Raw genomic sequence first — 112627 nt, 5'->3', positions numbered from 1 at the left:
CCCCTTCACCGAAGACCACGGCCTCCTCACCCCCTCCCTGAAACTGAAGCGCAAGGCGATCGAGCGCGCGTACGCGGCGGAGGTCGAGGCACTGTACGGGTGAGGGGGCTGGGGCGGCGGGGCGTGGTCGCTGGGCGGATCGGCAGGTCGTGGCCCCGTCCGGGGGACCCGGGGGTTGGTCGGGGGGCGGAATGATGTGGGGCGGGTGATCGTTGGGGTGGGGGGTGGGTGTTGGTGTGCCTGCCCTGTACGACCTCGACGACGTAAGGATCCATCCCCCGTGAGCACGGACAGCAAGGTCCCCTCGGTCATCCTGAACAACGGCGTGGCGATGCCGCAGCTCGGCTTCGGTGTCTGGCAGGTGCCGGACGAGGAGGCGCGGAAGGCGGTGGCCACCGCTCTGGAGGCCGGCTACCGGTCCATCGACACGGCGGCGATCTACGAGAACGAGCGGGGCACCGGCCAGGCCGTGGCCGCTTCCGGGATCGCCCGCGAGGAGCTCTTCGTCACGACCAAGCTGTGGAACAGCGAGCAGGGCCACGACTCGACCCTCCGCGCCTTCGACGCCTCCCTGGAGCGCCTCGGCCTCGACTACGTCGACCTGTACCTGATCCACTGGCCGGTGCCGGCGAAGGACGCGTACGTCGACACGTACCGCGCCTTCGAGAAGATCCTCGCCGAGGGCCGCGCCAAGGCGATCGGCGTCTCCAACTTCCTGCCCGAGCACCTGGAGCGGCTGACGGCCGAGACCGGCGTCGTCCCGGCGGTGAACCAGATCGAGCTGCACCCGCAGCTCGCGCAGGCCGAGTCCCGCGCCGTCCACGCCCGCCTCGGCATCGCGACGGAGGCGTGGTCGCCGCTCGGCCAGGGCCGCGGGCTGCTCGACGTCCCCGCGCTGATCGCCATCGCCCGCAAGCACGAGCGCACCCCCGCCCAGGTGGTGCTCCGCTGGCACCTCCAGCTGGGCAACGTGGTCATCCCGAAGTCGGTGACCCCGTCCCGTATCCGCGAGAACATCGAGGTCTTCGACTTCGAGCTGGACGCGGAGGACATGGCCGCGATCGCCGCGCTCGACGAGGGCGGGCGCCTCGGCCCCAACCCCGCGGAATTCAACGTCGGCGCCTGAGGCTCGCGGTGCGGGGGACGGCGGACGGGGGCACGGCCCCCGTCCCGGACGGGCTGTACCGGGTGCGGAACGTGGGCAGCGGGCTGCTCCTGGAGGTGTACGCCGGTTCGCGGCGCGGCGGCGCCAAGGTGCAGCAGGGCGCCGCGACGGACGCGCCGGGGCAGCACTGGCACGTGTCCGCGGTGCCGAACGGCGGCGGGCTCTACCACCTGGTCAACGCGGCCAGCGGAAAGCGGCTCGACGTCGTGAACGCCTCCACGGAGCCGGGCGCGCTCGTCCAGCAGTGGCGGGCGAACAACTTCGGCGCCCAGGAGTGGATCATCGAGCGGGACGTGGAGGAGCCCGGGACGGTCACGCTGGTGAGCTTCGTCAGCGGGCTGCTCCTGGAGGTGGCGGACGGTTCGGCGGCCGAGGGCGCCGACATCCGCCAGGGGGAGGACACCGACTCCCCGTTCCAGTGGTGGCGGCTGGAGCCGGTGTCCTCCTGAGGCGCGGCCCGGCGGCCCGCGCGGTTCAGCCCTTGCGGGCGGTGTGGACCGTGTGGGCCGTCAGGTGGAAGAGGTCCGTGCGGTGGTGCAGGGACTGCTCGTCGGCCGGGTCCAGGAGCCGGTCGAGCGTCGCGCGGTCCTCGGCGTCCAGATGCTCGCCGAAGCCCTCGCGGAGCCGCCCGAAGTGGCTGACGGCGAGCTCGCGTACGACCTGTGGGACGGGCGCGGGCACGTCCACGAGGAAGGTGCGGGTGCCGGCCGGGGTGAGGCCCGCGGAGACGAACAGGGCGCGCCAGTCGTCGGGTTCGCGCGTGGAGCCGGGCAGCTCGGACCGCATCCGGGCGAACCAGTCGGCGTGCTCGGCGTCGAAGCGGGCCTCCAGGCCGGGGCGTCCGATGCCGATGTCCCGGGGCAGGTGACGGGGGGTCAGGCCGCCCTCGACGAGGGCGATCAGGCCGCCGGGGCGCAGCAGCTTCGCGAAGTCCGCGACAGCGGCGCGCTGGTCGCCGATGTGGTGCAGCGAGTTGCCGGCCCACAGCAGGTCCGCCTCGCCCAAGCTGCCGCTCTCCTCGGGGAGTTCGGCGCGCAGGGTGCTGACGCGGGCGCCGAGCCCCTGCGCCTCGGCGCGGGCGCGGGTCCGCTCCAGGAGCTCCGGGGTGCCGTCGACGGCGACGGCCTCGGCGTACGGGAACGCCTCCGCGAGCAGGGCGGTGATGACGCCGGGGCCGCTGCCGACGTCGAGCAGGCGGCGCACGCCGGCGGCCGGCACGAGGGTGCCGAGCCAGGCGGCGGCCTCGCGGTAGGCGGTGCCGGCGACCTCGGCCTGACTCTCCAGGAGCGGGGCGAGCCGCCCCCAGTCGAGCTCGCCGCCGTCGCCGTGGGAGTGGCTGTGGGTGTGGCTGTGGCCGTCATTCGGGCTCTGCTGGTCGTGGCCCGGTCCGTGCTCGTGCGGCGCGTGGGACGCGCGGTGCTGGGTCATGGCACCAGCGTGCGCCGGATGTCGCCGGAAACGCGAGAAAAGTTGCCGGTACGGCAAACGTGTCGGCGTCCGGCGGGAGGGGTCAGCCGCCGGTCCGGTACTCCTGCGGGCTGACGCCCCGGACGCGTTTGAAGGCGGCGCTCAGCGCGAAGGCGCTGCTGTAGCCGACGCGGCGGGCGACGGACTCCAGGGTGGCGTCGCCGTCCCGCAGCAGATCGGCGGCGACCGCGAGCCGCCAGTCCGTCAGGTACGTCATCGGGGGCTCCCCGACCAGTTCGGCGAAGCGGCGGGCCAGCGACGCCCGGGACGCGCCCGCCTTGGCGGCGAGGGAGGCGACGGTCCACGGGTGCCCCGGGTCGTCGTGAAGGAGGCGCAGGGCGCGGCCGACGACGGGGTCCCCCATCGCCCGGTACCAGGCGGGCGCCTCGGCCCCCGGCCGGGCGAACCAGGCGCGGACGGCGGCGATGAGGAGCAGGTCGAGGACGCGGTCGAGAACGGCGTTCTGGCCCGGCTCGTCGCGCGTGATCTCCTCGTCGAGGAAGGGCATCAGCGAGCAGCCCCATAACTCGGCGGGGAGGTGCACGAGGGGCGGCAGGGCATCGAGGAGCCGCCGCCCGACCTCGCCGTCCATCTGGTACGTGCCGACCAGCACGGTCGTGCCGCCGTCGGGTGCGTTGCCCCAGGTCCGTACCCCCAGACTCATCCTCTCGGCGAGGGGCTCGCCGGCGAGGGTCGTGCAGTGCCCGCCACGGCCGACGCGGGCGAGCGGCGGGCGGTCGGGCACGTCGGCGACGGTGTACGGCTCCGGTCCACGCATCACGGCGACACCGCCGGGCCGCAGCAACACGGGCTCACCGGTGGCAGGCACGATCCACGCCTCGCCGTCGGTGACGCACATCAAGCAGAGCGGCGCACCGTCCTCGATCCCCACGGACCACGGAGCCTCCATCACCATCCGCAACAGAAAGGCCCCCCTGGCCCGGGGCCCGTCAAGAAGTCCGGCGAGTGCGTCCATGCAGGCAGCGTAGACGCACGAGTGAGTCGCAGGCCCCGCCCGCGTGTGCCCCGGCCCCAGGGGACGAAAGGCCCGGGGCTTCGGTTGGGTGGGCTGTTAGCCTGGGGGTATGGGTACGTTCCACTACTTCGTCTGAGTTCGGGTGCCGGCCCGGTCGCTGTGCGGCCGTGGGCCGGTTTCGTGTGCCCTTTTTCCACGAACCCCTCAGAGGAATTTACTCATGCGCGAGCGCGCTCAGCTTTCCCTTCGTCAGGTCGGCGTCGTTTTCGGGGACCGGTGTGTCCTTGAACAGGTCTCGTTCACCGTCCGTCCCGGCGAGAAGGCCGTCGTCGTCGGGGAGAACGGCTCCGGCAAGTCCACTCTGCTCCGGCTGCTCGACGGCGCACTGGCGCCCGACGAGGGCGAGGTTCTCGTGCGGTTTCCGGGGTCCGTCGCCCGGCTCGCGCAGACGTTGCCGGAGACGTATGCGGTCGGGGTGGACGACACCGTTCAGGACGCGATCGACCTTGCCCTCGCCGAACTTCGGCTGATGGAGAGAGAGTTGCGGGTCGCCGAGGCCGGGCTCGGGTCGGCGGGGGCGGAGGAGCTCGCCGCGTACGGGGCGCTTCTCGACCGGTTCGAGGAGCGCGGCGGGTACCAGGCCGACGCGGAGGTCGCCGCCTCCCTGCACGCCCTCGGGCTCGGGCACGTCACCGGCGACCGGCCGCTCGGCACGCTGTCCGGTGGCGAGCAGGCGCGGCTCGCGCTGGCCTGTGTGCTCTCCTCCGGTGCTGAACTGCTGCTGCTCGACGAGCCGACGAACCACCTCGACCGCGACGCCGTCGACTGGCTGCGCGGGCGGCTCGCCGCGCACCGGGGCACCGTGCTCGTCGTCACCCACGACCGGGCCTTCCTGGAGGGCTTCGCGACCACCGTGCTTGAGGTCGACCGGGACCGGCGGACCGTGCTGCGGTACGGGGACGGCTGGGCCGGCTACCGGACCGCGAAGGCCGCCGAGCGCCGCCGCCTGGTGCAGGAGCACCTGGAGTGGCGGGAGGAGCTGGCCCGTACCGAGGAGCTCGTCGCGGCGGCGGGGCAGCGGCTCGCCGTGACCGGGAAGGATCCGCGCCAGGGGTTCGGCAAGCACCGCCGTTCCAGTGAGAACAAGCTCTCCGGTCAGGTACGGACCGCCCGCCGCCGCCTTGAGGAACTGCTGCGCGAGCCGGTGGCCGCGCCGCCCGAACCGCTGCGCTTCGGCGGGCAGTTCAGCGGTGCTGGGACCGAGCCGTCCACCGGCCCGCTGGTGGAGCTGAACGGGGTCCGCGTCGGCGACCGGCTCGCCGTGGACGGGCTGCGGATCGGGGCCGGTGAGCGGCTGCTCATCTCCGGGCCCAACGGGGCTGGGAAGACCACCCTGTTGCGGGTCCTCGCCGGTGAACTCGCCCCGGACGCGGGGGTGGTGCGCCGCACCGGCCGGGTCGGCCATCTCGCGCAGGAGCTGCCGCACTCCCCCACCCGGCGGACGGCCCTCGCGGTCTGGGCAGAGGGCCGCCCCGGCCCGGCCGAGGAGCACGCCGGGGAACTGCTCGCGCTGGGCCTGCTGCGGGAGGAGGACCTGGACGTGCCCGTCGCCGCCCTCTCCGCCGGTCAGCGCCGACGGCTCGAACTGGCCCTGCTGGTCTCCCGCCCCGCCGACCTCCTGGTCCTGGACGAGCCGACGAACCACCTCGCACCCGCACTCGTGGAGGAACTGGAGGAGGCCGTCGCCGCCTTCCCCGGCGCCGTCGTCGCCGTCTCCCACGACCACACCTTCCGCACCCGCTTCGGCGGCCGTCACCTGGAACTCACCGGGGGCCGGGTGGCTTCCTAGCACCCGTCGGGGCGGCCCCGCCCGCCCGTCCCGGCTCTTCCGCCGCGCGCGATCGGCGCTGCGGCCGTACGGCGAACCCACCTGCCGGGCGGGCAGACCCGGCGCGGGCCGTCCCATGGCGGGAAGGCTCACCAGGGCCACCGGCCCTAAGACACCGCCCCGCCCGGCTTCATGTGAGACACGAGGCGGTACTCCGGGGCCCGGCGGGGGCGGTGCTGGTCGGGGAGGGCCGCCAAGGCGGCGGTGAGGGTGGTGGTTGTCGTTTGGTCGGCTCGGAACCAGGAGGCGTAGTAGCCGGCTCGGAGTTTGTGGGCCGTGGTGGCTGGGGTCGCGCCTTGGCCGTGGCCGGTGAAGGTCGTGCGGGCTGCCGGGGTGAGGCCGTGCGCGGCGGCCGCGGCCGCTACGCGGTCCGCGCGGTCGTGGGCGGTGTCGGGGGTGCGGTGGGGGCGTAGGAGGGTGTCGATGTCGCTGCCTACGTCGTGTGCGGCGTCCTTGTCGACGGTGACGGCGAGGACGCCGCCGGGGCGCAGCACGCGGGCGGCCTCGGCGACGATCTCCTCGGTGAACGGCACCAGATGGAGCAGCCACACCGCGCAGACCGCGTCGAGGCTCGCGTCGGGGAACGGGAGGCGGCGGGCGTCGGCGCGGACGGCCCGGCCGGGGAGGCGGCCGGCGGCCGTACGGAGCATGGCGTGGGCGGCGTCGGCGCCGAGGACCCTCAGTCCGGGGCGGGCGAGCCGCTCGGTGACGAGGCCGGTGCCGCAGGCGAGGTCGAGGAGGGTACGGGCCCCGGGCGGCACGAGCCGCAGGACGGCCGCGGCGGCCGCCTCGGCCCGGGGCACGCCGCCGCGGGTCTCGTCGTAGTGGGCCGCCTCGGTCTCGTAGTCGAGCAGGGTGTCCGCCATGCCGGGAATCGTACGCGGGCGGCGGCCCGGGGTGACGGGGGGTCAGTGCGCGCCGTGGCCGGGGGCGATCGATTCGACGCGCTCGGCGAGGGCGAAGTCCTTCTCCGTCAGGGCGCCGCCCGCCGAGTGCGTCTGCACGGAGACGGCGACCGAGTTGTAGCCGAGCGTCAGATCCGAGTGGTGGTCGAGCTCCTGCTGGATCTGAGCGACGTGGACGACGAGGGCGGTGGCGGCGAAGTGGTCGGCGAGCCGGTAGGAGCGGACGAGGTGGGCTTCCTCGACGGACCAGCCGGGGAGCTCCCGCAGTCGGTCCTCGATCTCCTTCTGCGACAGCGGCTGTGTGGGCACGGGGTGCTCCCTCCGGTCGGTGGTGCGCGGGGTGGGGTACGTGGTGCGGACGTCGCGCCCCGGGGGAAACTACCCGGGTCACCCCTCTGGGATACCGTCTGCGCATGACAACAGTCGTGAGCGACACGGGTGTCGGGCCGCTGCTGCGCGGCTGGCGCGAGCGGCGGCGGCTGAGCCAGCTGGAGCTGGCGCTGCGCGCGGACTCGTCGGCGCGGCACATCTCCTTCGTCGAGACGGGCCGGTCGCGGCCGAGCGAGGAGATGATCCTCCGGCTCGCCGAGCACCTGGACGTGCCGGTACGGGACCGCAACGCGCTGCTCCTGGCGGGTGGTTACGCGCCCCGCTACAAGGAGTCGACGCTCGACGCGCCGGAGCTGGAGACGCTGCGGGAGGGTATCGCGCGGCTGCTCCAGGGGTACGAGCCGTATCCGGCGCTCGTGGTCGACGGCTCGTACACGGTGGTCGCGGCCAACCAGGCGATCGCGATGATGCTGGAGGGGCTGCCGGAGCACCTGCTGACGCCGCCGATGAACGTCATGCGGATCACCCTGCACCCGGAGGGCCTGGCGCCTCGGATCCGCAATCTGCGGGAGTGGCGGGGGCATCTGCTGGCCCAGATGGAGCGTCAGATCGCCTTCGCCCGCTCGGACGCGCTGCGCGCGGTGTACGAGGAGGTGGCGGCGTACCCGCTGCCGGAGCCGTCGGGCAGCGGGGCCGCCGGGGACGCGGAGGACGCGGAGGACCCGGAGCCGTATCCCTACTTCGCGCTGCCGCTGCGGATCGAGCACGACGGGCGGGTGCTGTCCTTCGTGTCGTCGATCTCGACCTTCAACACGCCGATGGACGTGACCGTCGCCGAGCTGGCCATCGAGACGCTGCTCCCGGCCGACCCGGCGACGGTGGAGTACCTGCGGGCCCTCGCCCCATAGCGGTAGCCCGTAGCGGACTCCCGGCCCGTAGCGAGCTCTCAGTTCGTCGCGGCGGCTCGCAGGGCGGCCCACTGGAGGAGGGCGAAGGCGGCGACCGTGCCGGCCTGCATCGGGGTCCAGACGAGGCCGGCGGTGGTGGGGTCCAGCCAGGCGGCGAGGGCGACGAGGCTGAGGACGGCCCACAGCAGGTTGGCGTCCACGACGAGCTTCACGGCCAGCGCCGGGGGCTGCGGGCGGCTCGCCAGCCAGCCCACCCCGGCGCCGAAGGCGGTGAGGAAGAGGCCGAGTCCGAGGAGCAGGGCGGGGTCCACGCCGAGGAGCTCGCCGAGCGGGCCGGAGGCGAGGGCGTAGGCGAGTCCGTTGGCCCCGGTGACGACGGCGTCGAGGGCGAGGAACCGGCGGACCATGGACTGCGGCTGGGTGGTGCGGGCGAGACCGGCGAGCAGGGCCTGGGACATGGCGGATCACCCTCCTGAGGGGGTCGTTCGTACGGCGGGGACCCGGCGCCCGGGCGGAGTGCGCCGCCCGGGATCCGGTGCTTCAGAGCTTGCCGCCGCGACCCCGTGCCGGTCGATTACCTGCGAGGTCATGCCGGGGTCCGGGGGCTGGGGGCCTGGATCCTGGATCCTGGATCCTGGATCCTGGATCCTGGATCCTGGATCCGCCCACCCCTCCGTCAGTACGCGCCTCAGTACGCGGCCTTGCGGTGGCCGATGTACGCGCGCAGCCGCGTCGTGTCGGCGTCGGTCCAGCCCCGGGGCGGGACGACGGCGGCCCAGCCGTCGACGGCTCCGGCGCCGTACCGGTGCCCGTGCGGGGCGTCGACGCCGTACGAGACGGCCATGTCCACCGAGGTCTGCCAGAAGGTGACGAAGGGGAACCAGCGGATCTCCGGCGTGATGTCCGGTCCGAGCGGTCGGGAGAGCCAGGCCGGCCGGTCGAGGAGGAGGTCGGGCGACCACCAGACGACGGGGTCGGAGGCGTTCTGGAGGTAGACCACGCGCGGGTGTTCCCAGGCGGCGGCCGGGCGGGCGAGGTCGGCGGCCGGGAACTGGCCGAAGCGGATGCGGCTGCCGCCCTCGTATTCGGGGCGCCAGACGGGGCTGCCCGGGTCGCGGTCGCGGCGGAGTTCGCGGGAGATCGGCGAGAAGTCGGGCGGGCCCATGATGAGGGCGCCGTCGGTGCCGGCGAGGAGGGCGTCGGCGGTGCCGAAGGAGGCTTCGACGGCGTAGGCGCCGAGGCTCTCGCCGGTGACGACGAGCTTCGGGCGGCGGTCGGCGGGCAGGGTGTCGAGGCGGGCGCGGACGGCGTCGATGAGGGCGCGGGTGGCCTGTCCGGCCTTCTCCTTGTCGACGAGGAAGGAGACCCAGCTGGGCAGGTACGAGTACTGGACGGCGACGATCGCGGTGTCGCCCCGGTACATGTACTCCAGGGCCTCGGCGACGTTCGGGTCGACCCAGCCGGTGCCGGTGGTGCCGGCGACGGCGAGCACGGCCCGGTCGAAGGCGCCGGTGCGGTCGAGTTCGCGGACGGCGAGGGCGGCCTGGGCGGCGAAGGGGCGGTCGTCGGCGAAGGGGACGGGCGGGGTCGAGGGGACGTACACGCGGACGGGGTCGCGGGAGGGGCGGCCGCTCCAGGCGGTGAGCGCGGCTCGGGTGGGGGTGGAGCCGGTGAAGTTGCGGCCCTCGTAGCCGAGGGAGTCCCAGCCGAGGAGGGAGCCGGGGCCGCCGGAGACGAAGCGGGAGGCGGGGCGTTGGATGCCGGCCTTGGTGCCGCCGTTGGTGGCGGCGGCGATGCGGTCGGCGACGTCGACGATGCCCCGGTCGTAGACGATGTCGCGGACGCCGACGAGGACGGCGAGGGCGGTGAGGAGCGCGCCGGTGGCGTACGCGACGGGCCGGGGCAGGAGCCGGCCGAGCAGCCGGATCAGGGTGACGGCGCCGAGGCGGACGAGCCGGGCGAGGAGGAGGGCGAGGGCGAGGAGCGCGAGGGCTATCAGGGCGATCATCGGGGTGTGCCAGGTGAGCGAGGGCGGCAGGTCCTGGAGGACCCGCAGCCGGCGCTGCATCCGCGCGGACTCGGAGATGAGCCAGAGGCCGGCGAGGGGGGCGAGCAGCCAGTACGCCTGCCAGCAGCGGGTGCGGACGCGGTCGCCCGGGAGGCGGGGGACGACGGCCCGGAAGAGCCAGGCGAGGGTGGAGCCGAGGGCATAGCCGATGGCGGCGGTGATGCCGCCGACGATGCCCTGGAGGTACCAGGGGCGGGGCACGAGGGAGGGGCTGAGGCTCGACCAGAAGAAGACGGTCGCGAGGCAGAGCGCGGTGAGGTCGGGCCATCTCCGGACGCGGTACGCGGTGCTGGGCCGGTCCCAGTAGGGCCGGAGCGCGAACGCGCGGCACCGGTCGGCGGCCCGGCGGGCGAGGGCGGGGGTGCGTGGCGCCGGGCCCGGTTCCGTAGGGGGTCCGGTGGACCGATCGGGGCGGGCGTTCCGGTCGGTCGAGGTCATCCGCTCAGCCTCGTACGAACCCACAGGCGGCCGCAAACGGGATTGCCCGGCGACGCAGGGATCCGGCCGCCCGATCGCACGCCGGACGCCCGGATCCCGATGGTCAGCGGATGGTCAGCGAACCGGAGGCTCCCGACGCGGCCGCGGACCGGCCGTTTCGGTCCCGGTCTCGACGACCGGCTCCCGGGCCGGTTCGGATGACCGCTCGGCGGCGCGCCGGCCACGCGCGGCCTCGGCGCGCAGCAGAGCCTGAAGAACGGCGTACGGGTCGGTGGGCATGACGGTGCTCCTCGCGGGTGGGGGGTGGGGGGAAGGCGCTGCTGTCGGGGTCGGTCCCCCTCAGCAGCGCATCACCACCCGCCGAGGCGAAGACGAACGCGGAACGGGTACGAGGCCGAGCCCGCGCCCTCGCCGGGTGCGGCGAGCCCGGTGGGGCCGCGGGGGCACGGACACAGGCCGAACCCGGGTCCGCCGCTGCCGAGTCCGCCCAGGAAGCCCCGCCTCCGCAGCCCCCGGCTCGGAGGTCTCCCCAGCCGGGTCCGGGGCAGCGGGCGCCCCAGCCGGCCGGGGTTCGCCACCGGCCCCGGCGAGGGAGCCGACGGGGCCGCTCGCACCGAGGACGACGAGCGAGGTGACGACGGCGAGGGCGGTGAGGACGAGCAGCAGGGCACGGACCGGGGCGAGGAGCCGCCGGGGGCGTGCAGGGCGGGCCGCCGGGTGGGCTGGCGCGTGGTGCGGCCGGGGCTCGGTGACGGGGCCGACGCGGGAACCTGCCGGGGAGAGGACCGGCCGGACGCGCGTCGGACGGCCCGCCGGGCCGGCGGGCGCGTGGCGCGGCCGGGGTCCGGTGACGGAACCGGCGCGGGAGCCCGCCGGGGCGAGGGCCCGCCGGCCCGGCGGGCCACCCGCCGGGGCCGCGGGCGCACCAGTCGGCCGGGGTTCGGGGCCGGGGCCGGGGAGGGAGGTGGCGACGGTGAGGGCGAGCAGCAGGGCGCGTACCGGAGCGAACAGCCGCCTGGCACGTGCCAGGCGGCCCGCCGGGTGGGCGGGCGCGTGGTGCCGCCGGGCTTCGACGCCGGGGCCGACTAGGGCGGTGGTGGTCGTGAGGGCGAGCAGTAGGGCGCGTACCGGGGCGGGGAGCCGCTGGGCGCGTGTCGGGCGGGGTTCGCGGGCGGGGCCGACGGCGGAGCCCGCCGGGGGGAGGTCCCGCCGGACGCGCGTGGGGCGGTCCCCAGGGCGGAGTTCGGTGTGGGGCTCGGCGAGGGCGGTGGTGGTGGTCGTGAGGGCGAGCAGTAGGGCGCGTACTGGCGCGAGCAGACCCCGGGCAGGTGCCGGGTGGGCCGCCGGGTGGGCGGGGTCGGGGAGGGGGTCTGACCGGGCGGGGAGCCCCCGGGCGCGCACCCGACGGGCCGCCTGGGTGGCGGGGTCGGGGTGCTGTTGGGGTCGGGGGCTCACGGTGATGCGTATTGCCCTGTGGGGAGGGGTGGGGGGCGGGGGGAGGGGGAGAACCGCTCTCCTGGGCTACGGGTTTGGGGGTGGATTCACCGCCTCGGGTGCTTCTTGGGGGGTGCGGCGGCGGGCGGACATGCAGGCGTAGACGAGGACGCCGGCGAAGAGGAAGAGGACGCCCTGGTAGACGGCGGCGTAGCCGGAGCCGGCGACGAGCCAGAGGGAGAAGGCGAAGGCGGCGAGGGCGAGGGCGGTGTCGCGGATCAGGCGGGAGCGGTGGACCCGGTCGGCCTGCCCGGAGAGCAGGAAGTAGATCTGGGCGGCGGCGGAGAGCAGGTACGGGACGGTGGCCGTGAAGGTGGTGACGAGGACCAGCGTCTCGAAGACGCCGCTCGGGCCGGCCGTGTAGTTGTAGACGGTCAGCAGCGAGGCGAGGACGACGGTCACCACGACGCCGACGGTGGGCACTCCGCGCCGCTTCACGGTGAACACCCGCGGGAAGAGGCCGTCGCGGGCGGCGGCGTACGGCGTCTGGGCGCTGAGCAGGGTCCAGCCGTTGAGGGCGCCGACCATGGAGACCAGGGCCATGCAGGCGACCGCGGCGCCGCCCCAGGTGCCGCCGAACATCAGGTTCACGGAGTCGGCGAAGGGCGCGCTGGAGGCGACGAGCTCGTCGTGCGGGACGGTGCCGAAGACGGAGACCATGGTGAGCAGGTAGAGCCCGGCGGCGGCGAGCGTGCCGAGGATGGTGGCGCGGCCGACGTTGCGGCGCGGGTCGCGGACCTCGCCGGCGCTGACGGCTGCGGACTCGACGCCGAGGTAGCTGAAGAGCAGGATCGCGGCGGAGGCGGAGACCGCGCCGAGGGCGCTCTCGTCGCCGGCCCGGAAGGGGCCGAGGTTGGCGCTGTCGAAGAAGAAGAACCCGCCGACGGCGACGAGCAGCAGCGGCACGAACTTGAGCACGGTGGCGACGAGCTGGACGGCACCGACGTACCGGGTGCCCGCGAGGTTGGCGAGCGCGGGCAGCCACTGGAGGACCAGGGCCGCGAGGATGGTGGCGGTGGTCGACCCGTGGACGGGCAGGAGCACGTCGAGGTAGCCGACGGCGGCGACGGCGAGGGCCGCGTTGGAGACCCACGTGGTGATCCAGTACGACCAGGCGGCGAGGAAGCCGGCGAAGTCGCCGAACGCCTCGCGGGCGTAGACGTACGGGCCGCCGGTCAGCGGGTGGCGGCGGGCGAGCCGCCCGAAGACCAGGGCGAGGGCGAGCGCGCCGAGGGTGAGGACGCCGAAGGCGACGAGGCTGATGGTGCCGAAGGGGGCGACGGAGGCGGGCAGGAGGAAGATGCCGCCGCCGATGATGTTGCCCATGACCAGGGCCGTCGCGATCGGAAGACCGAAGCGGCGGGCGTGCTGCCGGCCGGTGTCGTCCCGGGGGCCGGTGGGGGCCGTGGAGGCCGTGGGCGCCGTGGGGGCCGTGCTCATGGGGTGGTGCGCCTTCCGTCATGCGGTACCGGACAATCCTCCGGAACCGGACCATGGTCGGGTACGGCGAACAACCGTCCAGTCAGTGGTTTTTGTCCGGCATGACCGAGCCCTCCACCGGAAGATTTGATTCCGTTTCCTCCTCGGGCGGGGAATCCTCCCGAGTCCGCGACGGAGTCCGCGACAGAGTCCGCGACGGAGTCCCCGACGGAGTCGCCCGTCGCTCCAGCGGCACCTGCGGACCGTCCGTCTCGCGCAGCCAGCGCCGCAGCACCCGGTGCACCCGCTCGGCGCCCACCAGCTCCTCCCCCTCCTCGACCGGCGGGGACAGCTCCGGCGGGGAGAGCAGGAAGGGGCGGGACTGCTCGCCGCCCAGACCGCCGTGCGAGCCGATCTGCTCCTCGAAGGCGTGCACGGTCCCGGTCGCCGGGTCGTACATCGAGTTCACCATCACGTCGGCGACGTGCGGGAAGCCGTCGGTGCGCCGGACCGCGTCGGCCGCGCCCCGGCCGAAGACCGCCAGCGGCCCGTCGTCGGCCAGCTCCGCCACCGGCACCTCCACGCCGTCCCGGCCCAGCACCACCGAACCGTGCGCGGCGCTCGCCACCAGCAGGAACCCGATCCCCGGATGCTGCGCGAGGGTCCGCAGCAGCGCCGGATGGCGCCGGTCGATCTCCTCCTTCGTCATCCGGTGCGGCACGTCGGGGAAGGAGACCAGGCCCAGGTTCCCCGAGGCGAGGACGACCGGCTCGGACCGCCGGACGGGCAGCTCCCGCTCGGTCTCCTCGCCCGTCTCCACCGGCCGGTGCAGGGCGCTGCGCAGCGCGTCCCTGGCCGCGTCCCTGGCCTCCGCGCCGCTGCGGGTCCGGCCCACCCGGCGCGACACCGGCAGCCCGCAGCCCGCCCGTACCAGGTCCTTCAACGTCAGCCCGTACGCGCCCTCGAAGGTCTCCCCCGGGCTCTGCCCGTGGTCCGACAGGAGCACGATCCGGTACGGCCGCGGGGCGTGCTCGGCGACCCGGGCGACCAGCGCCAGCGAGCGGTCGAGCCGGCGCAGCACCTGGTCGGTGTCCCGGCCCTGCGGGCCCGAGTGGTGCGCCACCTCGTCGTAGGCCACCAGGTCCGCGTAGACGGCGGTACGGCCCGCGAGCATGTCGCCCATCACCGCCGCGACCACCACGTCCCGCTCGACGACCGTCGCGAAGGCGCGCACGAACGGGTAGGTGCCGCCGCGCCCGATCCGGGGCGTCTCGCGGCGCAGCCGCGCCCGGGTCGACTGCGCCATCTCGCGCACCACCTCGTTGACGAGGGAGCCGGCGGTGCGGACCGCGTTGGCCGGGTCGGCGAAGTACGCGAAGTAGCCGGCGCGCGAGCGGTTGCGGCGGCCCCGGCGCGCCGCCACCGTCAGCACCAGCGCCACCTGGTCGGCGCCGCCGCTGAACAGGTTGCCCCGGGAGGCGCCGTCCAGGCTGAGCAGTCCGCCGTCGCCGGTGCGGCGCACCGCCCGGCGCTGGAGCTCCACCGCGCTCGCCGACCGGTTCGACACCATGAGCCGCCCGGTGTCCTTCTCGTACCAGCGGAAGGCGGGCACGTCCTCGTTGGTGCCGTGCAGGATGCCGAGCTGGCTCGCGCCGGTCTGGCTCGACCAGTCGGTCCGCCACGGGGTGAGCCGGTGGCCCGCGTCGAGCCAGCCCGCCACGGTCGGCATCAGCCCGTCGGTGACGGCCCGCGCGAGCACCTCGTGGCCGACGCCGTCGAGCTGGAGGAAGAGGGTGCCGGGCGCGGGCGCCGGGACCGAGCGGGGGTCGCGGGCGCGGGTGCGGCCCGTCTGCCGGTACAGGCGGCGGCGGTACGCGTCGTCGTCCCGGACGGCCAGCGCGGTGGAGGTCGCGGACGCCACGGCGGACATCACGGCCGCGACGACGACGGCGGTCTCGGGGTCGGCGACGCCCCGCCCGTCCGGGATCAGCCACAGCGCGACGAGCAGCAGCGAGCCGTTGAGGAAGAACACGAGCAGCCCGAGCACGAGCGCGGGGACGAGCAGCAGGGCGCGGACGACGAGCGGCCAGACGAGCGCGGTGAGCAGGCCGAACGCGCCCGCGGCCCAGGCGGCGGTCAGGGCCGTCCGGGTGAAGCTGTCGCCGTCGGGCGACTGGAGCTGGAAGTCCGGCAGCAGCCCGGCGAGGACGAGGAGGGTGACCGTCGACACGCCCCACACGCTGAGCACCCGCACAGCCGTCCGCCCCGCGCCCCGCCACCGCCGGTCGCTCCCTCGCCCGTCGCCCACGCCACCCGCACCTTCCGCCCAAACGTTCCCCCACCCTGACATACCTCCCCCGTGGAGGGCGTGCGCACCCGGCGAGGGGACAAGCGGTGAGGGATCGATCTACGGGACAGCGGGCCGTCAGCTGCCGTCGTAGCCGGCCGTCGGCATCGAGAGGCGGCGGTGGACGGCGGCCCTGGCGGCGGAGTCGTAGCGCGGGGGCGCCGCGTCGGCGGTCTCCACGCGCACGCCCCGGCGGGCGCACTCCGCGCGGAAGGCAGGCACCGACGTGACCGCCCGGGCCAGGACGCCCTCGTTCGCCGCGACGAACACGTCGACCTCGCCGGACTCGACGTCGGCCCACAGCTCGTCGTGGTCGGGGCGGACGCCGTAGAAGAGGAGCTGGCGGGTGAGGACGTAACCGCGTTCGACCGCCCAGCGGGCGCACATCGCGTGCTGGCCCCTCGTGTCGACGAGGAAGGGGTCGGAATCGAGTTCTTCGAGCGGGGTGAGGCTGGCGATCGCCGCCACCCGGACGTCGTTCATGCGCCGACCCTACTGCCCGGCGCAGCCGCACGGGAGGGCCTCCGGGCCTCTACTCTCGGGTAGAGAAGGCGCGGGGCGACGGAAGGGCGGCATGCCGGTGGAGGTCACCTGGTGGGGACACGCGACCTGCACGGTCGAGGACTCCGGGGTCCGGTTCCTGACCGATCCGCTGTTCGCCCGCCGCCTGGCGCATCTGCGCCGCCGGCGCGGCGCCCCGCCGCCGCCCGAGGCGGCGGTCGCGGAGGCGGTCCTCGTCTCGCACCTGCACTCCGACCACCTGCACCTGCCGTCGCTGGCCCGGCTCGCGCCGGGGACCCGGCTGCTGGTGCCGCGCGGCGCGCCCGGCGCCGTACCGGGTCTGCGCCGGCTGGCCGCGGCGGGGCTGCGGCTGACGGAGATGGCGGCGGGGGACGAGGTGGAGGTGGAGGGCGTGACGGTACGGGCGGTGCCGGCGGCGCACGACGGGCGGCGACTGCCGTTCGGCCCGCACCGCTCCCCCGCGCTCGGGTACGTCGTCGAGGGCGAGGCGCGGACGTACTTCGCCGGGGACACCGGGCTCTTCGACGACATGGCGGAGGCGGTCGGGCCGGTGGACGTGGCGCTGCTGCCGGTGGGCGGCTGGGGCCCGTACCTGGGGCAGGGGCATCTGGACGCGGGGCGGGCGGCGCAGGCGCTGGCGGCGCTGTCCCCGGCCGCGGCGGTGCCGGTGCACTACGGCACGTACTGGCCGATCGGGCTGGACGGGGTCCGGCCGCACGAGTTCCACGCGCCGGGCGACGAGTTCGTGCGGCAGGCGGCGCGGCTGGCGCCGAAGGTGGCGGTGCACCTGCTGGGGCACGGCGAGCGGGTGCGGCCGGAGGTCGCCAGGTGACGACGGGCCTGCCGGCCGCCGTGGCCGCTCTCGCCGCCGTCGCCGCCGTGCAGGATCTGCCGCCGGAGTCGACGCAGCAGGCGGTGGGGTATCCCTCGCTGTTCCTGCTGGTGGCGCTGGGCGCGCTGGTGCCGGTGGTGCCGACGGGGGCGATCGTCAGCTCGGCGGCGGTGGTGGCCTTCCACCAGTCGTCGCCGTTCTCGCTGCTGGTCGTCTTCCTGCTGGCCTCCGCCGCCGCGTTCCTCGGGGACCTGGCGCTGTACTGGCTGGGGCAGCGGGGCGTGCGGTCGAGGAACGGCTCGCGCTGGCTGGAGGCGCTGCGCTCGCGGGCGGCCCCGGACCGGCTGGCCCACGCGCAGGCGCGACTGGAGAGCCACCAGGTGTCGGTCCTGGTGCTGTCCCGGCTGGTGCCGGCCGGCCGCATCCCGGTGATGCTGGCCTGTCTGCTGGCCCGGATGCCGCTGCGGCGCTTCGCCCGGGGCGACGCGGCGGCCTGTCTGGCGTGGGCGGCGACGTACCAGCTGATCGGGATCCTGGGCGGTTCGCTCTTCCCGGAGCCGTGGCAGGGCGTGGTGGCGGCGGTGGGTCTGACGCTGCTGATCAGCGCGGTTCCGGCGGTGTGGCGGCGGCTGCGGGGCGGCCGGCGCGGCGGGCTACGGCACGAGGACGCGTGAGCCGCCGACGGGGAGGTCCCACAGGTCCTCGCGGGGCAGTCCGGCGTGGGCCCAGGCGGCGCGGACGCGGGTGAGGGGTTCGAGGACGGGTTCGGAGGAGAGGACGAAGGTGGCCCAGTGCATGGGGGCCATCCGGCGGGCGCCCAGGTCCTGGTGGGCGCGGACGGCCTCCTCGGGGTCGGTGTGGACGTCGCTGAGCCACCAGCGCGGGTCGTAGGCGCCGATGGGGAGGAGCGCCAGGTCGATGCCGGGGTGGCGGCGGCCGATCTCGGCGAACCAGTGGCCGTATCCGGTGTCCCCGGCGAAGTAGACGCGGTGCCCGGCGGGGTCGGTGAGCACCCAGCCGCCCCACAGCGAGCGGCAGGTGTCCAGGAGGGTCCGCTTGGACCAGTGGTGGGCGGGGACGAAGTCGAAGCGGACGCCGCCGAGTTCGGCCGCCTCCCACCAGTCGAGCTCGGTGACGCGGGTGAAGCCGCGGCGGAGGAACCAGCGGCCGAGCCCCGCGGGGACGAGGACCGGGGTGGTGCGCGGGAGGCGCCGGAGGGTGGGGGCGTCGAGGTGGTCGAAGTGGTTGTGGCTGATGACGACGGCGTCGACCGGCGGCAGGTCCTCCCAGCGGACGCCGACCGGGGTGAGCCGGGCGGGGGTGCCGAAGATGCGGCGGGACCAGACCGGGTCGGTGAGGACGGTGAGGCCGCCGACGCGGAGGATCCAGCTGGCGTGCCCGGCCCAGGTGGCGGCGACGGTCGTGGTGCCCGCGGGCGGCAGCGGGCCGGGCTCGAACGGCAGTTGGGGGACGTCCCGCAGGCCCTCGGGCCGGGGGCGTACGGCTCCTTCGCGGGCGAGCCGGGCGAGGGCGCGGACGCCGGGCAGCGGCGCGGTGAGCCGGTCGGCGAAGGTGCGGGGCCAGTCCTCGCGCAGCCGGCCGAGCGGCTGGAGCACGGAGGTGGGGAGCGCGGCGGGGGCGGGCCGGCGCGGGGCCTCGGTGGCCGGGGCGGGGCGGGCCGTCCGTTCGGTCATCAGCGGGCTCCGTTCTGCGCGGCGGCGTCGGCGTCGGACTCGGGGCCGGGGTCGGCGGGGCGGGCCAGTTCGGCGAGGGCGGTGGCCAGTTCGGCCAGGGCCCGTACCGCCTGGGGCAGTTCCTCGGGGACGCGGGCGGCGAGGGTCTCGGCGCGCTCGGGCGGGGTGGCGCCGAGCAGCGGGCCGGTGTCGAGGCGGACGCGGAGGGCGCCGAGCTCGTCGCCGAAGCGGTGGCCGCCGGGGACGGGCCGGCCGAGGCGGGTGGTGAGGTGCTGTTCGAGCTCCAGGGAGTCGGTGACGCCGTGCGCGGCGAGTCCGGCGCGCAGCGGCGCGAGGTCGGCGTAGAGGTGGCGGCCGGCCCGGGGCGGCCGGGCGAGGGCGCCGGCGGCGAGGACGGCGCGGTGCGCGGCGGCGGCGAGCCGGCCGTGGACGGCGGCGGCGCGCAGCGCGGGTACGGAGACGTCCTCGGGTTCGTCGAGGGCGTGGGCGGCCGCGGGGGCGACGGGGGCGGGGAGCACAGCGCCGAGGGCGGTGAGGACGTCGAGGGCGCGGGCGCGGGGGTCGCCGTAGCGGTCGGCGCGGGCGGCGCCGGTGGGCGGGAAGCGGGCGATGGCGCAGGGCCAGGAGGCGGGGACGAGTCCGCCGCCCGCGAGGTCGGCGAGGACGGTGACGTCGTCGGGGCACATCTCGGCGGGGCTGAGGAGGACGGTCTCCCGGGGGTGGTGGAGGGTGTCGCGCCAGGTCTCGTCGCTGATGACGTGGAGGCCCTCGGCGACGGCCGCCTCGCAGCTCTCGCGGACGAGTTCGGGCGGGGCGACGGTGGCGGTGGGGTCGTCGGCGACGGAGAGCAGCAGGACGCGCGGGTCGCCGCCCTCGGCGCGGATCCGGCGGACGGTCTCCAGGAGGGCGTACGGGTCGGGGACGCCGCCCGCCTCGGGCGTGGTGGGCACGTGGTACGCGGGCCGGCCGAGGAGCCGGATCTGCGGGGTCCACCAGGCGGGGCAGGGCCGGGGCAGCAGCACGTCGCCGCCGTGGGCGGCGAGGAGGGCGAGGAGCAGGGCGGGGGCGCCGGGGGCGACGAGGGCGTCCTCGGCGTGGCCGCGCAGACCGCGGCGCCACCAGTAGCCGGCGGCCGCCTCGCGCAGGACGGGCCCGCCGCCGGGCGGTTCGGGGTCGGTCCGGCCGGCGGCGGCCGAGAGGAGGGCGGCGAGTCCCGGCGGGACGGGCCGGCCGCTCTCCGGCGCGAGGGGTCCGTAGCGGACCGGGCCGCGGCCTTCCGGAGCCGTCTCCCGCATGTCCCGTACCTCCTGAGCGCACGGGGCGCCGGGCACGGCGTCCCCGTTGCCCTTTATAAGTACAAACGCTCCGCCCCGCCCCCTCAGACGACGGTGATCGGGTGACGGACGACGGCGTCGAAGAGGTAGCCCTGGGGGTTGTGCGCGGACCGGTCGGGCTGGGTGTTCCCGGCGGCGTCGGTGGTGCGGGTCAGGAGGGTTTCGGGCCCGGTGCGGGCGGGCCGCCAGGGCAGCGACCAGCGGACCCAGGCGCCGCGCCGGGGGCCGTCGTGGAGCCGGGCGGGGCGCCAGGTCGCGCCGCCGTCGGTGGAGACGTCGACGGAGCGGACGGGGGCGTGCGCGGACCAGGCGCGGCCGGTGAGCCGGTGGACGCGGCCGGCCTCCAGGGTGGCGCCGAAGGGCAGCTGGAGGCCGGACTTGAGGGTCTGCCGGGTGATCGGGGCGCTGCCGCCGGGCGGGTGCGCCTCGCCGAGGAGCCGGTACCAGTCGGTGGACCAGGGGCTGGTGAGCGGCCGGGTGGAGACCTCGATCTCGCCGAGCCACTTGACCGAGGCGATGCCGACCCAGTTCGGCACGACGAGCCGGACGGGGTGCCCGTGGTCGTACGGGAGGGGCTCGCCGTTCATCTCGTACGCGAGGATCACGTCGTCCAGCGCCTTGGCGACCGGCAGCGGGCGGCGGACCCGGCCGTGGTCGGTGCCGCCGGAGACGTACGGGTCGTCCAGGCCGGACGGCAGCAGGTCGACGGCGTCGTGGGCGAGTCCGGCGCGGCGCAGCACCTCGGCGAGGCGGACGCCGCGCCAGCGGGCGGCTCCGACGGCGCCGAGGGTCCAGGCGGTGCCGGAGACGGCCTGGCCCTGCTGGGTGGTGTAGAGGCTGCGGCCGTTGCCGGCGCATTCGACGAGGGCCGTCCGGGTGACGGAGGGCAGGTCGCGGAGCTGTCCGTAGGTGAAGTGGACGGGGCCGCGGCCGTGGAGTCCGTCGCCGCGCAGGGTGAGCCGCCAGCCGCTCGCGTCGAGGACGGGGGTGGAGGTGTGGTTGCGGACGAAGAAGCGGTCGGCGGGGGTGAGGAAGCCGGTGTCGGCGAAGGCGTCGAAGCGGGCCTCGGCGTTGGTGCCGCGCACGGTGAAGCGGTCGGCGGGCAGCGGCTTGACGATGCCGGGGGCGGCGAGGGGCGCGGCCTCCGCCCGTGGGGCGGCGGCGGCGTGGGCGGCGGGGACGCCGAGCGCGGCGGCGGCCGGGGTGGCGGCGAGGCCCTTCAGGAGGGTTCGGCGGGCGGGCGCGGACGGATGCGGCACGGGACTCCTCGGCACGGTCACGGGTCGGTCCGCCGGACGGCGGCGGGCCGATCGTAGGGGTGCGCGGTGCGTCAGGTCCGGATGCGGGGGCGCCTGTTCACGAGGCTGTCACAGGAGGCGGTCACAGGAGGCTGTCACAGGAGGCGGCCCGGTTCCCCCCACGGTCCGGGCCGCCCCCCGCGGAACGCGCCCCCCGTTGCGCGCCCCTGGGCGGAAACATATAGAAGTCCTTTCTAGAAACCAACTTCAATCCACAACGATTCCGCGACAGCCCGCAGACGCCCTCTCCGAACTCCGTTCTGGCGAGCCCCTGTTCGCTTCCCCGGGCGCATCCGTTCCGTCCATATTGCGAGACGCCAGTCTCACCATGCGGCAGATGGGCCTACGGTGGAGGCACGTACCCACACCGAGGGAGTCGGTTCCATGTCGCACGCCTCCGAGCAGCCCAAGGCCCACGAGTCCGCCGTCTACACCCACGGCCACCACGAGTCGGTCCTCCGCTCGCACAGCTGGCGCACCGCCGCCAACTCGGCGGCCTACCTGCTGGACGAGCTGCGCCCGGGCCTCGACGTGCTGGACGTCGGCTGCGGACCCGGCACCATCACCGCCGACCTGGCCGCGCTGGTCGCCCCCGGCCGGGTCACCGCCGTCGACGCCGCCGAGGACGTCCTGGAGAAGGCCCGCGCCACCGCCGCCAAACGGGGCCTGGACGGCGTGGAGTTCAAGGTGGCGGACGTGCACGCGCTGGACTTCCCCGACGACTCCTTCGACGTCGTCCACGCCCACCAGGTGCTCCAGCACGTGGGCGACCCGGTGCGGGCGCTGCGCGAGATGCGGCGCGTCTGCCGGCCGGGCGGGATCGTCGCGGCCCGCGACAGCGACTACGGCGCCTTCGCCTGGTACCCCGTACGGCCCGCGCTGGACGGCTGGCTGGACCTCTACCACCGGGTGGCGCGGGCCAACGGCGGCGAACCGGACGCCGGGCGGCGGCTGTTCGCCTGGGCCCGGCAGGCCGGCTTCACCGACGTCACCACCACGGCCGCCGCCTGGTGCTTCTCCACCCCCGGGGAGCGGGCCTGGTGGAGCGGCCTGTGGGCGGACCGCACGACGGACTCCTCCTACGCGGAGCTGGCCGTCGCGGGCGGCCACGCCACCCGCGAGGACCTGGAGGAGATCGGCGCGGCCTGGCGCGAGTGGGGCACCCGGGAGGACGCCTGGTTCATGGTCCCGCACGGCGAGATCCTGTGCCGCGTGCCGTGACCCCGGCCGCGTCTCAGGGCCGCATGCGGAACTCGTAGGCGGCCGGGAGGGGTTCGGCGGTGAGCCGGGACCAGAGCTCGCCGAGGATCTCGGCGCCCTCGCTCAGGTCCGGGACCTCGAAGCCCGCGTCGAAGACGGCGCGGGCCTCGGCCGGGCGCTCCTCGGCGAGGAGGAGCCGGGCCTCCAGGAGGCGGAAGGCGCCCCGGGCGCGCACCTCATCGGGCAGCGCCTGCCAGAGGGCGCGGGCCCGGTCGGTCCGCCCGGCCGCGAGCTGGGCGTCGACGGCCTCGCGGGTCAGCGCGGCCGCCGTCGTCACGGCGGCCGGCCCGTCGAGCGTCCCGTCCAGCTCCGCGCACGCCTCGGCGAAGCGGTGGGCGGCCCGCTCCGGGTGCCCGTCCTCGCGGTCGGCGACGGCGAGGCAGTACAGCAGGGGCCACCGCACCGCCGCCCCGGCCAGGCCCCGCTCCCAACTGCGTACCGCCTGGGCCCGGTCGCCGGCGTGCCACTGGGCGATGCCGAGGTGGTACTCGGTCGACGGATCGGCGGGGGCGGTCTCCAGCATGTCCCGCCAGGCCGGGGAGGTCTGCGGCGGGAACGGCGCGTCGCCCTTGGCGGGCGGCGGCAGGACGCCGGTGCGGAGCAGGTCCCGCCAGGGTTCCTGCCCTTCCCCGAGGGTCGCCTCGGCGAAGGGGGTGCCGGGCAGGTCGTGGCCGGCCCGCAGGACCTCCAGGGCGCCCCAGCCGGAGCCCGCCGCCAGGACCGCGTCCGGCTCGGGGTCGGTGTCGGCGGCCCGCTCGCGCCAGGCCGCGTGCGCGGCGTCGACGGCGGTACGGGGCAGGGCCAGGTCGAGGGCCCGCTCGGCCTCGGCGCCTGCGGCCGCCCAGTCGGCGCCGAGCGCGGTGTCCGGGTCGGCGGCCAGCGGCCCGTACGCCTCCAGCCAGCTCAGCTCCGACTCCGGGGCGAGTTCGAGGTGTTCGAGCTGGGTGCGGGCGAGTCCGGCCTGGATCTCGGCATAGCCGTCGGTGCCGGGCTCGGTGAGCCATTCCTGCCAGCGGCGGCCGCCGGGTCCTGTGCCCCAGACGAAGAGCTTGCGGCCGCGCAGCGGGTCGGTGGAGGTCTGGACGAGGCCGGTGCCGTCCTCGTCGAGGGCGGCGATCCAGCGGCGGCGGCCGTCGGGGACGTCGTAGAACCAGTCGGCGGCATGGGTGCTGCGTCCGGGCCGGGAGCGGTCCGTGCCGTCCTCCCCCGCCGGTACGGGGACCTTGCGCAGGCCGCGCTCGTAACCGTGGTGCCAGGCGGTGTCGGCGGGGGCAAGGACGCGACGGCGCTCGGGGACGGCGGTGTTGGACCACCAGTAGGCGGGCGCGGGCCGCTCATGCGGGTTGCGGATCCGGACGCCGACGAGGAGGAAGTCGGAGTCCTCGGGCAGCCACAGGTCGACCTGGAAGGGCAGGTCGCGCAGCCGCTCCCACTCCCAGAGGCGGAGCATGGGGGTGCCGTCGGGCGCGGGGACGGTCGCGGCGTGCAGCGGGGCGCAGGAGAGGGTGGTGTGGCCGGTGGCGCCGGTGTTCCACTCGATGCCGCCGGAGAACCAGGCGCCGTTGAGGGCGAAGGCGGCGGGCTGGAACACCGGGTTGCGGTAGACGAGTTCACGGCCGGTGGGCTTGTGGTGGAGCGAGTGGATCCGGCCGCCGAGGCCGGGCAGGACGGTGACCCGCAGGCGGTCGTTCTCCAGGACGAGGGCGTCGAGGGCGGTCTCCCGGCGGTCCCGGCCGTAGCCGTCGCGGACCGGGGCGGGCAGCAGGCTGCGCAGCGGCGCCCGGCCGATGCCGCGCGCCATGTCGCGCGGCAGCGCGGCGAGCTCCTCGGGGCCCAGCGCGTGCGCGGGTCCGGGGGTGCGGAGGGCGGGCAGGGGGTTGTCCGGGCCGAGCGGGGCCGCGGGGAGGGTGAGCACGGCACGTCGTACGGTCGTCATCCGCCCATGGAACACGCCGGGGCCCGCCCTGAACAGACCGCGTGACCAGGGCTTTCCGCCGCGGTTAATGGGCGTGCGCCGGGCCCGGTCCCCGGCCTAGGGTGGAGGGTCGTCCGCCGCCGGGGCGGGCACCGGGAGCACCACGGGAGTACGAGAGATGGGCACGCCACACACCTACCGGGTCATCGTGCGGGGCACCTTCGACGGGCTGTCGGCCGAGAGCCGGGAGCGGCTGCTCGCCGAGGTGGAGGAGCACGGCATGGCGGCGATGCGGTTCACCGAGGAGGGCTCGCTGGCGTACGACCGGACGCTGAAGCACTTCTCGTACCGGCTGGTCGTGGAGTCGGACGCGGAGGACGGCGACGAGATGGCCGGCGCGCTCGCCGAGGAGCGGGTGGAGACGGCGCTGGGCGCGCTGGGGCACGGCTACAAGGGGCTGAAGTCCACGGTGACCGACCTCGACACGATGAAGATCAACCGCAAGGGTCGGTGATCGCCCAGCGCTCGTGGTCCCGCCAGGCCCCGTCGATGAACAGCATCGCGGGCGAGAAGCCCTCCAGGCGGAAGCCGGCCCGGCGGACCAGGGCGCGCGAAGGGCCGTTGCCGGGCTGGATGTTGGCCTCCAGCCGGTGCAGCCCCATCTCCCCGAAGGCGTGCGCGAGGAGCAGGCCGAGCGCCTCCCCCATCAGGCCGCGCCCGGCGGCGTGCGCGAAGGCGCCGTAGCCGAGGGCGCCGCTGCGGAAGGCGCCGTGGACGATGTTGTTGACCGTGAGGAACCCGGCGATGCGGCCGTCCGCCTCCCGCTCGCAGACGAGGAACCCGGCCCGCGCCGGCTCCTCGGTCAGCGCCCCCGCGTACGCGGCGTAGTGCGCGGCCGTCCGCGGCGGGAACAGCCACGGCCGATGCAGCCCGACGCTCTCCTCGGCCCGCGCGACGAACTCCTCACCGTCCTCCGGCGTGAACGGCCGCAGCCCCACACGGGGCCCGGCCACGAGGAAACGGTCGAGATCGTCGCGCATGCGGCCAGGCTAGCCCTGGCGGCCGGCGTCAGCGGCGGGCCGTGGTGACGCGGACCGGGCAGGGTTCGCCCTTGCGGAGGACGCCGATCACGACGGTGGTGCGGTGGTCGAGGCCCGTGCCGGCGGAGGGGTACTGGGTGCAGACGCGCCAGCGCGGGGGCCACAGGACGCGGCGGTCGCGGCCGCTCGCGTCGTGGACGTCGAGCCGGGTGCGGTGGTCCAGGCGGGTGAAGACCCGCCACAGGCCGCCGCCCAGGAAGTCCGGCATCGGCGGCCACGGGCCGGAGGCCGCCCGGCGGGCCCGCCGGGTGTCCGCGTCGCCGGCCGCCCCGGCGGCCACCGCGGCGAGGGCCAGCGCCGCGCCCGCCCCGATCAGCGTGCCGCGCTTCACCTGGTCCCCCTGGGGCCCCTCCGGGCCGCGTACCAGCCGCAGGCCGCGCCCAGCAGGGCGGTGGCGAGGAGCGCGAGGTAGAGCGGCATCGTCACCTCCGGGATCAGCAGCCGGATCCTGACCTCGCGGGTGTTCTCGAAGATGAAGACGAGCAGGAGCACCGCGACGACCGCCATCACGATCCGTCCGGGGGTGATGGCGCCGAACCGGTCGCCCTTCCGCGTGCCCGCCGTGTCCTTGGGACTCATGCCCGCCCTCTCCTCCGTCGTCCGTCTCGGGCGTACCCGTGGGACCAGAATGGGGGGACGGGCACGTCGGCGGGACGGTGGACAGCGCCGTCCGGGTGACTTGTCAGACAACAGCGGCCGCTACGGTGGTGGCCGGACGACGGGACGAGACGGTACGAGGAGGGGCCTTGGCGGTCAGCGGGCACCGGCGGCGACCCGTGGTGGCGCTCTACGAGCGGATCGCGGACGCCGTCCACGACGGCACCTACCCGCCCGGATCCACCCTCCCCTCCGAGCCGAAGCTCGCCGCCGAACTGGGCGTGAGCCGGCCCGCCCTGCGCGAGGCGCTGCTGCTGCTCCAGGAGGACGGGCTGCTGACGGTACGCCGGGGGGTCGGCCGGACGGTGAACGCGCGGCCCCCGCGCCGCGGCTTCGAGCAGGTCCAGCCGCTGGAGGAGCTGATCGGCGGCGGCACCGGCCCGCGCGTCCGGGCCCTGCTGCGCACCCTGGAGGAGCCCACCGACTTCACCACCCAGCACCTGCTGGCCCCGGCCCGCGCCGAACTGCGCTTCTGGGAGTCGGTCCTGGGCGGCGAGTCCGGGCCCGCCGCGCTCAGCCACGAGTGGGCCGCCGCGGACGAGGTCCTGGACCGCGCCCACCCCGCCTTCGCCGCCGCGCTGCGGGAGTGCGAGGAAGCCACCGAGGCGGACCGCGCGGTCTCGATGCTCTCGGTCCTGCTCGGCGCCTCCCGCGAGACCGCCCTGCACGCCCACAGCGGGATCACCGCCACCCTCCTCGGGAAGCGCCGCGGCGAGCAGCTGGGCCGCCCCGCCGACACCCCCGCGGTCCTGATCACCCAGGTGGTCCGCGTCGGGGACACCCCCGTTCTCGCCGCCAAGCACATGCTGCCGACGGGCGCGCCCGCGCTGCCGGTCCTCCAGTCCCGCTGAGCCCGCGCCCGGAGCGCCCCGCGCCCCGGGCCCGCGACCGGCGCCCCGTCCCGGGACCCCGGCCCTCGGAGCCGTACCGCAAATCCCTCCCCCGGCGGCCGTGCGTGCGCCGGGCGCGTCATGACGTACACTTCCCGGCCATGCACTTGTCTGACAACCCTGCCACGCCTGCCCGGGCCGCCGTCGCCGACTGGATCCGCCGCGCCCCGAAGGCCGTCCTCCACGACCACCTCGACGGCGGGCTGCGCCCGGCCACCATCGTCGAGCTGGCCCGGGAGTGCGGCTACACCGCGCTGCCGACCGAGGACCCGGCCGAGCTCGCGGTCTGGTTCCGGGACGCCGCCGACTCCGGCTCGCTGGAACGCTACCTGGAGACCTTCGCCCACACCTGCGCCGTCATGCAGACCCGCGAGGCGCTGGTCCGGATCGCGGCCGAGTGCGCCGAGGACCTGGCGGCGGACGGGGTCGTCTACGCCGAGGTGCGGTACGCCCCCGAGCAGCACCTGGAGGCCGGGCTGAGCCTCGACGAGGTCGTCGAGGCCGTCAACGACGGCTTCCGCGAGGGCGAGCGCCGCACCGGCGGCCGGATCACCGTCCGCGCCCTGCTCACCGGCATGCGGCACACCGACCGCTCCCTGGAGATCGCCCGGCTCACCGTCGCCCACCGCGACAACGGCGTGGCCGGCTTCGACATCGCCGGCGGCGAGATCGGCAACCCGCCCGCCCGCCACCTCCCCGCCTTCCAGCACCTGAAGCGCGAGAACTGCCACTACACCATCCACGCGGGCGAGGCCGTCGGCGCCGAGTCGATCCACGAGGCGGTGCAGGTCTGCGGCACCGAGCGGATCGGCCACGGCGTGCGCATCACGGACGACATCGCCGAGGACGGCACGCTCGGCCGGCTCGCCTCCTACGTCCGCGACAACCGCATCGCCCTGGAGGTCTGCCCCACCTCCAACCTCCAGACCGGCGCGGCCAAGGACTACGCCTCGCACCCGATCGACGAGCTGCGGCGGCTCGGCTTCCGCATCACCCTCAACACCGACAACCGCCTGGTCTCCGGCACCACCATGAGCGAGGAGTTCCAGCACATGGCGGACGCCTTCGGGTACGGCCCCGAGGTCTTCGAGGAGTTCACGGTCGCCGCCCTGGAGGCCGCCTTCCTGCCGCTGCCCGAGCGCCTGCGGCTGATCGGCGAGGTCGTGCGCCCCGGGTACGCCGCGCTCTGACGACCCGGCGGGGGAGGGCGGCGGCCGGCGCCCTCCCCGGTGGAAGAATGGCGCCATGACAGCTGCTGAGGAGTTCAAGCCCGAGTCGGAGCGGATCACGCGCACCCTGCGCGACCAGATCATCGACGGGACCCGGGCCCCCGGCAGCCGGCTGGTGGAGCGGGAGATCGCGGCCGAGCTGGACGTGAGCCGCCTGCCGGTCCGCGACGCGCTGCGGGACCTGGTCAACGAGGGGCTCGTGACGCCCCGGCCGCGCACCTGGGCGGTGGTCAGGGAGTTCACCACCTCGGACATCACCGACCTCATCGAGGTCCGGTCCGCCCTGGAGATCCTGGCCTTCCGCCTCGCGGCCCAGCGCCGCACCCGCGCGGGCCTCGCCAAGCTGCGCGCCGACCTCGACGCCGAGCAGGCGGCGGCGGCGCGCGGCGACGGGGCGGAGGCCCGCCGGGCGGCGGCCGACTTCCACGAGACGGTCACCGAACTGGCCGACAACGCCCTGCTGACCGAGCTGGAGGGCACGCTGCGGAGCCGGATGCGCTGGCTGCTCGGCCAGCACGACGACTTCACGGTCGTGGCCGAGGAGCACGAGGAGCTGTTCCGGCGGATCGAGGCGCGGGACGTGGAGGGCGTCGAGGAGCTGGCCCTTCACCACCTGGAGACCAGCCAGAGCAAGGCGACCGAGCACCGGCGGAGGCTGGCGGCGGAGTAGCGGCCGCCGTCCTCCGGCAGGGGCGCGCCCGCCGTCAGAGCAGGGCGGGGAGGTCGAGGGTGAGGGTTCCGGCGTCGGCGTCGAGGACGGCCGGTATGCCGAGGGGCACGGTGAGGGCGGTGGGGCTGTGGCCGAAGCCCAGCTCCTCGACGACCGGGACGCCGAGCCCGCCGAGCCGGTCGGCGAGGACCGCCCGCACCTCCTCGTACGGCCCGCACTCCTCCCAGGAGCCGAGGGCGATCCCGGCGACGCCGTCGAGCCAGCCGGAGCGCAGCAGTTGGGTGAGGATCCGGTCCAGCCGGTACGGCTCCTCCCCCACGTCCTCCAGGCAGAGCAGCCCGCCGCGGGCGGAGGGGCGGGCGTGCGGGGTGCCGAGGTCGGCGGCGAGGAGGCTGACGCAGCCGCCGAGGGTGACGCCGGAGGCGCGGCCCGGCACGAGGGGGCGGGCGGTGCGGGCGCCGAGGACGCGGACGGTCTCGGGCTCGAAGAGGGTGGCCCGCAGCGACTCCTGGGTGGCGGGGTCGCCCGCGAAGGGCGCGACGGCGGTCATGGTGCCGTGGAGGGTGGCGAAGCCCGCGCGGACGGCGAGGGCCTCGTGGAGGACGGTGACGTCGCTGTAGCCGACGAATGCCTTCGGGCCCGCGGCGCGGATCGCGGGCCAGTCGAGGAGGTCGACCATGCGCTGGGCGCCGTAGCCGCCGCGCGCGCAGATCACCCCGGCGACGGTGGGGTCGCACCACGCCTCGGTGAGGTCGCGGGCGCGGTCCCGGTCGGCGCCGGCGAGGTGGCCGAGCTCGGGGTGGGTGTCGAGGACGTGCGGGGCGACGACCGGTTCCAGGCCCCAGCCGCGCAGCACGTCGAGTCCGGCGCCGAGCCCGGACTCGGGGACGGGGCCGCTGGGGGCGACGACGGCGACCCGGTCGCCGGGGCGCAGCCGGGCGGGGCGGGTGAGCACCCCGGCGGCGGGCGTCACGAGCGCAGCTCCAGGTCCGGGACGTCGGGCCGGTCGAAGCCGAAGACCCGGGCGTAGAGGGCGAGTTCGGCCTCCAGGGCGCGGATCATGGTGTCGGCGCGCCGGAAGCCGTGGCCTTCGCCGGGGAAGGCGAGGTAGGCGTGCGGGACGCCCCGGCCGGCGACGCGGGCGAGGAGCCGTTCGGCCTGGGCGGGCGGGCAGATGACGTCGTCGAGGCCCTGGAGGAGGAGGAAGGGCGCGGTGATCCGGTCGACGTGCTCGATCGGGGAGCGCTCGGCGTACAGCTCGGGCGCCTCGTCGAGGGGGCCGACGAGTCCTTCGACGTAGCGGGACTCGAAGTCGTGGGTCTCGTCGACGAAGCCCGTGAGGTCGAGGACGGGGTAGATGATCGTGCCGCAGGCGTAGACGTCGGTGCGGACGAGGGAGGCGGCGCTGGTCCAGCCGCCGGCGCTGCCGCCGCTGATGGCGAGGCGGGCCGGGTCGGCGGTGCCCTCGGCGGCGAGGGCGGCGGCGACGGCGGCGCAGTCCTCGACGTCGACGACGCCCCACTGGCCGCGGAGGCGTTCGCGGTAGGCGCGGCCGTAGCCGGTGGAGCCGCCGTAGTTGACCTCGGCGACGCCGATGCCGCGCGAGGTGAAGTAGGCGATCTCCAGGTCGAGGACGAGCGCGGAGTGGCCGGTGGGGCCGCCGTGGACGCGGATGACGTAGGGCGGGAGTTCGCCCGCGGGCCCGGTGACGGCGGGGTTGCGGGGCGGGTAGACGTGGGCGTGGATGTCGCGTCCGCCGGGTCCGGTGAAGGTGCGGACGACGGGGTCGGGGTGGAAGGCGGGGTCGACGGCGTCGGTGTGCGGGGAGCCGACGACCCGGGTGCGTCCGGTGCGGGTGTCGAGTTCGACGATCTCGTGGCGGCGGTGGGGTCCCGCGGCGACGCCGAGGACACGGGTGCCGTGGACGGCGAGGGTGGAGCCCCAGACGGTCCAGGGGCCGGGGGCGTCGACGAGGGTGCCGGTGTCGGGGTCGAGGATGCCGAGGACGGCGTCGCCGAGGCCGTGGAGGACGGCGATCGGGCCGGTCTCCAGGGCCCGGAACCAGGTGAGTCCGGTCTGCCAGAGGGGTCCGGCGAACTCCTCCTCGCGGGGGCAGAGGGCCTGGAGCTCCCCGAGGGTGCCGTCGTCGGCGACGTCGGCCCGGTAGAGGTTCCACCAGCCGGTGCGGTCACTGGCGAGGAGGAGCCGGCCGGCCGCGTCCCAGTCGGCCTGCGGCACCGACTCCTCCGGTCCGCCGGCGACGGTCCTGGCGTCCTTGAGGGTGCCGTCGGCGCCGATCGCGGCGAGGACGGCCTCGGTGCCGTCCCAGGGCATCCGGGGGTGGTCCCAGCCGAGCCAGACGGCCCGCCGCCCGTCGGGCGAGATCCGGGGTCCGGTGACGAACCGGTGGCGTCCGTCGGAGAGTTCGCGCACGGCGGCCCGGTCCTCGGCGGCGGAGCCGTCGAGGGGGACGGCGGCGAGGACCCGGCGGACGTCGGTGGGCGCGGGGCCGGTGAACTCCTCCAGGACGCACCAGACCTCGCCGCGCTCGGGCAGGAGCACGGGGTCGGCCCAGCGCAGTCCGCCGCCCACGGCGGAGACGGGCGTGAGGGGGCGGGGCTCGGCGCCGGGCCCGGCGTCGGGCTCGTAGGCGTAGAGCCGCTGGTCGGGGAAGTGGCAGAAGACCAGCAGGGGGCCGTCGCCGGGCCGTTCGACGGCGGCCCAGGGGCGCCCGCCGTACTCCATGACCCGGCTCCGTACGTTCCACGGCGGCGGCAGGAGGGTCTCCTCGGTGCCGTCGGCGCGCCGCCGGACGAGGGTCCGGCGGCCGCCTTCGGTGGGCCGGGGCGCGGTCCACCACACCTCGTCGCCGACCGTGCCCAGCGCGTCGGGCCGTCCGTCGCCGGCCGCCGCGAGCGCGGCTCCGACGGGTGACTGCCAGCTGCCGTAGGCGGCCGTGTTCTGCATCCTCGATCCCCCCTGGGTCCGGGTCGGTCCTACGCGGTCTTCAGATAGTGGTCGAGCACTCGTACGCCGAAGTGCAGGGCGTCGACGGGGACGCGTTCGTCGACGCCGTGGAAGAGGGCGCCGTAGTCCAGGCCCGGGGGCAGCCGCAGCGGCGAGAAGCCGTAGCCGGTGATGCCGAGCCGGGAGAACTGCTTGGCGTCGGTGCCGCCGGACATGGTGAAGGGCAGGGCGTGCCCGTCCGGGTCGAAGCGCTCGACGGCGGCCCTCAGCTTGGCGAAGGTCGGGGAGTCGACGGGCGCTTCGAGCGGCACCTCGCGGTGGTGGAACTCCCACTCCACGTCGGGGCCGGTGAGCCGGTCCATGGTGGCGGCGAACTCGTCCTCGGTGCCGGGCAGCATCCGTCCGTCGACGTAGGCGACGGCCTGGCCGGGGATGACGTTGCACTTGTACCCGGCCTGGAGCATCGTCGGGTTGGCGCTGTTGCGGACGGTGGCCTCGACGAGGGCGGCGGCCGGTCCGAGCTTGTCGAGGAGGAGCGGCACGTCGAGGTCGGGGGCGCCGGTGTCGATCTCGATGCCGTGCAGTACGGCCAGTTCGGTGAGGGCGGCGCGGACGGTGGCGGTGAGCCGGACGGGCCAGGTGTGGGCGCCGACGCGGGCGACGGCGGCGGCGAGGCGGGTGACGGCGTTGGCCTCGTTGACCTTGGAGCCGTGCCCGGCCCGCCCGTGGGCGGTGAGCTTGAGCCAGGCGGTACCCCGCTCGCCCGCGCCGATGGGGTAGAGCGTCATGCCGGGGTGCGGGTGGAAGCTGAAGGCGCCGGACTCGCTGATGCCCTCGGTGCAGCCCTCGAAGAGGGCGGCGTGCCGGTCGGCGAGGAAGCCGGACCCGTCGTCGGCGCTGTCCTCCTCGTCGGCGGTGTAGGCGAGGACGAGGTCGCGGCGGGGCCTGATGCCCTGCCGGGCCCAGGAGCGGGCGACGGCGAGGACCATCGCGTCCATGTTCTTCATGTCGACGGCGCCGCGCCCCCAGACGACGTCGTCGCGGACCTCGCCGGAGAAGGGGTGGACGGTCCACTCGGCCGGGTCGGCGGGGACGACGTCGAGATGGCCGTGGACCAGGAGCGCCGGAGCGGTGGGGTCGGTGCCGGGGATGCGGGCGACCACGTTGGTCCGGCCGGGGGCGCGCTCCAGGAGGACCGGTTCGAGCCCGGCGCCGGCGAGCCGCTCGGCGACGTACTCGGCGGCGGGGCGCTCGCGGCAGTCGCCGCCGCCGCGGTTGGTGGTGTCGATGCGGATGAGGTCGGAGGTGAAGGCGACGACCTCGTCGAGCGCCTGCGCGTCCGGCCCTGCGGGGGGCGTGTCTGCGGGGGGTGTGTTGCTAGCCATACTGCTCCTCCACGGCGGCCGAGACGATCGTCGTGACCGCCTTGAACGTGCGGATCGCCTCGTACATCGTCGCGCTGGTGTACGCGACGCGCCGCTCGCCGCTCCGCGCCACGCCGGGAACCACCGTGGCGGCGGCGGCCAGGTGCTCGGCGTCGAACTCGACCTGGACGGTGTGCGGCCCGGCGTGGACCGGCTCGTGCCGGACGGCGAGCGCCGCGGCCTCGCGGGCGGCGGCCCGGATGTCGGCGGCGGTGCGGGCGGGGGTCCGGCACACGGCCGCGTACCGCGAGACGTGGTCCTTGACGGCGACCTTGAGGGCCTCGGGGGCGTAGTCGAGGGCGTCCTCGCAGGTCAGGTCGTCTCCGGTGACGAGGACGACGGGGACGCCGTACTCGGCGACCACCTGCGCGTTGAGCACGCCCTCGCTCGCCCGGAGGCCGTTCAGCCAGACCCCCGTGATCGAGTTGGCGAGGTAGGTGTGGGCGAGGACGCCCTCCGCGCCGGCGCCGGTGTGGTAGCCGACGAAGGCGATCCCGTCGACGTCCCCGTGCTGGACGCCCTCGACCATGGAGAGCGACTTGTGCCGCCCGGTGAGCATCTGGACGCGGTCGTCCAACTGCTCCAGGAGCAGGTTCCGCATCGTCCAGTGCGCCTCGTTCACCAGCACCTCGTCGGCGCCGCCGTCGAGGAAGCCGAGCGCCGCCGCGTTCACGTCCGAGGTGAACATCGGGCGGCAGCGCTCCCACTGCGGCGTGCCGGGGAGCACGTCGGCGGGCCAGGTGACGCCGGTGGCGCCCTCCATGTCGGCGCTGATGAGGATCTTCATGTCTGGCACCGTACGCGCCGCCCGGCAGCCGTACCACCCCTGTGGATAACTGTCGTTGGAGTGGACCAGTGGCACCGCGCGGAGGACACCACGGGTGGCCTACGGCCGTTCCGCGAAGGTCCGCGGATCCGTCTCGGACATGCGGCGCAGCACCTCGGCGGCGCGTTCCGGGGGCGGCCTCCCGTCGTCGGGCAGATGCCACTGGTAGAACGGGCGCCGCTCGCCCGGGCCGTCCGGGGGCGGTCCCGTGAAGGTGACGAGGGTGGTGTCGGGATCGCGGAAGAAGGTGCTGATCCAGCCCTGCCGGAGTCCCCAGCGGGTGAGCAGGTCCGGCCGGTCGCGGAGTCCGGCGGTGATCAGGCGGGCGGTGTGCCGCGCCGGCCAGGTCCAGCCGTGGTCGTGCTCCGCGCGGGCGATCTCGGTGTCGTAGGCGTCGGCGTCGAAGCGGTACGCGGGGAGGGCCCGGAGGCGTCCGGGCCGTCGCCAGTCGCTCCATACGACGTACGGGCCCTCACGGCGGACGGTGACGTACAGGCCGCCGCAGCAGCTCTCGGCGCAGGAGGTCACGCCGAGCCGGACTCCGTGGGGTTCGGGGCCGGCCCGCAGGGAGCCGGTGTCGAGGAGCTGTTCGGGCGTGTCGCCCCGCCCTTGTGGAAAAGCCTCGGGCAGGATCGGGCGCCCGTCGACCAGGAGCCGGGTCTCGACGGGGTCCGGCGAGGCCGGGTCGGGGACGGCGACCTCGATCCGCAGCCGGGGGGTGGCGGAGGGCGCGTCGGGGCGCGCCGCGCGGAGGTGCCGGGCGGTGCGCCGGATCCAGTCGGCGCGGCGCCCCGTCCCCTCGGGCTCGCGCACAGCGTCCAGGAGCCGGCCGAGGACGCTCTCGCGCCGGCCGGGCGGCCAGTCGAGCAGGTGGGAGGCGCCGCTGTGGAGTTCCTGGGCGAGGGTGAGCAGCCGGGCCTGGTGGGCGGGGTCCGGTGGCAGCAGCTGGGCCCGCCGGGCCACCGCCTCGTGGAGGGCGAGGGCGTCGGCGTACTGGAGGATCTCGATGCCGTGGTCGCCCTGGGTGACCGCGCCGGCCAGGAGCCGTACGGCCTGGGCAAGAAGCGCCGTGTCCTCGGGCGCCCGGTCGACGAGGTGCGCGAGGGAGGTCGCCTCGGCGATCCGTCGGGCGTACTCCGGATCCATGCGCCGGTCGTCGGCCGCGAGCCCGAGCAGCCGTGCGCGTACGGCCGCGTGGTCCCGCGCGGCGACGGCCTCGACCATCCGGCGCGCCCCGTCGCCCACGGGGAAATGGGTCAGCCACAGCAGGGCCGCGGCGGGCCGGTCCAGGCCGTCCAGGGCCCAGATCGCGTACGGGAAGACGTCGGCGAGCCGCCCGAGGGCGCGCAGGTACGGAACGTCCTCGGGCTCGCCCAGCCGGGTGAGGAGCCCGAGCCCCGCGGCCACGCCGGGGACGGTCGTCCCCTCGCGGACGAGCCGCCGGGCCAGAGCGCGGGCGGTGGCCGGGTCGCCGGGGGCGAGGGCCGCGGCGCACTGGTAGACGTGACGGTCGCGGACGCCGGTGGCGACGAGCGCGCGTTCGGTCCCGGCCTCGGCGTGGTCGGTGTGGGGCTCGGTCAGCCGGGCGAGGAGGAGTCGGCTGACGGTCTCGCGGGCCTCCCGGTAGGGCGGGCGGGGCCGCCGCTCGCCGTGGGGTGGCCGCGCCGTGGCCGGGAGGGGGTGACCGCCCCTGGGTGGGTCGGCGGCGCCGAGGGTCACGGCGTACGCGTACAGGGAGGGCGCGGGCGCGGGCCGCGCCTGCGGGGCGCTCAACGGGCGGGGCGGGGCTCGATTCCGTGGATCATGGAGGCATGATGCCCGTGGGGTCTTCCGGGCGCCATGTGTTTCTCGGACGATCCGACTCCGGAATCGGGCCAAACATCGCCAAGCGGTACGTATAGGCTGTCGGCCGCAGTTGTCCCGCCCGACCGATCCGGAGTGTTCTCGGTGACCATCGCCCTCGATCCGTCCGACACCATCCCCGCCTCCTCCCCCGCTTCCTCCCCCGCACCGGAGGAGGGCTTCTGGGTCCCCGGGGCCGGCGAGCCCGAGGCCGCCGCCCCGGAGGAGACCGGTGAGCCCCACGTGGCCGCCGAGGAGACCGGTGAGCCCGAGGACGCGGAAGAGGTGACCGCCGACCCCGCCGACCACGATCCCGTCGTCGTCCGGGACGCCCAGGACTTCGGCGTCTACGCCCGGACCGGGGGCTGGACCTTCGCCCTGAAGGTGGCGCGCAGCGTGCGGCCCGGCGGGCAGCCGGCCGAGGGCGCGGCGGCGCGGAAGGTGTCGGCGCGGGCGTTCGCGGCGCTGGCGGGCTGCTCGGCGGAGCGCGTGATGCGCTACTACAAGGCGTGGGACATGGCGGCCGACGACGGTCTGGTGCCGCAGTTCGAGGTTCTTGAGCCCGGCGCGGAGATCGACCTGCCGGACGCGGACGTCTGGCTGTCGTACTACACCTCCCGCAACAGCGCCTCCTCCGTGCGCGGCCAGGCGATCAGCGCCGCCGCCGAGGCGGAGGGCATCCGGCCGACGAAGGCGCTGGAGGTGGCGGAGAACCCGACGGCGCTGCGGGCCGCGATCCTGGCGGACCCGGGGACGGCCGAGGCGGCGCGCGGGGCGCTGCTCGACCGGATGAAGGAGGACCCGGCGCTCCAGACGGAGATGGCGCGGGCCTTCGCCCGCACCGACGACCTGAAGAAGGCGGTGGCGAGCGAGGCGAAGGTCGCCGACCGGATCGGCTACGTCCGCCAGATCGTGGAGAACGGGCAGATCAAGACGCCCGCCGGGCAGACCGTCGAGGCGCCGGCCGAGGTGCGCGCCGAGGCCGAGCGGCATCTGTCGCTGATCGACGAGCTGGACGACTCGGAGGAGGCCGGCGAGTGGGCCGGCGAGGCGTACGAGTCGGTGAAGGGCCTGGTCGCCAAGGCCGTCGAGGAGGACCCGGCGCTGCGGGTCCAGGAGCGCAGGACCCGCTTCTACAGCAGCCTCCAGAAGGCCACGAAGGTCTTCGAGGAGCTGACCCTCGACGAGGTCATGGAGGAGGAGATCTACGAGGAGGACATGCTCCAGCGCCTCGAAGCCCTCCAGGAGGCGATCGGCAGTTGCATCACCGCTCTGCGCAAGGCCGCGCCGACCGCCTCCTGAGGTTCCCCCGGGTCAGTCCTGGTGGCCGAGTTGGAGGTCTCGCTCGGTGCGGCCGCCGCCGGCCACCTGGAGGACGGTGGCGACGGGCGGGTACCCGGCGGCGATGACCGTGTACTCGCCGGAGGACAGGTCGACGAAGCGGAAGGTGCCGTCGGGGCCCGTGGTGAGGGTGTCGACGACGTTCCCGGCCGCGTCGAGCAGGGTGACGCGGGCGTCCTCGACGGGCCGCCCGCCGCCCGCCCTGACCGTGCCGCGCAGGACGGCGCCGCCGGCGAGCTCGATGTCCTGGCGGGTCTCGCGGGAGGACTGGACGCTGACCGGGACGGCGGCGGGCCGGAAGGCGGGGGCGCTGGCGGCGAGCGTGTACTCGCCCGCGACCAGTTCGGTGATCACGTACCCGCCCTCGCGTCCGCTGCGCGTGGAGGCGACGACCTCGCCGCGCACGTCGGTGAGGGTGACGGCGGCGTCCCGGACGGGGCTGCCGTCGGCGGTGAGGACGCTGCCGGCGAGGCGGCCCGCACCGCCGAGCACGACGTCGAGCTCGACGGGCCGATCCCCGACGGTGACGGAGACGGCCTGCGGCTGGTGCCCGCCCGCGGCGGCGATGAGCACGTACGCGCCGCTGCCGGGCACGCTGAGCGCGTACCGCCCGTCCTCGCCGCTGGCGCCGCGGCCGATCTGGCGCCCGCCGACGTCGATGAGGGTGAGCGCGGCGCGCGGGACCCGGCTGCCGTCGTGGTGCTGGACGGTGCCGCAGACCGGCACGCCGCTGTGCTGGTAGGCGGCCGCGGGGGCCGGGGCGGCGTGGCGGGCGTGCGGCACGGCCTGGACGCCGGCGGCCTGGTCGTAGGGGATGTCGGTGGCCTCGGGGGCGGGGGTGTGGTGGGACACCAGCGGTTGCTCCTTGAGGAAGAAGGCGAGGACGAGGCCGAGCACGAGGACCGGCACGAGGTAGAGGAAGATGCGCGGCATGGCGTCCGCGTACGCCTGGATGTAGAGGTCGCGCAGGGCGGGCGGCAGGGCGTGCACCGTCTGCGGGGTGATCGCCTCGGCGGGCGGCAGGGCGGCGGCTCCCTGGCCGCCGGAGCCCTGGATCCGCGGGAGCCGGTCGGCGAGCGCGTCGTCGAGGCGGGAGGCGAAGAGGGTGCCGAAGATCGCGGCGCCGACGCTGCCGCCGATCTGGCGGAAGTAGTTGTGGGCGCTGGTGGCGGTGCCGAGGTCGCCGGGGCGGACCGAGTTCTGCACGGCGAGGATGAGCACCGGCATGATCAGGCCGATGCCGGTGCCGAGCACGGCCTGCCAGAGGCTGTGGGTGAGGCGGGGCGTGCCGATGTCCATGCGGGAGAGCAGGGCCATGCCGAGGACGGAGAGGGCGGCGCCGAGCACCGGGTAGATCTTGTAGCGGCCGGTGCGGCTGATGAGCTGGCCGGAGACGACGGAGGCGATGACGATGCCGCCCATGAGCGGGAGCATCAGCAGCCCGGACTCGGTGGCGGTGGCGCCCTCGACCATCTGGAGGAAGCTCGGCAGGTAGCTGGCGGCGCCGAAGAGGGCGATGCCGACGACGGCGCCGACGAGCGCGGTGACGGTGAAGACGGAGTCGCGGAACAGCCGCAGGGGGATGAGGGGTTCGGGCGCGAAGTGCTCGACGACCAGGAAGAGCAGGGTGGTTCCGGCGGCGCCGCAGCCGAGGGCGATGATGACCCGGTCGTCCCACGCGTACTCCGTCCCGCCCCAACTGGTCAGCAGGACCAGGCAGGTGGAGGCGGCGGCGAGGAGCAGGGTGCCGAGGACGTCGAAGCGGGCGCGGACCTTCGGCTTGGGCAGTTTGAGGACGGTGGCGACGACGGCGAGGGTGACGAGCCCGAAGGGCACGTTGAAGTAGAAGCACCAGCGCCAGGAGACGTGGTCGGTGAAGAAGCCGCCGAGGAGCGGTCCCGCGACGGAGGCGAGGCCGAAGGCGGCGCCGATCAGGCCCATGTAGCGGCCGCGTTCGCGGGCCGGGACGATGTCGGCGATGATCGCCTGGACGCCGATCATGAGGCCGCCCGCGCCGACGCCCTGGAGGGCGCGGAAGGCGATGAGTTCGTCCATGCTGCGGGACCAGCCGGCGAGTCCCGAGCCGATGACGAAGACGACGATGGCGAAGAGGAAGACGCTCTTGCGGCCGAGGAGGTCGCCGAGCTTGCCGTAGACGGGCAGGCCGATGGTGGAGGTCAGCAGGTAGGCGGTGATCGCCCAGGACATCCGGTCCAGGCCCTGGAGTTCGCCGACGATCTTCGGCAGGGCGGTGGCGACGATCATCTGCTCCAGCGCGGCGAGGAGCAGCGCGAGCATCAGGCCGAGGAAGACGAGCCGGACGCGGCGGGGGTCGAGCGGGGTCTCGGCCGGGGGCGGCGGCGGGGGTCCGGCGGGCGGTCCTTCCCCGGGGAGGGCCCCGGCTCCCCCGGCGTCCTTCACCAGCGTGATCGCACCCACGTACGACTCCCCTCGTCACGGCTCCGCCCTGGCTCGGAAGTCGCCTCGGCGCCGGGTCATTCTTCGCATCGGGCGCGAAGCGGGAGCAAGTCGGGCGAGGGGGGCGGGAGGTGGACCGGCGGGAGGCCGACGGGGGCGAACGGCGGGGCACGAGGGGGCACTTGCGGCGCTCATCAGCGCATTCATGGAACTCCCCGCGCCCCCTCGGCGCGCGGGCGCCGGTACGGGGGCGACGGGGAATCCACTCGAATCGGTGAACGCCCCGGGCGTTACTTCTCGGTCTCGGCCGCCAGGTTGGCGAGGACGACGTCGTAGATCCGGGCGAGGCCCTTGGGGGCGAAGGTCCGCTCGAAGAAGCCGCCGACACCGCCGGCGCCGTTCCAGACGGAGGTGACGACGGCGCGGGACTTGCCGTCGCCGGCCGGGGTCACGGTCCAGGTGGTGACCATGGAGGAGTTGCGGTCCTTCTCGACGAGCTGTCCGTCGGTGGGCTCGGTGACCTCCAGGAGACAGTCGCGGACGCGCTTGCTGGTGGCCTGGAGCTTCCAGTGGACGAGGGTGCCCTCGCCGTCGCCGCCCTCACGCACCTCGTACTCGCTGAAGTGCTCGGGCAGCAGCTTCGCGCGCGTGCCGCTGTAGTCGGCCAGCGTGTCGAACACGGTCTCCGCGTCCGCCGCGATGATCCGTTCCGTCGTGGACTCGACCTGCGCCATCGCATTCCTCCAGCTCATGGTTCTTCGGGGGTGTGGGGCCAAGCGAACCACGAGCCCCCCGGGGCGCGAAATCCGGGTTGCGACGATCAAGAGAACAGGTGTTCTATTCTGAACACTCAGGCAATCGAACGTACGAACGAAGTCGACCGAGGAGGCGCCCCGTGCGCTGGGACCATCTGGGCGAGACCCCGTCCGCCCCCGCCGACGCCGCCCTCTTCGGCACGGACGCGGTCACCACCCGCACCTTCGACACCCCCGAGTTCCGCGGCATCACCTTCCACGAGGTGCGGGCCCGCTCGATCCTCAACCGGGTCCCCGGCGCCTCCCGGATGCCCTTCGAGTGGACCGTGAACCCCTACCGTGGCTGCACGCACGCGTGCGTCTACTGTTTCGCCCGCAAGAGCCACGGCTATCTCGACCTCGACACCGGCCTCGGCTTCGACTCCCAGATCGTCGTCAAGGTCAACGCCGCCGAGCTGCTCACCCGCCAGCTCGCCTCCCGCCGCTGGCAGGGCGCCCACATCGCCATGGGCACCAACGTCGACTGCTACCAGCGGGCCGAGGGCAGGTACCGGCTCATGCCCGGCATCCTCACCGCGCTGCGCGACCGGGCCAACCCCTTCTCCATCCTCACCAAGGGCACCCTGATCCTGCGCGACCTGGAACTGCTCACCCAGGCCGCCGAGGTCACCGAGGTCGGCGTCTCCGTCTCGGTCGGCTTCACCGACGAGGAGCTGTGGCGCACCATCGAACCCGGCACGCCCTCCCCGCACCGCCGCCTCGACGTGGTCCGCACCCTGGGCGAGCACGGCATCGACTGCGGGGTCCTGATGGCCCCCGTCGTGCCCTTCCTCGGCGACTCCCCCGAGCAGCTGCGCGCCACCGTCCGCGCCGTCGCCGAGGCCGGCGCCGCCTCCGTCACCCCGCTCGTCCTCCACCTGCGGCCCGGCGCCCGCGAGTGGTTCATGGCCTGGCTCGCCCACCACCACCCCCACCTGGTCGGCCGCTACGAGCGGATGTACGCCGGCGGGGCCTACGCGCCCACCTGGTACCAGCGCCGGATCACCCGCCAGGTCCACGAACTGGCCGCCGAGTTCGGCATCGGCCCGGCCGACCGGGGCAGCCCGCGCCGCGCCCCCCGCACCGCCCCGGACCCGACCCCGGGCCCGACCCCGGCCCCACCGGCGGGCGACCCCGAGCAGCTCACCCTCCTCTGAGCCCGCCGACACGCCGACAAGTCACCTGACGCGCCGTCATCACCCCCCGCCGATCGGGTCGATTACCCGCGGAACAGGTCGTGTCCCGTGTCCCGCGGGGCACTCCACGCTCCATGACCACCCGCGCAGGAATGCTGATCGCCGCTGGGGCGCTGGTCGCCGGGACGGTCACCGTCCTGCCCGCGTCCGCCGCGGGCACCGGTGAACCGGTCCCCCGCCCCCTCCCCCCGCTCGCCTGGACCGACTGCGGCACCCAGGCGTACCCGAGACTCCAGTGCGCCACCCTCGGGGTGCCGCTCGACCACGACGACCCGGCCGGCCGGAGCATCACGCTCGCGCTGACCCGGATCCCGCACACCGCGAAGACCTCTCAGGGCCCCCTCCTGGTCAACCCCGGCGGCCCCGGCGGCAGCGGACGCGGCATGGCCGGCTACGTCGCCGCCTCACTGCCCGCCGAGGTCGCCGCCCAGTACGACGTCATCGGCTTCGACCCGCGCGGCGTCGGCAAGAGCGAGCCCGCGCTCGACTGCCGGCCCGGCCACTTCGACCCCGTCCGCCCCGACTCGGTGCCGCGCGGCGCCGAGGCCGAGCGCACCGCCCTGGAGCGCGCCCAGGCGTTCGCCGCCGCCTGCGGCAAGAAGCACGCGGACGTGCTCCCGCACATCGACACCGTCTCCACCGCCCGCGACCTCGACCTGATCCGCAAGGCGCTCGGCGCCGAGCGGATCAACTACCTCGGCTACTCGTACGGCACCTACCTGGGCGCCGTCTACGCCCGCCTGTACCCGGAGCGGGTGCGGCGGATGGCGCTGGACTCCGTGGTCAACCCCAACGGCGTCTGGTACGAGGACAACATCGCGCAGGACTACGCCTTCGACACCCGCCACAAGGACTTCATGGCCTGGGTGGCGAAGCACAGCGCGGTCTACCGGCTCGGCACCGACCCGGCGGCCGTCGAGGCCGCCTGGTACCGGATGCGCGAGGAGCTGCGCGACGCGCCCGCGGGCGGCAAGGTCGGCCCCGGCGAGCTGGAGGACACCTTCCTGCCCGGCGGCTACTACGACGGCTACTGGCCGAAGCTGGCGAGCGCCTTCTCCGCGTACGTCAACGACCAGGACCCGGCCCCGCTCACCGCCGCCTACGAGCGGTACGGCGAGGCCGACGCCGCCGCCGACAACGGCTACTCCGTCTACACCGCCGTCCAGTGCCGCGACGCCGCCTGGCCCAAGGACTGGAACGTGTGGCGCAAGGACAACTGGGACGTCCACGCCAAGGCGCCCTTCTCCACCTGGAACAACGCCTGGTACAACGCGCCGTGCGCGTTCTGGCCGGTGGAGCCGCTCAGCCCGCCGGACGTCAGCAACGACCAGCTCCCGCCGGTCCTCGTCCTCCAGGCCACCGACGACGCGGCCACGCCGTACGAGGGCGGGCTCGCCCTGCACCGGATGCTGCGCGGCTCCAGCCTGGTCGTCGAGCAGGGCGGCGGGAACCACGGCGTGACCCTCGCCGGCAACGCCTGCCTCGACGAGCACCTGAGCACCTATCTCGCCACCGGCACCGTGCCGCGCGCCCAGGGCACCTCGGAGGTCGACGCGGTCTGCGCCGCCCTCCCGGCCCCCGAGCCGGAGCCGGCGGCCGCGAAGAAGACGGCCAGCACGAAGCGGGCGGCCAAGGTCCAGCCCGCCGGGACGACCCTCCACGGCCTCCTGGGGCACGTGCGCTGACCTGCGGATCTCCGCCGCCCGACGACGCCCTACGACCCCCCCGACGACGCCCGTGCCCCCGAGGGGCGCGGGCGTTGTCAGTGGGGTGCGCGAGGATGTGGGGCATGACCAGCCACCTGACCCACGTCCCCGCCCCCGAGGGCCTCGCGCCCAGCCCCCAGTACAGCCACGTCGTCTGGGGGACGGGCCGGTTCGTCGCGATATCCGGGCAGGTCGCGCTCGACGCCTCGGGCGCCGTGGTGGGCGTCGCGGACCCGGGCGCCCAGGCCCGGCAGGTCTTCGCCAACCTGGAGCGCTGCCTGGCCGCCGCCGGCGCGGGCTTCGGGGACGTCGTGAAGCTGACCTACTTCCTCACGGACGTGGCGCACCTCCCGGCCGTGCGGGACGCGCGGGACGCGGCCTTCGCGGGGCTGCCGCTGCCCGCGAGCTCGGCGGTGCAGGTGGACGCGCTGGTGCGGCCCGAGCTGCTGATGGAGGTGGAGGCGTTCGCGCTGGTCCCGGAGGAGCGCCCCGAGGACGGACGGGCGGAGCTCCGGCTGATCCGTTGACGCGCCCCGGGTCCGGCCCCGGCGCGGCCGGTCAGGCTCCCGGGTCGCCGAGGAGGGTCAGGGAGCGTTCGGCGGCGCGGCCGAGGCGGAGGTGCGGGAGGGCGGCTTCGAGGACGTCCCGGGCCAGCGGGTCGCCGAGGGCGCCGAGCCCTTCGACGCAGGCGAGGCCGACCCGCCAGTGGGGGTCGCCGTCCGCGAGCCGTCGCTCCAGGACGGTGACGAGGGCCGGGGCGGACTCGGGGGCGCGCAGGTCGGCGAGGAGCCGGACCGGCAGGAGCGCGTAGGCGACGCGGAGTTCGTTGGTGGCGAGGGCGGCCGCGGCCCGGGCGGTGCGCGGGTCGCCGAGCCGGACGAGGGCGTGGGCGGCGGTGACGCACCGCTCGGGGTCCCGGTGGTTGAGGAGGAGGACGAGGGCCTCGAAGGCGCGCGGGTCGCCGGTCACGCCGAGCCGGTAGGCGGCGATCTCGCGGGCCCAGAGCGGCTGCGCGGGGGCGGTGAGCAGCCGGTGGAGTTCCTCGGGGTCGGTGGTGCGGGCGAGTTCTCCGAATGCGGCGGGAAGGGTTCCCTCTGCTTTCTCGATCTCGTCCCTCAATCGATCGATCATCGAGCAGAATTCGGGATCCTCGGAGATTCCCTCGGCGTTTTCCATGAATCCGAGGCTATCCGCGATCCAGATCACACTTTCCCGAGTTCCCAGGACTGGCGCGCTCGTTACCCGCCGGTTAATCTCAAGTGAGCGGGGAACCCCCGCACTTCTCGCCGCGGCCTGGTGACGCAGCCGTGGTGAGCGCTTGTCGGTTCGGCAGTTCTCGACGTGGCTCAGGGACAGAGCCTTCGTCCCCCCTTTTCTCTCTTCCAGGCCCTCGCCGCTGTGCACCGGGCCCGCGTCTCCGTACTCCGGGGCCGTATCCCCTTACACCGCGGCGCCGCCTCCACGCGGCCGGCCGCGCCCTCGGCATTTCCGCGCCCCTCACTTTTCCGCGCGCGCACCGCCTTCAGTCGTCACTCTTCCTCCCAGGAGTCCCCTGATGGACACCCCTCTCTCCACCATCGCCGTCGTCGGTCTCGGCACCATGGGCACCGGTATCGCCGATGTCCTCGTCCGGGCCGGCCGTGAGGTCGTCGGCATCGACATCAGCGAGTCCGCGGCCGCCCGGGCCGTCGCCGCCCTGGAGGCGTCCACCGCCCGCGCGGTGGCCCGTGAGCGCATCACCGAGGACGAGCGGCAGGACGCGCTGGCGCGCTTCCGCGTCTACTCGGACCTCCAGGCCGCCGCCGCGGCCGACCTCGTGATCGAGGTGGTCCCGGAGTCGTACGAGACCAAGCAGGAGGTCCTGCGGGCGCTGGACGGCATCGTCCGCCCGGACGCCATCCTCGCCACCGGCACCAACGCGCTCTCCGTGACCCGGCTGGCGGCCGATTCGGCGCACCCGGAGCGCGTCCTCGGCCTGCACTTCTTCGCGCCGGTCCAGGCGATGAAGCTGGTCGAGGTGGTCTCCTCGGTGCTGACCGACCCGCGGGCGGTGGACGCGGTCACCCGGCTCGCCCAGGACCTCGGCAAGGAGCCGGTGGCGGTCGGCGACCGGGCCGGTTTCATCGCGGACGGGCTGCTCTTCGGCTACCTGAACCAGGCCGCGGCGATGTACGAGGCCCGCTACGCCTCCCGCGAGGACATCGACGCCGCCATGAAGCTGGGCTGCGGCCTGCCGATGGGCCCGCTGGAGCTGCTCGACCTGGTGGGCGTCGACACCGCCCGTACCGTCCTGGACGCGATGTACCAGGCGTCCCACGACCGGCTGCACGCCCCCGCGCCGATCCTGAAGCAGCTCGCCGAGGCCGGTCTGACCGGCCGCAAGGCGGGTCGCGGCTTCTACACGTACGCGGCGCCCGGCTCGGCCGAGAAGGTCGCCGACGCGCAGACCCCGGCCGCCTCGGGCGCGGCCGGCGCGGCCCGCGAGGTCCGCTCGGTGGGCGTGGCCGGCTCGGGCACGATGGCCTCCGGCATCGCCGAGGTCTTCGCCAAGGCCGGGTACGACGTCGTGCTGGCGGCCCGCTCGCAGGAGAAGGCGGACGCGGCCAAGGCGTACATCGCGAAGTCGCTGGCCCGCTCGGTGGACAAGGGCCGGATGACCGGCGAGGCGCGCGACGAGACGCTGGCCCGGATCGTCCCGGCCGGTTCGCTGGACGCCTTCGCCGAGGTCGACCTGGCGGTCGAGGCGGTCGCCGAGGACCTGGGGATCAAGCAGGAGCTGTTCGCCCGGCTGGACAAGATCTGCAAGCCGGGCGCGGTGCTCGCCACCACGACCTCCTCGCTGCCCGTCGTGGCCTGCGCCAAGGCCACCTCGCGTCCGCAGGACGTCATCGGCATGCACTTCTTCAACCCGGCGCCGGCGATGAAGCTGGTCGAGATCGTCCGTACGGTCCTGACCGCCGACGACGTGCACGCCACCGTCCGCGAGGTCACGGCGAAGATCCGCAAGCACGGGGTGGACTGCGGCGACCGGGCCGGCTTCATCGTGAACGCGCTGCTGTTCCCGTACCTGAACAACGCGGTCAAGATGGTCCAGGAGCACTACGCGACGCTGGACGACATCGACACGGCGATGAAGCTGGGCGGCGGCTACCCGATGGGCCCGTTCGAGCTGCTGGACGTGGTGGGCCTGGACGTCTCGCTGGCGATCGAGAAGGTGCTGCACCGCGAGTTCCGCGACCCGGGTCTGGCCCCGGCGCCCCTCCTGGAGCACCTGGTGGCGGCCGGCTGCCTCGGCCGCAAGACGGGGCGCGGCTTCCGCGAATATGCCCGCCGCTGAGCCGACCGAGGCCCGGCAGGGGTGGGGCGGGCTGCTGGAGCCCTCCGGCGGCCCGCCCCCGCAGGCGCGTCTTCCTGCACCGATGCAGTACGTTCGGGTCATGCCCAAGGCCGTGAAGACACCCCGTGCCACCTCCCCGTCCGACGCTCAGGAGAGCGCGGCGGGGACCCGTGCCGCCGCGCAGCGGCTGAAGATGCGGCGGGAGCTGGCGGCCGCCGCGATGGAGCTCTTCGCGACGAAGGGGTACGAGGCCACCACGGTCGACGAGATCGCGGCGGCGGCCGGGGTGGCCCGGCGGACCTTCTTCCGCCACTTCCGGTCCAAGGAGGAGGCGATCTTCCCGGACCACGACGACACGCTGGTGCGCGCGGAGGCGGTGCTGAACGCGGCGCCGCCGCACGAGCACCCGCTCGACACCGTCTGCCGGGGGATCAAGGAGGTCATGAAGATGTACGCGGGCTCCCCCGCGATCTCCGTGGCCCGCTACCGGCTGACCCGCGAGGTCCCGACGCTGCGCGAGCGCGAGATCGCCTCGGTGGCCCGCTACGAGCGGCTGTTCACCCGCTATCTCCTGGGCCACTTCGACGAGCGCGACCACCACGACGGCAACGACGACCCGCTGCTCGCCGAGGTGGCGGCCTCCGCGGTGGTGACGGCCCACAACCACGTGCTGCGGCGCTGGCTGCGGGCCGGCGGCCAGGGCGACGTGGAGAGCCAGCTCGACCACGCCTTCGCGATCGTCCGGGAGACCTTCGGCACCGGGATAGGCGCGGGCCGTCCGGCCCCCTCCTCCCCGCAGTCGGCGCAGCCCGTCCAGGAGGCCGTCCAGGAGCCGCCGGCCCGGGTCTCCGCCTCGGGTGACGTGGTGGTCGCCGTGGCCCGTACGGACGCTCCGCTGGACGAGGTCATGCGGACCATCCAGCAGGCGCTCACGAAGGGCTGAGGCGCCCTTCTCCCCCACCTTCGAAGGTCCGACAAGAGGGCCGCCCCCGGTTTCCCGGGGGCGGCCCTCTTCGCGTTCCCCCAGCTCAGAGGCCCATTCGATCGATCATCGCTCATCCGTGAGCACCTTTTCGCATCTGAGAGAAATTGTTGGCACGCAGTGCCTTGTCACGTGACACGGCGTGCCATACGTTGATCTCGTCCGGGCGGTCGGAGCGCGGAGAAGACCCGCACTCCGGCTGTCCCCACGGCCCCACGGCCGTGCGCCCGGACGCCTGCGTCACAGGCACCCTCGCGCCCCACACCGGCGCCGCCACCGCACCATCCGCCGAACCGACGGCACACCTCCACAGCAGCAGCACACCCCGACGTACCCCTCAGGCGTCCGCTCCCGGACGCTCTCCGCCGGAGGCACACCGTGAAGGAAATCCTGGACGCGATCCAGTCGCAGGACGCCACGTCCGCCGACTTCGCGAACATCAAGCTCCCCGAGTCCTACCGGGCCGTCACCGTCCACAAGGACGAGGCCGAGATGTTCGCCGGCGTCGCCAGCCGCGACAAGGACCCCCGCAAGTCGCTCCACCTCGACCAGGTCCCGCTCCCCGAGCTCGGCCCGGGCGAGGCCCTCGTCGCCGTCATGGCCAGCTCCGTGAACTACAACTCGGTCTGGACGTCGATCTTCGAGCCCGTCTCGACCTTCGGCTTCCTGGAGCGCTACGGGCGCCTCTCCGAGCTGACCAAGCGCCACGACCTGCCGTACCACGTCATCGGCTCCGACCTCGCCGGCGTCGTGCTCCGCACCGGCCCCGGCGTCAACGCCTGGCGGCCCGGCGACGAGGTCGTCGCCCACTGCCTCTCCGTCGAGCTGGAGTCCTCGGACGGCCACAACGACACCATGCTCGACCCCGAGCAGCGCATCTGGGGCTTCGAGACCAACTTCGGCGGCCTGGCCGAGGTCGCGCTCGTCAAGTCCAACCAGCTGATGCCGAAGCCCGACCACCTCAGCTGGGAGGAGGCGGCGGCGCCCGGCCTGGTGAACTCCACCGCCTACCGCCAGCTCGTCTCCCGCAACGGCGCCGGCATGAAGCAGGGCGACAACGTCCTCATCTGGGGCGCCAGCGGCGGCCTCGGCTCCTACGCCACCCAGTTCGCCCTGGCCGGCGGCGCCAACCCGATCTGCGTCGTCTCCTCCCCCGAGAAGGCCGACATCTGCCGGGCCATGGGCGCCGAGGCCGTCATCGACCGCAACGCCGAGGGCTACAAGTTCTGGAAGGACGAGCGGACCCAGGACCCGCGCGAGTGGAAGCGCTTCGGATCGAAGATCCGCGAGTTCACCGGCGGCGAGGACATCGACATCGTCTTCGAGCACCCCGGCCGCGAGACCTTCGGCGCGAGCGTCTACGTCACCCGCAAGGGCGGCACCATCACCACCTGCGCCTCCACCTCGGGCTACATGCACGAGTACGACAACCGCTACCTGTGGATGTCGCTGAAGCGGATCATCGGCTCGCACTTCGCCAACTACCGCGAGGCGTGGGAGGCCAACCGCCTGATCGCCAAGGGCAAGATCCACCCCACGCTCTCCAAGACGTACTCCCTGGAGGAGACCGGCCAGGCGGCGTACGACGTCCACCGCAACCTGCACCAGGGCAAGGTCGGCGTCCTCGCGCTCGCCCCCCAGGAGGGCCTCGGCGTGCGCGACGAGGAGCTGCGGGCCAAGCACATCGACGCCATCAACCGCTTCCGCAACATCTGACCCAGGGACCGCACATGACTGAGCGTCAGAAGGACCGGCCGTGGCTCATGCGGACCTACGCCGGCCACTCCACCGCCGAGGCGTCCAACGAGCTGTACCGGCGCAACCTCGCCAAGGGGCAGACCGGTCTGTCGGTCGCCTTCGACCTGCCGACCCAGACGGGCTACGACCCCGACCACGTCCTCGCCCGCGGCGAGGTCGGCCGGGTCGGAGTCCCCGTCACGCACCTCGGTGACATGCGACGGCTGTTCCAGGACATCCCCCTGGAGCAGATGAACACCTCGATGACCATCAACGCCACGGCGATGTGGCTCCTGGCGCTCTACCAGGTGGCGGCCGAGGAGCAGGGTGCGGACGTCACCAAGCTCCAGGGCACCACCCAGAACGACATCGTGAAGGAGTACCTGTCGCGCGGGACGCACGTCTTCCCGCCCGGCCCCTCGCTCCGCCTCACGACGGACATGATCGCGTACACGGTCAACAACATCCCGAAGTGGAACCCGATCAACATCTGTAGCTACCACCTACAGGAGGCGGGGGCCACTCCGGTCCAGGAGATCTCGTACGCGATGTCCACCGCCATCGCGGTCCTCGACTCCGTCCGCGCCTCGGGCCAGGTGCCCGAGGAGCGGTTCGGCGAGGTCGTCGCCCGCATCTCCTTCTTCGTGAACGCGGGCGTCCGCTTCATCGAGGAGATGTGCAAGATGCGCGCCTTCGGACGCATCTGGGACACGGTCACCCGCGAGCGGTACGGGATCGAGGACGCCAAGCAGCGGCGCTTCCGCTACGGCGTCCAGGTCAACTCGCTCGGCCTCACCGAGGCCCAGCCGGAGAACAACGTCCAGCGGATCGTCCTGGAGATGCTGGCCGTCACCCTCTCCAAAGACGCCCGCGCCCGCGCCGTCCAGCTCCCGGCCTGGAACGAGGCCCTGGGCCTCCCCCGGCCCTGGGACCAGCAGTGGTCCCTCCGCATCCAGCAGGTGCTCGCCCACGAGTCCGACCTGCTGGAGTACGAGGACATCTTCGCCGGCTCCCACGTCGTCGAGGCCAAGGTCGACGCCCTCGTCACCGAGTGCCTCGCCGAGATCGACCGGATCCAGGAGATGGGCGGCGCGATGGCCGCCGTCGAGTCCGGCTACCTCAAGGCCCAGCTGGTCTCCTCGCACGCCGAGCGGCGCGCCCGGATCGAGTCCGGCGAGGACAAGATCATCGGCGTCAACGTCTTCCAGTCGACCGAGCCGAACCCGCTCACCGCGGACCTCGACACGGCGATCCAGACCGTCGACCCCGCCGTCGAGGCCCGCGTGGTCGGCGCCGTCACCCGCTGGCGCGCCGAGCGCCAGGAGTCCACGGACCGCCAGGGCAACGGCGACCCGTTCGTCTACCCGACCACCCAGCAGGCCCTGGAGGTCCTCAAGGAGGCCGCGCGCGGCACCGAGAACCTGATGGAGGCCACCCTGGAGTGCGCCAGGGCCGGCGTCACCACCGGCGAGTGGGCCGGGGCGCTGCGCGAGGTCTTCGGCGAGTACCGCGCCCCCACCGGCGTCTCCTCCGCCCCGGTCGCCGTGCCGGCCGAGTCCGGCTCCCCGCTGGCCGAGGTCCGCCGCAAGGTCGACCGCACCGCCCAGGACCTCGGCATCGGCAAGCTCCGCTTCCTCGTCGGCAAGCCGGGACTCGACGGGCACTCCAACGGCGCCGAGCAGATCGCCGTCCGGGCCCGCGACGCCGGGTTCGAGGTGGTCTACCAGGGCATCCGGCTCACCCCGGAGCAGATCGTGGACGCCGCCCTGGAGGAGGACGTGCACGCCGTCGGCCTGTCGATCCTCTCCGGCTCGCACGCCCAGCTGGTCCCGGACGTCCTCGACCGCCTCAAGGACGCCGGCGCCACCGACATCCCGGTCGTGGTGGGCGGGATCATCCCGAACGCCGACGGCGAGGAACTGCGCCGCGCGGGTGTGGCCGCCGTCTTCACCCCGAAGGACTTCGGTATCACCGAGATCATCGGCCGTATCGTCGACGAGATCCGGAAAGCTCACAAGCTCAGCCCCCTTGAATGTACGGAGGTCCCCGCATGACCAGCCCCGTGAACCGGTTGCGTCCCCGCCGCTCCTGCCTCGCGGTGCCCGGCTCCAACCCGCGGTTCCTGGAGAAGGCCCAGGGTCTCGCCGCCGACCAGGTCTTCCTGGACCTGGAGGACGCCTGCGCCCCGCTGGCCAAGCCCGAGGCCCGCCACACCATCGTGAAGTTCCTGAACGAAGGCGACTGGACCGGCAAGACCCGCGTGGTCCGCGTCAACGACTGGACGACCCACTGGACGTACCGCGACGTCGTCACCGTCGTCGAGGGCGCCGGCCAGAACCTCGACTGCATCATGCTGCCGAAGGTCCAGGACGCCCAGCAGATCGTCGCCCTCGACCTGCTGCTCACCCAGATCGAGAAGACCATGGGCTTCGAGGTCGGCAAGATCGGCATCGAGGCGCAGATCGAGAACGCCCAGGGCCTCAACAACGTCAACGCGATCGCGCAGGCGTCGCAGCGCGTGGAGACGATCATCTTCGGCCCGGCCGACTTCATGGCCTCCATCAACATGAAGTCCCTGGTCGTCGGCGAGCAGCCGCCCGGCTACCCGGCGGACGCGTACCACCACATCCTGATGAGCATCCTGATGGCCGCCCGCGCCAACAACCTCCAGGCGATCGACGGCCCCTACCTCCAGATCCGCAACCAGGAGGGCTACAAGGCCGTCGCCCAGCGCGCCGCGGCCCTCGGCTTCGACGGCAAGTGGGTGCTCCACCCGGACCAGGTCGCCGCCGCGAACGAGATCTTCTCGCCCTCGCAGGAGGACTACGACCACGCCGAGCTGATCCTCGACGCGTACGACTACTACACGTCCGAGGCCGGCGGGAAGAAGGGCTCCGCGATGCTCGGCGACGAGATGATCGACGAGGCGTCCCGCAAGATGGCCCTGGTCATCTCCGGCAAGGGCCGCGCCGCCGGCATGCAGCGCACGAGCAAGTTCGAGATCCCGGAGGCATAAGGCCATGCAGTTCGGACGCACCTACGAGGAGTTCGAGGTCGGGGCGGTCTACAAGCACTGGCCCGGGAAGACGGTCACCGAGTACGACGACCACCTCTTCTGTCTGCTCACCATGAACCACCACCCGCTGCACATGGACGTGAACTACGCGGAGAACACGACCGACTTCAAGCGGAACGTGGTGGTCGGCAACTACATCTACTCGCTGCTGCTCGGCATGTCCGTGCCGGACGTCTCCGGCAAGGCCATCGCCAACCTGGAGATCGAGTCGCTGCGGCACGTGGCGCCGACCTTCCACGGCGACACGATCTACGGCGAGACCACGGTCCTGGACAAGACCCCGTCGAGGTCCAAGACGGACCGCGGGATCGTCTACGTCGAGACCAAGGGCTACAAGCAGGACGGCACCCTCGTCTGCGTCTTCCGCCGCAAGGTGATGGTCCCGACCGCCGAGTACATCGACGCCCGCGGCGGCGAGCAGCCCGGCCGCCCCGAGCTCATCGAGCCTTCCAAGAAGTCGGAGAAGTAGTCATGGCGCGACTCGCCCAGACCCACGGTCTGACCGATGTCCAGCAGGAGATCCTCGCCACCGTGCGGGAGTTCGTCGACAAGGAGATCATCCCGGTCGCGACCGAGCTGGAGCACCGCGACGAGTACCCCCAGCAGATCGTCGACGGGCTCAAGGAGCTCGGCGTCTTCGGTCTGATGATCCCCGAGGAGTACGGGGGCCTGGGCGAGTCGCTGCTCACCTACGCGCTCTGCGTGGAGGAGATCGCCCGCGGCTGGATGTCGGTCTCCGGCATCATCAACACCCACTTCATCGTCGCGTACATGCTGAAGCAGCACGGCACGCAGGAGCAGAAGGACTATTTCCTCCCGCGGATGGCGGCCGGCGAGACGCGCGGCGCCTTCTCGATGTCGGAGCCGGGCCTCGGCTCGGACGTGTCGGCCATCACGTCGAAGGCGGTCAAGGACGGCGACGCGTACGTCCTCAACGGTCAGAAGATGTGGCTGACCAACGGCGGTACGTCAACGCTGGTCGCCGTTCTCGTCCGAAGTGACGAAGGCCACCCGGAGGGCACCGCGCCCCACAAGTCGATGACGACCTTCCTCGTCGAGAAGGAGCCGGGCTTCGGAGAGGTCCGCCCCGGCCTCACCATCCCGGGCAAGATCGACAAGATGGGTTACAAGGGGGTCGACACCACCGAGCTCATCATGGACGGCCTGCGCATTCCGGCCGATCGGGTCCTCGGCGGGGCCACCGGGCGAGGGTTTTACCAAATGATGGACGGCGTCGAGGTCGGGCGTGTGAACGTGGCGGCGCGTGGCTGCGGCGTCGCGCAGCGTGCTTTCGAACTCGGCGTCCAGTATGCCCAACAGCGTCACACTTTCGGAAAGCCGATCGCCCAGCACCAGGCCATCCAGTTCAAGCTGGCCGAAATGGCTACCAAGGTCGAGGCCGCCCATGCGATGATGGTGAACGCAGCACGCAAAAAGGACTCCGGGGAACGAAACGACCTCGAAGCGGGGATGGCGAAGTACCTCGCCTCCGAATACTGCAAGGAGGTCGTGGAGGATGCCTTCCGCATCCACGGCGGCTACGGGTTCTCCAAGGAGTACGAGATCGAGCGGCTCTACCGCGAGGCGCCGATGCTGCTCATCGGTGAAGGTACCGCCGAGATCCAGAAAATGATCATTGGCCGCCGACTCCTGGAGGAGTACCGCCTCCAGGGTTGATTGTCGGTTTTGGGTCGATTAGGCCGCGAAGAAGATCACACCCTGTGTTCGTCTTCCGGCCGTCGACTCGGTTCCTGGCTTGCCCAGTTGCGCCCCGCAACCGATAGCATCGACGGAAAGCCGCCGTCCCCCTGTTGCCAGCGCGGCATCATCCGCTACGAAGGTCATCCATGCCCCACAGCCCAAACTCTGCACACCGCGACAGCCTCAAGGGCGCACGCATCGCACGCGGAGCATCGCCGTGGCTTCTGCCGACCGTCGCCACGGCGGCGCTCAGCCTCGCGCGCTCCGGCCGCTCGAAGCGCGCCCGGGCACTCGCCGTGCCGACCACCGCGCTCGCGGCCGGCATGCTGTGGTTCTTCCGCGACCCCGAGCGCGAGATCGCTCAGGGCCGGGTCATCTCCCCCGCCGACGGCGTGGTGCAGAGCATCATGCCGTGGAAGGACGGGCGCACCCGGGTCGCCATCTTCATGAGCCCGCTGAACGTGCACGTCAACCGTGCGCCGCTGGCCGGCACGGTGACCTCGGTCGAGCACGTCCCGGGTGGCTTCGTCCCGGCCTTCAACAAGGAGTCCGAGAACAACGAGCGCGTCGTCTGGCACTTCGACACCGAGCTCGGTGACATCGAGATGATCCAGATCGCGGGTGCCGTGGCGCGGCGCATCGTGCCGTACATCCCGCAGGGGACGAAGGTCGAGCAGGGTGACCGCATCGGCCTGATCCGCTTCGGCTCGCGGGTCGACATCTACCTTCCGGAGGGTGTCGAGGTCGCCGTCGAGGTCGGACAGACCACGACCGCGGGGGTGACTCGCATTGACCGTGATTGATCCCGACACACGAGCCGCCGACTGGGCAGCCGACGCCGAGGCGGAGGCGGCCGAAGAGGCGGAGGAGATGCCGCTGTCGCTGAGGCTGTCCATAGCGGACGCCCTCACGCTCGGCAACGCCACGTGTGGCTTCATGGCGGTGTACTTCACCACCACGGGCATCCTGATCCCGCACCTCACCGGCAGCACGGAGTCCGGGATGGCGCGCAACAGCGCCGCCACGGCCGTGATACTGATGCTGTGCGCGGCGATCTTCGACCTCTTCGACGGCATCGTGGCGCGCAAGCTCCGCAGCTCGCCGATGGGCGCCGAGCTCGACAACCTGTCGGACCTGATCAGCTTCGGTCTGGCCCCGGCGTACTTCGTGCTCGTCTACGGCATGGTCGCGGACGACGCGCAGCAGAAGGTCTCGGCGGTCGCCGCGATCGTGGTGCTGCTGGCGGTGGTGCTGCGGCTCGCGCGGTTCTCCTGCGTGACGATGAAGGACGGCATGTTCCAGGGCATGCCGAGCCCCTTCGGCGCGCTCACGGTGGTCTCGATCATCCTGCTTGAGCTGCCGTTCATCCCGACGCTGCTGGCGATCATCGGCACGGCGTGGCTGATGGTGAGCCGGGTCGAGTACCCGAAGCCGCGGGGCGTCCTCGCGGCCGCGATGCTCAGCTGGATCGTCGGGGCGATGGCCATGCTGGCCGCCTGGGCCTTCGACGCCCCGGGCGGACAGTTCCTGCTCCAGGCCGGCTGCGCCCTCCAGGTCGTGCTGGGCGCCGTGATCCCCCTCTTCGCGACGGCCCGCCGAGTGAACACCTTCCGCGGCAACCGGCGGGAGAGCCGGGAGGCGCGGCAGGCGGAGGCGGCGCAGCTGCGCTGACCCCGCCGCCACGGACAGGCCGAAGGGCCCGGAAGCATCCGCTTCCGGGCCCTTTGTCATGCCAGGAGCTTGTAGTAGAGCGTGGTGGCCCGCAGGATGCCCCCGGGGTCGGCCGCGTACCGGGGAATCGTTCCGGCCGGGGTCCAGCCGGCGCCCCGGTAGAGCCGCTCGGCGGGGCTGTCGGTCTGGGTGTCCAGGACGAGGAGGGTGAGGCCGCACGCGGCCGCGTGGGCCTCCGCCGCGGCCAGCAGGCGGCGCCCCAGGCCCCGGCCACGGGCCGAGCGGTGGACGAGGAGCCGGGCGATCTCGCCGCGGTGGCGTCCGTTGGCGGTGGCGGTACGCAGGAGGGTGACGGCTCCGGTGACGGCGCCGTCCGTCCCGAACGCCGCCCACACGTCCCTGCTCCCGGCGACCCCGGCCCACCAGCCGGCCGCCTCGTCCCGTTCGAGCGGCGCCAGGTAGCCGACGGAGGCGCCGCCGTCGACGGCGTCCACGAGCAGCGCGGCGAGCCCGCCGGACGCGTGCGCGCGGACGGCGTCGGGGGTGAGGAGCTCGATGCGGTCGCGGGACTCGGGGCGGTCGGCGGGCTCGATCGGCTTCTCCAGGCAGAGGAGGCCGGGGCGGGTGTCCCAGGGTGCCGCGGGGGCGAAGCCGAGGGCGCGGTAGAGGGCCAGGGGGGCCTCGCGCCACTCCCAGACCGTGAGCCGTACGGCCGGGGCGCCCGACGCGGCGGCCCGGCGCAGCGCCTCGTTCATGAGCGCACGCGCCAGGCCCCGCCCGCGGGCCTCCGGCGCGACCCACATGCGCTTCACCTCGGGCACGGCACCGGCCTTCAGGACGAGGCATCCGGCGGGCTCGCCCGTGTCCGGGGCGGTGGCGAGCAGGACGGTGTCGGCGGCGAAGGCGGTGGCCGGGTCCTCGCTCTCGGCGCGGTAGGCGGCCGGAAGGCCGGCGGGGCCGGTGGCCGCGGCGCCCTTCTCCGCCTCGGTGGCGAGGTGGTAGGCGGTGAGCAGGGCGGGCAGGCGGGGGTGGGCGGGGTTCTCCTCGACGATCACGTGCATGGCACGAGGATCACACCGGGAGGTTTCCGGCAGGTGACACGGGCCGCCGGAGGTTCAGGGCGCCTCCACCCGGACGCCGTCGCTCGCGCCGTCGGTCAGGAACGAGGCCAGCGCGCCGCCCTCCTCGGTCACGGCGGCCCGCTCCGTCCGGGAGAGGGGGCGGAGCGGGGCGACGGCGAGGACGCCCTCCTTCAGGGTCCAGGTGGCGGAGACCCGGCCGTCCACCAGGAGGACGCGCTCGCCGGCGACGGAGAGCAGGCGGTGGGCGTCGTCGATGATCCGGCCGCGGTCCTGGTAGCCGAGGATCGCGTTGTCGAAGGCGGGCAGGAACCGGACGGGGGCGGGGGTGTCCGGGTCCGGGCGGGGCGCGTCCGGGAGGTCGAGGAGTTCCCGGCCCCGCTCGTCGCGGAAGGAGACGAGCTCGTCCCGTACGGCCTTGACGGCGGCGGGCAGCCCGGTGAGGCCGCACCAGGCGCGCAGGTCGCCGGAGGTGGCGGGGCCGTAGGCGGCGAGGTAGCGGCGGAGCAGGGTCTGGCCGACGGGGTCGGTGGCGTCCTCGGGGAGCGGCGGGACCTCGCGGCCGAGCCAGTGCGCGAGGGTCTGGTTGCGGACGCCGTCCCGGGTGCCCCACAGGCCGCGCGGCGGCAGCTGGACCATCGGGATCACGCCGGAGACGAGCAGTTCGCCGAGGGCGCGGCGGGGCGGGTCGGGCCAGCGGTCGGAGACCGCCTGGACGAGCTCGGCCATGGTGCGGGGCGCGCCGTCGGCCATCACGGCGCGGCCGGCGGCGGCGAGCTCGTCGGGGTCGACGGCGGCGAGCTCGGCCTTGTAGGTGGTGAGGACGCGGCTCTGGAGCATGGTGCCGTGGCGGGCCCGCCAGGCGAGGGCGTCGTCGGCGGTCATGAGGTGGATGGTGCGGCGCATCAGGGGGAGGCGGACGACCTCGCGGCCGTTCAGGAGGGCGTCCAGGGTGCCGGTGCGGAACTCCCTGACCCGCGACCAGAGGCCGGTGAACGGCTCCTGCGGTTCCTGCGCCTGCATGCCGCACAGGTGGCCGATGACGTCGAGGGCGGGGGCGTCGGTGCGGTCGAGGAGGTGCTGGCGGGCGAGGGCGGCGCGGTTGAGGGCGCGGGTGTCGAGGACCGTCATGGCGTCACGCTCCCATGGAAAGAGGACGGATTCCGTCCTCTTTCCATGGGGAGAGCGGCCCGGTCAGGGGGTGAACGTCTTCGCCGCCTCGGAGACGAAGGGCGGGCGGACCGTGCGCATGCCGCCGGGGACCTTCTTGTCGGGCTGGAGGATGACGGACTGGCGGGACGACGGGGACTTCGGGTCGGTGAAGTCGTGGGTCATGCCGAAGCCGGGGTCGTGGGCGTTCAGGATGAGGAGCGCCTTGCTGACGCCCTCACGGGTGAGGTCGCCCTTCTCGCACGCCTTCTCCAGGATCTCGCCGAAGGCCGCCGCCGCGGTCCAGCCGGCGACGACGCCGTTGTCGAGGCCGTCGTCCGGGTGGGCGGCCGCGTAGTCGGTGGCGAGCTTCTTCGCGACGGGGGTGTCGGCGCCGATGGGGAGGCTCGGGGAGGCGAACCAGTACATCTTCTCCAGGGCCGGGCCCGCCTGCGTACCGAGGAGCTGGGGGGCGAACGCGGAGTTGTTGCCGACGACGGGGACGCGCAGGCCGGTCGCGGCGGCCACGCCGACGAGGGAGGCGGCCTGGCGCGGTCCGGCGCTGATGAGGATCGCCTTCACGCCGGCCTGCTTGAGCGCGGCGACCTGCGCCGACATGTCGTTGTCGGTGGGCTTGATCTTCTGCTCGACGATGGTCAGGCCGGCCTTCTCGGCGGCGTACTTCGAGCCCTTGAGCGCGTTCTCGCCGTAGTCGCCCTCGAAGTAGACGTGGCCGAGCTTGTCGCCCTCCTTGAGGCCCTTCTCCGTGACGAGGAAGTCGACCGCGTTGATCGTCTCGACGTCGTAGGTGGCGCCGAGGACGCGGATGTACGGGGAGCCGAGCAGGGACGCGGACCACGCCTGGGGCATGACCAGGCCCTTGTCCTGGCCGTCGACGCGCTGCTTGACGGCGGCGACGAACGGGGAGCCGATGAACTGGGCGTAGCCGACGACCTTCGGCTCCAGCTCCGTGTAGGCGGAGAGCGCCTTCTGCGGGTCGTAGCCGTGGTCGCGGACGGTCAGCTCCAGCTTCCGGTCGCAGATGCCGCCCGCGGCGTTGGTCTGCTTCACCCACAGCTGCTGGGCCTGGGTGACGCTCTTGCCGAGGGTGGCGTAGACGCCGGTCATGTCGGTGAGCGCGCCGAGGGCGATGGTGGTGTCGGTGACGCCCTCGCCCATCTTCACGCCGCCGGCGCCGGTCTCCTCGCCGCCGCCGGTCTTCGCCTTGGAGCTGCATCCGGCGGCGGTCAGCGCGACCAGCGTGGCGAGCGCCGCGGCGAGGCCCCGCACGGCCGCCTGTCGTCTGTGCTTCATCGAGTCTCCCCTGAGGGTCGGTGGATCGGGGTTCGCGCGACGAGCCTCGCGAGGCCGCCGGGCAGGAAGAGGACGACGCCGACGACGGCGGCGCCGTAGAGGTAGCGGGCGGCCTCGCCGGGGGCGATGCCGCCGGTGCCGGGGGCGGAGACCAGCGGCAGGGCCTCGGCGTACCGGTTGAGGACCTGCGGGAGGAGGGCGACGAAGACGCCGCCCGCGACGGCTCCGGCGACGGAGCCCAGCCCGCCGATGACGATCATCGCCAGGTACTCCAGGGAGAGCGCCATGCCGAAGTACTCGGGCACGGTCCGCTGGAAGACCAGGGCGAGCAGGACGCCGGCGAGGCCCGCGTACATGGAGGAGAGGACGAAGACGGCGGCGCGGTGCCGGGCGACCGGGATGCCCATGACGCCGGCGGCGATCCGGTGGTCGCGGATGGCGTTCATGGCCCGCCCGGGGCGGCCCCTGAGGACCCCGCGGGCGAACAGCACCCCGGCGAGGAGCAGGGCGAGGCCCAGGTACCAGAGCTTCTCGACGGACCCGAAGGGCACCTGCGCGACGAGGAGTTCGGTGTCGTCGAAGGTGAGGCCGAAGAGGTTCAGCGGCGGGACCGCGCGGCCGTTGTAGCCGCCGGTGAGGCCGTGGGCGTTGAAGAGGACGTGCTGGCCGATGAAGATCAGCGCGAGGGTGGCGATGCCGAGGTACGCGCCGTGCAGCCGGCCCGCGATGGGGCTGAACACGCCGCCCGCGAGGCCCGCGAGGCCGACGGCGAGGACGGCGGCGAGCCAGCCCGGCAGTCCGAGCCCGCTGAGGCCGTCGGTGCCGTCGCCCGCGAGGGCGCAGTAGCCGTAGGCGCCGACGGCGAGGAAGAAGGCGTGGCCCATGGAGAGCTGGCCGGTGGCGCCGGTGAGCAGGTTGATGCCGATGGCGCCGATGGCGGCGGCCATGGCGAAGAGCCCGGCCTGGAGCCAGAACCGCTCCAGATAGAACGGGAGGGCGAGGAGGACGAGGCCGGCGGCGGCGTAGGCGTACGCCTTCGCGGGGATCCCGGTGCGCTCAGACACGGGCGAGCTCCTTGGTGCCGAAGAGACCGGCCGGGCGGATCAGCAGCACCACGACCATCACCAGGTACGGGGCGAGGTCGCCGATGCCGCGGCCGAGGAAGGCCAGGTCGGACTGGTAGCCGGTGGCGAGGGACTCGACGACGCCGACGATCAGTCCGCCGGCGAGCGCGCCGGTGGTGGAGTCGAGCCCGCCGAGGATCGCGGCGGGGAACGCCTTGAGGGCGGCGAGCGAGGTGCCGCGTTCCAGGCCGGGGGTGGGGAAGACGGTGAGGAAGAGCGCGGCGACCGCGGCGAGCGCCCCGGCGACCGCCCAGGCGCCGAGCGAGACCCGGCCGAGCCGGACGCCCATCAGGGCGGCGGTCTCCTGGCTCTCGGCGGCGGCGCGCATGGCCACGCCCCAGGAGGTGTGCCGGAAGGCGAGCAGGAAGGCGGTGATGAGGAGGGCCGCGGCGAGCAGGGCGGCGATCCGGGTCTCCGCGATGGTCACCGGGCCGACGGTGACGACGGCGTCGCCCCACGGGTCGCCGAGGGCGAGGATGTCGGTGCCGATCCGGCGGGTCAGTTCGGTGGCGAGGAGGATGTCGACGCCGATGGTGACGATGGCGAGGACGCTGTGGTCGGCCCCCCGGTGGCGGCGCATGACGAGGAACTCGACGGCGGCGCCGACGACGGCCGCGCCCGCGATGCCGGCCGCCAGCGCGGGCCAGAATCCGAGCGGTTCGTGCAGGACGGCGATCAGGTAGCCGCCGGCGAGGAGCAGCGAGGCGTGGGCGAAGTTGACGACCTCCGTGGCGCGGAAGATGACGACGAAGCCGAGGGCGATGAGGGCGTAGATGGAGCCCAGGGAGAGCCCGTTGATGAGGAACTCGGCGAAGGTGCTCACGCGGCGGTCTCCTCTCCGAGGTAGGCGCGGACGACCGCCGGGTCGTTCTGTACGTCGGCGGGGCTGCCGTCGGCGATCCGGCGGCCGAATTCGAGGACGGTGACGGAGTCGGCGAGCCGCATGACGAGGCCCATGTCGTGCTCGACGAGCAGCACGGAGATGCCGAGGCCGTCGCGGACGCCGGCGATGACGGCGGCGGTGCGGCGCCGTTCGTCGGCGGTCATGCCGGCGACCGGTTCGTCGAGGAGGAGCAGGGCGGGCTCCATGCAGAGGGCGCGGGCCAGTTCGGCGAGCTTCTGCTGTCCGTACGGGAGGGAGCCCGCGGGTTTCGCGAGCTGGTCGCCGAGTCCGACGAAGTCGGCGATCTCCCGGACGCGGGCCCGGTGCCGGGCCTCCTCGCGGGCGGCGGACGGCAGCCGGAGCCCGGCGGCGAGGAAGCCGGTGCGGGTGAGCCGGTGGCGGCCGAGCATCAGGCTGTCCTCGACGGTGGCGCGCGGCGGCAGGGCCAGGTTCTGGAAGATCCGGCCCACGCCGAGGTCGGCGATCCGGTGCGGCGGCAGCGCGGTCAGCTCGTGCTCGCCGAGCCGTACGGAGCCAGAGGTGGCCCGGTACACGCCGGAGAGCACGTTGAAGCAGGTCGACTTCCCGGCGCCGTTGGGCCCGATGAGGGCGTGCACGGTGCCGGGCCGGACGGTGAAGTCGACGCCGTCGAGCGCGGTGAGCCCGGCGAAGCGGACGGTGAGACCGCTGACGGTGAGGACGGGCACGTCGGGTCGCGCCGGGACCTCGGCGGGGGCTTCGGCGGGGGTGCGCGGGGCGGGGACGCCGGGGTCGTCGGCGCCGGTCGTGCCGTCCGGCGGTGGGGTGGTGCTCATCGGGGCTCCTTGCGGCGCGGGCCGCGGGCGGGGACCCGGGGCTCTGCGTCCCAGCGGGACAGGACGGGGTGGGCGGCCTCGGCCCGGGCGGCGTCCTCCGCCACCTCGGCGTCGACGACGCCGAGGTAGCGGCGGCGGACCTCGTCGGAGGCGGCGAGTTCGTCCGCCGGGCCGGAGAGGGTCACCTCGCCGACCTCCAGGACGTACGCGTGGGAGGCGAGCTTCAGCGCGAGCGCCGCGTTCTGCTCGACCAGCAGCACCGCCGTGCCCTGGGCGTTGATCTCCCGGACGGCGTCCGCGATGCGGGCGGCCATCAGCGGGGCGAGCCCGAGCGAGGGCTCGTCGAGGAGCAGCAGCTCGGGTGCGGCCATCAGGGCGCGGCCGACCGCGAGCATCTGCTGTTCGCCGCCGGAGAGCAGTCCGGCGGGCTGCCGGGCGCGCTCCGCGAGGACGGGGAACAGCTCGTGGACGCGGCGCAGCGCGCCGGCCTTCGCGGCGCGGTCGCCGCGCCGGGCGAGCCCGCCGGCCCGCAGGTTGTCCTCGACCGACATGCGGGCGAAGACCTGCCGTCCCTCGGGGACCTGGCAGACGCCGGCGGCCACGACCCGGTCGGGCGGCAGCCCGTCGAGCGGCCGGCCGGCCGCGGTGACCGTGCCGGAGACCACGGCTCCGCCGTGGAACCGCAGGGTGCGCGAGACCGCCCGCAGCAGTGTGGACTTGCCGGCGCCGTTGCCGCCCAGGACGGTGACGACGGCGCCCGCGGGCACGGTCAGCGACACGCGCCGCAGCGCGTGCACCGGTCCGTATCCCGCCGTCAGATCCGTCACCGTCAGGGCGGGTGCGGTACCTCCCATGACTCCCCTTCCGGGCCGCCTTGTTACTCGGCCGTGTTACTCGGCCGTTCGGTGGCGCTCACCCCAGCACCGCGCCGGTCCGCCCGTCCACGCCCGGCTCCACAAACGCTGCCGGTGACCAGCGGGGCCGCCGGAGGGCTGTGCATGCGCACAACGCTGCGCGTCAGGGCGTTGCCGTGGGGCGCGAGGCGGTGGATGCTCCCGGCATGGGACGGCGCAGACGGCGGACCGGTGACGACTGGAAGGTGCTCGCCCGTGCGTGCACGGCGCTTCTGGAGCGGGTGCCGGAGCTGGTGGACGAGCATCTGACGGAGCTGCACGCGTACGAACCGGCCTACGGGCGGATCGTGCCGTACGACCAGCACTGGCAGGAGGCGCAGGAGGCGATGCGGATCGGGATCGAGATGATCTCGGCGCCCCGGAACTCGCCCCGGCGGGACCTGGAGCACGCGGAGCTGCTGGGCCGGCGGCGGGCGGAGCAGGGCCTGCCGCTGGAGCTGGTGGTGCACGCGTACCGGCACGCGGGGCATCTGGTGTGGGAGGCGCTGATCGAGGGCGCGGGCCCGGACGCGGCGCAGCTCGCGGCGCTGATGCAGTCGGCGACGACGGTCTGGTCGGCGGTGGACGCGCAGGCGGACCGCGCCTCGGAGGCGTACCGGGCGACCGAGGCGGAGCTGCGGCGGCGGACGGACGAGCAGCTCCAGGCCCTGCTGGACGCGCTGCTCGGGGGCCAGCGGGCGCCGGAGATGGTGGCGCGGGCGGCGGCGGGCCTGGACCTGCCGGAGCAGGGGCGGTACGCGGTGGTGGTGCTGCGGCCGGACCGCCGGGAGGAGCGGGAGCCCTTCCACCGCCAGGTGCGGGGCGAGGGGCTGCGGTTCCTGTGGCGGATGCGGGCCGACTGCGAGATCGGGGTGGTGGCGCTGGCCGACGGGACGGACCTGGACGCGCTGGCGCGGCTGCTCGACGGGCGGTGCCCGGGCCCCGGCGGCATCAGCCCCGTCGTCACGGGCCTCACCGAGCTCGGGCGGGCCCGCCGCCTGGCCGAACTCGCCCTCCGCACCTGCCCGCCCGGCACCCGCCAGGTGGTCCGCCTGGACCGCCGGATGGCCGGCGCGCTGATCGTGGGCCAGCCCGACCTGGCGGAACTCCTCGTCACCGACGTCCTCGGCGCCCTCCTCGAACTGGACCCGGCGGACCGCGCGGTCCTCCTGGAGACCCTGGACGCCTGGCTGGAGTGCGAGGGCTCGGCGGGCCGCGCGGCGGGCCGCCTCTACTGCCACCGCAACACCGTCTTCAACCGCCTGCGCCGCCTGGAGCAGCTCACCTCCCGCTCTCTCTCCCGCCCGAGGGATCTGACGGAGATGACCCTGGCCCTGGACGCCTTCCGGCTGACGGCTCCGAATTGACCGGGGGGCCGCTCCGGCCTGGCAGGATGCCCCCGTGACAGCGATGACGAACGTGCGTACGACACAGCGGCGACCGGTGCTCGGGAAGGCGCTGGTCCTGGCCGGGCTGCTGCTCCCGGTGGCCCAACTGGCGGGCTACTGGGTGGCGGAGTCGACCCGGCTGCTGGTGCTGCTCGACGCGTTCGGGGCGGCCTGGCCGTACTGGCTCGTGATGTGCGCGCTGGTCGGCGCGGGCGTGCTGCGGATGGACGCCCGGCGGTCGGTGCGGCAGGCCGTGGCGGTCGCCTGTGCGGCGGGGGCCGTTCTGGTGCTCTTCTACCGGCTGGTGTTCTTCGACGTCGTCCACGCCGGCTGGGAGGAGACCCAGCGGATTCCCGCCCCGGGCGGCGTGGACCGGTCCGTACGGGTCGAGGAGGGGTCCGCGATGATCGACCCGCTCTGGCGGATCTCGGTGATCGAGGGCTCGGGGCTCACCGCCCGGAGCCACCTGGTGGCCTCGTACGGCGAACCCACGGGGTTCGTCGCCGTCGGGTGGAGCGGCCCGGACGCCCTTGAGCTCTCCGACGGCGACGGCATGACGACGATCACCCTCGACCCCGCCACCGGCGCACCGCACCGCACCCTCGGAACGGGCTGACGGAGGCCGGGCGCCGCGTGGCGCCCGGCCCCGTACCGGCTACGCCAGGAAGTCGCGGGCGATGTTCGCCGCGACCTGCTCCAGGAGCGGGCCCGCGTTCGGGATGGACTTGGCCGGGTCCGGCTCCAGGGCCGAGAGCGGGTAGGCGCGGCGGATGCCGGCCGCGCCGAGGGCCTCGGCCGGGAGGGCGAGGCGGCCGCAGACCGCGACGACCTCCTTGCCGGCCGCGCGGGCCGCAGCGGCGACACCCGCGGGGGCCTTGCCGTGGAGGGTCTGCTCGTCGAGGGAGCCCTCGCCGGTGATGACCAGGGTGGCGCGCTCCAGGGCGGGGGCGAAGCCGAGGACCTCCAGCATCAGCTCGATGCCGGGGCGGAAGCTCGCGCCGAGGAGCAGGGCGCCGTAGCCGATGCCGCCCGCGCCGCCCGCGCCCGGGGAGGCGGCGAGCTCGGTGGCCTTCGGGCCGATCGCCTTCTCCAGGACCTGCGCGTAGTGCGCGAGGGCCGCGTCCAGGGTCTCCACGTCCTCGGGCGAGGCGCCCTTCTGCGGGCCGTAGACCGCGGGCGCGCCCTTGGGGCCGGTCAGCGGGTTGTCGACGTCGCTGGCCAGGATGAACTCGACGCCGTCGAAGCGCGGGTCCAGGGCGGAGAGGTCGGCGGTGGCCAGCTCGGCCAGGGCCGCGCCGCCGGGGCCGACGGGCTCGCCCGCCCCGTCGAGGAAGCGGGCGCCGAGCGCGGCCAGCATGCCCGCGCCGCCGTCGGTGGTGGCGCTGCCGCCGACCCCGAAGACGATCGTGGTGGCGCCCGCGTCGAGCGCGGCGCGCAGCAGCTCGCCGGAGCCGTACGTCGTGGCGGTCAGCGCGGCGAACTCGCCGGCCGGGAGGAGCTGGAGGCCGGACGCCTCCGCCATCTCGACGACCGCGGTGGTGCCGCGCAGCGCGAACGCGGCGGTCACCGGCTCGCCGACCGGTCCCGTGACCCGTACCTCGTGACGGTCGAATCCGGCCGCGACGGCCGCCGCGACCGTGCCGTCGCCGCCGTCGGCGACCGGCAGGGCCTCGACCGAGAGGCCGGGGACGACCTTCCGGAGCCCCGCCGTGACCCGCTCCGCGACCTGTACGGCCGTGAGCGAGCCCTTGAACTTGTCGGCCGCCACGAGCACGTGAGCGACCTGAGTTGCTGCTCCGTCCGTCACCTTGCATCCCTTGCTTTCGAACAGGCAGTCGCGCCAGGGCCGACCCTATCCGTACGGCAAGACGGCGTGCCACCCCCGGATAACGAGAAATGTCCCACCATAGTGGGCTCACATGAGCACGGATATGAACGACCGGACGTTTCCGGATCACGTACCGGAACGCCACACCCCCGACGCGAAGGTCATCGGGATCGGGGTGGCCGCGGTCGTCGCGGTCGTCGGCTGGGCGGCGCTCGGCAAGGACTCCTTCGACAGCGCCTCCTCCTCGGCCCTCTCCTGGGTCCTGGACAACTTCGCGTGGCTCTTCGTGATCGCCGCCGACACCTTCCTCGTGCTGTGCGTGGTGATCGCGCTGAGCCGGTTCGGCCGGATCCGGCTGGGCGCGGACGACTCGGAGCCGGAGTTCACCAATCTGGCGTGGATCGCGATGATGTTCAGCGCCGGCATGGGCATCGGCCTGATGTTCTACGGGGTCGGGGAGCCGCTCCAGCACTTCCTGAGCCCGCCGCCGGCCAGCGGAGTCCCGGCGGGGACGGGCGCGGCGGCACGTTCGGCGATGGAGTACTCGTTCTTCCACTGGACGCTGACCCCGTGGGCGATCTACGGCATCGCCGGGCTCGCGCTCGCGTACGCGGGCTTCCGCAAGGGCCGCGGCAACCGCCTGAGCAGCGCTTTCGTCCCGCTCCTCGGCGCCCGCCGGGCCGCGTCCTGGCAGGGCAGGGCGATCGACCTGCTCGCGGTCTTCGCGACCGTCTTCGGCACGGCGACGAGCCTGGGCCTGGGCGCGCTCCAGGTCGCCGAGGGGCTCGACCTCACGATGGGCATCGAGGACTCGACGGCCACCGAGCTGATCATCATCGCGGCGCTGTCGGGCGCGTTCGTCCTGTCGGCCTTCTCGGGCCTGCACAAGGGCGTGAAGTGGCTGTCGACGCTGAACATCGTGCTCGCCGCCTGCCTGGCGCTCTTCGTCTTCCTGCTCGGCCCGACCGTCTACATCCTGGACACCATCCCGGCCTCGGTCGGCGGCTACCTCCACCAACTGCTGCCGATGGCGAGCCGCACCGGCGCCTTCACCGACCGCGACTGGCTGGGCGCCTGGACGATCTTCTACTGGGCGTGGTGGCTGTCCTGGGCGCCCTTCGTCGGCACCTTCATCGCCCGGATCTCGCGCGGCCGGACGATCCGCGAGTTCCTGGTGGGCGTGCTGCTCGTGCCGTCCGGGGCGACGGTGGTCTGGTTCTGCGTGATGGGCGGCACGGCGATCCGGCTGGAGTCCACGGGCGAGGCCGATCTGGCGACGGCGGTGAAGGACGGGGCGGAGGCGTCGCTCTTCGCGATGCTGGAGGCGCTGCCGCTCGGCACGATCACCTCGGTCGTGGCGATGCTCCTGGTGATGACGTACTTCGTCACCAGCGCCGACTCGGCCTCCCTCGTCATGGGCTCGCTGACCAGCCGGGGCTCGCTGCACCCGCCGACGTGGCTGGTGGTGACCTGGGGCGTGCTGATGGCGGCGGTCGCGGCGGTGCTGCTGGTCGCGGGCGGTCTGAACTCGCTCCAGACGGCCACGATCCTGGTCGCGCTGCCGTTCGTGGTGGTCATGCTGGTGCTCTGCTGGGCGCTGGTGAAGGAGCTGCGCGAGGACCCGGGCGCGGGCCCGGCCCGGCACCACGCCCTGCACGGGCTGGGGGACGCGGTACGCGCCCTGGTCGGCGAGGCGATGACCGAGCAGAGCGGCGACACCCGCCACCACCGCCTCCACCGCGCCGCCCGCTCCCGCACGGACACGGAGGGCGGCGAACCGCCGAAGGAGAGCGGCGAGCCGCCCCGGGAGGGAGACTCGTGACGGACCTCCCTGGACCCGGACCCGCCGCACCCGGCCCCGCCGCACCCGACCTCGCCGACCGGATTCTCGGCGGCTGGACCGGGCGGATCGCCGGGAACATGCTCGGCAAGCCCGTCGAGCAGGGCGAGCACTGGACGCGGGAGCGGATCGACGCGTACCTCCGGCTCACCGACGCGCTGCCGCTCACCGACTACCTGCCGCCGCCGCCCGCCGGGGCCACGGGCTTCGCGCTGCGGCCCGAGTGGCCGCTGTGCGTGCGCGGCGGGATCCGGGAGAGCTGCCGGGACGACGACGTCGACTACAGCCTCCTCGGGCTGTACCTGCTGGAGACGCACGGCTTCGGCTTCACCACCGAGCAGGTCGGCGAGCTGTGGCTGCTGCGGCTGCCGTACCTCCAGACGTACACCGCCGAGCGGGCCGCGTACCGGAACCTCGCCAACGGCCTGCGACCGCCGCTGACCGCCACGTACGACAACCCCTACCAGGAGTGGATCGGGGCGCTGATCAGGGCGGACGTCTACGGCTGGACGAGCCCCGGCGACCCGCGCCGGGCGGCCGGTCTCGCCCGCCGGGACGCGGTCGTCTCGCACACCGGGAACGGCGTGTACGGGGCGATGTGGGCCGCCGCCCTGGTCGCCGCCGCCTTCACCGCGCCCGACGCCCGCTCCGCCCTCGTCACGGCCCTGGAGGTGGTGCCGCCGGGCAGCAGGCTGGCACGGACGGTACGGGAGACGATCGCGCTGTACGAGGCGGGGCTCGGCTGGTCGGACGCGCTGGACGAGCTGGCGGCGCGCACGGCCGGCCTCGGCTGGATCCACGTGGTGCCGAACGCGGCGGTGCTGACCGCCGGACTGCTCTACGGCGAGGGCGACTTCACCCGCACGATCGCGCTGACCGTGCGCGGCGGCCTGGACACGGACTCCAACGGGGCGACAGCCGGTTCGGTGGCCGGGGTGCTGTGCGGGGCGGCGGCGATCCCGCCGCAGTGGTCGCGGCCGCTGCGCGACCGGGTGCGCAGCGCGGTGTACGGCTTCGACGGGGCCGGGATCGGCGAACTCGCCGGGCGGACCCTCCGCCTGGCTACGCTGACGGTGTGACCACCACCGATTACGCCACGTACATCGCCGGCCTCCCCCGCGTCCTGGCCGCCGCGGCCGCGCTCTTCCGGGACGCCGGGGGCCGGCTCCTGATCGTGAAGCCGAACTACCGCGAGGGCTGGGCGCTGCCCGGCGGGACGGTCGAGTCCGACGCGGGCGAGACGCCCCGGCAGGGCGCCCGCCGGGAGACCGCCGAGGAGCTCGGCCTGGACGTGCCGCTGGGCCCGCTGCTGGTGGTGGACTGGGCGCAGGGCACGGCCCGGCCGCCGATCGTGGCGTACCTGTACGACGGCGGGGTGCTGAGCGAGGAGGAGTTCGGCCGGATCCGGCTCCAGGAGGAGGAGCTGGTCTCCTGGAAGCTGATCGAGCCGTCGGAGGTGACGGCGCACCTGCCGGGCAGCCTGGGGCCGCGGGTGCTGGCCGCGATCGGCGTGCTGGCCGGCGGGCACGGCCCGGCGGAGCTGGAGAACGGCCTGCCCGCCGGGACCTGATGCTCCGTCAACTCGATTCTGTCGGAACGGGTTTGGAGTCGCTTCCGTCCCGGTCGTAGAAGCCCGTGATCGCCACGGACATCAGCAGCATCGCGAGAACGGTCAGCAGGATCCCGCCGACGAGGACGCCGAAGCAGCAGCCGACGCCGAGCCGGACGCGCCGTCCGGAGTCCGGGTCCGGGTCCGGGCCCGGATCTGGATCCGGGTCCGCCGGAGCGTTCATCCCTGCGGGGGCTCCGGCGGCAGCATGTCGCCGGTGCGGTTCGCCTCGTCGCGGGTGGCGGTCCTCGCCTCCGTGCGGTGGCCGCGCGCGATGTAGTCGCGGACGACCGCCTCCACGGCGTCCTGGGGGCTGCCGACGCCCGCCAGGACCATGACTTCCACGACGAGTTCGGCATCGAGCGCGATGTTCACCTTGGCCATGGGCGGAACCTAGCACCGGGAAACCGGTCGCGGGGGGTGATCCGGGATGCCTACCCTCCCGCCATGACGATGGTCGCGATCCTCAGCGGTGCAGGTATCTCCACGGACTCGGGCATCCCGGACTACCGGGGGCCGAACGGGCTGTGGCGGAAGGACCCGGACGCCGAGCGGCTGGTCACCTACGGGCCGTACATGGCGGACCCGGAGGTCCGCCGCCGCTCCTGGCTGATGCGGCGCGAGGCCCCGGTCCTGACGGCGGAGCCGAACGCGGCGCACCGGGCGGTCGCGGCGTACGAGCGGACTGGGCACGCGGTGCGGGTGATCACGCAGAATGTGGACGGGCTGCACCAGGCGGCCGGGGTGCCTGACCGCAAGGTCTTCGAACTGCACGGCACCGTACGGTCGGTGGTGTGCACGGCCTGCCACGCCCGCTCGCCGATGGCCGAGGCGCTGGCGCGGCTCGACGCGGGCGACCCGGATCCGGCGTGCGCGGACTGCGGCGGGATCCTCAAGCCGGCGACGGTGATGTTCGGGCAGCGGCTCGACCCGGTGGTGCTCGGGAACGCGATGTCGGTCGCCAAGGCGGCCGAGGTGTTCATCGCGGTCGGTACGAGCCTCCAGGTGCAGCCGGCGGCCTCGCTGGCCGGGATCGCGGCCGAGCACGGGGCCCGGCTGATCATCGTGAACGCCGAGCCCACCCCGTACGACCCGCTCGCCGCCGAGATCCTGCGCGAGCCGATCGGCACGGCGCTCCCGGCCCTGCTGGAGCGGCTCGCCTAGAAGAGCGCGTCGGGCAGGCCCGAGCCGCCCGCCTCGAAGGCGAGCAGCCGCTTCTTCCGGTCGAGGCCGCCGCCGTAGCCGGTGAGGCTGCCGCCGGAGCCGATCACGCGGTGGCAGGGGACGATGATGCCGACCGGGTTCTTGCCGTTGGCGAGACCGACCGCACGGGAGGCGCCCGGCTTGCCGAGGGCCTCGGCGAGCTCGCCGTACGTGCGGGTCTCCCCGTACGGGATGAGCTGGAGCTGCTCCCAGACGCTCCGCTGGAAGGGGGTTCCCTCCAGGTGGAGCGGGAGGTCGAATTCGGTGAGCTCGCCCTCGAAGTAGGCGTCGAGCTGGCGGATCGTCTCGCCGAACGGGCGGGGGTCCCGGTCTCCGAAGGTCTCCTCCGGCGGGCGGTGGCGCTGTTCTGTCATGTAGACGCGGCTGAGGACGCCGTCGACGGCCACCAGGGTCAGCGGCTCGTAGGGGCTGTCCACGACCGTGTGTACGACGGTGCGGGGCATGGCGGAACTTCCTTACGCGGGGAGGTGGTTGATCGGGTGGGAGTCGGTCGCCCACAGGTACTGGACGGCGTAGGCGCGCCAGGGCGCCCAGTGCGCGGAGCGCGCGGTGAGCGCGGCGGGCGTGCCGGGCAGCCCGAGTCCCTCGGCGGCGCGGCGGACGCCGAGGTCGCCGGGGAGGAAGGCGTCGGGGTCGCCGAGCGCGCGCATCGCGATGACCTCGGTGGTCCAGGGGCCGAAGCCGGGCAGGGCGAGGAGCCGGGCGCGGGTCTCCGCGCGGTCCGTGTCGGGGCCGAGGGCGAGGTCGCCGCTCGCGAGGGCCTGGACGAGCGTGAGCAGGGTGGTGCGGCGGCTGCGGGGCAGGGCCAGGGTCTCGGGGTCGAGTCCGGCGAGCGCCTCGGGGGTGGGGAAGAGGTGGGTGAGGCCGCCCTCGGGGTCGTCGACGGGGACGCCGTGGGCGGTGACGAGGCGGGCCGCGTGGGTGCGGGCGGCGGCCGTGGAGACCTGCTGGCCGAGGACGGCCCGGACGGCGAACTCGGCGGGGTCGACGGCGCCGGGGACGCGCCGCCCGGGCGCCTTGTCGACGAGCGGGGCGAGCAGCGGGTCGGCGCGGAGCCGGTCGTCGACGGCGACGGGGTCGGCGTCGAGGTCCAGGAGGCGGCGGCAGCGGCTGATGGCGTGGGTGAGGTCGCGGGGGTCGGTGAGGGAGAGCCGGCAGGCGATGTGGTCGGGGCGCGGGGCGAGGGCGACGATCCCGTGCCCGTACGGGAGCGCGAGGGTGCGCCGGTAGGCGCCGTCGCGCCACTCCTCGACGCCGGGGACGGCGGTGGCGGCGAGGTGGCCGAAGAGGTTGGAGGGTTCGAGCGGGGCGCGGAAGGGCAGCCGCAGGCTGATCACGCCGGGGGTGTGGGGCGCGGCGGGGCGGGCGGCGCGGGCGCGCAGTTCGCCGGGGGTGAGGGCGAAGACCTGGCGGACGGTGTCGTTGAAGGAGCGGATGGAGGAGAAGCCGGCGGCGAAGGCGATCTCGCCGAAGGGCAGTCCGGTGGTCTCCACGAGCGTGCGGGCGGTCTGGGCGCGCTGGGCGCGGGCCAGGGCGAGCGGGCCGGCGCCCAGCTCCGCGAGGAGCTGGCGCTCGACCTGCCGGGTGGACCAGCCGAGGCGGCGGGCGAGCCCGGGCACGCCCTCCCGGTCGACGACGCCGTCCTGGATCAGGCGCACCGCGCGGGCGACGGCGTCGGCCCGCACGTTCCACTCCGGGGAGCCGGGGCTGGTGTCGGGGCGGCACCGCTTGCAGGCCCGGAAGCCGGCCCGCTGGCAGGCGGCGGCGCTGGGGTGGAACTCCATGTTCTCGGGCTTGGGCGGGACGGCCGGGCAGCTGGGCCGGCAGTAGATCCGGGTGGTGCGGACGGCGGTGAAGAAGACGCCGTCGAAGCGGGCGTCCTTCGACTGGACGGCGCGCACGCAGCGCTCGGTCTCGTTGTGCATGGGTCCAGGATCGGTGATGCGCGGCCGCCAGGCTGGCAGAAAAACGACATGCACGTTCAGTCCGCGAGGGGGACCGTCCGGTAGTGGGTGGTGAGGCGGCCGTCGTCGCCGAGGACGTGGAAGGCGATTCCGGGCGGGGCGTCCCGGTGGACGTACGGGCTGCCGGGGGACGGGTGCTCCCAGGGCAGCCGGATCGCGTTGACCGTGCCGGGGGCGACGAGCAGGGGGCGCCCGGCGAAGGTGGTGGCGGCGGCGGTGTGGGCGTGGCCCGCGAGGAAGGCCGTGAGGTGGGGGTGGCGGGCGGCGAGCGCGGCGAGCCGCTCCTCGCCGAACTGCCGGATCTCGTCCACGTACGGGGTGTGGAGCGGCACCGGCGGGTGGTGGAAGGCGACGAGGACGGGGGTGCGCGCCGGGGTGTCGGTGAGGACCCGGTCCAGCCACTCCAGGGTCTCGTCCTCCAGGTACCCGTCGTGCTTGCCGGGGATCGAGGAGTCGCAGACGGCGAGGGCGAAGCCCTCGCCGCGCAGCACCTGGTCGACGGGGGCGGTGGGCGCCGGGTCGCCGTCCTCGTGGAGCAGCGGCCCGAGGCCGGCGCGGAAGGCGGCGCGGTCGTCGTGGTTGCCGGGGCAGACGACCAGCGGGTGGCGTCCGGTGAGGAGTTCGCGGGCGCGGTCGTACTCGGCGGGGGCGCCGTGGTCGGCGATGTCGCCGGAGACGAGGACGGCCGCGAGGTCGTACGGCAGCTCCTCCAAGTGGCGCAGGACGGCGCGGGTGCGCGCGGTGGCGCGCTCCCCCGCGTCGATGTGGATGTCGCTGACGTGGGCGATGACGATCACGCGAGGGCCTCCGGTGGTCGGGGTGGACGTCACTCGAAGCGGGTGGGGTCCCCGGCGCCGACGCGGATGACCTCGGGGTCGCCGCTGGAGAAGTCGACGACGGTGGTGGGGACGGTGCCGCAGTCGCCGGAGTCGAGCACGGCGTCGACCTGGTGGTCGAGCCGCTCCTTGATCTCCCAGCCCTGGGTCAGCGGCTCCTCCTCGTCGGGCAGCAGGAGGGTGCTGGAGAGCAGGGGTTCGCCGAGTGAGGCGAGGAGCGCCTGGGTGACGACGTGGTCGGGGATGCGGACGCCGACGGTCTTCTTCTTGGGGTGGAGGAGCTGGCGGGGCACCTCCTTGGTGCCGGGCAGGATGAAGGTGTACGCGCCGGGGACGGCGGACTTGACGGCGCGGAAGACCCGGTTGTCGATGTGCACGAGCTGGCCGAGCTGGGCGAAGTCGGCGCACATGAGGGTGAAGTGGTGCCGGTCGTCGAGGCGGCGGATCTCCCGGATGCGGGTGAGTCCGTCGTGGTTGCCGATCCGGCTGCCCAGCGCGTAGCAGGAGTCGGTGGGGTAGGCGATGAGCCCGCCCTTGCGGATCGAGTCGGCCACGCCGTCGATGATGCGCGGCTGGGGGTTCTCGGGGTGCACGTCGATGTACTTGGCCATGGGGGGAGTCTAGGTTCCTCGGCCGTCCAGGTTCCTGAGGTGGCGCCAGACGGCTTTGGCGGCGTTGTGCCCGGACATGCCGTGGACGCCGGGGCCGGGCGGGGTGGCGGAGGAGCAGAGGAAGACCGCGGGGTGGGGGGTGTGGTACGGCCACGGGGAGAGGGTGGGGCGCAGGACGAGCTGGAGGCCGCGGGCGGCGCCGCAGGCGATGTCGCCGCCGATGTAGTTGGCGTTGCGCGCGGCGAGTTCGGGCGGTCCGGCGGTGGCGCGGGCGAGGATCCGGTCGCGGAAGCCGGGGGCGAAGCGCTCGATCTGGCGCTCGACGGCGTCGGTGAGGTCGCCGCGCCAGCCGTTGGGCACGTGCCCGTACGCCCAGAAGACGTGCTTGCCCTCGGGGGCGCGGCCGGGGTCGGTGAGGGTGGGCTGGGAGGTGATGAGGAACGGCGTGTCGGGGGCGGTGCCGGAAGACGCCTGGCGCAGCGCGGTGTCGATCTCGCGGGCGCTGGGGCCGACCTGGACGGTGCCGGCGCGGCGGGCGGCCTCGGCGGTCCAGGGCACGGGGCCGTCGAGCGCGTAGTCGAGTTTGAAGGCGGAGGCCCCGTACTCGTAGTGGGCGTAGTGGTGGGCGCCGAAGCCGGTGATGCGGGCGAGGGCGGTCGGCGAGGTGTCGAAGAGGTAGGTGCGGGCGGGCGGCAGGTCGTCGAGGCGTTTCACCTCGTAGCCGGTGTGGACGGTGCCGCCGAGGTCGGTGAGGTACGCGGTGAGGGCGTCGGGGATCGCCTGGGAGCCGCCCCGGGGGATGGGCCAGCCGACGGCGTGCGCGGCGAGCGCGAAGACGAGGCCGACGGCGGAGGTGGCGAAGCCGTCGAGGGGGGCGATGACGTGCCCGACCATGCCGGCGAACAGGCCGCGGGCCTTCTCGTCGCGGAAGCGGCGCAGCAGCCAGGTGGAGGGCTGGAGTCCGGTGAGGCCGAAGCGGGCGAGGGTCACCGGGTCGCGGGGCAGCGCGGTCAGCGGCAGCTGCATGAAGTCCCGGGAGAGGGTGTCCCACTTGTCGAGGAAGGGGGTGACGAGCCGGCGGTAGGTGCCGGCGTCGCGCGGGCCGAGGGAGGCGGCGGTCTCGGCGACGGAGCGGGAGAGGACGGCGGCGGTGCCGTCGTCCCAGGGGTGGGCCATGGGCAGCTCGGGGTGGAGCCACTCCAGGCCGTACCGGTCGAGCGGCATGGTGCGGAAGACGGGCGATCCGGCGCCCAGCGGGTGGACGGCGGAGCAGGGGTCGTGGCGGAAGCCGGGGAGGGTGAGCTCCTCGGTACGGGCTCCGCCGCCGACGGTCTCCTTCGCCTCGAAGACGGCCACGGAGTGGCCGCGCCGGGCCAGCTCCACGGCGGCGGTCAGTCCGTTGGGCCCCGCCCCCACGACGACGGCGTCGAGCAGTGACATCACCTCGGACTCCTCACGTCGGCCGGCGGTTCGGCAGGGCCAGGATAGGCCCGGGTCCCCCGGCGGCGGAGCCCCGCCTCGGGAGGGGCCGCCTCCGCTTCCGGCGGCGGCTGGTGACCCCGCGTCAGGCCCGGGTGGCTCCTCCGGCCGGTGTCCACGGGTCAGTCCCCGGCCGGGCCGGCGGCGAGCAGGGCGCGGATGCGCTCGGCGGTGGCCGCGTCCCGGGCGGCGGTGAACGGCAGCGTGTTGTCCCCGGTGATCCGGAAGGGTTCGCCGGCGACGGTGGTCTGCGCGCCGCCCGCCTCCGCGACGAGCAGCAGCCCGGCCGCGTGGTCCCAGGCGAGCTCCCAGCTGAAGGCGGTCGCGTCGAGCGTGCCGCGGGCGACGGCCAGGTACTCCAGTCCGGCCGAGCCGCACGGCCGGGGCCGGACGCCCTCGGTGACCAGGCCGAGCAGCGCCCGCTTCTGGTCGGGCGTGGTGTAGTCGGGGTGCGAGGTGGCGACCTCCAGGACCGCGCCGGGGGCGGGCGAGCCGGACCGGATCGGCTGCCCGTTCAGCGTCGCGCCGCGGCCCTTCACGGCGACGGCGAACTCGCCCAGGGCGGGCGCGTAGGTCCAGGAGGCGAGGAGCTCGCCGTGCCGGGCGAGGGCGACGAGGGTGCAGAAGCCCGGGTCGCCGTGGACGAACTGCCGGGTGCCGTCCACCGGGTCGACGATCCAGACCGGCGCGTCGCCCCGCAGCGCCCCGTACAGCCCCGGGTCGCCGTGGACGGCCTCCTCGCCGACCACGACCGAGCCCGGCAGCAGAGCGGTGAGCGCCGCCGTCAGGTGCTCCTCGGCGGCCCGGTCGGCGACCGTCACCAGGTCGTACGGCCCCTTCTTCTCCACGATCTCGTGCTCGGCGAGCTGCCGGAAGCGCGGCATGATCTCCGCCGCGGCCGCCTTGCCGACCGCCTCCTCCACCTCGGTCGTACCGCCGTCGAGGACGTGCTCCAGGAAGGATTCGATCATGCGTCCAGCTAAGCACGCCCCTCCGACAACCGGTACGGGGCCTCGGCGCTCACCGGCGCCTCCGGGGCGTGGCCTAGAGTGCGATGCGCGGTATGTGCAGGTCTGTACGGGTCCATGGCGGAAGGGGATGAAGCGGTGCACGGTGAGTACAAGGCGCCCGGTGGGAAGCTGGTCGTCGTCGATCTGGAGGTCGGGGACGGGGTGCTCCGCGATGTGCGGGTCGCCGGGGACTTCTTTCTGGAGCCGGACGAGGCGATCCTCGCGATCAACGGCGCCTTGGAGGGGGCGCCTTCCTCCACGGACGCGACGGGGCTCGCGGCCCGGATCAGCGCGGCGCTGCCGGAGTCGACCGTGATGTTCGGGCTGACCGCGGAGGGGGTCGGCATCGCCGTGCGGCGGGCCCTCGCCCACGCGACCGAGTGGAGCGACTACGACTGGCAGCTGGTGCACGCGGGGCCGCAGCCGCCCGCCCTGCACATGGCGCTGGACGAGGTGATCACCGCCGAGGTCGCCGCCGGGCGGCGGGCGCCCACGCTGCGCGTCTGGGAGTGGGCCTCGCCCGCCGTGGTCATCGGCAGCTTCCAGTCGCTGCGGAACGAGGTGGACCCCGGCGGGGCGGCCCGGCACGGGATGACCGTGGTGCGCCGGATCTCCGGTGGCGGGGCCATGTTCGTGGAGCCGATGAGCACGATCACGTACTCCCTGTCCGTGCCGGAGTCCCTGGTGTCGGGGCTCTCCTTCGCCGACAGTTACGCCTATCTCGACGACTGGGTCCTGGGCGCGCTCGGCGACATGGGGATCAAGGCGTGGTACCAGCCGCTCAACGACATCGCCACCGAGGCCGGGAAGATCGCGGGGGCGGCGCAGAAGAGGGTGGTCGGCCCGGACGGCGGGCCCGGGGCCGTCCTGCACCACGTGACCATGTCGTACGACATCGACGCCGACAAGATGCTGGAAGTCCTGCGCATCGGCCGGGAGAAGATGTCCGACAAGGGGACGAAGAGCGCCAAGAAGCGCGTCGACCCGCTCCGCCGGCAGACCGGCCTCGCCCGGGAGCAGGTGATCGAGAACATGATCGCCTCCTTCCGCGACCGCTACGGGCTGACCACCGGAGAGGTCACCGAGGAGGAACTGGTCCGGGCGGAGGAGCTGGTACGGACGAAGTTCGCCACCGAGGAGTGGACCGCGCGGGTGCCGTGACGCCCGTGCGGCTCCGTAGGGTCGGGGCATGCGGGTGGATTCCCCGGTGATACCCGGGCTGCGGATGGAGTGCGCCGACGGGCGGCGGCTGGTGCTGGTCCAGGAGGCGGCCGGGCGGGGGCCCGTGCCGGTGCTCTTCGCCCGGCAGCGGGTGACCCACCGGGGGCTGCATTACGCGCGCACCGGCCGGTACGTGTCGCCGCTGGCGCCGCTGCGGGCCGGACAGGCCCGTGGATACGCCGAGTTCGGCGCGCCCGGCGGCGCGGCGTGGACGGAGCGGTGGGCGGCGCACGCGGAGGCGGAGCTGCGCGGGGCGGAGGCCGGACCGCTGCACGCGGGCGCGTGGCGGCTGGCGCCGGACGCCACCGGCTGGTTCGTCGACGGACACTGGGAGCATCTGCTGCCGCACGACCGGGACCGGGGACACCTCACCTGGTTCGGGTACGGGGACCCGGTCGGCGACGCCCGCGATCTGCTGCCGCTGCGGGCCCTGTCCCGGCCGGACGCGCCCCGGGTGAAGGCGTACCGCCGGCAGTACCGCGAGGGCGTGCTGCCGCCGGTGTTCGCCTGGTGGATCAGCGGCCTGAACGTCCCCGTCGTCCTGGACGGGCACGACCGACTGACGGCGGCACTCGCGGAGGCCGGCCGGCCCGAGGTGCTGATCCTGTCCCGGGCGGGCGACGCGAGGGCCCTGGCGCTGTACGCGGAGCGCCCGGTGAGGGCGTACGAGGAGCGGATGGCGGCGCTGGAGGACGGCCCCCTGCGGGTGGTCCAGGCATCCGCCGCGGCCGGCCGGCTAGCACGCGAGCTGGCCGCGGTCACCGACATCCCTGCCCCCAGCCGCGCCTGGCCCTTCCCGGGCGGTGTCCCGGCCTGGGAGGAGGCGGCAGCCGCGTACGTACCCGGCTGGCGGGCCGACGCGGACCGGTGACCTGGCCCGGGGCGGGCCAGCGCGCGAGCCGGCCTCGGTCGCCGACACCCCGGCCCGAAGCCGCGCCTGGCCCTTCCCCGGCGGCGTCCCGGCCTGGGAGGAGGCGGCAGCCGCGTACGTACCCGGCTGGCGGGCCGAGGCGGACCGGTGACCTGGCCCGGGGCGGCTCGTTGAGGCCAGGGAGACGGTGGGTCGGACGGGCGCGGAGGGCACCTTGGGACGGGCTGGAGCACTGGCGGCGGCGGTCCTGGGGGTGGTCCTGGCTGCGGCGGCGGCCTCGCCGCGCGAGGCGGCGGCGATCGTCGGGGGCCGGGAGGCGGGGCCGCGGGCGTACCCCTACGTGGCGGCGCTGGTCGACACCGAGCGGCGGCGGCAGTTCTGTGGCGGCGTCCTGATCGGCCCCCGGCATGTGCTGACGGCGGCGCACTGCCTGACCGGCTCGTACGCCGACACCGGCCGGGTCGCGGTGCTCCTGGGCGAGCACGACCTGCGGACGGCGACGGAGTCCCGGCACGCGCGCGTGGCCCGCCCCGCCCGTTTCCTGCTCCATCCCGGCTACGACCGCCGCACCCAGCACGACGACCTCGCGGTGATCGTCCTGACGAGCCCGGTCCGCCCGGACGCGGGCGTCCGTCCCGTGCCGCTTCCCGCGCCTGACGCATCGTTCACCCCCAGCCGACTGGAAGCCGTCGGCTGGGGCGCGACCGCTTTCGGTGAGGACCCCTCCCCCGTGCTGCGCACGGTCACCCTCGACACCCTGCCCAACAGCGCCTGCGCCCGGCGCGGCGTCGACGGCCTCACCCCGGCCCAGCTCTGCACCTGGACGCCCGGCCGCGACACCTGCGTCTACGACTCCGGCGGCCCGCTGGTCCACCGCACCCCCGAGGGCCGGCCCGTCCTGGCCGCGCTGGTCTCCTACGGCCGGGGCTGCGCCACGGACACCCCGGCGGTGAACACCAGGATCACGTCTCATCTGGCCTGGATCGCGCAGGTCACGGGCGTCCGCCCGCCCTCCTCCTGATCGGTTCCGGGCATACGGCGACGAGCCGTGCGCTCCGGTTTCCACCGGCCCGCACGGCTCGTCGTCGATCGTGTCCGAGGGGGGACTTGAACCCCCACGCCCGATAAAGGGCACTAGCACCTCAAGCTAGCGCGTCTGCCATTCCGCCACCCGGACAAGGTGTTGGCCGCCCGCTCGTTCCCTCGCGGCGACGAACATCAATCTACCAGGTGTCCGGGGTGCTTCTCGCACGTGTTTCCGGTGGTCAGGGGGTCGGGGCGGGTCAGGAGGGCTGGGCGGAGATGTTGACCATCCAGACGATGCCGAACTCGTCGGTGCACATACCGAAGACGTCGCCCCACATCTGCCTCTCCAGCGGGACGGAGACCGTGCCGCGCTCGGAGAGCGCGGTCCAGTAGCCGCGGAGTTCGGTCTCGTCGTCGCCGCTGAGGCTGATGCTGATGGTGGTGCCGGGGGTGTGGTCCATGCCGGGCGGGGTGTCCGCCGCCATCAGCGTGAAGCCGGCGGGGGTCTCCAGCATGCCGTGCATGACCTTGTCGGCGAAGCCGGGAGGCGCCTCCCCGAACTGGGCGTACGTGTTGACGGCGAGCTCGCCGCCGAAGACCTGCTGGTAGAAGTCGAGGGCCTGCTGCGCCGAGCCGGTGAAGCTGATGTAGGGGTTGAGGCGGGTGGCCACGGGTCACTCCTCTACGGGACGAAGGGGATGGAAGGGGATGAAGGGGATGAACGGGTCGTACGTGCGACCCGACCCTAGGCACGGTCCCCCGCCCCTGCGGCCGTGCCGCGCCGTGGGCGTCACCCCGTCGACCGCTTCCTCCCGGCACCGCCCGCCGAGCGGCCCGGTCAGGTGAGCGTGAGGCCGCCGTCGACGGGGACGATCGCGCCCGTCATGTACGAGCCGCCCGGCTCGGCGAGCGTGGTGATCCACCACGCCACCTCCTCGGGCGTCGCCACCCGTCCCGCCGGGATGCGCTGCGCGATCTGGTCGAGGAAGCCCTGGTACTGGGCGTCGGACATGCCGATGCGCTGCCCGATGCCGGTGTCCGTGACGCCCGGCGCCACCGACACCACGCGGATGCCGCGCGGCGCCAGTTCCACCGCCCACGCGCGCGTGAACTGGTTCAGGCCCGCCTTCGCCGCCATGTAGACCGCGTTGTCGGGGAAGCCCTGGGTGGTCAGCGAGGCGGCGGTGCTGACGTTGACGATGGTGCCGCGCGTCTCCTCCAGCGCGTCCAGCGCGGCCTGCGCGAGGAACGCGGGTGCCACCAGGTCCGTGGTGAACTGCCGCTCCACGGCCGTCCGGTCGAGCTTCGCCAGAGGGGCGAAGGAACCGGTCGCCGCGTTGTTCACGAGGACGTCCAGGCGGCCGAAGGCGCGCAGCGCCGCCTCGACCACCCGCTCGCCGGCGCCGGGGCCGGTCACGTCCGCCACCAGGGACCGGATGTTCTCGTGCCCGGCGGCGGTCTCCTCCAGCGTGGCCTCGGTACGGCCCACCACGAGGACCCGGTCGCCGCGCTCCGCGAACCGGAGGGCCGCCGCGCGGCCGATCCCCGTCCCACCACCCGTGATGATCACTGCCCGTGTCGTCATGGCGGCGACCGTACGGACCCGGGCTCGAGACGGGGTCGATCCTCAGCCGCGTGGCCGGTCGTCGCGGGTGATGACGCGCTCCGCGACGAGCAACGCCCCGTCCCGGCGCACCAGCCGGTCCCGCATCACGCAGGACAGCTCGATGCGCGGTGCCCCGCCGCGCGGGGTCGCGAGGATCTCCACGTACGACACGGCGTCGATCCCGTCGCCGGCTCCCTCGGCGGCCGGCCTGACCTCCGTCATCGTCACCCAGTGCCGGTGGACCTCGCCCGCGGCGGCCCGGCCCGCCACCGCCGCGCGGGCGCCCGCCTCGATGCCGTCCCGGCCGCGCACCGGCTCGGTCATGGACGGGGAGGCGAAGGTCGCGTCGTCGGTGAAGGTACGCGCCCAGGCCGCGGCGGCGCCGCCGTCGAGGAGCTGCATGTGCCCGGCGTAGAAGCGTTCGATCGCGACGGTGTCGATGTCCGCGGAGCCGTCAGTGTGTGGGCGGGGTGTGGTGGTCACGGTGCCTCCCGGTCAGGGTTCTCGTCGGTCGTCGTCGGGGGCCGAGTCTGGCCGACGGCCGGCCCGGCGGCGTCGAGTCCGGCTCGACGCCTCCGCTCCGGCCGGTCGTGTCGAGCGGTCTTCCAATGCCTCTTGAGCGGGGGCCGCGAGGCTGGGCGCCGTCGCTGAGGAGGTGACCGTGCGCATCATTGACCTGTCCTCGCCGGTGGACGCCGGCTCGTTCGAACCGGACCCCGTGGTCCACGAGGTGATGACCCCGCGCGAGGGCGCGCTGCACATGCGCGACGAGATGCGGGCCCACTTCGGCCTGGAGTTCGACCCGGACGACCTGCCGGACGGCGAATTCCTGTCGCTGGACCGTCTGAGCCTGACCACCCACACCGGCACCCACGTCGACGCGCCCTCGCACTACGGCTCCCGGACCACGTACGGCACCGGCGTGCCCCGGCACATCGACGCGATGCCGCTGGAGTGGTTCCTCGGCCCCGGGGTCGTCCTCGACGTGCGGGGCCGCGAGGCCGGTGTCGTCGACGCGGCGGACCTGCGCAAGGAGCTCGACCGGATCGGACACGACCTCGCCGAGGGCGACATCGTGCTGCTGCACACCGGCGCGGACGCCTGGGCGGGCACGGAGCGGTACTTCACCGACTTCGTGGGGCTCGACGCGGGCGCGATCGCCTTCCTGCTCGACGCGGGCGTGAAGGTGGTCGGCACCGACGCGTTCAGCCTGGACGCGCCGTTCGGCACCATCATCGACACGTACCGGCGCACCGGTGACAAGGCCGTGCTGTGGCCCGCCCACGTCGCCGGCCGGCACCGGGAGTACTGCCAGGTCGAGCGGCTGGCCGGGCTCGACCGGCTGCCCGCCCCGACCGGCTTCCGGATCTCCTGCTTCCCGGTGAAGGTGGCCGGCGCGGGCGCCGGCTGGGCCCGCGCCGTCGCGCTCGTCGACGACGCCCCCTGACCGGCCCGGGGCTCCCCTTGGGAACCCCCGCCGCCTCCCGCACCCTCCCGCACCCCCGCTCCAGCGGCCTGCCGACCGGCGCCGTGCACCGCAGTCGACCCGAGGAGAATCGCATGTACAGCACGGACCTCGCCGAGGTCTACGAGATGGTGTACCGCAGCCGCGGCAAGGACTGGGCCGACGAGGCCGAGGCCGTCGCGAAGCTGGCCCGCGGCCACGCCCCGGACGCCGACTCGCTGCTCGACGTGGCCTGCGGCACCGCCGCCCACCTGGGCCCCTTCAGCGAGCTCTTCACGACCGCGGAGGGGCTGGAGATCGCCGCCCCGATGCGGGACCTCGCGCTGCGCCGCAGGCCCGGACTGACCATCCACGAGGGGGACATGCGCTCCTTCGACCTGGGGCGCACGTACTCGGTCGTGACCTGCATGTTCTGCGCGATCGGCTATCTCGGCAGCGTCGAGGAGATGCGGGCGGCGGTCGCGTCGATGGGCCGTCATCTGGAGCCGGGCGGTGTGCTGGTCGTCGAACCCTGGTGGTTCCCCGAGCAGTTCTCCGAGGGCTTCGTCGCCGGTGACCTGGCGCGCGAGGGCGACCGGACGGTGGCGCGGATCTCGCACTCCACGCTCCAGGGCCGGGCGACCCGGATGGAGGTGCGGTTCCTCGTCGGCGAGCCCGACGGGATCCGCACGTTCACCGAGATCGACGTCCTGACCCTGTTCACGCGCGAGGAGTACGAGTCGGCCTTCCGCGACGCCGGCTGCTCCGTCGAGTACCGGCCGGGCGACCCGACCGGCCGCGGCCTGTTCGTCGGCGTCAAGGAGGGCGGGCGATGACCACGTACGTCTGGGACTACCTGCGGGAGTACGCGGCGGAGCGCGAGGAGATCCTCGACGCGGTCGACACCGTCTTCCAGTCCGGGCGGCTCGTCCTCGGCGCCTCCGTCGACGGCTTCGAGCGGGAGTTCGCGGCGCACCACGGCGTGGAGCACTGCGTGGGCGTGGACAACGGCACCAACGCCCTCGTCCTCGGTCTCCAGGCGCTCGGCGTGAAGCCCGGCGACGAGGTCGTCACGGTCGCCAACACGGCGGCGCCGACCGTGCTCGCCATCGACGCGGTCGGCGCCACGCCGGTCTTCGTGGACGTGCGCGAGGAGGACTACCTCATGCGCACCGACCAGCTCGCCGGGGTGATCACCGAGCGGACCTCGGCGATCGTCCCGGTCCACCTCTACGGGCAGTGCGTCGACATGGCGCCGGTCACCGAACTCGCCGCCCGGCACGGACTGAAGGTCCTGGAGGACTGCGCCCAGGCGCACGGCGCCCGGCACCACGGCCGGCTCGCGGGCACCATGGGCGACGCCGCCGCCTTCTCCTTCTACCCGACGAAGGTGCTGGGAGCGTACGGCGACGGCGGCGCCGTCCTGACCCGCGACGCGGACGTGGCGGCGGCCCTGCGCCGGCTGCGCTACTACGGCATGGAGGAGCGGTACTACGTTGTCGGCACCCCAGGACACAACAGCCGTCTCGACGAGGTCCAGGCGGAGATCCTCCGCCGCAAGCTCCGGCGCCTCGACGCCTACGTCGAGGGCCGCCGCGCCGTGGCGCGCCGCTACGAGGAGGGGCTGGCCGGCACCGGTCTGGTCCTCCCCTCGAACGCGGTGGGAAATGACCACGTCCACTATGTCCACGTGGTCCGCCACCCCGAGCGGGACCGGATCATCGAGCGGCTCAAGGACTACGACATCGAGCTGAACATCAGCTACCCGTGGCCCGTGCACCGCATGACCGGCTTCGCCCACCTCGGCTACGAGGAGGGCAGCCTGCCGGTGACCGAGCGGCTGGCGAAGGAGATCTTCTCGCTCCCGATGTACCCGTCGCTGCCGCCGCACACCCAGGAGAAGGTCGTCGGGGCGATCCGCGAGGTGGTCGCCGGCCTCTGAGCCGGCGCCCCTCCGGTCTCCCCAGCAGACCCGTGTACGCGCGCGTGTCCCGGTGGGCTCCCCGCCCACCGGGACACGCGCGCGTGCGGCCGCCGGGCTCAGCCGGCGTGGTAGAGGCTGTGCAGGCAGGCGATCAGGCTGCGGGCCTGCACGTTGACGTAGTGGCTGTGCCGCAGCAGGTCCGACAGCTGGTGCAGGGTCACCCACCGGTGGGCGGGCGAGACGGTGTCCAGGTCGTCCGGGGCCTCGACGACCAGGTAGCGGTTGAGCGCCCGGTGGAAGCGGCCGCCCTCCTCCGACAGGACCGTGTCGTAGCGCACCGCTCCGGGGGCCGCGTCCAGCACGGCGTCGAGGAACCGCGGCAGGGCGCCGTCCGGAAGGCCCGTATAGCTCTCCGGCACGCACTGCACGGTCGGCCCCAGCTCCACCACGTCCGTGAAGCCGGGCTCCACGCGCGCGTGGACGAGGACGTGCAGCACGCCGTCGATCCGCCGGACCAGGAACGCGATGACGCCCCGGCCGACCGGCTCGATCATCGGCTGGTTCCACTGCCGCACCTCGCGCCCGCCGGCCTCCACCCGGACCCCGATGACGTCGAAGAAGGCGCCGTCGTCGTGGCGTATCCGGTCCTTGTCGCGGGTCCAGCCGGTGAGCCGGTCCAGCGGGATCCGGCGGACCGCCAGGTCGTGGCCGGCCCGCCGGTCGGTGATCCAGCCGAGGAGCTCCTCCATGGTGTGGAGGCTGTCCCCGGCGGGGTCGCCGGAGCGCCGGAGCGCCCGCCGGAAGGGGTCGGGGTCGGGGTCGGAGTCGTCGTCCGCCTCGGGGCCGGTGAACGGCAGACAGGACAGGACGGTCCTGGCGTCCATGTTGACGGTGTCCTCGCGCCCGAGCAGCTCGTGGATCTGGCCGATCGTCAGCCAGCGGAAGCCGTCCCTGGCCTCGACCGGCTCCGGCAGCTCGACGACCATGTTGCGGTTGCGCTTGCGGTAGAACCACGAGCCCTGTTCCGACTGGCGCACGTCGGCGAGCACGCCCGGCCGCCGGTGCGCGTCGAGGAAGTGCTCCACGTACGGCACGGCCAGTCCCTGGTGCACGCGCGTGTAGTTGCTGCGGGTGGCCTGCACGGTCGGGGAGACCTGGAGCCCGTTGGCGTTGCCGGGTTCCACCTTGGCCTGCACGAGGGCGTGCAGCACCCCGTCGATCCGGCTGACCAGCAGGCCGAGGATGCCGATCTCGGGCTGGAGGATGATCGGCTGGGTCCACTGGGGCACGGCCGCGCCCGGGTGCTCCACCGCCAGTCCGTGCACGGTGAAGAAGCGGCCGGTGTGGTGCCCGAGGTCGCCGGTGGCCGGGTCGGTGACCCAGCCGTCCAGCTCGTCGAGCCCGACCCGCTCGATCCGGGTGTACGCCCTCCGGGCATGGCCGGCGAACCAGTCGGGGAAGTCCGCCAGGTCGCCGAGCGGACCGGTGCCGCGCAGCCGGGCGGAGGCGTCGATCCGCCGCGCGGCGTCCGCCCGGGACGCCCGGGACGCCCCCGCTCCGGTGCGCGGGGCGGGAAGGGGGGCGTTCATCGGGGCCTCCTCGGGCGGGTCCGTACGGTCTCCACGCGCGCGTGCGTCGGGTTCATCCGGTGCCTCCCGGCGGCTCGTCGTCCCCGGCGGCGTCCCCGGCGGCGTCCCACATCGCGCGCAGCGACGCGTCGAGGGGGATCAGCGGCCGCCAGCCGAGGAGGCCGGCGGCGAGCCCGATGTCGGCGCAGGTCCAGCTGCCGCCCTTGCTGGCGACGGCCGCCGGGCGGAGCCGTACGGCGGCGGGGTCGACGCCCGAGACCTTGACGAGGACGTCGACGAGGTCGGTCATGGGCACCGCCTCCCCCCGCCCGATGTTGACCACCCGGCTCCGGCCGGGGGTGGCCACCGCGGCGACCGCGGCCCGGGCGAGGTCCCGTACGTCGACGAAGTCGCGGCGGGCCTCGGCCACGTCGAGGGTGAGCGTCCCGCCGGGGGCGAGGGCGCGCAGCCGCTCGGCGACGACGCCGAGGAAGCTCGCGGTGGTGGTGTGCGGCCCGCAGACGTTGACGGCCCGCAGGACGAGCGCGTCGATCCGGCCGGCGCGCGACTCGGCGAGCAGGTGCTCGGAGCCGGCGCGTTTCGTGGCGCCGTACGGGGTCAGCGGGCCGGGGACGTGGTCCTCGGCGATGAGGACGCCGTCCTCGACGGGGCCGTACTCGTGGATCGAGCCGACCTGGACGACGCGCAGCAGCCGGCCGGTCGCGGCGCAGCCGGCGGCGAGCCGTTCCGGCAGGTCGACGTGGGCGCTTCGCATCTGTTCGGCGGTGGTGCCCCAGCCGCCGGTGGCGTTGACGACGGCCGTCGCCCGGTGCTCGTCGAGGAGTGCGGCGAGCCGGGCGGGCTCGGCGGTGGCGAGGTCGAGGGGGACGAAGGCGTGGGCGCGGGTGTGCGGGGCGGGGCGGCGGGCGACGGCGAGCACCCGGTGTCCGGTCCGGAGGAGTTCGGCGCAGACGGTGCGCCCGACGGATCCGGTGGCACCGAGCACGGCGACCGTGCGGGCGGGCCCGTCCTCGGGTTCGGTGTCCATGGGCGCGCTCAGCGCGGGCCGCCGGAGGCGGCGGACCAGAGCCGTTCCTCGACCGCCCGGGAGGTGGCGTAGTCGGGGAGGATGCCCTTGTCGCGGGCCTCGGCGAAGGAGAGGGCCTCCCGGTCGCGGTCCGACTGCACGACGTCGAGGCCGGTGGGGAGGGTGATGCCGAGGTCCTCGTCGAAGATGTCGAGGGCGAGTTCGTGCTCGGCGACGTAGGCGCTGGTGAGCATGTACGACATCACGGTGTCGTCCTCCAGCGCGACGAAGGCGTGGCCGACGCCGACGGGGAAGTACGAGGCGCGGAAGTGGCGCTGGTCCATCTCGACGGCGTCCCACCGGCCGAAGGTGGGCGAGCCGACCCGCAGGTCGACGACGATGTCGACGGCCCGGCCGCTCGCGCAGTACACGTACTTGGCGGTGCCGGGCGGGGTGACCGTGAAGTGGATGCCGCGGATGGTGCCGCGGCGGGAGACGCTGTGGTTGGTCTGGGCGACCGGGAAGCCGGGCCGGCCCAGGGCCTCGGCGAACGCCTCCTGCTGGAAGGGGGAGACGAAGAGGCCGCGCTGGTCGGCGAAACGGCGGGGGGTGAACTCGTACGCCCCCTCGACCTGGAGACTTCGTACCTGCATCGTTCGGTTCACCGTCCGGGAGGTGGTCGGATACGTCGGGGGCTGCGGGGTCGCCGCGGGGTGCGCGGCCCGGTCGGTCACCGGCGGCGGTGCTCGACGGCGAGGCGCTCCAGCGTGGGAACGACCTGCGCGGGTGCCGGGGCGGCGAGCGCCTCGCGCCGGAGCGCCATGGCGTTGCGCTTGAACTGCGGCTCCTCCAGGAGCCGGACGAGCAGTTCGCGCAGGCCCTTGGCGCTGAGCTTGCCGGGCACGTAGAGGCCGGTGCCGTGGGCGTCGAGGTGGCGGGCCTTGTTGATGGTGTCCCAGACGCCGTCGACGACGATGAGCTGCGGGACGCCGTGGATCATCGCGGTGCCGAAGCTGCCGGCGCCGCCGTGGTGGATGACCGCGTCGCAGCTCGGCAGGAGGGCGTCGAGCGGCACGAAGTCGACGGCCCGGACGTTGTCCGGGATCGTGTCGAGGTCCTTGAGCTGGTTCTCGTTGAGGGTGGCGACGACCTCGACGTCGTCGAGTCCGGCGACGGCCTCCAGGAGGTCGCCGATGGAGGCGCGGTCGGAGCCGAGGACCTCGCGGTGGGCGACGCCGAGGGTGAGGCAGACGCGGCGGCCGCGCGTCGGGGGCTCCTGGAGCCACTGGGGCACCGTGGACTGGCCGTTGTAGGGCACGTACCGCATGGGCACGTAGTCGAGGTCGACGGGGAAGCGCATCGACTGGGGCATGGGGCAGACGGTGAAGTCGCCGGTGACGGCGGCCTCCTCGAAGGCGGCGCCGTGCCGCTCCAGGCTCCAGGTGAGCCATTCGCGGATCGGGTCGTCGCGCAGCTCCGGGGGCCGGGAGGCGAGCTGCTCCAGGAAGGTCTGGCGCATGTTGCCGGCCAGGTCGAGGCCGAAGAGGACGCGGCCGTGGGCGGTGCCGGTGGCGATGGCGGCGACGGCGCCCGCGAAGGTCATGGTGTCCCAGAGGACGAGGTCGGGCTTCCAGGAGCGGCAGTGCTCGACCAGTTCGTCGACCATCCGGTCGGAGCAGCAGTTCTGGAAGACCACGGAGGTCATGGCGGTGAAGACGCCCAGCGTGTGGTCCCAGGTGAGGCGTTCGGGGCGGGTCTCGCTCATGTCGAGGCCGACCTCCGACTGGCTCTCCAGCTGGTCGACGTCCTGCCCGATGTTCTCCTGGGTCTCCTGCATCTGCTCGTCGAGGTGGAGCTCCTCGCCGACGCCGACGGCGGTCAGCCCGGTCTTGGTGATCTCCTCGGCGAGATCGGGATGGCTCGCGATCCGGACGTCGTGTCCCGCGGCCCGCAGGGCCCAGGCCAGCGACACCTGCGCGTGCATGTGCGACTTGGCGGCGAAGGTGGTGAAGAGTACCCGCATCCCTACCCCTGTTCCGGCGAATGTTCCGGCGATGACCTGTCTGTGTCCAACGTCCGCACCACCCTCGGGCCGCTGCCTCGTGCGGCGGTCGAGAGTCGTTGCAGGGGCGCTCGACCGGGGGCCCGCGAAGCGTTCCGGTCCCTACCTGGCGCCCGGAGAACAGCAGGTCATGTACTACCGTGGAATCCGGTCGGCGAGCTCCGGCCACGAGCGGAGTGCCGGTTCCGGTCCCGCGCCGGAATCACGTCGGACATGCAGCAGGGAGACCATGTCAGCCACACGATTGCTGGTCCTCGGGGTCGTGCGGATGCACGGCAAGGCACACGGCTATCTGGTCCGTTCCGAGCTGCTCTCCTGGGGCGCGGACGAGTGGGCCCACATCAAGTTCGGCTCGATCTACCACGCGTTGCGCCAGCTGGCCAAGGAAGGGCTGCTGACCTTCACGGACATCGCCGACTGGCCGGGCCGGGTGGACTACGAGATCGCGCCGGCGGGCGAGGAGGAGTTCCTCCGGCTGCTGCGTGACGCGCTGCGGCAGGGGAACAACCGCCCGGACATGCTGGGGGCGGCGATCGTGCTGCTGCCCTCGCTGCGCCGCGAGGAGGCGGTCGCCCTGCTGAGAGAGCGGATCGCGTCGCTCTCTGCGGAGCAGGGCGGGGTGGCCGACCGGGTGGACGAGACGGCGAGCGAGCAGCCGGACCGGGCGCATGTGCGGGAGCTGCTGGGGCTCTGGGAGCACAGCGCCGCGAGCCAGGCGGCGTGGGCGCAGGGTCTGATCGACCGTCTGGAGGCGGGCGCGTACGTGATGTACGGGGAGAATCCGGCCTCCTGAGGTGCCGGGGGCGACCCCGCCGGTGGAGTGACCGGGCGCCAGGTGGTACTCAAGTTTGTGCACCCTCGGTGCCGGACCCAGGAGGACATCACCGTGCCGATCATGCTGAGCCCGCAGGACGTGGACGAGGTCTTCGACGACGAGAGCTTCCTGGAGGAACGCTTCGCCGACGTCCAGCGGCTGCTCCTCGGGGCCCGCCGCGCGCCCGGCCCCGACACCCGGGTCGACGTGCCCGGCGGCCGCCTGCGGCTCACCGTCCGGCCCGGCTCCCCCGGCCCGCTCGGCCGCTGCTCCACCGTCCGGATCGACCCCTCGCCGCCCGCGCCCGCGACCTCCGCCGGCGGGCGCGTCGAACTCGTCCTCGCCGACGACGGCTCGCTCCTCGGCCTCGCCGACGCCGGGGCCCTCGACGACTGGCGCGCCGCCGTGCCCTCGGGCCTCGCCGCCCGCTACCTCGCGCCCCCCGGCCCGCGCGCCCTCGGCCTCTTCGGCGCCGGGGAGCAGGCGTGGGCCTGTCTGCTCGTGCTGCGCCGCGCCCTGCCCTCGCTCGCCGTCGTGCGCGTCGTCGGCCGCGACCGGGCCGGGGCCCGGGACTTCGCGGTCGCCGCCGGGCGGCACACCGGGCTCACGGTCCTCGCCACCGACGACCCACACGCCGGGGCGCGGTACGCGGACGTCGTCGTCGCCACGGGCGGGCATCCGCCGGTCCGCGCCGACTGGCTCACCGCCGGCGCGCTCCTCATCGACCAGACCGACACCACCCGCCCGGCCCGTCCGGCGCGTCCGCCGCGGGCCGCCCGCCCGGCCGTCCGCACCGTCCGCCTGGCCCCGGCCGACCGGACCGGCTCCGCCCCCGCGGCCGGGGGGCCGGGGTGCCTGGCCCTCGGCGAGATCGTCGCCGGGCGGGCGCTGCCCCGCCGCGCGGGCGCGGACGTCGTCCACTACCGCTCCGACGACCTGGCGGGCTGGGACAGCATGGCCGCCACGGCGGGGCTGCACCAGGCGTGGCGCCGCGACCTCGGGACCGCCCTCCCCGCGGGCCGTACCGGGCGCTGACGCAAGGGCGGCATCCAGCCGTCTTCTAGGTCTCCGCTAGGGCTCCGCGAGCCGCGTCGCGGAGGGTGGCAGCTCCGTCCCCGGCACAGTCGCCGCCGGACTCCCGGACGATGAGGAGAGCGCTGCCATGTCAGCTGAGCAGCCCGGCCCCACCACGAGCGGCCCGGCCACGTTCGTCAACAGCTTCACCCTCCGCACCACCCCCGAGGAGTTCGAGGAGGTCTTCGCCCGCACCGCCCGGTTCCTGGAGGAGCGGCCCGGCTTCCTCGGCTACACCCTCGTCCGTCACGTGGACGAGCCCGACCGGTACGTCAACATCGCCCGCTGGGCCGACCCGGCCGCCTTCCGCGCCGCCGTCACCGACGCCGGGTTCGCCCCGCACGCCCAGGCCCTGCGGGCGATCAGCACCAGCAGCTCGAACCTCTACGTCGAGCGGCGCAGCGTCACGGCGGAGACCCGATGACGCGGCGGGTCGTCATCACCGGCATCGGCGTGATCGCCCCCGGCGGCATCGGGACCAAGCAGTTCTGGGACACCGTCACCGCCGGCCGGACCGCCACCCGGACCATCAGCCTCTTCGACCCGGCGCCCTTCCGGTCCCGGATCGCGGCCGAGTGCGACTTCGACCCGGTCGAGCACGGTCTCGTCGGCGAGTCCGTCGAACAGCTCGACCGCGCCGCCCTGTTCGCCCTCGCCGCGCTGCGGGAGGCGGTCGCCGACAGCGGTCTCGCCACCGACCCCGACCAGGCCCACCGCACCGGCGTCAGCCTCGGCAGCGCCGTCGGCTGCACCCAGATGCTGGAGCGGGAGTACCTCGCGCTCAGCGGCGGCGGCCAGGAGTGGCTGGTCGACCACACCGCCGCGGGCAGCCGCCTCTACGACCAGTTCGTGCCGAGCTCGATGGCGGCCGAACTCGCCTGGGCCGCGGGCGCCGAGGGCCCCTGCACCGTCGTGTCGGCCGGCTGCACCTCCGGCCTCGACTCGGTCGGGCACGCCGCCGCCCTCATCCGCGAGGGCGCCGCCGATGTGATGATCACCGGAGCGACCGACGCGCCGATCTCCCCGATCACCGTCGCCTGCTTCGACGCCATCCGCGCCACTTCGCCCCGCAACGACGATCCGGCGACCGCGCTCCGCCCCTTCGACCGGTCCCGCAACGGCTTCGTCCTCGGCGAGGGCGCCGCCGTCCTCGTCCTGGAGGAGCTGACCGCCGCCCGCCGCCGAGGCGCCCGCGTCTACGCCGAGATCGCCGGCTACGCCTCCCACGGCAACGCCTTCCACATGACCGGACTCCGCCCCGACGGACGGGAACTGGCCGCCGCCGTCACCGACGCGCTCGCCGAGGCCCGGCTCCCCGCCGAGGCCCTCGGGTACGTCAACGCCCACGGCACCGCCACCCGGCAGAACGACGTGCACGAGACCGCCGCCCTCAAGCGCGCCCTCGGCAGCCACGCCGCCCGCGTCCCGGTCAGCTCCATCAAGTCGATGATCGGGCACTCGCTGGGCGCCATCGGCTCCATCGAGATCGCCGCCACCGCCCTCGCCCTCACCCACGGCGTCATCCCGCCCACCGCCAACCTCCACGACCCCGACCCCGAACTCGACCTGGACTACGTGCCGTTGCACGCCCGGGAGACCCGTATGGACACCGCCCTCACGGTCGGCAGCGGCTTCGGCGGCTTCCAGAGCGCCATGGTCCTGCGCCTCCCCGAGGGGAGCGCCGCATGAGCGTCGTCGTCACCGGCATGGGCGTCGTCGCCCCCACCGGCCTCGGACTCGACCGCTACTGGGCGGCCACCCTGCGCGGCGAGTCCGGCATCCGCCGCATCCGCGCCTTCGACCCCGACCGCTACCCCACCCGGCAGGCCGGCGAGGTCACCGGCTTCGAGCCGGCCGAGCACCTGCCCAGCCGACTCGTCCCGCAGACCGACCGCATGACCCAGTTCGCCCTCGCCGCCGCCGACTGGGCCATCGCCGACGCCGCCGTCGACCTCGACGCCATCCCCCCGCTGGAGCGCGGCGTCGTCACCGCCAGCGCCTCCGGCGGCTTCGGCTTCGGGCAGCGCGAACTCCAGCACCTGTGGGGGGAGTCGCCGAAGAAGGTCAGCGCCTACATGTCCTTCGCCTGGTTCTACGCCGTCAACACCGGCCAGATCTCCATCCGGCACGGACTCAGCGGCCCCACCGGCGTCCACGTCGGCGAACAGGCCGGCGGCCTCGACGTGATCGCCCACGCCCGCCGCCAGATCCGCTCCGGCACCCGCCTGATGCTCGCCGGCGGCACGGACTCCTCGCTCTGCCCGTACGGGATGGCCGCCCAGCTCGCCGGAGGACGGCTCAGCACCGGCGCGTACCGCCCCTTCGACGGGCGCGCCACCGGGCACCTCCCCGGCGAGGGCGGCGCGATGCTCGTCCTGGAGAGCGCCGCGCACGCGCGGGACCGCGGCCGCGACCCGTACGGCGAGATCGCCGGCTTTGGCTCCACCTTCGACCCGCGCCCCGGCTCCGGCCGCCCGCCGACCCTGCGGCGCGCCGTCGAACAGGCCCTCGCCGACGCCGGTACGGACCCCGGGGAGATCGCCCTCGTCCTCGCCGACGGCGCCGGCCGGCCCGGTGCGGACGCCGCAGAGGCCGCCGTGCTCACCGAGGTCTTCGGCCCGCGCGGCGTGCCCGTCACCGTGCCCAAGTCGGCCACCGGCCGCCTCTACTCCGGCGCCGGGCCGCTCGACGTCGTCACCGCCCTGCTCGCGCTGCGCGACGGAGTCGCCCCGCCCACCGTCGGCGTCGACCGGGTGCCCGAGGCGTACGGCCTCGACCTGGTCACGGACCGGCCGCGCCCGGTCACGGGCACCGCCGCGCTGATCCTCGCGCGCGGCCACCACGGCTTCAACAGCGCCCTCGTGGTGCGCTCCGCGGACCGCACCGTCGCCGCCGGAGCCGCCGCGTGAACTCCGGAGAGCTGTACGTCCAGGGCACCGGCACCTGGCTGCCGCCCGCCGAGCGGATCGCCGACGCCGTCGCCGACGGGCGCTGCGACCCGGCCGTCGCCCGCGCCACCCGGATGGAGTCGGTCACCGTCTCCGCGGGCGACGCCGGTCCCGAGATGGCCGCGCGGGCCGCGCGCACCGCCCTCGCCCGGGCCGGGGCAGGGCCCGCCGACATCGACCTGGTGCTGCACGCCGGCTTCTACCACCAGGGCTTCGACATCTGGGCGCCCGCCTCGTACGTCCAGCACCGGTCGGTCGGGAACCACTGCCCGGCGATGGAGATCGGCCAGGTCTCCAACGGCGGGATGGCCGCCCTCGACCTCGCCTGGGCCTACCTCGCCGCCGACCCGAGCCGGTCCGGCGCCCTGCTCACCACCGGCGACCGCTTCTGCCCGCCGGGCTTCGACCGCTGGCGCAGCGACCCGGGCACGGTGTACGCCGACGGGGGCACCGCCCTGGTCGTCTCCCGGCACTCCGGCTTCGCCCGGGTCCGCTCCGTCGCCACCGTCTCCGCCCCCGACCTGGAGGGCATGCACCGCGGCGACGACCCCTTCGCCGCCGCCCCGCTCGGCCACCGGCCGGTCGTGGACCTGGAGGCGCACAAGCGGGACTTCCTCGCCCGGTACGGCACCTCGCCGGCCGTCGCCCGGGTCTCGGCGGGCCAGGAGACGGTGGTCAAGCAGGCGCTCGCCGAGGCGGGGCTCGGGCTCGCCGACATCGACCGCTTCGTCCTGCCCCACCTCGGCCACCGCAGGCTGCACGTCGCCTACCTCGCCAAGTTCGGCATCGACCCCGACCGCACCACCTGGTCGTGGAGCCGCACCGTCGGCCACCTCGGCGCGGGCGACCCCTTCGCCGGGCTCGACCACCTCGCCTCCGGAGGCACCCTCCGGCCCGGCGACACCTGCCTCCTCTTCGGCGTCGGCGCCGGGTTCAGCTGGTCGTGCGCCGTCGTCGAGATCCTCGCCCGTCCCACCTGGAGGGACCGATGACCGACCGCGCGGCGCAGCCCGCCGGACCGCCGGACGACCGCCCCGTCGCCCTGCTGCTGCCCGGCCAGGGCTCTCAGCACGTCCGCATGGCCGCCGGGCTCCACGGCGCCGAACCCGCCTTCACCGAGGCCATGGACGAGGCGCTCGCCGCGCTCGCCGCCCCCGGCCCGCTCGGCCGCCGGACGACCGGGCTGCGCGAGGACTGGCTCGGCAACCGCGACCCCGCGGTCGCCGACCACGTCACCCGCTCCCAGCCGCTGCTCTTCGCCGTCGACTACGCCCTCGGCCGGCTGGTCCTCGACTGGGGCGTCCGCCCCGTCGCGCTGCTCGGCCACAGCATCGGCGAGGTGGCCGCCGCCGTCCTCGCCGGGGTCTTCACCCTGCGGGACGCCGCCGCGCTCGTCCACGACCGGGTCGCCCGGCTCGCGGACGCCCCGCCCGGCGGCATGGTCGCGGTCGCCGCCTCCCCGGAGGAGCTGGCCCCGCTGCTCGGCGGCGGGGTCGTCGTCGCGGCCGTCAACGCCGTACGCCAGACCGTCCTCGCCGGACTCGCCGGACCGCTGCGCGCCACCACCGGGGAACTGCGGGCCGCGGGCTTCGTGGTGCGGCCGGTGGCCGCCTCCACCGCCTTCCACAGCCCGGCGCTCGCCCCGGCCATGGAGGGCGCCGAGGACCGGATCGCCACCCTGCCGGTCGGCGAGCCCGCCATCCCGGTCATGTCCGGCTACACCGCCCGCTATCTGACCGCCGCCGAGGCCAAGGAGCCCGGCTTCTGGTCCCGGCAGCCGCTCGACCCGGTCCTCTTCTGGCCCGCCCTGGACGCCCTCCTCGACGGCCGGGACCTCGTCCTGGTCGAGGCGGGACCCGGCCAGGGCCTCTCCCAACTGGCCCGGCGGCACCCTGCCGTGCGCTCCGGCCGGTCCGCGGCCGTCCCTCTGCTGCCGCCGGTGCCCGGCCCGCCCGAGGCCGACCTCGCCGCCGTGCGCACGGCGGCCGAACGGCTCCGGCCCGTGCGGACGGGCGGGCCCGGCGGGGTGTAGCCCGCGTCGAGTGCCCCTGGAGGCGGCGCGGTTAGCGTCGGCAGCGACCTTCGCGCCATCTCACCGCATAAGCGTCAATCCATGTCATTCCCGCCCATCCACGGACCCGAGGGTCCCTTCCCAGGACGGTGTCATGCTGACCGAGCAGACCAACAGCGAGCTGGGCCGCCACCTGCTGACCATCCGTGGCGTCCAGTTCATCTTCGGCGCCCAGGGCGACCCCTTCGCCCTCATCCTCCGCGCCGGCGACGACGACCCGCTCAGCCACGGCGAGCGCGCCCGCGAGCAGGGCCTGCACGAGAGCGCGGCGGGCGCGTGGGTCACCGCGAGCCACGCGCTCGGGGCGCGGATCCTCGGCGACCCCCGCTTCTCCGCGCGCCACGCGGAGGAGGGCCCGCAGCACCACCCGGGCGTCGACGTCTGGGAGGACCCGCTGCTCTGCCACGTCGTCCCCGTGGACGACGCCCGCCTCAACCTCGAACCCGCCTCCTACGAGCGGCTCGCGGGGATCGCCGCCCCGCTGCTGGGCGCGGAGGCGCTGGCCGGCCGGACCGCCGACGTGGAGCGCGCCTACCGGGAGGCGGTCGCGAGCGCCGGTGCCCGCTTCGACCTGTACCGGGACGTCGCCGTGCCCGCCGCGCTCACCGTGGTCGCCGAGCTGCTCGGCCTGCCGGCCGGCGGCCGGGACCGGCTCGCCGCGCTGCACGCGGGGCTGGCCACCGCCTTCGACGCGGGCCACTGCCCGCAGCAACTGCCCGCCGCCCGCGCCTTCCTGGAGGCCGAGACGGAGCTCGCGGACGAGCTGGCCTCGCTGGTCGCCTCCGGGCGGGCCACCGGTCTCGCCGGGCTGTCCGGGGCGGACCCGGAGGACGCCGTCGCGATCGGTGTGCTCGCCGTCGTCGTCGGCGTCGAGATCACCGCGACCGCCGTGTGCAACGCGGTGGAGACCCTCCTCGCCCACCCCGGGCAGTGGGAGCGCCTGACCCGCGACCCGTCCCTCGCGGCCGGGGCCGTACGGGAGGCGCTGCGGCTCGCGCCGCCGCTCCGCTTCGAGAGCCGGATCGCCCGCGAGGCCGTGGAGCTGGACGGGAAGACGGTCGAGGAGGGCCGGCGGATCGTCGTCCTCGTCGACGCGGCCAACCGCGACCCGGAGGTCTTCCCGGAGCCCGGCGCCTTCGACCCGGAGCGTCCCGGGGACCTCTCGCTGACCCGTACCGGCGGTCCGGCCGACGCCGTCACCGCCGCGCTGGTGCGGATCCAGACCGAGGCGGCCGTCCGGGTCCTCGCCGAGCAGCGGCCCGCCCTGCGGATCGGGGCCGAGGTGCTGCGCCGGGCCCGCTCCGCCGTCCTGCGCGGCGTGCTGCGCTTCCCGGTCGCGTGAACCGCGTGAACCGCATGAACGACAGGAGCCGCGCGAGCCGCCCGGCCCGTATCGGGCGCGTGTCCCGCTCGGTCCACCCGCCGGCCATCACGGAAGGAGGCGCCCGGTGCGCGTACTGCTGACCGCGTTCGCCCAGGACGCCCACCTCAACGGCATCGTGCCGCTGGCCTGGGCGCTGCGCACCGCAGGACACGAGGTGCGGATCGCCAGCCAGCCCGGTGCGGTCGAGTCCATCACCCGGGCCGGGCTGACCGCCGTGCCGGTGGGCGACGACCACCGCATGGACGACGTCATCCGCACCGTCGGGCACGGGATGCTCCTGCACCACCTGGACCGCGACTACCTGGAGAACCGGCCCGAGCGGCTGAGCACCGACTATCTGCGGGCCTCCAACGCGATCCTGACGTCGACCTTCTATCCGCAGATCAACAACGAGTCGATGATCGACGGGCTGGTGGAGTTCGCCCGGTTCTGGCGGCCCGACCTGGTCCTCTGGGAGCCGTTCACCTTCGCCGGGGCCGTCGCGGCGAAGGCGACGGGGGCGGCGCACGCCCGGCTGCTGGCCTTCCCCGACCTGTTCGGCCGCACCCACCTGGAGCTGCGCCGCCGTCAGGCGGAGCTGCCGCGGGAGCTGCGCGACGACCCGATGGAGGAGTGGCTCGCGTACACCCTCGACCGGCACGGGGCCGCCTTCGACCCCGAGGTCGTCACGGGGCAGTGGTCCGTCGACCAGATGCCCGCGGGGGTACGGATGGAGCTGGGCCTGCCCCGGCTGCCGATGCGGTACGTCCCGTACAACGGCCCCGGTCCGGCCGTCGTCCCGGACTGGCTGCGCGAGCCGCCGGAGCGGCGCCGGGTCTGCCTCACCCTGGGGCTGACGATCCGGGACACCGAGTTCCCGAACGCCATCGACCTCGACGAGGTGCTGGCCTCGGTCGGCGACCTGGACGTGGAGGTCGTCGCCACGCTGAGCGAGACGGAGCTGGCCGGGGTCTCCAAGGTCCCGGACAACATCAGGGTCGTCGACCACGTCGCCATGCTGGCGCTGCTGCCGACCTGTTCGGCGATCGTCCACCACGGCGGCGCGGGCACCTGGGCGACGGCCGCCGCCTACGGGGTGCCGCAGGTGGCGCTGGGCTGGATGTGGGACGCCATCTACCGGGCGCAGCGCCTGGAGGACCTGGGCGCCGGGCTGCACCTGCACTCGGAGGGGCTGACCGTGGACGTGCTCCGCGACAAGCTCGTCCGGGTGCTGGACGATCCGTCCTTCCGGGACGGGGCGCGGCGGCTGCGGCGGTCGATGCTGATGGCGCCGGCCCCGAACGAAGTGGTGCCGATGATCGAGCGGCTGACAGCGCGGCACCGTCCGGCGACCGCCGGGCGCTGACGGACCACACGGTGGTGCGGGCGGGGGCGGACGGAGCTCCCGCCCGCCCCCGTACGACAGGAGGGAAACGGGCGTGAACATCCTGGTGACCGGCGCGGCCGGCTTCATCGGCTCGCACTTCGCGCGCATGCTGCTGGACGACGGCGGTCCGGGGGGCGGGGGCGGCCGGGTGACCGCGCTGGACCTGCTGACGTACGCGGGCACCCTGAACAACCTGCCGATCGGGCACCCGCGGCTGGACTTCGTCCGGGGCGACATCTGCGACGCCGCGCTGCTGGACAAGGTCGTGCCGGGGCACGACGCCGTGGTGCACTTCGCCGCGGAGTCGCACGTGGACCGGTCGGTGGAGGGCGCGGAGGCGTTCGTCCGCACCAATGTGCTGGGCACCCAGGCGCTGCTGGACGCGGCGCTGCGGCACGGCGTCGGGGTCTTCGTCCAGGTCTCGACGGACGAGGTGTACGGGTCGATCGCCGAGGGGCGGTGGACGGAGGAGGAGCCGCTGCTGCCCAATTCGCCGTACGCGGCGTCGAAGGCGTCGGCGGACCTCTTCGCGCGCGCGTACGCGCGTACGCACGGGCTGGACGTGCGGATCACGCGGTGCGCCAACAACTACGGCCCCGGGCAGCATCCGGAGAAGCTGATACCGCGCTTCACCACCCGGCTCCTGGACGGGCTGCCGGTGCCGCTGTACGGGGACGGGTCGAACCTCAGGGAGTGGCTGCACGTCGACGACCACTGCCGGGCGGTGCGGCTGGTGCTGGAGCGGGGCAGGGCCGGGGAGGTCTACAACGTGGGCGGCGGCACCACGCTGAGCAACCGCGAGATGACGGGCCGGCTGCTCGACCTGTGCGGGCGGGGCTGGGACCTGGTGGAGCGGGTCGAGGACCGCAAGGGGCACGACTTCCGGTACGCGGTGGACGACGCCAAGATCCGGCGCGAGCTGGGGTACGAGCCCCGCAGGTCGCTGGAGGCCGAACTGGCCGCGACGGTGGCCTGGTACGCCGCGCACCGCGATCACTGGGAGGCCGGCGGAGCGCTTCCGCCCCGGCCTTGCTAAAACTTGAATATCCGGAGCGGCCTCCCCTATGCTCGCCGGGTACCCAAATTTGAGCACCCGAAGGCAAGTGCCTGGAAATGAAGGGGTGGGCATGGCTGACGCCGATCTGGCGATCCAGACCGAGGCTCTGAAGAAGAAATACGGCGACAAGGAGGCCCTCTCCGGGTTCGACTTAGAGGTACCGAGGGGTGTGGTCTACGGCCTGCTCGGCCCCAACGGCGCCGGCAAGACCACCGCGGTCCGCGTACTGTCCACCCTGCTGAAGGCCGACGGCGGCACTGCCCGCGTCGCCGGTTACGACGTCGCCACCCAGGCCGCCCAGGTCCGGCAGCGGATCGGCCTCCTCGGCCAGCACGCCGCCGTCGACGAAGACCTGAGCGGCCGTCAGAACCTGGTGATGTTCGGCCGCCTGTACCACATCGGCAAGCGCAACGCCCAGCTGCGCGCCGACGAGCTCCTGGAGCGCTTCGGCCTCACCGAGGCCGGGAACAAGCCGGCCAAGCAGTACTCCGGAGGCATGCGGCGCCGCCTCGACCTCGCCGCCAGCCTCATCCTCGCCCCCGGCGTCCTCTTCCTCGACGAGCCCACCACCGGACTCGACCCCCGGGGGCGCAACGACGTCTGGGAGTCCGTCCGCGGCCTCGTCGCCGACGGGCGCACCGTCCTGCTCACCACGCAGTACCTCGAAGAGGCCGACCAGCTGGCCGACATGATCTCGCTGATCGACGGCGGCCGGGTCGTCCAGACCGGCACCCCCGACCAGCTCAAGAACATGCTCGGCGGCGACCGGATCGAGGTCGTGCTCCGCAGGCCGCACGACCTCGACTCCGCGGGACGGATCATCGGCTCGCTCCTCGGCGCCGCCCCCGACGTGGACGCGGACAACCGCCGCGTCGGCGCCGTCGTCAAGGACCGGGTCGCCGCCCTCACCGCGGTCGCCCGCGCCCTCGACGAGAACGGCATCGAGGCGGAGGACATCGCCCTGCGCCGGCCGACCCTCGACGAGGTCTTCCTCAGCCTGACCGGCAACGGAGCCGCCGTCCACGCCGAGCAGCGCGACAAGGAGGTCATCCCCTCATGACCGCGATCATCGCCCCCGAGGTGCCGACCAACCCGCTCGCCAAGCTGGGCTGGATCCTCGCCGACTCCTGGACGCTCACCCTCCGCGGGCTCTCCCACTGGGCCCGCAACCCCACGCAGATCCTCGCCGGACTCGCCTTCCCGATCCTGATGACGCTGCTCTTCGGCGGCATCTTCGGCAGCGGGATGCAGGTCGAGGGCGGCGGGGACTACATGGAGTACCTGATGCCCGGCATGTTCGTCATGTCGATGGCCTTCGGCATCGGCGAGACCATGGCCGGCGTCACCGCCGACGCCTCCAAGGGCGTCACGGACCGCTTCCGCTCCATGCCCATGTCCGCCGGATCGGTCGTCCTCGGCCAGTCCATCGTGAACATGCTCTACAGCACCGTCGTCCTCGTCATCCTCATGGGATGCGGCGTCATCGCCGGCTGGAGCTGGCACGACGGCTTCGCCCCGGCGCTCGGCGGCTTCGCCCTGCTCCTGCTGCTCCGGTTCGCGCTGCTCTGGGTCGGCATCTACCTCGGCCTCGTCATCAGCTCCCCGGAGGCGGCGTCCGCCGTCTACACGCTGCTGTTCCCGCTCGGCATCGTCGCCAACACCTTCGCCTCCCCGGAGATGATGCCGGGCTGGCTCGGCACGATCGCCGAGTGGAACCCGCTCTCCTCCACCGCCCACGCCACCCGTGAGCTCTTCGGGAACCCCGGCGTCGGGGGCACCTCCTGGATCGCCGAGAACGCGATGCTCATGTCGTTCGTCTGGCCGCTCCTGATCTTCCTGGTGTTCTTCCCGCTCGCCGTCCGCAAGTACCGCGCCCTGAGCCGGTAGCGGACCCCGACCGGGTGCGGGCCGTCATCCCCCGAACCGGCCCGCACCCACCCCCGCCTCCCGGGCCCCCGACACGGGGCCCGGGAGGACCATCCCGTCGAGCGGGCGCCGAGGGCCCCGCGAGGCGGAGTCGACCGGCCCAGGACCGACCCGACCTAGCGTGCGGACATGACTCTCTTCGACATCCCCCTCGCCGGACTCGACGGAACCCCCGGCCTCCTCGCCCGCCACCGGGGCCACCCCCTGCTCGTCGTCAACGTCGCCTCGGGCTGCGACCTCGCCGCCGGCCAGTACCCCGCCCTGGAGGCGCTCGCGCACGAACACCGGGCGGACGGCCTGGTCGTCGTCGGCGTGCCCTGCAACCAGTTCGGCGGGCAGGAGCCGGGCACCGCCGAGGAGATCGCCGCCCAGTGCTCCGTACGCCGCGTCACCTTCCCCCACACGGAGAAGACCGAGGTCAACGGCGCCGGCCGGCACCCGCTCTACACGGCCCTCACCCCGCTCGCCGACGCGGAGGGCCACACCGGCGACGTGCGCTGGAACTTCGAGAAGTTCCTCGTCTCCGCCGCCGGCCACCCCGTGGGCCGCTTCGCGCCCACGGTCGGCCCCCAGGACCCCGGCCTGCTCCAGGCCGTCCGCGCGCAGCTGCGGTGAGTCCGGGGGGCCCACGACACCACGTCTTACGACACACGTCATACGACGCAGAGAGGACCATTCGTGAACCAGACGCCGCCCACCGCACCGGACGAGGGCATCCAGGTCGTCGGTGCCCGGGAGAACAACCTCAAGAACGTCTCGCTCGTCATCCCCAAGAACCGGATCACGGTCTTCGTCGGCGTCTCCGGATCCGGTAAGTCCTCCCTGGTCTTCGACACCGTCGCCGTGGAGGCCCAGCGGCAGCTCAACGCCACCTTCCCCTGGAACATCCGGCACGACCTGCCCAAGTTCGAGCGCCCGCACATCGACGCCGTCACGAAGATCACCACCCCGGTCGTCGTCGACCAGCGCCCCCTCGGCGGCAACGCCCGCTCGACCGTCGGCACCGTCACCGACGTCTACACCGTGATGCGCGTCCTCTTCGCCAACCACGGCAACGACGGCCTCGGCCAGACCTGGCTGTACTCCTTCAACGACCCCAAGGGCATGTGCCCCGAGTGCGAGGGGCTCGGCCGCGCCCGCCGCGCCAACCCCGAGCTGATGATCGACCGCTCGCGGTCCATCGCGGAGGGCGCCATCCGCCTCCCCGGGCACACCGTCGGCACCACCAGCTGGCAGTTCTACGCCCACTACGAGCGCCTCGACGCCGACAAGAAGATCGAGGACTACTCCGAGGAGGAGCTGCACACCCTCCTCTACGGCAGCGGCGGCACCGTCGAGATCACCTACCCCAACGGCAACGTGCTCGCCCTCAAGTACGAGGGGCTCGTCGACAGCTTCGTCAAGCGCCACCTCAAGCGCGACTCGGCCGGCATGAGCAAGGCGGCCCGCGACGCGGCCGCCGAGTTCTTCACCGAGGGCCGCTGCCCCACCTGCGAGGGCGCCCGCCTCAACCAGAAGGCCCTGGCCACCCGGATCGACGGCCGGAACATCTCCGACTGGTCCCAGATGCAGGTCAGCGACCTCATCACGGTCGTCACCGCGCTCCAGGAGCGCCTGGACACCCCCCTCGTCACCACCATCCGCGAGACGCTGGAGCAGATCGAGTCGATCGGCCTCGGCTACCTCACCCTCGACCGCTCCACCTCCAGCCTCTCCGGCGGCGAGGGCCAGCGCCTGAAGCTCGTCAACCACCTCGGCAGCGAACTCACCGGCCTCACCTACATCTTCGACGAGCCCAGCGTCGGTCTGCACCCGCGCGACGTCAGCCGGCTCAACGAGCTGATCCGGGCGCTGCGCGACAAGGGCAACACCGTCCTCGTCGTCGAGCACGACCCCGACGTGATGGCCGTCGCCGACCACATCGTCGAGATCGGCCCCCGGGCCGGCGTGCACGGCGGCACGGTCGTCTTCGAGGGCAGCCACGCCGAGCTGAAGGACGCCGACACCCTCACCGGGCAGGGCCTGCGGCGCATCGGCGGGCTCAAGGAGACCCCCCGCCCCTTCGGCCGGACCCTGCCGGTCCGCGACGCCACCGTGCACAACCTGAAGAACGTCTCCACCGAGATCCCGGCCGGCGTCCTCACCGCCGTCACCGGCGTCGCCGGCGCCGGCAAGAGCTCGCTGATCGCCCACGCCTTCCGCGAGCAGTACCCCAACGCGGTCTTCGTCGACCAGTCGTCCATCGCCCGCTCCTCCCGCTCCACCCCGGCCAGCTACCTCAAGCTGATGGACCCGATCCGCAAGCTCTTCGCCAAGGCGAGCGGCGAGGACGCCAGCCTCTTCAGCTTCAACTCCAAGGGCGCCTGCGAGGAGTGCGAGGGCCGCGGCGTCCTCATCACCGAGGTCGCCTACATGGACCCGGTCACCACCCACTGCGAGAGCTGCGAGGGCCGCCGCTTCAAGGAGTCGGTGCTCCGCCACACGGTGCGCGGCAAGAACATCGCCGACGTGCTGGAGATGTCGGCGGAGGAGGCCACCCAGTTCTTCCCGTCGGGCCCGCTGCGCACCCGCGCCGGCTCCCTGATCGAGACCGGCATCGGCTACCTCGGCCTCGGGCAGTCGCTCGCGACCCTCTCCGGCGGCGAGCGCCAGCGGCTCAAGCTCGCCGACCGGCTCTCCGGCTCGGGGACCGTCTACATCCTCGACGAGCCGACCACCGGCCTGCACCTGTCGGACATCGACATGCTGCTCGGCCTGCTCAACCGGATCGTCGACCGGGGCAACACGGTCGTCGTCATCGAGCACGACCTCGCCGTCGTCGCCCAGGCGGACTGGGTGATCGACCTCGGCCCCGAGGGCGGCAACACCGGTGGCGAGATCGTCTTCACCGGCACGCCCGCCGAGCTCCTGCGCACGCCGCACTCGCACACGGCGGAGCACCTGCGGCTCTACCTGGACCGCCCGCTGCCGTCCGCCTGACGGACCCCGCGGGAGGTCCGTCCCGCGAACGGCCCGGGGGCCGTACCGCTGTCGGCGGTACGGCCCCCGGGGTGCGTACGGGGTCAGACGCCGTCGTGGTCGACGCGGCGGTGCCGGACCGCCCAGCCGCTTCCGGCCGGCACCAGCTCGTCCTCGCAGACGGCGCTCAGGTGCAGGACGGTGGGGCCGCCCGGCCGGGTCACCAGGACCTGCGCGTACGAGCGGGCGCGGACCGCCCCGTCGGCCGCCGGGTCCACGGTGAGCATGGCGAAGACGTGCCGGCGCTGCTGCGGGTCCGCGGCGAGCCGCTCCTGGTTGGCGCGGACGGCGGCGGCGATGGCCGCCCGGCCGCGGACCGGCCCGGTGCCGGTGTTCTGGCCGAAGACGCCGTCCTCGGTGAAGGCGGCCGCCCACTCCTCCGCGCGGCCCTCGTCGAGGTGGCGCATCTGCTCGGCGTAGAAGCGCTGCACGGAGACGTACACGTCGGGGCCGACGGGCCCGGCGGCGCGCAGCCCGCCCGCGTGGGCCGCCGCGTGACCGAGGGTGGCCCGGCTGTTGCGGCCGAGGGCCTCGCGGACGAACTCCCGGGCACGGGCGACGTCGGCGTCGGGGCCGAGGACGTCTTGTACAGCTCCGGGGGCGATCCGTACGGTGTGCCGGGAGGTGACGACACAGCCGTCGCCGTCCTCCTCGAAGATCCACTCGCCGGTGTGGGCGTCCATGAGCGCGGGCGTGTGGATCTGCTTGTAGACGATCCGCTCGGCGGGGAAGCAGATCCGCACGGACCTGGTGGTGTGGGTGGAGCCGTCGGCGGTACGGGTGTCCATCTCCAGGACCTGCTCGCCGGGGACGTCCTCGGTGAGCGAGACCCGGGCGACGTGCGGCAGCCGCTCGGTCCACCGGTCGGCGGCGCGGATGAACTCGTAGGCGTCCTTGGCGGATCCGTCGATCCGCACGGAGTCGTCGAAGGTGAGGACGAGGCCGTCGTCGGCCGTCTCGGCGCCGGCGCGCAGGGCCTGGAGCTCGGAGCCGGTGTTGGTGTCGATGGCGCGGCGGATCCAGGCCACGTTCTCGGGGTCGTCGCCGACCGCGGTGAAGGTGTGGGTGAAGCGCACGCGGGTGCGCCGCTCCCCCAGCGGCTCGATGTGCCAGGTGCCGCCCATGCTCTCCACCGGCGCCTGCGACCGCTCCTGACGGAACGTCACGGTCAGTGCGGCGCGGTCGAGTTCGCGGCGGGAGGTCCAGTTCTTGACGGCTCCGTTGGCGGTCGCCCAGATCCTCAGGCGCTCCACTCCGTCCTTGCCTCCGCCGCCCTCCAGGACGTCGACGTGGAGGTTGGGCGGGAAGTGGACCGGCCAGCGGGCGGCGTCGGCGACCAGGTCGTAGACGGTCTCGGCGGGGGCGTCCACCTCGATCTCGTGGACGGTCTCGTGCACGGTGGGGGCAGCGGGCGCGGCGGCGGGAGCGGCGGCCGTCCGCGGGTTCTCGTCGGGCATGGCTCTCCTCAGTAGTTGCCGAGGCCGCCGCAGACGTTGATCGCCTGCGCGGTGACGGGGGCGGCCGCGTCGGTCAGCAGGTAGCCGACCATCCCCGCCACCTCGTCGGGGGTGGTGTAGCGGCCGAGCGGGATCTTGGCCTGGAACTTCTCGAGGATCGCGTCCTCGGTGGTGTCGTAGGCGGCGGCGTACCCCTGGCGGACCCGGGCCGCCATCGGCGTCTCGACGTAGCCGGGGCAAACGGCGTTGACGGTGATCCCGGTCTTGGCCAGTTCCAGGCCGAGGGCCTTGGTGAAGCCGACGACGCCGTGCTTGGAGGCGGAGTAGGGGGCGCCGAGGACGACGCCCTGTTTGCCGCCGGTGGAGGCGATGTTGACGATCCGGCCCCAGTCGCCGTCCCGCATCCCGCCGGTGGTGAGGACGGCGCGGGTGAAGCGGAAGACGCTGTCGAGGTTGGTGGCCATCACGTCGTCCCACAGCTCGTCGGTGAGCGCGTGGGTCTCGCCGCCGCCGCTGCGGCCGGCGTTGTTGACCAGGATGCCGACCGGTCCGTAGCGGGCGACGGCCGCGCCGACCAGCCGCTCGATCGCGTCGGTGTCCCGCACGTCGCAGACGGCTCCGTCCGCCTCGTACCCCTCGGCGCGCAGCTCCTTCACGGTGAGCGCGACGCGGTCGGCGTCCCGGGCGCAGAGGAAGACGCGGTGTCCGGCGGCGGCCAGGTGGCGGGCGACGGCGAGTCCGATGCCGCTGGTGGCGCCGGTGACGACGGCGGTCCTGCCGGTACGTTCGGTCATGACGTGATCAGCCCTTTCGCGTGCAGAACTCGGTGACGGACTCGATGACGTAATCGATCATCTCGGGGGTGAGTCCCGGGTGGACGCCGATCCAGAAGGTGTCCTCGGTGACGGTGTCGCAGTTGGTGAGCTCGCCGACGATCCGGTAGTCCACGTCCTGGTAGGCGGGGTGGCGGGTGATGTTGCCGCCGAAGAGCCGCCGGGTCCCGATCCGGCGCGACTCCAGGAAGTCGACGAGCTCGCGGCGGGTGAAGCCGGCGTCGGGCAGCACGGTCAGGACGAAGCCGAACCAGCTCGGGTCGCTGCCCGGGGTGGCCCGGGGCAGCAGCAGTCCTGGCACGTCGGCGAGGCCGTCGTGGAGCCGCCGCCAGTTGCTCCGGCGGGCCGCGCCGAAGTCGTCGATCCGGCGCATCTGGCTGAGCGCCAGGGCGCCTTGGAGGTCGGTCGCCTTCAGGTTGTAGCCGACGTGGGAGAAGATGTACTTGTGGTCGTAGCCGGCCGGCAGCGTCCCGAGCTGGTAGTCGAACCGCTTGAGGCAGGTGTTGTCGGTGCCCGGTTCGCACCAGCAGTCCCGGCCCCAGTCCCGCATCGACTCGACGATCCGGGCGAGTTCGAGGCTGGAGGTGAGGACGCAGCCGCCCTCCCCCGCGGTGATGTGGTGGGCCGGGTAGAAGCTGACGGTCGACAGGTCGCCGAAGGTGCCGGTGAGCCGGCCCTGGTAGGTGGAGCCGACCGCGTCGCAGTTGTCCTCGACGAGGAAGATGCCGTGCCGGGTGGCGAGTTCGGCGACCTCGGCGACCGGGAACGGGTTGCCGAGCGCGTGGGCGATCATGATGAGCCGGGTGCGCGGGGTGATCGCCGCCTCGATCTGTTCGAGCGAGGCGTTGTAGGTGCCCATCTCGATGTCGACGAAGACCGGCTTGAGTCCGTACTGGACGAGCGGGTTGATGGTCGTGGGGAAGCCCGCCCCGACGGTGATGGCCTCGTCGCCGGGGCGCAGCCGCACGTCGCCCAGCTTGGGCGAGGTCAGGGCCGCGACCGCCAACAGGTTCGCCGACGAGCCGGAGTTGACCATGTGCGCCTTGCGGCGCCGGAAGTAGCGCGCGAACTCGCTCTCGAACTTCCGGGACCGCACGCCGGCGGCGATGCGCAGCTCCAGCGCCGCCTCGACGAGCGCGATCCGGTCCTCCTCGTCGAGGACCGCCCCGGCGGACAGGATCGGGGTGACCCCGGCTTCGAAGGCGCGCGTCTCCTGTTCCTTGTGGAACGTGCGGGCCAGGTTCAGGACCTGCGCCTTGGTTTCCGACATCTCTGGCATCTCCGCCTCAGCCGTGGTGGGCGACGTGGGTGTCGCGGGACACCGGTCCGGCGCCTGCGCCGGCGCGGTGCTCGGCGACCAGCCGCTCGATGACCGGGACGATCTCGTTGGGGCTGGGCACGGCGCGCAGCTCCTCCTGGAGCCGGCGGGCGCCCTCGGCGTACGACGGCTCGCTGAGGAGCCGGTGGACCTGGGTGCGTACCGCTTCCGGCAGCAGTTCGGCGCTGGGCAGGCAGATGCCCGCGCCGATCTCCTCCAGGCCGCGGCCCATGACCTCGGTGTCCCAGCCGAAGGCGAGGATCAGCTGCGGGACGGCGTGCAGTTCCGCGGTGGCCTTCGTGCCGACGCCGCCGTGGTGGACGACGGCGGCGCAGGTGGGCAGCAGGTCGTTGAGCGGGACGAAGTCGACGAGCCGGACGTTGTCCGGGAGGTCCGCGGCCGCCATGGTCTCCTCGTCGACGGTGGCGACGATCTCGGCGTCGAGCTCGGCGAGGCCGCCGAGGAGCTTCAGCATGTCGACGCCGGTGTCGGCGGCGGAGGAGCCGAGCGTCACGCAGATCCGGGGGCGCTCGGGGGCGGTGCGCAGCCAGTCGGGGACGACGGCGGGGCCGTTGTAGGCGACGTGCCGGACCTGGACGGTCGGCAGGCCGAGGTCGAGCTGGGTGCTGGGCGGGGTGGTGTTCACCGTCCACTCGCCGGTGACCATGGACTCGGTGTAGCCGTGCGGGGAGCCGATCCGGGCGAGGGTCCGCTCCAGCCACTCGGCGGTGGGGTCCTCGCGGTGCTCGGGCTCCTGCCCGGCGGCGGCGCGCAGGAACTCCTGGCGGGCGCGGACGCTGATGTCCGGGCCGGAGACGAGCCGGCAGTGGGCGGCGCCGGTGGCGCGGGCGGCGATCGCGCCGGCGAGGGTGAAGGTCTCCCAGACGACGAGGTCGGGCTGCCAGGAGCGGGCGAAGGAGACCAGCGAGTCGACCATGACGTCGTTGTTGAGGGCGCCGTAGAGGGTCGGCACCATGACGTTCTCCAGGGCGAGGAGCTGCTCCCAGGTCCAGGGGCGGTCGCCGCGGGCGGCGAAGTCGAAGCCCTGGACGTGCGCGGACGCCTCGTCGTGGAGGGCGCCGAGCAGGCCCATCTCCTCGACCGGGCCGAGCGACCACTCGACCGGGACGGCGGTGAGGCCGGTGCCGGTGATGACGTCGGTCAGCTCGGGCTGGCTGGCGACCCGGACCTCGTGGCCCGCGGTGCGCAGGGCCCAGGCGAGCGGCACCAGGGGGTAGTAGTGGGTGTGGTGGGCCAGGGACGTGAACAGGACCTTCATCGGGTCTCCTCCTCGCCGAGCAGCGCGGGCAGCCGGACCAGGCGGCGGGTGACGGGGGCGCGGCGGGCGCGGACCGGGGCGCCGTCGGGCCGGAGGTGCGGGAAGCGGGCGGCGAGCCGGCGGAGCGCCTCCTCGGCGACGGCGCGGGCGCCGGGGATCAGCAGGCGCGCGTAGGGGGCGGGTGCCGTGCCGTCGGGGCCGGGCACGAGGGTGACCTGCTCACCGGTCTCGACGCGGGTGCCGGCCACCTCCAGCGGGGCGAGGGCGGTCAGCGGGTGGAGGTGCCAGGGCCCCTGCGGGGGCGTGGCGGCGCGGACCGCCGCGGCCGCCTGTGCGGGGTCGGTGCGCAGCCGGGTCCACTCCTCGGGCCGGTCGAGGAGGCGCAGCAGCGTCTCGCCCAGGAGGTCGGTCGCGGCCCGGGTGCCGGCGACGGCGAGGACGAGTCCGGCCTCGGCGTGGTCCGGCCCGGCGAGGAGCCCGCGCAGCGCGCGGACGCCGTCGGCGGCCCGCTCGGTGGCCGCGAGGCTCTGCGGGCAGAGCAGGGCGTCCACGGAGGGCGCCGTGTCCGTGACGGCGGCCGTGAACGCGGCGTGCCGGTCCTCGGGCAGCCCGAGGAGGGCCGCGTAGCCGGCGGCGGCGAGCGGGGCCGCGACGGCGGTGATCAGGTCGGCCGGTCCGGGGGCGAGTCCGGCCACCGTCCCCGCGGTCAGCCGCCGCAGCGGCGCGGCGGCGGCGCGGACGGCGCCCCGGCCGCCCCGGTGGGCGAGGTCGCGGGCGGCGGCGGTCCGCTGCCGTTCCGGCGCGGGCAGCCAGGGTTCGCCCTGCGGGACCGCCGCGGCGACCACCAGGTCGCGGTGGCCGAGGAGTTGGGGCAGGGCGGCCGGGCCCGCGACCCAGTTGCCGAGTCTGCTGCGCCAGAGCGGTCCGCGCTCGGCGAGGGCCGCGTGCAGCGGCGCGGTGTCCTCGTCGAAGCCGCGCACCAGGCCGGCGTACGGGTCTCCGTCGCCGGGGACGAACGGTTCGCCGTTCACCGAATAGAGCCACTGTGCCGCGTGTACGAGCTGTAGTTCGCGCCCCAGCGCACTGGTCGCCACTGTCACCGAGCCACCTCCGTCATCCGATTACCCCGGCAACGTACGGGGCCGGATTAGAAGAACGCTCGAAAGCCGATTTCCGCCTTTCCGGGCCTTTCGCGGCGTCCACCGTTCCTCAAGCGGCGTTTGATCGTCCGGAAATACGGTGGGGCGCCATGGGACTCCCGCGAGGTGATGAGGATCGCTATGCCAGAGCAGCGTCAGCAACGGGCGCTCAGGATGGGCGTGATCGGGACCGCGAACATCGCGATCCGGCGGATCATGCCCGTCCTCGCCGCGCACGACCGGGTCGACCTCGTGGCGGTGGCCAGCCGGGACGGGGCCAGGGCCGCGCGGGTCGGGGCCGCCTTCGGCTGCGAGGGCGTCGGCGGGTACGAGGCGCTGCTGGAGCGGGAGGACCTGGACGCCGTCTACATCCCGCTGCCGCCCGGGATGCACCACGCGTGGGCGATGCGGGCGCTGCGGGCGGGCAAGCACGTCCTGGTCGAGAAGCCGATGTCCGACACGTACGAGAAGACGCTGGAGCTGCTGACGACGGCCTCCCGGCTCGACCTGGTGCTGGCCGAGAACTTCATGTTCCTGCACCACTCGCAGCACGCCGCGGTGCGGGCGATGCTGGACGAGTCGGTGGGCGGGCTGCGGCAGTTCTCGGGGACGTTCGCGGTGCCGCCGCTGGCGCCGGAGTCGTTCCGCTACCGGCCGGAGCTGGGCGGCGGGGCGCTGCTGGACGTGGGGGTGTATCCGCTGCGGGCGGCCCAGCTGCATCTGACCGGGGAGCTGGAGGTGCTCGGCGCGTTCCTGCGGGTGGACGAGGCGACCGGGGTGGACGTGGCGGGCAGCGTGCTGCTCTGCGACGAGCGCGGGGTGACGGCGCAGCTGGACTTCGGCTTCGAGCACGCGTACCGGTCGATGTACGCCCTGTGGGGCGACCGTGGGCGGGTGAGTGTGCGGCGGGCCTTCACGCCGCCGGAGCAGATGCGGCCGGTGGTGCGGATCGAGCAGCAGGACGTGGTGACGGAGCGGGCGCTGCCGGAGGACAACCAGGTCTTCAACGCGATGGACGCGTTCGTACGCGCCGCGCTGGGCGAGGCCCGGCCGGCCGGCGAGGAGACGGCGACGCTGCGGCAGGCGCTGCTGGTGGAGCGGGTGCGCCAGGTCGCGCGGACGGTCGGCGTGCCGGCGTCCGCGTCCCGGCTGCTGGTCGGGGGGCCCGGCGCGCGCTGAGAACGGCGGACCGGCGGGTGTGACGGCCCGCCGGTCCCTTCCCCGCGGCGGCCCCGGGGGGGGTTTGTCCCGGCCCCGGCGCCCCGTGGGGGGGAGCCGGGCCCACGGTTGCCGGGGTGGCCCCCGGGGCCGCCGGTGCGGCACC

The 112627-nt window shown here is 74.1% G+C and carries 104 protein-coding genes, 1 tRNA gene and 1 pseudogene (1 of these 106 cut by a window edge); 52 read left to right on the top strand and 54 right to left on the bottom strand.

Annotation, left to right across the window (positions count from 1 at the left end; translation table 11 throughout):
* The 3 genes from ACFXMG_RS30405 to ACFXMG_RS30395 form a co-directional block, all read left to right on the top strand.
* A protein-coding gene (locus ACFXMG_RS30405) for an AMP-dependent synthetase/ligase (protein ID WP_383820182.1) crosses the window boundary here: on the top strand, nt 1-103 show its 3' portion. Its footprint begins 1715 nt before the window's first position; only the last 103 of its 1818 coding nucleotides appear in the window; its start codon lies beyond the left edge, outside the window; its stop codon occupies nt 101-103.
* Between the two features lie 228 nt (nt 104-331).
* Complete coding sequence (locus ACFXMG_RS30400; protein ID WP_383820184.1) at nt 332-1126, top strand: aldo/keto reductase; 795 nt, start codon at nt 332-334, stop codon at nt 1124-1126.
* Between the two features lie 8 nt (nt 1127-1134).
* Nucleotides 1135-1614 carry an RICIN domain-containing protein gene (locus ACFXMG_RS30395; protein WP_383820154.1) on the top strand — a complete coding sequence of 160 codons (480 nt, stop codon included), beginning with the start codon at nt 1135-1137 and terminating at the stop codon, nt 1612-1614.
* A 25-nt stretch (nt 1615-1639) separates the two neighbouring features.
* On the opposite strand, the gene ACFXMG_RS30390 is transcribed toward ACFXMG_RS30395, so the two are convergent.
* Complete coding sequence (locus tag ACFXMG_RS30390) at nt 1640-2593, bottom strand: class I SAM-dependent methyltransferase (RefSeq protein WP_383820157.1); 954 nt, start codon at nt 2591-2593, stop codon at nt 1640-1642.
* Nucleotides 2594-2675: 82 nt separating this feature from the next.
* Entirely contained in the window at nt 2676-3608 is a 933-nt protein-coding gene (locus tag ACFXMG_RS30385; RefSeq protein ID WP_383820159.1) for an AraC family transcriptional regulator, read from the bottom strand.
* Nucleotides 3609-3828: 220 nt separating this feature from the next.
* Between ACFXMG_RS30385 and ACFXMG_RS30380 the strand changes: the two genes are divergently transcribed.
* Nucleotides 3829-5457, top strand: coding sequence for an ABC-F family ATP-binding cassette domain-containing protein (locus ACFXMG_RS30380; RefSeq protein WP_383820162.1), 1629 nt, complete (start codon nt 3829-3831; stop codon nt 5455-5457).
* A 146-nt stretch (nt 5458-5603) separates the two neighbouring features.
* Here ACFXMG_RS30380 and ACFXMG_RS30375 read toward each other — a convergent pair whose 3' ends face one another.
* Nucleotides 5604-6350, bottom strand: coding sequence for a class I SAM-dependent methyltransferase (locus ACFXMG_RS30375; protein ID WP_383820186.1), 747 nt, complete (start codon nt 6348-6350; stop codon nt 5604-5606).
* 54 nt (nt 6351-6404) lie between these two features.
* Entirely contained in the window at nt 6405-6710 is a 306-nt protein-coding gene (locus tag ACFXMG_RS30370; RefSeq protein ID WP_383820165.1) for a 4a-hydroxytetrahydrobiopterin dehydratase, read from the bottom strand.
* Between the two features lie 104 nt (nt 6711-6814).
* On the opposite strand from ACFXMG_RS30370, the gene ACFXMG_RS30365 reads away from it, so the two are divergent.
* Nucleotides 6815-7639, top strand: coding sequence for a helix-turn-helix domain-containing protein (locus tag ACFXMG_RS30365; protein ID WP_383820168.1), 825 nt, complete (start codon nt 6815-6817; stop codon nt 7637-7639).
* A gap of 38 nt (nt 7640-7677) precedes the next feature.
* Here ACFXMG_RS30365 and ACFXMG_RS30360 read toward each other — a convergent pair whose 3' ends face one another.
* From ACFXMG_RS30360 to ACFXMG_RS30335, 6 genes are all read right to left on the bottom strand, one after another.
* The gene (locus ACFXMG_RS30360) at nt 7678-8097 is read right to left on the bottom strand and encodes a hypothetical protein (RefSeq protein ID WP_383820171.1); all 420 of its coding nucleotides are present in this window, start codon (nt 8095-8097) and stop codon (nt 7678-7680) included.
* Between the two features lie 230 nt (nt 8098-8327).
* Nucleotides 8328-10145, bottom strand: a complete 1818-nt coding sequence (locus ACFXMG_RS30355; RefSeq protein ID WP_383820173.1) for an alpha/beta hydrolase — start codon at nt 10143-10145, stop codon at nt 8328-8330.
* A gap of 339 nt (nt 10146-10484) precedes the next feature.
* Nucleotides 10485-11600 carry a hypothetical protein gene (locus ACFXMG_RS30350; RefSeq protein WP_384338842.1) on the bottom strand — a complete coding sequence of 372 codons (1116 nt, stop codon included), beginning with the start codon at nt 11598-11600 and terminating at the stop codon, nt 10485-10487.
* Between the two features lie 66 nt (nt 11601-11666).
* Entirely contained in the window at nt 11667-13079 is a 1413-nt protein-coding gene (locus tag ACFXMG_RS30345; RefSeq protein ID WP_383828271.1) for an amino acid permease, read from the bottom strand.
* Nucleotides 13080-13161: 82 nt separating this feature from the next.
* Nucleotides 13162-15408: a phage holin family protein gene (locus ACFXMG_RS30340; RefSeq protein WP_383828269.1), complete on the bottom strand. Its 2247-nt coding sequence runs from the start codon at nt 15406-15408 to the stop codon at nt 13162-13164.
* Between the two features lie 75 nt (nt 15409-15483).
* Nucleotides 15484-15888 carry a hypothetical protein gene (locus tag ACFXMG_RS30335; RefSeq protein WP_383828267.1) on the bottom strand — a complete coding sequence of 135 codons (405 nt, stop codon included), beginning with the start codon at nt 15886-15888 and terminating at the stop codon, nt 15484-15486.
* A gap of 91 nt (nt 15889-15979) precedes the next feature.
* On the opposite strand from ACFXMG_RS30335, the gene ACFXMG_RS30330 reads away from it, so the two are divergent.
* Nucleotides 15980-16759 carry an MBL fold metallo-hydrolase gene (locus ACFXMG_RS30330; protein WP_383828265.1) on the top strand — a complete coding sequence of 260 codons (780 nt, stop codon included), beginning with the start codon at nt 15980-15982 and terminating at the stop codon, nt 16757-16759.
* The gene (locus ACFXMG_RS30325; protein WP_383828263.1) at nt 16756-17433 is read left to right on the top strand and encodes a DedA family protein; all 678 of its coding nucleotides are present in this window, start codon (nt 16756-16758) and stop codon (nt 17431-17433) included. The genes ACFXMG_RS30330 and ACFXMG_RS30325 overlap by 4 nt, the downstream gene beginning before the upstream one ends.
* Here ACFXMG_RS30325 and ACFXMG_RS30320 read toward each other — a convergent pair.
* From ACFXMG_RS30320 to ACFXMG_RS30310, 3 genes are all read right to left on the bottom strand, one after another.
* Nucleotides 17413-18453, bottom strand: coding sequence for an MBL fold metallo-hydrolase (locus ACFXMG_RS30320; protein WP_383828261.1), 1041 nt, complete (start codon nt 18451-18453; stop codon nt 17413-17415). The two genes, ACFXMG_RS30325 and ACFXMG_RS30320, sit on opposite strands and share 21 nt — an antisense overlap.
* Nucleotides 18453-19748, bottom strand: a complete 1296-nt coding sequence (locus tag ACFXMG_RS30315; RefSeq protein WP_383828259.1) for an aminotransferase class I/II-fold pyridoxal phosphate-dependent enzyme — start codon at nt 19746-19748, stop codon at nt 18453-18455. The genes ACFXMG_RS30320 and ACFXMG_RS30315 overlap by 1 nt, the downstream gene beginning before the upstream one ends.
* An 83-nt stretch (nt 19749-19831) precedes the next feature.
* Nucleotides 19832-21046 carry a sulfite oxidase gene (locus tag ACFXMG_RS30310; protein WP_383828257.1) on the bottom strand — a complete coding sequence of 405 codons (1215 nt, stop codon included), beginning with the start codon at nt 21044-21046 and terminating at the stop codon, nt 19832-19834.
* 423 nt (nt 21047-21469) lie between these two features.
* Here ACFXMG_RS30310 and ACFXMG_RS30305 point away from each other — a divergent pair, with 423 nt between their 5' ends.
* Nucleotides 21470-22306: a methyltransferase domain-containing protein gene (locus ACFXMG_RS30305; protein WP_383828255.1), complete on the top strand. Its 837-nt coding sequence runs from the start codon at nt 21470-21472 to the stop codon at nt 22304-22306.
* A gap of 13 nt (nt 22307-22319) precedes the next feature.
* Here the strand turns inward: ACFXMG_RS30305 and ACFXMG_RS30300 are convergent, their stop codons facing one another.
* Nucleotides 22320-24281: a DUF5107 domain-containing protein gene (locus tag ACFXMG_RS30300; RefSeq protein WP_383828253.1), complete on the bottom strand. Its 1962-nt coding sequence runs from the start codon at nt 24279-24281 to the stop codon at nt 22320-22322.
* Between the two features lie 157 nt (nt 24282-24438).
* Here ACFXMG_RS30300 and ACFXMG_RS30295 point away from each other — a divergent pair, with 157 nt between their 5' ends.
* Nucleotides 24439-24774 carry a DUF6204 family protein gene (locus ACFXMG_RS30295; protein WP_383828251.1) on the top strand — a complete coding sequence of 112 codons (336 nt, stop codon included), beginning with the start codon at nt 24439-24441 and terminating at the stop codon, nt 24772-24774.
* Here ACFXMG_RS30295 and ACFXMG_RS30290 read toward each other — a convergent pair.
* From ACFXMG_RS30290 to ACFXMG_RS30280, 3 genes are read right to left on the bottom strand one after another with little or no spacing between them, the layout of a single operon-like run.
* Nucleotides 24755-25300: a GNAT family N-acetyltransferase gene (locus tag ACFXMG_RS30290; protein WP_383828249.1), complete on the bottom strand. Its 546-nt coding sequence runs from the start codon at nt 25298-25300 to the stop codon at nt 24755-24757. The two genes, ACFXMG_RS30295 and ACFXMG_RS30290, sit on opposite strands and share 20 nt — an antisense overlap.
* Before the next feature lie 28 nt (nt 25301-25328).
* Complete coding sequence (locus ACFXMG_RS30285; protein ID WP_383828247.1) at nt 25329-25691, bottom strand: hypothetical protein; 363 nt, start codon at nt 25689-25691, stop codon at nt 25329-25331.
* The gene (locus ACFXMG_RS30280) at nt 25688-25939 is read right to left on the bottom strand and encodes a lipopolysaccharide assembly protein LapA domain-containing protein (RefSeq protein ID WP_383828245.1); all 252 of its coding nucleotides are present in this window, start codon (nt 25937-25939) and stop codon (nt 25688-25690) included. Before ACFXMG_RS30280 ends, ACFXMG_RS30285 begins: the two co-directional genes overlap by 4 nt.
* 167 nt (nt 25940-26106) lie before the next feature.
* Here ACFXMG_RS30280 and ACFXMG_RS30275 point away from each other — a divergent pair, with 167 nt between their 5' ends.
* The 3 genes from ACFXMG_RS30275 (at nt 26107) to ACFXMG_RS30265 (ending at nt 28806) form a co-directional block, all read left to right on the top strand.
* A complete protein-coding gene (locus ACFXMG_RS30275; protein ID WP_383828243.1) occupies nt 26107-26868 on the top strand; it encodes a GntR family transcriptional regulator in 762 nt (253 codons plus the stop codon).
* Nucleotides 26869-27008: 140 nt separating this feature from the next.
* Nucleotides 27009-28097 (top strand): adenosine deaminase, encoded by a 1089-nt coding sequence (locus ACFXMG_RS30270; RefSeq protein WP_383828241.1) that lies wholly within the window; start codon nt 27009-27011, stop codon nt 28095-28097.
* Between the two features lie 55 nt (nt 28098-28152).
* A complete protein-coding gene (locus tag ACFXMG_RS30265; protein WP_383828239.1) occupies nt 28153-28806 on the top strand; it encodes a GntR family transcriptional regulator in 654 nt (217 codons plus the stop codon).
* Nucleotides 28807-28840: 34 nt separating this feature from the next.
* Here the strand turns inward: ACFXMG_RS30265 and ACFXMG_RS30260 are convergent, their stop codons facing one another.
* The 5 genes from ACFXMG_RS30260 to ACFXMG_RS30240 all read right to left on the bottom strand — a co-directional run bounded on the left by ACFXMG_RS30260 (nt 28841) and on the right by ACFXMG_RS30240 (nt 35796).
* Complete coding sequence (locus tag ACFXMG_RS30260; RefSeq protein WP_383828237.1) at nt 28841-29779, bottom strand: LD-carboxypeptidase; 939 nt, start codon at nt 29777-29779, stop codon at nt 28841-28843.
* Entirely contained in the window at nt 29776-31773 is a 1998-nt protein-coding gene (locus tag ACFXMG_RS30255) for a S9 family peptidase (protein ID WP_383828235.1), read from the bottom strand. Before ACFXMG_RS30255 ends, ACFXMG_RS30260 begins: the two co-directional genes overlap by 4 nt.
* Before the next feature lie 29 nt (nt 31774-31802).
* A complete protein-coding gene (locus ACFXMG_RS30250; protein ID WP_383828234.1) occupies nt 31803-33158 on the bottom strand; it encodes a M20/M25/M40 family metallo-hydrolase in 1356 nt (451 codons plus the stop codon).
* Nucleotides 33151-33984, bottom strand: a complete 834-nt coding sequence (locus ACFXMG_RS30245; protein WP_383828232.1) for a M55 family metallopeptidase — start codon at nt 33982-33984, stop codon at nt 33151-33153. Before ACFXMG_RS30245 ends, ACFXMG_RS30250 begins: the two co-directional genes overlap by 8 nt.
* A 99-nt stretch (nt 33985-34083) precedes the next feature.
* The gene (locus ACFXMG_RS30240; RefSeq protein ID WP_383828230.1) at nt 34084-35796 is read right to left on the bottom strand and encodes a hypothetical protein; all 1713 of its coding nucleotides are present in this window, start codon (nt 35794-35796) and stop codon (nt 34084-34086) included.
* A 174-nt stretch (nt 35797-35970) separates the two neighbouring features.
* On the opposite strand from ACFXMG_RS30240, the gene ACFXMG_RS30235 reads away from it, so the two are divergent.
* Nucleotides 35971-37167, top strand: a complete 1197-nt coding sequence (locus ACFXMG_RS30235) for a hypothetical protein (protein WP_383828228.1) — start codon at nt 35971-35973, stop codon at nt 37165-37167.
* 12 nt (nt 37168-37179) lie between these two features.
* Here ACFXMG_RS30235 and ACFXMG_RS30230 read toward each other — a convergent pair whose 3' ends face one another.
* Together ACFXMG_RS30230 and ACFXMG_RS30225 are read right to left on the bottom strand one after the other, a co-directional pair.
* Nucleotides 37180-39645 carry an MFS transporter gene (locus tag ACFXMG_RS30230; protein ID WP_383828226.1) on the bottom strand — a complete coding sequence of 822 codons (2466 nt, stop codon included), beginning with the start codon at nt 39643-39645 and terminating at the stop codon, nt 37180-37182.
* A gap of 269 nt (nt 39646-39914) precedes the next feature.
* Nucleotides 39915-40358, bottom strand: coding sequence for an SRPBCC family protein (locus tag ACFXMG_RS30225; RefSeq protein WP_383828273.1), 444 nt, complete (start codon nt 40356-40358; stop codon nt 39915-39917).
* A gap of 161 nt (nt 40359-40519) precedes the next feature.
* Here ACFXMG_RS30225 and ACFXMG_RS30220 point away from each other — a divergent pair, with 161 nt between their 5' ends.
* From ACFXMG_RS30220 to ACFXMG_RS30210, 3 genes are all read left to right on the top strand, one after another.
* The gene (locus ACFXMG_RS30220; RefSeq protein ID WP_383828224.1) at nt 40520-41575 is read left to right on the top strand and encodes an Rv2578c family radical SAM protein; all 1056 of its coding nucleotides are present in this window, start codon (nt 40520-40522) and stop codon (nt 41573-41575) included.
* 113 nt (nt 41576-41688) lie between these two features.
* Nucleotides 41689-43299 carry an alpha/beta hydrolase gene (locus ACFXMG_RS30215; protein WP_383828222.1) on the top strand — a complete coding sequence of 537 codons (1611 nt, stop codon included), beginning with the start codon at nt 41689-41691 and terminating at the stop codon, nt 43297-43299.
* Between the two features lie 104 nt (nt 43300-43403).
* The gene (locus ACFXMG_RS30210; protein WP_383828220.1) at nt 43404-43847 is read left to right on the top strand and encodes a RidA family protein; all 444 of its coding nucleotides are present in this window, start codon (nt 43404-43406) and stop codon (nt 43845-43847) included.
* Nucleotides 43848-43878: 31 nt separating this feature from the next.
* On the opposite strand, the gene ACFXMG_RS30205 is transcribed toward ACFXMG_RS30210, so the two are convergent.
* The gene (locus tag ACFXMG_RS30205; protein WP_383828218.1) at nt 43879-44496 is read right to left on the bottom strand and encodes a HEAT repeat domain-containing protein; all 618 of its coding nucleotides are present in this window, start codon (nt 44494-44496) and stop codon (nt 43879-43881) included.
* Nucleotides 44497-44875: 379 nt separating this feature from the next.
* On the opposite strand from ACFXMG_RS30205, the gene ACFXMG_RS30200 reads away from it, so the two are divergent.
* From ACFXMG_RS30200 to pssA, 9 genes and pseudogenes are all read left to right on the top strand, one after another.
* The gene (locus ACFXMG_RS30200) at nt 44876-46657 is read left to right on the top strand and encodes a 3-hydroxyacyl-CoA dehydrogenase family protein (RefSeq protein WP_383828216.1); all 1782 of its coding nucleotides are present in this window, start codon (nt 44876-44878) and stop codon (nt 46655-46657) included.
* A 100-nt stretch (nt 46658-46757) separates the two neighbouring features.
* Nucleotides 46758-47600 (top strand): TetR family transcriptional regulator, encoded by an 843-nt coding sequence (locus ACFXMG_RS30195; RefSeq protein ID WP_383828214.1) that lies wholly within the window; start codon nt 46758-46760, stop codon nt 47598-47600.
* Nucleotides 47601-48017: 417 nt separating this feature from the next.
* Nucleotides 48018-49355: a crotonyl-CoA carboxylase/reductase gene (gene ccrA, locus ACFXMG_RS30190; RefSeq protein ID WP_383828148.1), complete on the top strand. Its 1338-nt coding sequence runs from the start codon at nt 48018-48020 to the stop codon at nt 49353-49355.
* A pseudogene (locus ACFXMG_RS30185) lies at nt 49280-51430 on the top strand (protein meaA); the annotation flags it as partial. The gene ccrA and the pseudogene ACFXMG_RS30185, both read left to right, overlap by 76 nt.
* Nucleotides 51427-52392 (top strand): CoA ester lyase, encoded by a 966-nt coding sequence (locus tag ACFXMG_RS30180; RefSeq protein WP_190222292.1) that lies wholly within the window; start codon nt 51427-51429, stop codon nt 52390-52392. The pseudogene ACFXMG_RS30185 and the gene ACFXMG_RS30180, both read left to right, overlap by 4 nt.
* 4 nt (nt 52393-52396) lie before the next feature.
* The gene (locus ACFXMG_RS30175) at nt 52397-52921 is read left to right on the top strand and encodes a MaoC family dehydratase (RefSeq protein WP_189848459.1); all 525 of its coding nucleotides are present in this window, start codon (nt 52397-52399) and stop codon (nt 52919-52921) included.
* A 2-nt stretch (nt 52922-52923) separates the two neighbouring features.
* Nucleotides 52924-54129 (top strand): acyl-CoA dehydrogenase family protein, encoded by a 1206-nt coding sequence (locus tag ACFXMG_RS30170; RefSeq protein ID WP_383828151.1) that lies wholly within the window; start codon nt 52924-52926, stop codon nt 54127-54129.
* Nucleotides 54130-54299: 170 nt separating this feature from the next.
* Nucleotides 54300-54956: a phosphatidylserine decarboxylase gene (locus ACFXMG_RS30165; protein ID WP_383828152.1), complete on the top strand. Its 657-nt coding sequence runs from the start codon at nt 54300-54302 to the stop codon at nt 54954-54956.
* Complete coding sequence (pssA, locus tag ACFXMG_RS30160) at nt 54949-55824, top strand: CDP-diacylglycerol--serine O-phosphatidyltransferase (protein WP_383828208.1); 876 nt, start codon at nt 54949-54951, stop codon at nt 55822-55824. The genes ACFXMG_RS30165 and pssA overlap by 8 nt, the downstream gene beginning before the upstream one ends.
* 56 nt (nt 55825-55880) lie before the next feature.
* Here pssA and ACFXMG_RS30155 read toward each other — a convergent pair whose 3' ends face one another.
* From ACFXMG_RS30155 to ACFXMG_RS30125, 7 genes are all read right to left on the bottom strand, one after another.
* Entirely contained in the window at nt 55881-56885 is a 1005-nt protein-coding gene (locus ACFXMG_RS30155) for a GNAT family N-acetyltransferase (RefSeq protein ID WP_383828154.1), read from the bottom strand.
* A gap of 54 nt (nt 56886-56939) precedes the next feature.
* Nucleotides 56940-58034 carry a winged helix DNA-binding domain-containing protein gene (locus ACFXMG_RS30150; RefSeq protein WP_383828156.1) on the bottom strand — a complete coding sequence of 365 codons (1095 nt, stop codon included), beginning with the start codon at nt 58032-58034 and terminating at the stop codon, nt 56940-56942.
* Between the two features lie 63 nt (nt 58035-58097).
* Nucleotides 58098-59366 carry an ABC transporter substrate-binding protein gene (locus ACFXMG_RS30145; RefSeq protein ID WP_383828157.1) on the bottom strand — a complete coding sequence of 423 codons (1269 nt, stop codon included), beginning with the start codon at nt 59364-59366 and terminating at the stop codon, nt 58098-58100.
* Nucleotides 59363-60430, bottom strand: a complete 1068-nt coding sequence (locus ACFXMG_RS30140) for a branched-chain amino acid ABC transporter permease (protein WP_383828159.1) — start codon at nt 60428-60430, stop codon at nt 59363-59365. The genes ACFXMG_RS30145 and ACFXMG_RS30140 overlap by 4 nt, the downstream gene beginning before the upstream one ends.
* Nucleotides 60423-61313 carry a branched-chain amino acid ABC transporter permease gene (locus tag ACFXMG_RS30135; protein ID WP_383828161.1) on the bottom strand — a complete coding sequence of 297 codons (891 nt, stop codon included), beginning with the start codon at nt 61311-61313 and terminating at the stop codon, nt 60423-60425. The genes ACFXMG_RS30140 and ACFXMG_RS30135 overlap by 8 nt, the downstream gene beginning before the upstream one ends.
* The gene (locus ACFXMG_RS30130; RefSeq protein WP_383828163.1) at nt 61310-62188 is read right to left on the bottom strand and encodes an ABC transporter ATP-binding protein; all 879 of its coding nucleotides are present in this window, start codon (nt 62186-62188) and stop codon (nt 61310-61312) included. The genes ACFXMG_RS30135 and ACFXMG_RS30130 overlap by 4 nt, the downstream gene beginning before the upstream one ends.
* Nucleotides 62185-62967 (bottom strand): ABC transporter ATP-binding protein, encoded by a 783-nt coding sequence (locus ACFXMG_RS30125; protein ID WP_383828210.1) that lies wholly within the window; start codon nt 62965-62967, stop codon nt 62185-62187. The genes ACFXMG_RS30130 and ACFXMG_RS30125 overlap by 4 nt, the downstream gene beginning before the upstream one ends.
* A 281-nt stretch (nt 62968-63248) precedes the next feature.
* On the opposite strand from ACFXMG_RS30125, the gene ACFXMG_RS30120 reads away from it, so the two are divergent.
* Nucleotides 63249-64448: a PucR family transcriptional regulator gene (locus tag ACFXMG_RS30120; RefSeq protein WP_383828165.1), complete on the top strand. Its 1200-nt coding sequence runs from the start codon at nt 63249-63251 to the stop codon at nt 64446-64448.
* Nucleotides 64449-64482: 34 nt separating this feature from the next.
* Nucleotides 64483-65085, top strand: coding sequence for a hypothetical protein (locus ACFXMG_RS30115; RefSeq protein ID WP_383828167.1), 603 nt, complete (start codon nt 64483-64485; stop codon nt 65083-65085).
* A gap of 39 nt (nt 65086-65124) precedes the next feature.
* Here the strand turns inward: ACFXMG_RS30115 and ACFXMG_RS30110 are convergent, their stop codons facing one another.
* Complete coding sequence (locus ACFXMG_RS30110) at nt 65125-66276, bottom strand: glycerate kinase (protein ID WP_383828169.1); 1152 nt, start codon at nt 66274-66276, stop codon at nt 65125-65127.
* Nucleotides 66277-66388: 112 nt separating this feature from the next.
* Between ACFXMG_RS30110 and ACFXMG_RS30105 the strand changes: the two genes are divergently transcribed.
* From ACFXMG_RS30105 to ACFXMG_RS30095, 3 genes are read left to right on the top strand one after another with little or no spacing between them, the layout of a single operon-like run.
* Nucleotides 66389-68119 carry a BCCT family transporter gene (locus ACFXMG_RS30105; protein ID WP_383828171.1) on the top strand — a complete coding sequence of 577 codons (1731 nt, stop codon included), beginning with the start codon at nt 66389-66391 and terminating at the stop codon, nt 68117-68119.
* The gene (locus tag ACFXMG_RS30100) at nt 68116-69216 is read left to right on the top strand and encodes an ADP-ribosylglycohydrolase family protein (protein WP_383828173.1); all 1101 of its coding nucleotides are present in this window, start codon (nt 68116-68118) and stop codon (nt 69214-69216) included. The genes ACFXMG_RS30105 and ACFXMG_RS30100 overlap by 4 nt, the downstream gene beginning before the upstream one ends.
* Nucleotides 69213-69707 (top strand): NUDIX domain-containing protein, encoded by a 495-nt coding sequence (locus tag ACFXMG_RS30095; protein WP_383828175.1) that lies wholly within the window; start codon nt 69213-69215, stop codon nt 69705-69707. Before ACFXMG_RS30100 ends, ACFXMG_RS30095 begins: the two co-directional genes overlap by 4 nt.
* 7 nt (nt 69708-69714) lie before the next feature.
* On the opposite strand, the gene ACFXMG_RS30090 is transcribed toward ACFXMG_RS30095, so the two are convergent.
* Both ACFXMG_RS30090 and ACFXMG_RS30085 read right to left on the bottom strand, forming a co-directional pair.
* Nucleotides 69715-69930, bottom strand: a complete 216-nt coding sequence (locus ACFXMG_RS30090) for a hypothetical protein (RefSeq protein ID WP_383828177.1) — start codon at nt 69928-69930, stop codon at nt 69715-69717.
* The gene (locus tag ACFXMG_RS30085; RefSeq protein ID WP_360313700.1) at nt 69927-70130 is read right to left on the bottom strand and encodes a type II toxin-antitoxin system VapB family antitoxin; all 204 of its coding nucleotides are present in this window, start codon (nt 70128-70130) and stop codon (nt 69927-69929) included. The genes ACFXMG_RS30090 and ACFXMG_RS30085 overlap by 4 nt, the downstream gene beginning before the upstream one ends.
* A 63-nt stretch (nt 70131-70193) precedes the next feature.
* Here ACFXMG_RS30085 and ACFXMG_RS30080 point away from each other — a divergent pair, with 63 nt between their 5' ends.
* Nucleotides 70194-70910 (top strand): NAD-dependent deacetylase, encoded by a 717-nt coding sequence (locus ACFXMG_RS30080; protein ID WP_383828179.1) that lies wholly within the window; start codon nt 70194-70196, stop codon nt 70908-70910.
* Here ACFXMG_RS30080 and ACFXMG_RS30075 read toward each other — a convergent pair.
* From ACFXMG_RS30075 to ACFXMG_RS30050, 6 genes are all read right to left on the bottom strand, one after another.
* Nucleotides 70907-71413 carry a methylated-DNA--[protein]-cysteine S-methyltransferase gene (locus ACFXMG_RS30075; RefSeq protein ID WP_383828181.1) on the bottom strand — a complete coding sequence of 169 codons (507 nt, stop codon included), beginning with the start codon at nt 71411-71413 and terminating at the stop codon, nt 70907-70909. The two genes, ACFXMG_RS30080 and ACFXMG_RS30075, sit on opposite strands and share 4 nt — an antisense overlap.
* 12 nt (nt 71414-71425) lie before the next feature.
* A complete protein-coding gene (locus tag ACFXMG_RS30070; RefSeq protein WP_383828183.1) occupies nt 71426-72895 on the bottom strand; it encodes an AlkA N-terminal domain-containing protein in 1470 nt (489 codons plus the stop codon).
* Nucleotides 72896-72951: 56 nt separating this feature from the next.
* Nucleotides 72952-73731 (bottom strand): metallophosphoesterase, encoded by a 780-nt coding sequence (locus ACFXMG_RS30065; RefSeq protein WP_383828185.1) that lies wholly within the window; start codon nt 73729-73731, stop codon nt 72952-72954.
* A 29-nt stretch (nt 73732-73760) separates the two neighbouring features.
* Nucleotides 73761-74381: an L-threonylcarbamoyladenylate synthase gene (locus ACFXMG_RS30060; protein ID WP_383828186.1), complete on the bottom strand. Its 621-nt coding sequence runs from the start codon at nt 74379-74381 to the stop codon at nt 73761-73763.
* Nucleotides 74382-74390: 9 nt separating this feature from the next.
* A complete protein-coding gene (locus tag ACFXMG_RS30055) occupies nt 74391-75824 on the bottom strand; it encodes a phytoene desaturase family protein (protein ID WP_383828188.1) in 1434 nt (477 codons plus the stop codon).
* Nucleotides 75825-75982: 158 nt separating this feature from the next.
* Complete coding sequence (locus tag ACFXMG_RS30050) at nt 75983-76831, bottom strand: inositol monophosphatase family protein (RefSeq protein ID WP_383828190.1); 849 nt, start codon at nt 76829-76831, stop codon at nt 75983-75985.
* A gap of 135 nt (nt 76832-76966) precedes the next feature.
* Between ACFXMG_RS30050 and ACFXMG_RS30045 the strand changes: the two genes are divergently transcribed.
* The 3 genes from ACFXMG_RS30045 to ACFXMG_RS30035 all read left to right on the top strand — a co-directional run bounded on the left by ACFXMG_RS30045 (nt 76967) and on the right by ACFXMG_RS30035 (nt 79983).
* Entirely contained in the window at nt 76967-78031 is a 1065-nt protein-coding gene (locus tag ACFXMG_RS30045; RefSeq protein ID WP_383828192.1) for a biotin/lipoate A/B protein ligase family protein, read from the top strand.
* 28 nt (nt 78032-78059) lie between these two features.
* The gene (locus ACFXMG_RS30040; protein WP_383828194.1) at nt 78060-78962 is read left to right on the top strand and encodes a hypothetical protein; all 903 of its coding nucleotides are present in this window, start codon (nt 78060-78062) and stop codon (nt 78960-78962) included.
* 214 nt (nt 78963-79176) lie between these two features.
* Nucleotides 79177-79983, top strand: a complete 807-nt coding sequence (locus ACFXMG_RS30035) for a serine protease (protein ID WP_383828196.1) — start codon at nt 79177-79179, stop codon at nt 79981-79983.
* Between the two features lie 71 nt (nt 79984-80054).
* On the opposite strand, the gene ACFXMG_RS30030 is transcribed toward ACFXMG_RS30035, so the two are convergent.
* The 4 genes from ACFXMG_RS30030 to ACFXMG_RS30015 all read right to left on the bottom strand — a co-directional run bounded on the left by ACFXMG_RS30030 (nt 80055) and on the right by ACFXMG_RS30015 (nt 82077).
* Nucleotides 80055-80139 (bottom strand) — tRNA-Leu (locus ACFXMG_RS30030).
* Between the two features lie 106 nt (nt 80140-80245).
* Complete coding sequence (locus ACFXMG_RS30025) at nt 80246-80659, bottom strand: VOC family protein (RefSeq protein ID WP_383828198.1); 414 nt, start codon at nt 80657-80659, stop codon at nt 80246-80248.
* A 167-nt stretch (nt 80660-80826) separates the two neighbouring features.
* Nucleotides 80827-81558 carry an SDR family NAD(P)-dependent oxidoreductase gene (locus ACFXMG_RS30020; protein WP_383828212.1) on the bottom strand — a complete coding sequence of 244 codons (732 nt, stop codon included), beginning with the start codon at nt 81556-81558 and terminating at the stop codon, nt 80827-80829.
* Nucleotides 81559-81615: 57 nt separating this feature from the next.
* On the bottom strand, nt 81616-82077 hold the full coding sequence (locus tag ACFXMG_RS30015; RefSeq protein ID WP_383828200.1) for a nuclear transport factor 2 family protein: 462 nt from the start codon (nt 82075-82077) through the stop codon (nt 81616-81618).
* A gap of 178 nt (nt 82078-82255) precedes the next feature.
* Between ACFXMG_RS30015 and ACFXMG_RS30010 the strand changes: the two genes are divergently transcribed.
* The 3 genes from ACFXMG_RS30010 to ACFXMG_RS30000 all read left to right on the top strand — a co-directional run bounded on the left by ACFXMG_RS30010 (nt 82256) and on the right by ACFXMG_RS30000 (nt 84980).
* Nucleotides 82256-83041 carry a cyclase family protein gene (locus ACFXMG_RS30010; protein WP_383828202.1) on the top strand — a complete coding sequence of 262 codons (786 nt, stop codon included), beginning with the start codon at nt 82256-82258 and terminating at the stop codon, nt 83039-83041.
* Nucleotides 83042-83154: 113 nt separating this feature from the next.
* Nucleotides 83155-83874 (top strand): class I SAM-dependent methyltransferase, encoded by a 720-nt coding sequence (locus ACFXMG_RS30005; RefSeq protein WP_383828204.1) that lies wholly within the window; start codon nt 83155-83157, stop codon nt 83872-83874.
* The gene (locus ACFXMG_RS30000; protein WP_383828206.1) at nt 83871-84980 is read left to right on the top strand and encodes a DegT/DnrJ/EryC1/StrS family aminotransferase; all 1110 of its coding nucleotides are present in this window, start codon (nt 83871-83873) and stop codon (nt 84978-84980) included. The genes ACFXMG_RS30005 and ACFXMG_RS30000 overlap by 4 nt, the downstream gene beginning before the upstream one ends.
* Nucleotides 84981-85078: 98 nt before the next feature.
* Here ACFXMG_RS30000 and ACFXMG_RS29995 read toward each other — a convergent pair whose 3' ends face one another.
* From ACFXMG_RS29995 to ACFXMG_RS29980, 4 genes are all read right to left on the bottom strand, one after another.
* A complete protein-coding gene (locus ACFXMG_RS29995) occupies nt 85079-86551 on the bottom strand; it encodes an NDP-hexose 2,3-dehydratase family protein (protein ID WP_383829241.1) in 1473 nt (490 codons plus the stop codon).
* Nucleotides 86552-86603: 52 nt separating this feature from the next.
* Complete coding sequence (locus ACFXMG_RS29990; RefSeq protein WP_383829243.1) at nt 86604-87578, bottom strand: NAD-dependent epimerase/dehydratase family protein; 975 nt, start codon at nt 87576-87578, stop codon at nt 86604-86606.
* A gap of 8 nt (nt 87579-87586) precedes the next feature.
* Complete coding sequence (locus ACFXMG_RS29985; protein ID WP_383829246.1) at nt 87587-88210, bottom strand: dTDP-4-dehydrorhamnose 3,5-epimerase family protein; 624 nt, start codon at nt 88208-88210, stop codon at nt 87587-87589.
* A gap of 77 nt (nt 88211-88287) precedes the next feature.
* Nucleotides 88288-89580, bottom strand: a complete 1293-nt coding sequence (locus tag ACFXMG_RS29980; protein ID WP_383829250.1) for an activator-dependent family glycosyltransferase — start codon at nt 89578-89580, stop codon at nt 88288-88290.
* Between the two features lie 268 nt (nt 89581-89848).
* Here ACFXMG_RS29980 and ACFXMG_RS29975 point away from each other — a divergent pair, with 268 nt between their 5' ends.
* The 14 genes from ACFXMG_RS29975 to ACFXMG_RS29910 all read left to right on the top strand — a co-directional run bounded on the left by ACFXMG_RS29975 (nt 89849) and on the right by ACFXMG_RS29910 (nt 105238).
* The gene (locus ACFXMG_RS29975; protein ID WP_383829253.1) at nt 89849-90412 is read left to right on the top strand and encodes a PadR family transcriptional regulator; all 564 of its coding nucleotides are present in this window, start codon (nt 89849-89851) and stop codon (nt 90410-90412) included.
* A 102-nt stretch (nt 90413-90514) separates the two neighbouring features.
* On the top strand, nt 90515-91468 hold the full coding sequence (locus ACFXMG_RS29970; RefSeq protein ID WP_383829305.1) for a hypothetical protein: 954 nt from the start codon (nt 90515-90517) through the stop codon (nt 91466-91468).
* 127 nt (nt 91469-91595) lie between these two features.
* A complete protein-coding gene (locus ACFXMG_RS29965) occupies nt 91596-91931 on the top strand; it encodes an antibiotic biosynthesis monooxygenase family protein (RefSeq protein WP_383829256.1) in 336 nt (111 codons plus the stop codon).
* Nucleotides 91928-93196, top strand: coding sequence for a beta-ketoacyl-[acyl-carrier-protein] synthase family protein (locus ACFXMG_RS29960; RefSeq protein WP_383829259.1), 1269 nt, complete (start codon nt 91928-91930; stop codon nt 93194-93196). Before ACFXMG_RS29965 ends, ACFXMG_RS29960 begins: the two co-directional genes overlap by 4 nt.
* Nucleotides 93193-94416 (top strand): ketosynthase chain-length factor, encoded by a 1224-nt coding sequence (locus tag ACFXMG_RS29955; protein WP_383829262.1) that lies wholly within the window; start codon nt 93193-93195, stop codon nt 94414-94416. The genes ACFXMG_RS29960 and ACFXMG_RS29955 overlap by 4 nt, the downstream gene beginning before the upstream one ends.
* Entirely contained in the window at nt 94413-95447 is a 1035-nt protein-coding gene (locus tag ACFXMG_RS29950) for a ketoacyl-ACP synthase III family protein (protein WP_383829265.1), read from the top strand. The genes ACFXMG_RS29955 and ACFXMG_RS29950 overlap by 4 nt, the downstream gene beginning before the upstream one ends.
* On the top strand, nt 95444-96487 hold the full coding sequence (locus ACFXMG_RS29945) for an acyltransferase domain-containing protein (RefSeq protein WP_383829268.1): 1044 nt from the start codon (nt 95444-95446) through the stop codon (nt 96485-96487). Before ACFXMG_RS29950 ends, ACFXMG_RS29945 begins: the two co-directional genes overlap by 4 nt.
* 133 nt (nt 96488-96620) lie before the next feature.
* Nucleotides 96621-97868 carry a P450-derived glycosyltransferase activator gene (locus tag ACFXMG_RS29940; RefSeq protein WP_383829271.1) on the top strand — a complete coding sequence of 416 codons (1248 nt, stop codon included), beginning with the start codon at nt 96621-96623 and terminating at the stop codon, nt 97866-97868.
* A gap of 106 nt (nt 97869-97974) precedes the next feature.
* Nucleotides 97975-99255, top strand: coding sequence for an activator-dependent family glycosyltransferase (locus tag ACFXMG_RS29935; protein ID WP_383829274.1), 1281 nt, complete (start codon nt 97975-97977; stop codon nt 99253-99255).
* A gap of 73 nt (nt 99256-99328) precedes the next feature.
* A complete protein-coding gene (rfbB, locus tag ACFXMG_RS29930) occupies nt 99329-100312 on the top strand; it encodes a dTDP-glucose 4,6-dehydratase (RefSeq protein ID WP_383829277.1) in 984 nt (327 codons plus the stop codon).
* Nucleotides 100313-100403: 91 nt separating this feature from the next.
* Nucleotides 100404-101393, top strand: a complete 990-nt coding sequence (locus ACFXMG_RS29925) for an ATP-binding cassette domain-containing protein (protein ID WP_383829280.1) — start codon at nt 100404-100406, stop codon at nt 101391-101393.
* On the top strand, nt 101390-102220 hold the full coding sequence (locus ACFXMG_RS29920; RefSeq protein ID WP_383829284.1) for an ABC transporter permease: 831 nt from the start codon (nt 101390-101392) through the stop codon (nt 102218-102220). Before ACFXMG_RS29925 ends, ACFXMG_RS29920 begins: the two co-directional genes overlap by 4 nt.
* Before the next feature lie 168 nt (nt 102221-102388).
* Nucleotides 102389-102874, top strand: a complete 486-nt coding sequence (locus ACFXMG_RS29915; RefSeq protein WP_383829287.1) for a glutathione peroxidase — start codon at nt 102389-102391, stop codon at nt 102872-102874.
* Nucleotides 102875-102937: 63 nt separating this feature from the next.
* The gene (locus tag ACFXMG_RS29910; protein ID WP_383829290.1) at nt 102938-105238 is read left to right on the top strand and encodes an ATP-binding cassette domain-containing protein; all 2301 of its coding nucleotides are present in this window, start codon (nt 102938-102940) and stop codon (nt 105236-105238) included.
* An 83-nt stretch (nt 105239-105321) separates the two neighbouring features.
* On the opposite strand, the gene ACFXMG_RS29905 is transcribed toward ACFXMG_RS29910, so the two are convergent.
* The 5 genes from ACFXMG_RS29905 to ACFXMG_RS29885 are packed head-to-tail and all read right to left on the bottom strand — an operon-like array spanning nt 105322 to nt 111264.
* Nucleotides 105322-106734 carry an SRPBCC family protein gene (locus ACFXMG_RS29905; protein ID WP_383829293.1) on the bottom strand — a complete coding sequence of 471 codons (1413 nt, stop codon included), beginning with the start codon at nt 106732-106734 and terminating at the stop codon, nt 105322-105324.
* Between the two features lie 8 nt (nt 106735-106742).
* A complete protein-coding gene (locus ACFXMG_RS29900; RefSeq protein WP_383829296.1) occupies nt 106743-107528 on the bottom strand; it encodes an SDR family NAD(P)-dependent oxidoreductase in 786 nt (261 codons plus the stop codon).
* A 7-nt stretch (nt 107529-107535) separates the two neighbouring features.
* Nucleotides 107536-108837 carry a lipopolysaccharide biosynthesis protein RfbH gene (rfbH, locus tag ACFXMG_RS29895; protein WP_383829299.1) on the bottom strand — a complete coding sequence of 434 codons (1302 nt, stop codon included), beginning with the start codon at nt 108835-108837 and terminating at the stop codon, nt 107536-107538.
* A 16-nt stretch (nt 108838-108853) separates the two neighbouring features.
* Nucleotides 108854-110164, bottom strand: coding sequence for an activator-dependent family glycosyltransferase (locus tag ACFXMG_RS29890; protein WP_383829302.1), 1311 nt, complete (start codon nt 110162-110164; stop codon nt 108854-108856).
* Complete coding sequence (locus tag ACFXMG_RS29885) at nt 110161-111264, bottom strand: hypothetical protein (RefSeq protein ID WP_384119976.1); 1104 nt, start codon at nt 111262-111264, stop codon at nt 110161-110163. Before ACFXMG_RS29885 ends, ACFXMG_RS29890 begins: the two co-directional genes overlap by 4 nt.
* 213 nt (nt 111265-111477) lie before the next feature.
* Here ACFXMG_RS29885 and ACFXMG_RS29880 point away from each other — a divergent pair, with 213 nt between their 5' ends.
* Nucleotides 111478-112482: a Gfo/Idh/MocA family protein gene (locus tag ACFXMG_RS29880; protein WP_383831063.1), complete on the top strand. Its 1005-nt coding sequence runs from the start codon at nt 111478-111480 to the stop codon at nt 112480-112482.
* Nucleotides 112483-112627: the final 145 nt, after the last annotated feature.

Origin of the sequence: Streptomyces sp. NPDC059201 (genome assembly GCF_042754585.1) — a bacterium.
Taxonomy (GTDB): Bacteria; Actinomycetota; Actinomycetes; order Streptomycetales; family Streptomycetaceae; genus Streptomyces.
The sequence above is the reverse complement of the archived record's forward strand: the minus strand, read 5'-3'. Positions and strand labels throughout refer to the sequence as shown.

Coding starts and splice junctions, on each gene's coding strand:
- ACFXMG_RS30120 (WP_383828165.1), top strand. CDS start 63,249: ATGGGACGGCGCAGACGGCGGACCGGTGACGACTGGAAGGTGCTCGCC.
- ACFXMG_RS30005 (WP_383828204.1), top strand. CDS start 83,155: ATGTACAGCACGGACCTCGCCGAGGTCTACGAGATGGTGTACCGCAGC.
- ACFXMG_RS30000 (WP_383828206.1), top strand. CDS start 83,871: ATGACCACGTACGTCTGGGACTACCTGCGGGAGTACGCGGCGGAGCGC.
- ACFXMG_RS30270 (WP_383828241.1), top strand. CDS start 27,009: ATGCACTTGTCTGACAACCCTGCCACGCCTGCCCGGGCCGCCGTCGCC.
- ACFXMG_RS30180 (WP_190222292.1), top strand. CDS start 51,427: ATGACCAGCCCCGTGAACCGGTTGCGTCCCCGCCGCTCCTGCCTCGCG.
- ACFXMG_RS30040 (WP_383828194.1), top strand. CDS start 78,060: ATGCGGGTGGATTCCCCGGTGATACCCGGGCTGCGGATGGAGTGCGCC.
- ACFXMG_RS29960 (WP_383829259.1), top strand. CDS start 91,928: ATGACGCGGCGGGTCGTCATCACCGGCATCGGCGTGATCGCCCCCGGC.
- ACFXMG_RS29915 (WP_383829287.1), top strand. CDS start 102,389: ATGACTCTCTTCGACATCCCCCTCGCCGGACTCGACGGAACCCCCGGC.
- ACFXMG_RS29980 (WP_383829250.1), bottom strand. CDS start 89,580: ATGCGGGTACTCTTCACCACCTTCGCCGCCAAGTCGCACATGCACGCG.
- ACFXMG_RS30215 (WP_383828222.1), top strand. CDS start 41,689: ATGACCACCCGCGCAGGAATGCTGATCGCCGCTGGGGCGCTGGTCGCC.
- ACFXMG_RS30195 (WP_383828214.1), top strand. CDS start 46,758: ATGCCCAAGGCCGTGAAGACACCCCGTGCCACCTCCCCGTCCGACGCT.
- ACFXMG_RS30170 (WP_383828151.1), top strand. CDS start 52,924: ATGGCGCGACTCGCCCAGACCCACGGTCTGACCGATGTCCAGCAGGAG.
- ACFXMG_RS29985 (WP_383829246.1), bottom strand. CDS start 88,210: ATGCAGGTACGAAGTCTCCAGGTCGAGGGGGCGTACGAGTTCACCCCC.
- ACFXMG_RS29940 (WP_383829271.1), top strand. CDS start 96,621: ATGCTGACCGAGCAGACCAACAGCGAGCTGGGCCGCCACCTGCTGACC.
- ACFXMG_RS30255 (WP_383828235.1), bottom strand. CDS start 31,773: ATGCAGAACACGGCCGCCTACGGCAGCTGGCAGTCACCCGTCGGAGCC.
- ACFXMG_RS30225 (WP_383828273.1), bottom strand. CDS start 40,358: ATGGCGCAGGTCGAGTCCACGACGGAACGGATCATCGCGGCGGACGCG.
- ACFXMG_RS29920 (WP_383829284.1), top strand. CDS start 101,390: ATGACCGCGATCATCGCCCCCGAGGTGCCGACCAACCCGCTCGCCAAG.
- ACFXMG_RS30305 (WP_383828255.1), top strand. CDS start 21,470: ATGTCGCACGCCTCCGAGCAGCCCAAGGCCCACGAGTCCGCCGTCTAC.
- ACFXMG_RS30150 (WP_383828156.1), bottom strand. CDS start 58,034: ATGACGGTCCTCGACACCCGCGCCCTCAACCGCGCCGCCCTCGCCCGC.
- ACFXMG_RS30105 (WP_383828171.1), top strand. CDS start 66,389: ATGAGCACGGATATGAACGACCGGACGTTTCCGGATCACGTACCGGAA.
- ACFXMG_RS30390 (WP_383820157.1), bottom strand. CDS start 2,593: ATGACCCAGCACCGCGCGTCCCACGCGCCGCACGAGCACGGACCGGGC.
- ACFXMG_RS30345 (WP_383828271.1), bottom strand. CDS start 13,079: ATGAGCACGGCCCCCACGGCGCCCACGGCCTCCACGGCCCCCACCGGC.
- ACFXMG_RS30200 (WP_383828216.1), top strand. CDS start 44,876: ATGGACACCCCTCTCTCCACCATCGCCGTCGTCGGTCTCGGCACCATG.
- ACFXMG_RS29890 (WP_383829302.1), bottom strand. CDS start 110,164: ATGAAGGTCCTGTTCACGTCCCTGGCCCACCACACCCACTACTACCCC.
- ACFXMG_RS30380 (WP_383820162.1), top strand. CDS start 3,829: ATGCGCGAGCGCGCTCAGCTTTCCCTTCGTCAGGTCGGCGTCGTTTTC.
- ACFXMG_RS29945 (WP_383829268.1), top strand. CDS start 95,444: ATGACCGACCGCGCGGCGCAGCCCGCCGGACCGCCGGACGACCGCCCC.
- ACFXMG_RS30300 (WP_383828253.1), bottom strand. CDS start 24,281: ATGACGACCGTACGACGTGCCGTGCTCACCCTCCCCGCGGCCCCGCTC.
- ACFXMG_RS30400 (WP_383820184.1), top strand. CDS start 332: ATGCCGCAGCTCGGCTTCGGTGTCTGGCAGGTGCCGGACGAGGAGGCG.
- ACFXMG_RS29905 (WP_383829293.1), bottom strand. CDS start 106,734: ATGCCCGACGAGAACCCGCGGACGGCCGCCGCTCCCGCCGCCGCGCCC.
- ACFXMG_RS30320 (WP_383828261.1), bottom strand. CDS start 18,453: ATGACCGAACGGACGGCCCGCCCCGCCCCGGCCACCGAGGCCCCGCGC.
- ACFXMG_RS30280 (WP_383828245.1), bottom strand. CDS start 25,939: ATGAGTCCCAAGGACACGGCGGGCACGCGGAAGGGCGACCGGTTCGGC.
- ACFXMG_RS29880 (WP_383831063.1), top strand. CDS start 111,478: ATGGGCGTGATCGGGACCGCGAACATCGCGATCCGGCGGATCATGCCC.
- ACFXMG_RS30155 (WP_383828154.1), bottom strand. CDS start 56,885: ATGCACGTGATCGTCGAGGAGAACCCCGCCCACCCCCGCCTGCCCGCC.
- ACFXMG_RS29990 (WP_383829243.1), bottom strand. CDS start 87,578: ATGGACACCGAACCCGAGGACGGGCCCGCCCGCACGGTCGCCGTGCTC.
- ACFXMG_RS30295 (WP_383828251.1), top strand. CDS start 24,439: ATGGGCACGCCACACACCTACCGGGTCATCGTGCGGGGCACCTTCGAC.
- ACFXMG_RS29900 (WP_383829296.1), bottom strand. CDS start 107,528: ATGACCGAACGTACCGGCAGGACCGCCGTCGTCACCGGCGCCACCAGC.
- ACFXMG_RS30360 (WP_383820171.1), bottom strand. CDS start 8,097: ATGTCCCAGGCCCTGCTCGCCGGTCTCGCCCGCACCACCCAGCCGCAG.
- ACFXMG_RS30340 (WP_383828269.1), bottom strand. CDS start 15,408: ATGTCAGGGTGGGGGAACGTTTGGGCGGAAGGTGCGGGTGGCGTGGGC.
- ACFXMG_RS30335 (WP_383828267.1), bottom strand. CDS start 15,888: ATGAACGACGTCCGGGTGGCGGCGATCGCCAGCCTCACCCCGCTCGAA.
- ACFXMG_RS30205 (WP_383828218.1), bottom strand. CDS start 44,496: ATGGAAAACGCCGAGGGAATCTCCGAGGATCCCGAATTCTGCTCGATG.
- ACFXMG_RS29975 (WP_383829253.1), top strand. CDS start 89,849: ATGTCAGCCACACGATTGCTGGTCCTCGGGGTCGTGCGGATGCACGGC.
- ACFXMG_RS30365 (WP_383820168.1), top strand. CDS start 6,815: ATGACAACAGTCGTGAGCGACACGGGTGTCGGGCCGCTGCTGCGCGGC.
- ACFXMG_RS30090 (WP_383828177.1), bottom strand. CDS start 69,930: ATGAACGCTCCGGCGGACCCGGATCCAGATCCGGGCCCGGACCCGGAC.
- ACFXMG_RS30245 (WP_383828232.1), bottom strand. CDS start 33,984: ATGAAGATCCTCATCAGCGCCGACATGGAGGGCGCCACCGGCGTCACC.
- ACFXMG_RS30330 (WP_383828265.1), top strand. CDS start 15,980: ATGCCGGTGGAGGTCACCTGGTGGGGACACGCGACCTGCACGGTCGAG.
- ACFXMG_RS30175 (WP_189848459.1), top strand. CDS start 52,397: ATGCAGTTCGGACGCACCTACGAGGAGTTCGAGGTCGGGGCGGTCTAC.
- ACFXMG_RS29925 (WP_383829280.1), top strand. CDS start 100,404: ATGGCTGACGCCGATCTGGCGATCCAGACCGAGGCTCTGAAGAAGAAA.
- ACFXMG_RS29995 (WP_383829241.1), bottom strand. CDS start 86,551: ATGAACGCCCCCCTTCCCGCCCCGCGCACCGGAGCGGGGGCGTCCCGG.
- ACFXMG_RS29970 (WP_383829305.1), top strand. CDS start 90,515: ATGCTGAGCCCGCAGGACGTGGACGAGGTCTTCGACGACGAGAGCTTC.
- ACFXMG_RS30060 (WP_383828186.1), bottom strand. CDS start 74,381: ATGGCCAAGTACATCGACGTGCACCCCGAGAACCCCCAGCCGCGCATC.
- ACFXMG_RS30070 (WP_383828183.1), bottom strand. CDS start 72,895: ATGCACAACGAGACCGAGCGCTGCGTGCGCGCCGTCCAGTCGAAGGAC.
- rfbH (WP_383829299.1), bottom strand. CDS start 108,837: ATGTCGGAAACCAAGGCGCAGGTCCTGAACCTGGCCCGCACGTTCCAC.
- ACFXMG_RS30265 (WP_383828239.1), top strand. CDS start 28,153: ATGACAGCTGCTGAGGAGTTCAAGCCCGAGTCGGAGCGGATCACGCGC.
- ACFXMG_RS30250 (WP_383828234.1), bottom strand. CDS start 33,158: ATGGCTAGCAACACACCCCCCGCAGACACGCCCCCCGCAGGGCCGGAC.
- ACFXMG_RS30050 (WP_383828190.1), bottom strand. CDS start 76,831: ATGATCGAATCCTTCCTGGAGCACGTCCTCGACGGCGGTACGACCGAG.
- ACFXMG_RS30290 (WP_383828249.1), bottom strand. CDS start 25,300: ATGCGCGACGATCTCGACCGTTTCCTCGTGGCCGGGCCCCGTGTGGGG.
- ACFXMG_RS30130 (WP_383828163.1), bottom strand. CDS start 62,188: ATGAGCACCACCCCACCGCCGGACGGCACGACCGGCGCCGACGACCCC.
- ACFXMG_RS30385 (WP_383820159.1), bottom strand. CDS start 3,608: ATGGACGCACTCGCCGGACTTCTTGACGGGCCCCGGGCCAGGGGGGCC.
- ACFXMG_RS29965 (WP_383829256.1), top strand. CDS start 91,596: ATGTCAGCTGAGCAGCCCGGCCCCACCACGAGCGGCCCGGCCACGTTC.
- ACFXMG_RS30075 (WP_383828181.1), bottom strand. CDS start 71,413: ATGCCCCGCACCGTCGTACACACGGTCGTGGACAGCCCCTACGAGCCG.
- ACFXMG_RS30355 (WP_383820173.1), bottom strand. CDS start 10,145: ATGACCTCGACCGACCGGAACGCCCGCCCCGATCGGTCCACCGGACCC.
- ACFXMG_RS30145 (WP_383828157.1), bottom strand. CDS start 59,366: ATGAAGCACAGACGACAGGCGGCCGTGCGGGGCCTCGCCGCGGCGCTC.
- ACFXMG_RS30315 (WP_383828259.1), bottom strand. CDS start 19,748: ATGCGGGAGACGGCTCCGGAAGGCCGCGGCCCGGTCCGCTACGGACCC.
- ACFXMG_RS30210 (WP_383828220.1), top strand. CDS start 43,404: ATGACCAGCCACCTGACCCACGTCCCCGCCCCCGAGGGCCTCGCGCCC.
- ACFXMG_RS30085 (WP_360313700.1), bottom strand. CDS start 70,130: ATGGCCAAGGTGAACATCGCGCTCGATGCCGAACTCGTCGTGGAAGTC.
- ACFXMG_RS29955 (WP_383829262.1), top strand. CDS start 93,193: ATGAGCGTCGTCGTCACCGGCATGGGCGTCGTCGCCCCCACCGGCCTC.
- ACFXMG_RS30165 (WP_383828152.1), top strand. CDS start 54,300: ATGCCCCACAGCCCAAACTCTGCACACCGCGACAGCCTCAAGGGCGCA.
- ACFXMG_RS30080 (WP_383828179.1), top strand. CDS start 70,194: ATGACGATGGTCGCGATCCTCAGCGGTGCAGGTATCTCCACGGACTCG.